Here is a 115,343-nt window from a genome sequence, read left to right as displayed (position 1 = left end):
TGGTCCTTGCCCTTGTAGCTTTCGGCGAGCGCGATTAGCCGTTCGGTCGCGGTCTCATCGCCCGGCACCTCGCGATTGAGGATCACGTCCTCGCACGCTTCGCGCAAAGTCGGGTCGATCTGGTCGTAGATGTCGATCTGGCCTGCGTTGACGATCGCCATGTCGAGCCCGGCGGGGATCGCATGGTACAGGAAGACCGAGTGCATCGCGCGGCGCACGACCTCGTTGCCGCGGAAACTGAAGGAGAGGTTGGAGAGCCCGCCGCTGGTCTTGGCATGCGGGCACGCGGCCTTGATCTCCTTCACCGCCTCCAGAAAATCGAGCCCGTAGCGATCATGCTCCTCGATCCCCGTCGCCACCGCGAAGATGTTGGGATCGAAGATGATGTCTTCTGGGGGGAAGCCGATCCCGGTCAGCAGCTTGTAGGCGCGCGTGCAGATTTCGACCTTGCGCTCTTTCGTATCCGCCTGGCCGGTCTCATCGAAGGCCATCACCACGGCCGCCGCGCCGTAATCCATGCACAGACGTGCGTGGGCGAGGAATTCCTCCTCACCTTCCTTCATCGAAATCGAGTTCACGATCGGCTTGCCCGAGACGCATTGCAGCCCCGCCTCGATCACCTGCCATTTCGAGCTGTCGACCATCACCGGCACCCGCGCGATATCGGGCTCGGCACCGATCAGCTTGAGGAAGGTGGTCATCGCGTGGACCGCGTCGAGCAGGCCCTCGTCCATGTTGACGTCGATCACCTGCGCGCCGTTCTCGACCTGCTGGCGCGCGACCTCCACGGCGGCGGCGTAGTCGCCCTCCATGATCAGCTTCTTGAACCGGGCGGAGCCGGTCACATTGGTCCGCTCGCCGATATTGACGAAGTTGGCGATATTTTGCTCGGTCATAAGTTAAGTCCGGTCCAGATCGCGCGCGAGAACGACATCGTCGTACAGCGTGCCGCCAACATCGAAGCGGCGCGTCCCGATCTGGTGAAATCCCTGTTTGGTGTAGAACGCGATGGCGCGGTTGTTGTCTTCCTTCACGCCCAGCAGCAGGCGCGCATGGCCCGCAGCCCCGGCCAGCGCCGCGTCGAGCAGGCGCGCGGCGATGCCGCTGCCGTGAAAGCGCGAGAGGACGTAGATTTTCTTCAGCTCGATATCGCCCTCACGCGCGGCGTCGAGTTCGGGCGCGGTGAGCAGCGCATAGCCGACCGGAGCTGCGTCCAGTTCCGCCAGCCAGGCCCGCGCCCCGTCTGCAAGCAGCTCGCTCAGATACGCAGGCGCGTGCCGTCGCTGGCAATGGGTGACGAGCGCGTCGCCCGAAATCATTCCGGCAAAGGTTTCAAGGAAGGTCGCGTCGGACACCAGTGCCAGCCGTCCGGCATCCTCGCCGCCGGCCTCTCGCACCACCACATGCTCCACAGCCGCATCGGTCACGCAGCGATCTCGAAAGGTTCGAGTCCGGCGAGGCGCATGGCGGTGGGCGGCTTGGGCAGTTCGCGCGGGGCCAGCCCGACGACAGCCTTTGCCATCGCTGCGATATGCTCGGGCGTCGAACCGCAGCAACCGCCCAGGATGTTGACCTGGCCCTTGTCGGCCCAGGCCTTCACCAGCGCTGCGGTGGTGTCGGGTCGTTCGTCGTACTCCCCCAACTCGTTGGGCAAGCCGGCATTGGGATAGACCATCACCAGCGTATCGGCGAGCTTGGCCAGCAGCTGCACATGCGGGCGCAGCTGTTCGGCGCCGAAGCTGCAATTCAGGCCGATGGTCACCGGCTTTGCATGGCGTACGGCATACCAGAACGCCTCGACCGTGTGGCCCGACAGGTTGCGGCCCGAAAGGTCGGTCAGCGTCATCGACATCATGATCGGCACCTCGCGCCCGATCTCGCGCTCCAGCTTCTTGACTGCGAACACGCCCGCCTTGGCATTGAGCGTGTCGAACACGGTCTCGATCAGGATGAAGTCCGCCCCGCCCTTCACCAGCGCGGCGGCCTGTTCGTGATAGACCTCGACCAGATGATCGAAGGTGATCTCGCGGTAGCCGGGGTCTTCCACATCGGGTGAGAGCGACAGGGTCTTGTTGGTCGGGCCGATCGCGCCCGCGACGAAGCGGGGGCGACCGTCCTTCGCGGCATATTCATCCGCGAGGTCGCGTGCGATGCGCGCGGATTCGACGTTTATCGCCTCGACCTTATCCTGCGCGTTGTAATCGGCCTGGCTGATCCGGTTGGCCGAGAACGTATTGGTCGAAACGATATCCGATCCTGCGTCGAGATAGGCGCGGGTGATATCCGCAATCACATCGGGCCGGGTCAGCGCGAGAATGTCGTTATTGCCTTTCTGGTCGGCGGTCAGACCCAGATTCCCGGCGTAATCCTGTTCGGACAGCTTGCGGTTCTGGATCTGCGTGCCGAACGCACCATCGGTTAGCAGGACGCGCTTGGCCGCCTCGGCGAGCAGGCTCTCTCTGGCATTGGTCATGCTGCATTCTCCGTGGGCCGCATGCCGAGCAGGTGGCAGATCGCGTAGGCGAGGTCGGCGCGGTTGAGCGTATAGAAATGATAGTGGCGAATTCCGCCCGCGTAGAGCCGACGGCACATTTCTGCAGCGATCGTGGCTGAAACCAGCTGGCGCGCGGCGGGCCGCCGGTCGAGACCTTCGAACAGATCGTCCATCCACGCCGGGATCTCCGCGCCGCACTGCCCGGCGAATTCGCGGGCCTTGGCGACGTTGGTGATCGGCAGGATGCCGGGCACGATCGGCACGTCGATGCCTGCCTTGTCGGTCTTCTCCAGAAACGCGAAGAATGTTTCGGGCGAGAAGAAGAACTGCGTGATCGCACGGTCCGCGCCCGCATCGATCTTGCGCTTCAGGTAATCGATCTCTGCCTCGGGGCTCTGCGCGTCGGGATGGCATTCGGGATAGGCGCTGACCGAAATTTCGAAATCGGCGACCTCTTTCAGCCCGCGTACCAGTTCTTCGGCATTGGCGTAGCCTTCGGGATGCGGCTCGAACGGGCCGAGCGTGCCGTCTTCGCGCGGCATGTCGCCGCGCAGCGCGACGATGTGGCGCACGCCCGCTTCCCAATAGTGTTCGGCAATCCGCTGCGTTTCTTTCTTCGAGGCATCGACACAGGTGAGGTGCGCTGCCGCGGGTATGCCCGCCTCGGCGATGATCCGGGCAACCGTCTTGTGCGTGCGCTCGCGCGTCGAACCGCCAGCACCATAGGTCACCGAAACGAATTGTGGGCCGAGCGGCTTGAGCTCGGTGACGGCATCCCATAGCTGCGCCTCCATCTTCTCGCTCTTGGGCGGGAAGAATTCGAAGCTGACATCGATGTCGCCCGGCAGGCCGCCGAACAGGGGTTCGCTGGCAGAGCGCGATGCTGCTTCGCGCTTCCCGTTGGGCGAAAGATTGGTCTTGGCCGTCATCTTGCCGCCTTCCTTGTCATGTTGCGGGCGCCGAGCGGGTCGATGCGCCGTGCGACCCAGATCGTCACCGCCAGCGTATCCCCCTCAAGAGTGACGGGCGCAGTTGGTGCAAAGCCGGTCTGGCGAAGGGCATCGGCCAGATGGTCGTCCTCGAACCCCAGCCGCGTGTGCTGGAAGCGCTCGCGCAGTTCCTCGTGCTCGTGCGCCGCGAAATCGACGATCGCGATCCGCCCTCCGGGGCGCAGAACGCGGCCCGCCTCGCGCAAGGGCACCAGCGGATCGGCCGCGTAATGGAGCACCTGGTGGAACAGCACGGTGTCGAAACTGGAAGCGTCGAATGGCAGCGACAGGAAATCGCCCTGCACCAGCTCGATCTTGTCGGCGGGCAGGTTTTGCAGCTTTGCGCGTGCCACCCGCAGCATCTCGAGGCTCTTGTCCAACGCGACGATGCGCGATGCGTCGGCGGTGAAGATTTCAGCCATCCGCCCGGTGCCGGTGCCGATATCGAGCATTTCGCCCAGTGGCTCGTCGTCGAGCGCGGCACGCAGCGCCGCCTCGACCTGGTCGTCCGGGCTGTGACGCCGCCGCAGGTCGTCCCACTCGTCGGCGTGCGCCTCGAACCACTCGGCCGCCTTGCCTTCGCGCGCCTGCCGGATTGCCGATAGCTGGCGGCGATCCTCCTCGCACTGGGCCGCGAATTCCTGGTCTTCCGTCTCAGCGATGGAAAGCAACCGCGCGACCGATGCGGTCAGTGGCGATCCGCCTGCATTATCCGTGGCTGCGCGCAGATAGATCCAGCTCCCTTCGCGGCGCCGGACGGCAAGCCCGGCATCGCACAGGATCGAGGCATGGCGCGAGACGCGCGGCTGGCTTTGCTGGAGCACCTGCGACAGTTCCCCCACCGCAAGCTCCATCGTGCCGAGCAGCCGCATGATCCGCAGCCGGGTAGTGTCGCCGAGCGCGCGCAGGATGGCTTCGATACGCATGGCGACCGACATATAAAGATATTTTTATATCTACAAGTCTTACACGCGATCAGCGTGCTCGGTCGACCGGTCTAGCGCCCTTCGATCTGGCGCAGCAGCCGCAACTGCGCCGCGCCAAGCTCGCTCAGACGCCAGTCGGCATCCTCCCCAACGCCCTCGCGCAGGATCAGCCCTTCGGCGAGCAGGCGCGCAGTATCCGCATCGCTCGGGCGGTCGCCGTCGGGCATCACCCGTCCGTAGCGCCCGCCGTGATAGATCAGCGGTTCGGCAGGCGTGCGCTCGAAATCGACCACCTCGCCGAGGAAGATGGCGTGATCGCCACCCTCGTATTCGAACTTGGCAGTGCAGCCGAAGCGCGCGGCGCAATTCTCGATCCGGGGGGCACCCTCGGGCCCGTCGCCGCAATCGAGCCCTTCGAACTTGTCCGTTCCCCGGCTGGCGAAACGATTGGAGAGCTCCTGCTGGTCGGCAGCGAGCACGTGGACCGCCCACGCCTTGGCAGTGCGGAAAACGGGCAGATTGCGGCTGCCGAGCGAGAGGCTCCACAACACCATCGGCGGGTCGAGCGAGACCGAATTGAAGCTGTTGGCGGTCAGCCCGGTGGGCCGTCCTTCGCCATCATAGGTGGTGACGATCGTCACCCCGGTCACAAAAGTGCCGAGCGCATCGCGAAAGGCGGATTGATCGATCACGGTTCAAGCGCCTAGGCAGGCGCGAACCCGAGCGCAAGGCACCATCGGCCCGGCGCACGCATTGGTAACACGCAACATCCCCCGGATCAGGAGAGCAATCCCATGAAAACCCGCGCCGCCGTCGCCTTCGAAGCCAAGCAGCCGCTCGAAATCGTCGAACTCGATCTGGAAGGCCCCAAGGCGGGCGAAGTGCTGATCGAGATCAAGGCAACGGGCATCTGCCACACCGATGCCTACACGCTCGACGGGCTCGACAGCGAAGGTCTGTTCCCCAGCGTGCTGGGGCATGAAGGCGCGGGCATTGTCCGCGAGGTCGGCCCGGGCGTGACGAGCGTGAAGGAAGGCGATCACGTCATCCCGCTTTACACCCCCGAATGCCGCCAGTGCAAAATGTGCCTGTCGGGCAAGACCAACCTGTGCAGCGCGATCCGCGAGACGCAGGGGAAAGGCCTGATGCCCGACGGGACGACGCGGTTCTCCTACCAGGGCAAGCCGATCTACCACTACATGGGCTGCTCCACCTTCTCGAACTTCACCGTCCTTCCCGAGATCGCGGTCGCCAAGATTCGCGAGGACGCACCGTTCCACACGAGCTGCTACATCGGCTGCGGCGTGACCACGGGTGTCGGCGCGGTGGTCAACACCGCCGATGTGCGCCCGGGCGACAACGTGGTGGTCTTCGGGCTTGGCGGGATCGGCCTCAACGTCATCCAGGGCGCGCGCATGGCGGGTGCCGACCGGATCGTGGGTGTCGACATCAACCCGGACAAGAAGCCCTACGCCGAACATTTCGGGATGACCGATTTCGTCAACCCGAAGGAAGTCGACGACGTAGTCGCGCATCTGGTCCAGATGCTCGACGGCGGGGCGGACTACAGCTTCGATTGCACGGGCAATACCGACGTGATGCGTCAGGCGCTCGAATGCTGTCACAAGGGCTGGGGCACCTCGATCATCATCGGCGTCGCCGAAGCGGGCAAGACGATCGAGACGCGCCCGTTCCAGCTGGTGACGGGCCGCAACTGGCGCGGCACTGCGTTCGGCGGGGCCAAGGGCCGCACCGACGTGCCCAAGATCGTCGACTGGTACATGGACGGCAAGATCCAGATCGACCCGATGATCACCCACGTGCTGAAGCTGGAAGAGATCAACAAGGGCTTCGACCTGATGCATTCGGGCGAGAGCATCCGCAGCGTGGTGGTGTACGACTGATGGAGGGGACTTCCCACACCAAGGTCAGCCTGGCCGAAAAGTTCGATCTGTTCAGCGAGCGCGGGGCACCCCGTCTCGTTGCTCGCTACAATGGCAACGAAGTCCGGCTTGCCCGGGTGGAGGGGGAGTATCACTGGCATTGCCACCCTGAATCGGATGAACTCTTTCTGGTCGTCGAGGGCGAACTCGACATGGAATTTCGCGACCGGATCGAACATCTTGCCCAAGGCGATCTGATCGTCGTCCCCCGTGGCGTCGAACACCGCCCCTGTGCGCGCTCGGGCGAGGCGAAACTGCTGGTGATGGATGCCGACGGCACCCCCAATACGGGCGATGCTGCAACCGCCTTCATTCCTCTGGAGATCTAGCGTGACGATAGAAACCGTCAGCGAAAACCGCAGCCACAGCGGAACGCAGGGCGTGTACAAACACCCCTCGACCGAGACCGGCACCGATATGACCTTCTCGGTCTTCGTGCCGCCGCAGGCAGACGACCGGCCCTGCCCGGTCCTGTGGTATCTTTCGGGGCTCACCTGCACCCACGCCAATGTCACCGAAAAGGGCGAATACCGGGCGGCCTGCGCCAAGGCCGGCATCATCTTTGTGGCGCCGGACACCAGCCCGCGCGGAGAGGGCGTCGCGGACGACGATGCCTACGACATGGGTCAGGGCGCTGGGTTCTATGTCGACGCGACGCAGGAACCGTGGAGCCCGCACTTCCGGATGCGCAGCTATGTCGAGCGCGAGCTCCCTGCGCTGATCGCCGAGCATTTCCCGGCCGACATGGATCGGCAGGGGATCACCGGCCACTCGATGGGTGGGCACGGCGCGCTCACCATCGGTCTGCGCAATCCTGAAACCTTTCGCTCGATCAGCGCCTTCGCCCCCATCGTCAGCCCGCTCAACTGCCCTTGGGGCGAGAAAGCCCTCTCGGGCTATCTGGGGGAAGATCGCGCAGACTGGCGCGAATATGATGCATGCGCCTTGATAGCGGATGGGGCGCGCGCCGATGCGCTGCTGATCGATCAGGGGACCGCAGATCAGTTTCTCGAAGAGCAGCTGAAGCCCCAATTGCTGGCCGAGGCATGCAAGGATGCAGGCATACCGCTGACGCTCAACATGCGCAGCGGATACGATCACAGCTACTACTTCATATCGAGCTTCATGGCCGATCACGTGGCATGGCACGCGCGGCGGTTGAAGGCCTGAAAGTCTGCCGCGTCAGGTCGCGACGAGCCGCGGGCTGATCGGTTCGGCCACCGACTTCTTCTTCGCTAGCGGGGGTGCGGCAAGGACCTGGTTCTTGCCTGCCGCCTTGGCGTCGTAAAGCGCCTGATCGGAGGCCGAGAGAAGGTCGGATGCCGACTTGGCGGATTCGGGGAGCGAAGCCACGCCAATCGACGCGGCAACGTTGCAGCCATGCTGGTCGGATAGCAGCTCGATCCGCGCACGGACCTGTTCTGCGCGCATCATCGCATCGTCCACGCCGCAATCGGGCAGGATCACCAGCAGTTCCTCGCCGCCATAGCGGCACACGACGTCCGACGGGCGCAGCGCGCCCACGACCTGCGCGGCGACATCCTTGAGCACCGCATCGCCCTTTGCATGGCCATGCTCGTCGTTCAGCACCTTGAAGTTGTCGAGGTCGATCATCAGCACGGACGTCGGCTGGTTCTGCCGATGCGCGAGCGAAATGAACCGGTCGAGCGTGTCTTCCATATAGCGGCGGTTGTACAAGCCCGTCATCGGATCGCGCAGCGACTGCGTGCGCAGCTGCTCGCGAAGCGAGATGTTGGAGAGCGCGAGCGAGGTCGAGTCGGCCAGCGCGCGGGCGATCCGCTGCGCGCGTTCGACATTGTGACACTTGCCACCGCGGTCACCGAGAACCAGCAGGCCGAATACTTGGCCGCGCGCCATCATCGGAACCTCGATGCTCGCGACGTCGCCGATATAGTGCGAACAGCAAAGCGACTGTTCGTGGGGGTTGTTGACGTGATCCTTGCCGCGCTTGAGCGCCCAGCAATTGGCGGGCACCAGGCTTTCGGCGGGCTCGTATGCTTCGGGCATGTCCCAGCTGCCAACCAGATCGAGCCGGTCGCGCGAGTTGTTGAAGACATAGAGCGCCACCCCGCAGCCCGGCAGCAGCTTGCGGCTGGTCGCACGCAGCACCTGCGCCGCGTCGGCATTGCTGTCGGCCGCCTGCAGCGTGTCGGTCATCGCGAACAGTTCTTCGATCTGTTCCTGCGTCTGGTTTATGGCCACGAGGCGCGATGCCTTTTCAGCATTCTGCGCGCGCCTGACCCAGCCGATCGCGATGCTCATCACGAGCGCGAGGGCGATATGTCCGGCGCCGAACACCAGCAGCAGATTGGTCCACATGGGGCTGAGCAGAGCCACCCCGAGGAACGCTGCCAAAGCGAGCACCAACGCATAGCGCAGTACCACCTGCACGGCGACGTAAGCGAACGTGCCGTTTCGGCCATGAAAAAGCGTGTCTGGCAGCCTCATACAGTCCCTCCTGAAAATCTGGCTAATCCAGAAGAGTAAAACAGAGCTTAACCAACCAGCCGTTTCATCTTTAATTTCCGGTTACTTAGCGGAGCGAATCGCGGTGAGGAATTAACGAGAGATGCGACTGATTCGCCGATCGTCTGGAGGCCAGGCACGCTTGCGGCCGCATGCCGGCGACCGACGGAGAGGCTTTTTCAAACTTTTTCACTCGCCATATTGCTGCCTCAATTTGAGACGCGACTCGCCTGATATACGTCGATTCATCGACGGTGGATAACGGTTCATCGCATCTTGACACATTTGCGCCTTAATCCAGCAGACAGAAACCGGCGTGCACCACCGATCGCGGAAGATTGGCAAAAGGTACACGAACGATGACGAACGCAGTTCTCTTGCTCTGGGACAGCTGGAGCATACTCGGCCGCGTGGTGACGCTGATCGCGATCGCGATCCTTGTGCTGGGATTGGAAAATCTCGCCATCAAACTTATTGCGGATATTCAGGGCTGGCGCCGGCGCGGATCGGAACCCACGGTAGAGATGCTGCGCCGCAAGCAGGAAGACTGCACCGCGATCCTGATCCCCATCACCCAGTCCGCGCCTCTGGCCGGCACCATGCTCGCGCGGATCAAGCGCACCCTCGAATACGAGAACTACACGATCTTCGTCGGTGCGCGGTCGATCGACACGCAGGCCGTAGCAGCCATCCGGCGCGAAGCACGGATCGACAGCAGGGTGCAGCTTTGCCTGTTCGAAGAGCATGAGGCGCAGTCCCAGGCGCACGCGCTCAACGCATTGCTCGCTTCGGTACGCCAGTTCGAACATCTGCACGACGTCGATTTCCGCACCTATTTTCTGCAAGGGCCGGAATCGATTGTCCACCCGCTCTCGCTCAAGCTCGCCAACTGGCACTGCGAATTCGCCAGTGTGGTGCAGCTGCCCGTACTCACCAACCCGCGTGATTCGATGTCGATGACGGGCGGCGCCGGGTTCGACGATCTGGGAGAGCACCGTGCGCGCGAAACCGTGCTGCGCGCGCGCGTGGTCCGGAACGTACCCGTGCGGCAGACAGGTGTGGCTTTGCGGCGCGACGCAATCTGGGCGCTCAAGCTGCATGGCGATGTCTTCGATTGCCGCAGCGAGAGCCCCGTCTTCGATGCCGTCCAGCGTCTCGGCGAGCGCGGCTACCTCGCGACATTCGTGTGGCAGCGCGACGATGACAAAGCGGTCATCGCGGTCGAGGAATTGTCCCCCCGCGCCCTTCGCGATGCGGTGCAAGACCGGGCGCAGCGCCTTTCGGCTACCGCATTGTCAGGCTGGCGTCCGATCGGCAGCGCGCATGGCAGCCTATGGACCCACTACTTCAACTATCGCGATCGCCGGATCGTCGCTGTCGCCGCGACGCTTGCCTGCGCTGTTCTCGCCGGACTGGCAGCCGGAGCCCTGCTGCTGGCAGGCCGTCTGACCCCCGGGTTCGAGAGCATCCCTGCCTTGATCGAATCGCCCTGGGTGTTAGCCCTGCTGGCCATAGATGCAGCGTTGCTGGGTGCCGCATTGATAGAGCGGCTGGTGCAGACTGCGCGCACGCGGGGCCTGCGGAACGCAGCACTGCTGCCGCTCAACCTCGCGGCTTCATGCCTGATCACCGCGCGTGCCGTCGTGCTCGCTTCCCGCCCACAACAAAAGGCGGATCGCACCGGTGTGGCGCTCACCGGAAGCCCTGCGGCGACACACTCGGTCTTTGCAGCCACGCCCAGGCTGACCGATATTCTGGTCCGCTCCGGCGCGATGTCGAAGGACGAGGCGAAGATTGCGCACGGCTATTCCCGGCGCACCGGCCGTAACCTCCTGCTTGCATTGCAAGACCTGCGGCTTGTCGACGGGGCGGCCATCGCGCGCGCTCTGGGTGAGAAGCTCGGCATCGAATTCGGACATCTCGACGGCCCGCTCGACAGCTATGCATCGGTCTTCCTGTCGCGACACGCGGCGGAACGCTTCTGCGCCTTTGCGCAGCGCGCCGAGGATGGCGGCATCGATGTCTATGTGGGAGAGGATTACTCCGCGCGCGAATGGCGCGCGCTCAGGGCGGCGCTGCAACGCGCGGGCGTTCACCGCCCTCACTTCCGCACCGCCCCGCTGAGCGAAATCGCCTACGCGATCCGTTTTGCCGGCACCGCGCAGGAAATGGCGATCGAACAGGCGATCGCGGTCAGCCTCATGGATGGACCGATCCTGGAGGGGACGGGCCGCAATATCCGCCGCCAGTTGCGCGCGCCCTACCGGCGACTGGAAGACCTGCTGGTGGAGCGGGGCCTGATCCGTCCACGGCGGCTGCGGCTGATGCGCAGTCGGCTGGGCGCTGAGGGTCAGGCTCTGGCGGATACCATCTGCAAGGATCGGCGCATCCCGCCATTCACCCTTGCCGAGACCGTGCGCGAGTTCAACGAATGGCGACCTGCGATCGCTCCACTGACTGCGGCAGCGCCGATGGCACGGCATAGCAGCCGCACGACTTTGCCGCCCGATCCACGGCTCGCTGCATGATCGGACGCATGATCTTCGCATTTCGAGGGCATTTGTCTTTGACAACGGCGCTCGCGCGAACGACGAGACATCCGCATGATGACCATCGACGAAGCGCTCGACGCGCTGGAATCCCAATACGACGCAGCCGTAGAGCGGTTGCGGTCCGACATTCTCACTTTCGCCAAGGACGGAGCGTTGCCCGTCGCGAGTGCACGCGCCGGGCGCTATTCCTATCCGCGCCTGCTGCTCCACTACGATGGCACCGAGCCGGAAAGCCGGCGTAGTCGCGCGTTTGGGCGGCTGAACCGTGAGGGTGTGTACTCCACCACAGTGACCCGGCCGAGCCTGTTCCGCGCCTACCTGCGCTCGCAACTCGAACTGATCGAGAGCGACTATCCGATCCGGCTCGACGTCCAGCCTTCGGAACAGGAAATCCCTTTCCCCTACGTGCTCGACGGGGAAGCGACGGCCCAGCTCCACGGCATCAGTCCGCAGGAGCTTTCGCGCCACTTCCCGCACACCGACCTTGCCGATATCGGTGACGAGCTGGCCGACGGGATCGAGATCGAGGATCCCGACCAGCAGATCCCGCTATCGCTGTTCGACGGACTGCGGACCGATTTCAGCCTTGCACGGCTGGCGCATTATACGGGCACCGACCCCGAGCACTTCCAGCGCTTCGTGCTGTTCACCAACTACCACCGCTACGTCGATGAATTCGTCGACTGGGCAGGCGCGCGGCTGGGCGAGGATGGCTGCGCCGCTCTTTCCGGCCCCGGCGGGCTCTACCTGACCGAGCCGACCGACGACGCAAAGTCGCTGCTTTCCGACGCGGCATGGCGCCGGCACCAGATGCCCGCCTATCATATGATGGGCGAGAACGGCGATGGCATCACGCTGGTCAACATCGGCGTCGGGCCGAGCAATGCGAAAACCATTTGCGATCACCTTGCAGTGTTGCGTCCCGAAGCATGGCTGATGATCGGCCACTGCGGCGGGCTGCGACCGAGCCAGAAGATCGGCGACTATGTGCTGGCGCATGCCTATCTGCGCGACGATCACGTGCTCGATCCCGTGCTGCCGCCGGAGATTCCGCTGCCCGCCATTGCCGAAGTGCAGCAAGCTCTGGCCGCGGCGTCCGAAGAGGTCTCGGGCAGGCAGGGCAGCGACCTCAAACAGCGGCTGCGCACCGGCACCGTGGTGACGACCGACGATCGCAACTGGGAACTGCGCTACGCCTTGTCGGCCAAGCGCTTTTCGCTCAGCCGCGCGGTCGCCATCGACATGGAAAGCGCCACCATCGCCGCACAGGGCTTCCGCTTCCGGGTGCCTTACGGCACGCTGCTATGCGTGTCTGACAAGCCGCTGCATGGCGAGATCAAGCTGCCCAAGCAGGCGAACACCTTCTACGAAGAAGCGATCGCCGCGCACCTGCAGATCGGCATCGCCGCGTGCCGCCACCTGCGCGAGGAAGGCCCCAGCCTGCACAGCCGGAAGCTGCGCGCGTTCAACGAGCCGCCTTTCAGATAAGGCGGCTCAGGCTGGCACGCGCGCCGGGCAGTAGCGCGCGACATAGTCGGCGTGCGAAGGCATTTGCTGGACGGCGAAGCGGACCGATTTCTCCATCTCGTCCAGTTCCCCCTTCAGTTCGGGGACGACCATCGACGCGGCGATCGGGCCGTGCCCGTCCATATGGATGCCCTGCCCCAGCATCACCGCGGCCCAGCTGGTTTCGTTGAACAGCTCGTCTTCCTCGCGGAAGATCTGGCCATTGGCTTTGAACAGCTCGATCTTCTCGGTCAGCGTCTCGGGCACTTCCATCGTGCGCACATAGTCCCAAAAGGGTGAATCGTCGCGCGCGGTGGCGTTGTAGTGCAGGATCAGGAAATCGCGAATACGCCGATATTCCTTGTCGGTCAGCCGGTTGTACGTGTCCTGCTGGTTCTGGGTGACGCCATCGAGCGAGAGGATCGCGACCAGCCGGTTGATACCGGAATTGATCAGATGGATCGAAGTCGATTCAAGCGGCTCCATGAAACCGGACGACAGCCCGATGGCGATCACGTTGCGGTTCCAGGCCTTCTTGCGCCGTCCGGTGACGAACCGGAGGAAGTTCGGCTCCGCACCCGGCTTGCCCGCAAGGTTACCTACCAGGATATCGTGCGCCTCGTCGTCGGACATGTATTCGCTGCAATAGACGTGGCCGTTGCCGTTGCGGCTTTGCAGGGGGACGCACCATTGCCAGCCTGCGCTGTGCGCGGTCGCCTTGGTGAAAGGGGCCGGGCCGCTTCCGTCCTCACGCTCGCACGGAAGGGCGACGGCGCGGTCGCACGGCAGGTAGTGCCGCCAGTCGTCGTATCCGGTCTCCAGCGCCTGTTCGATCAGCAACCCGCGAAAGCCCGAGCAGTCGATGAACAGATCGCCCTCCACAACGGTGCCGTCGTCCATCGTTACGGATGATACAAAGCCACTTTCGGGATCGAGCGTGGTGTCGACGACCTTGCCCTCTCTCCGGACAACGCCGCGTTTCTCCGAATAGCCGCGCAGGAACGCGGCATAGCGTGTCGCGTCGATATGATAGGCGTAATTCATCGTCGGCAGGTCGTCGCGCTGGAAATCCTGCGTGCGCGAGAAGCGTCCGAAATGCGCGGCGACCGTTTCCAGGTTGAAGATTTGCAGCGGGCGCCGCTCGCCCTCGCTGCGCATGCGGTGCCACACCTGGTGAAAGGCGATCCCTCCCATATGATAGCCGTAAGTGCCGAAGGGGTGGAAATAGCTCTCCCCCACCTGCCCCCAGTTGGCGAACTGGATGCCCAGCTTGAAGGTCGCCTGCGTGGCTGCCATCATCTCGCGCTCGTCGATGCCGAGCAGCTGGTTGAATTCCACAATGGGCGGGATCGTCGCCTCGCCAACGCCCACCGTACCGATCGCCTCGGATTCGATCAGCGTGATCGCGACGGTGCGCTTTTCCGCCAGGCGCGAGAGAGCCGCTGCGGTCATCCACCCCGCAGTTCCCCCGCCGACAATCACGATCCTCTCGATAGCCATCCCGAACACCCTCTTTTCTCACCTTTATCTATTGATGGGCCGGAACGCGACAGCGGGTCAATTGTGAACGTTCATTTTTTCTTGTGAACGATCACAATGGCGCATATAGGGGCAGTCGATGAACCGGATAAAAATCCGGCATTCGACTCTTGGGGAGGTTATTTTGAAGACATCGCAAGCTTTTGCGCCGCGCACCGCCTGGCGCGCCCTCGTTCTCGGCAGCGCGTCGAGCCTCGCGCTTGCCTGCATGGCACAACCCGCCTTCGCGCAGGATGCCAATGGCGAAGACGAGCAGCTGGAAGACGGCACCGCGAGCGACGATGAGAACGTGATCATCGTCAGCGGCTACCGCGCCTCGCTCGAGAGCGCACAGAACATCAAGCGCAACGCCGACACCGTGGTTGACGCGATTACCGCCGAAGACATCGGCGCGCTACCCGACCGCTCGGTGGCCGAATCGCTGCAGCGCGTTCCCGGCGTCAACATCGGCCGCTTCGAAAAGGCTTCCGACCCCGACCGCTTCTCGGTCGAAGGGACCGGCGTCATCATCCGCGGCCTTCCCTATGTGCGCTCCGAACTGAACGGACGCGACATCTTCTCCGCTACGGGCGGCACCGTGCTCTCGTTCAACGATGTCTCGCCCGAGCTGCTCGGCCGGGTCGAAGTGTTCAAGAACGTCACTGCGGACATGACCGAGGGTGCGATCGCCGGCATCGTGAACCTTGTCACGCGCAAGCCGCTCGACAATCCGGGCCTCAACATCGCCGGATCGATCGAAGGCAACTACGGCGATCTGCGCGAAGAGTGGTCGCCGACGGTCAACATCCTCGCCTCCGATACCTTCGATACCGCGGGTGGCACCTTCGGCCTGCAGGTGGCCTATTCCTATTCGAAGCTGAAGAGCCGTACCGACGCCTCGCAGGTGGCGGACCCGTGCTATCGCGACGCCAGCCTTACGGGCGGCTGCCTGCGCGTATTCGATGTGAATTCCGGCGGCTTCGGCGCGACGCCGAACTACGACGAGAGCAACTTCCCGCCCGCAGGTTCGGTGCTGGTCCCGCAGTATGCCGGTGTCCGCACCACCGATCTCGACCGCGACCGCGAAGCGATCTCCGCCGTCGGCCAGTTCGAGACGCTCGACGGCGATCTGCGGATGACGGTGGAATACCTGCGTTCCGAAACCAGCTTCTTCACCGAAGAATTCGCCCTGCTGGGCCGGATGGACGATGGCACCTCGTCACCCGAACAGCGCGCGGACGGACCGTGGGAATTCGACAGCAACGGTCGTTTCGTCCGCGGCATCCTGACCGACAATGTTGGCGATGCCTACGCCAACCCGTTCGGCTGGGGCGGTATCCCGCTCGATTCGCTTCGCTTCCTGCGCGACACCAAGAGCGTGACGCAGGACATTTCGTACGACGTTGAAATGAACTTCAGCGATCGTTTCCGCGGCAATGTCGAAGCGCAGTACATCACCTCCACGCTGCGGCGCGATTCGGTGTTCGGCGCGATGAGCACCTGGGCCGATATCGACCTCGATCTGAGCGGCGATACGCCCAACGTGAACTTCCTCGCCCCGATCGGCGCGCCGGACGATTACTTCTCCTCCGGCTTCTACACCTACTACTGGTTCGGCCTCGATAGCCGCGAGAAGAACGAAGGCGATCTGCTCAGCATCAAGGGCGATCTGGAATACGACCTCAGCGACGAAGGCTTCCTGCGTAAAGCCCGCTTCGGTGCCCGCTGGGCGGCGCGCGACCGGACGACGCGCAACACCAACTTCAGCACCTGGGGCAACCTTTCCGCCCCGTGGGCAGGCCGTGCAGGCTGCGCTCCGTGGGGCGAAGGGCCGGGTTGCCCGTTCGTGCCGGGTCGCTTCTACACCGGCCTGCCTGGTCAGGAATTCGCGATCGGCGGCGGTGCCTATGTGGACGACTTCCCCGGCTACACGCAGCTCCGTTCGCCGTTCGGTGACAACTTCCAGCGTGGCCAGGTGGCAACGCCGATCCCCAACGGGTCGGCCTATTTCTACGGCGGTGACGACTTCCTGCAGGAATACCTGAACGGCGTGACCGATCAGCAGTGGGACGAGATCGGCACCTTCAGCCAGTCGCCCAACCGCTACACCCTGGGGGTCAACGGCCGCACCTACACCAACCCGGTGACCGGCGAAGTGACCGCCTGCGATCCCTTCTGTCCGCAGGAAATCTCGCAAGTCCAGGAGATCACCGCAGCGGCCTATGCACGCGTCGATTTCGGCAAGGACTTCGACAATGGCTGGTCGCTCGCGGGCAACCTCGGGCTGCGCTATGTCGAGACGCGGCTCGACACCTCCTCCCTTGTTGGCCTGCCGCAACCGGGCCAGTTCGACGATCCGTCGGCAGGCGGCAATGGCGACGGGGTCGTGCAGGTTTCCGAAATCGCCGGGGTGTGCGCCACCCCGCTGCCTGTCGGGCAGGAACGTCGCTATTGCGACCTGACTGGCGCACGACTGGATGAATTCGCTTCGCTGTTCACGGGCGAGGCAATTCCCGACGATCGCCAGATCAAATTCGATCACTGGCTGCCCGCGTTCAACGTCCGCCTCGACACCGGCAACGGCGTTGTCATTCGCGGTGCTGTGTCCAAGGGCATCTCGCGCCCCGATCTGCAGCTGTTCAGCGCAGGCGGCGTGCTCGGCTTCAGTGGCCGGGTCAACGACGGTCCGCTGCTGGCGATCTCGACCGGCAACCGTAACCTGTTGCCGACCGAATCGTGGAACTACGATCTCTCGGTCGAATGGTATTTCGACCGGGTCGGCTCGCTGACTGGTGCGATCTTCGCCAAGGATATCAAAGGGATCGTCACGACCGGCACTGGCGTGGTGAATTACACCACCCCAAGCGGGGTTTCGCAGGATGTGATCATCACCGGCCCTGCCAACGACCTCGGCGGCACGCTAAAAGGGTTCGAGCTCGCCTACCAGCAGACCTACGATTTCCTGCCGGGCGTTCTGTCGGGTCTCGGCAGCCAGCTGACCTACACCTACATCGACGGCGGCGACTTCCGTAACCCGAACCTTTCGTCGATCGGTTCCCCTTCGGTCGCGAGTGGCGCGGCCCCGCTTAACGGCGGGCCGTTCACCTTCTCGCAGCCGCTCGCCGGGATCTCCGAACACACGATCAATGCGACCCTGTTCTACGAAAAGGGTCCGCTGGCGATGCGTGCGGCGTATAACTGGCGGTCGGAATTCCTGATCACTCCGCGCGACGACATCTTCCCGTTCTCGCCGATCTGGCAGGAAGCGGGCGGGCAGCTCGACGCTTCGATCTTCTACGACGTTACGAAGTTCATGAAGATCGGGGTGCAGGGCGTGAACCTGCTCGACGAGATTACCGAGACGTCGCAGGTGGTCGATTACGATGGCACGCGGATCACCCGCTCCGCGTTCCGTAACGATCGCCGCTATACCCTGATCGCCCGCTTCAAGTTCTGACGAGAGGCGGCGGGATTGAAAAAACGGGCCCGTGCCAGCAGGCATGGGCCCGTTTTGCATGATTGTCCGCGCGGCGGGGTGGCATTCCCCGCCGAGCGACGGTAGCGACTTCCGACGCAGGAGACTGGTTTCAAAATGGCGAGACGGCGCCAGGCGGTAACGATAAAGCATGTGGCGGCGGATGCGGGTGTAAGCCTGCAGACTGTCAGCCGGGTCATCAACGAAGAGCCCAATGTCCGCCCCGAGATGAAAGAGCGGGTCGAGAAGTCGATCGACAAGCTTGGATACATTCCCTCGATCGCGGCCCGCCGGATGAGCGGATCGCGTTCCTACCTGATCATGGCCCTGAATGATCGCGACCGCACGATTGCCGACTGGAAGGCGCGGCAGGGGGCGGACTGGGTCGACCAGATGCTGCTGGGCGGGATGCTCAAATGCGCTGAATCCGGCTATCGGATGATCATCGAGCTGGTCGATACGCATTCCGACCATGTCGAGCGCGAACTGAATGCCGCGCTGGTGGCGCTCCAGCCCGATGGGGTCATTCTCACCCCGCCCCACTCCGAAAATCCGCTGATAACGGGCCTGCTGGAAAAGCGCGGCGTTGCGTTCGCAAGGATCGGCGCGGGGAGCGAGGGTGCGGGCGTTTCGCTGGTCATGGACGACGAGGGCGCTGCACGGCTGGCGACGCAGCACCTGATCGACCTCGGCCATCGACGGATCGGCTTCATCGCAGGATCGCCCGAATACCAGCTCAGCGCCTGGCGCGAAGCGGGGTGGCGCACGGCCATGCAGCGCGCCGGGCTGCCGACCGCGGGGCTTCGCGAAGGCGGTGACTTCAGCTACGAAACGGGAATGACGGCCGCGGCGAAGCTGCTGGGCAACAAGGAGCGCCCGACAGCGATCATCGCCAGCAACGACCAGATGGCGATGGCCACGCTCGATGTGGCAGCGGAGCGGAGTCTGGCGGTTCCGTTTGACCTTTCGGTCGTCAGCTTCGACAACACGCCGATGACGATCTTCTGCCAGCCTCCGCTGACCGCCATAGATCAGCCGATCGCGGCGACCGCTTCGCGTGCCGTAGAGCTGCTGATCGCCGCCAATCGTGGCGAAGAGCTTCCTACGGAGACCGAGGTAATCGAAGCCAGGCTGATCGAACGCGGATCGACCGCGCTGGCGCCCGATGGCGGCTGACCCGGCAGATCGCCGACAGACCACCCGCTTCCTGCTGCTCTACGCGTTGGCCGTAGCCGGCGGAGCGATAGCCTACGTCCCCTTTCTCACTATTCTGCTGCCGATCCAGGTCACCGGAATGGCTGGCGACAGCGACGTGACCTGGCTCGCATACGCGACCTTCGCGGGGGCGTTGGCGGCGAGCGCGGCCAATATCTTCTTCGGCTGGCTGAGCGATCGCAGCGCCGTGCGGCGACCGTGGATCATCGGCGGACTCCTGTGGTCCTGCGTGCTTCTCGTCGGGTTTGCCTACATCACCGACATCGTGTGGCTGATCGCCTGGCTGGTATTGTGGCAGATGGGGCTGAACATGATGCTTTCCGCTCTCGGCGCATGGGCGGGGGATACCATACCGGACCGGCAGAAGGGGCTGCTCGGCGGCCTGCTAGCCTTCGCTCCCGCGGCAGGCGCGTTGAGCGCTTCGCTGGTCACCCTGCCGGACCTCGCCGATGCTCAGGGCCGCCTGTGGCTGGTCGCCATGCTGGTCGCCGCCTGCGTTCTGCCAGCGGTCCTCGCAGGTGCGCCGCGCCCCTTCCCCGAACTGATGCGCGACGAACCCGCTCCGAAGAAAGAGCCTTCCAGGAGCCCTGCGAACATGGTCGTGCGCATGTGGCTCGCCCGCCTGCTGATCCAGATATCCGAAGCGGCGTTGTTCGCGTTTCTCTACTTCTGGTTTCGGTCGGTCGATCCCGCGATGACCGATGCCAACGTGGCACGGATTTTCAGTGTCATCCTGGTCGCATCTGTTCCTCTGGCACTGCTGACGGGCCACCTCGCCGATCGCTACGGTCGGCCATTCCTGCCGCTGACGATCGGCGCCGCGATCTCCGCAGTCGGGCTGGTCCTCATGGCGATGTCGAATTCGCTGACCAGCGCGATCGCGGGTTATGTGGTGTTCGGGATCGCCGCCTCGACCTTCCTGTCGCTCCACACCGGGCAGACGCTGCGCATTCTGCCCCGGGCGAAAAACCGCGCGCGCGATCTCGGTATTTTCAACCTGACCAATACCAGTCCGTCGCTGGTGATGCCGTGGCTCGCCATCGGCCTGGTTCCCGCCTTCGGGTTTTCCGGACTGTTCGTCGCGCTCGCCGCATGCGCCGGACTGGCGGCCATGCTGGTCGCCTCGCTCTCGCGCCCGACTTAGCGGCTTGCAATTGAGCCAGCCCCATGCAATCCAAATTGATAACGTTCACAAGAAACGCATGGGATTGAGGAAATGACGCCACGGACCGGGCTTAGGCAGCTTTTGGCCCTGCTTGCCTGCACGGCAGGAATCGCTGGTTGCAGCCACGTGCCGCTCGAAACCAGCGGCCCCGCGACAATCGCAGATGACAAGACGCAGAGCGAAGCTGCACGCGTCGCCGACATCCTTTCGCGCATGAGCGTGGAGCGCAAGGTCGCGCAGCTGATCCAGCCGCAGATCAACAGCTTCACCGCCGAGGATATGAAGCGATATCGCTTCGGCAGCTATCTCAACGGCGGCAATGGCGGGCCATACGGCGATGAGTTCGCGCCGGCAGACCGATGGCTTGCTCTCGCCGATGAGATGTGGGCCGCCTCAACCGCACCATTGCCCGATGGCGAACCCGTCATTCCCGCCATCTGGGGGACCGACGCCGTCCACGGGCACACCAACGTCCCCGGCGCGACGATCTTCCCCCACAATATCGGCCTTGGCGCGACCCGCGATGCCGATCTGGTGCGCCGGATCGGTGCCGCGACCGGAGCCGAAATCCAGGCAACCGGGATCGACTGGAACTTTTCCCCCACAGTCGCGGTCGCGCGCGACGATCGCTGGGGGCGCACTTACGAAAGCTATTCCGAGGATCCGACAATCGTCGCTCCGCTGGGCGCCGCATTGGTGGAAGGCCTGCAGGGCATTCCTGGCCGGAAGGATTACCTCGGCACCGGCCATGTGGCCGCCACCGCCAAGCACTTCTTCGCAGATGGGGGCACCTCGCAGGGCGTCGACCAGGGCGACGTCAACGGCGATATCGAAGCCCTCAAAGCCATTCATGCCGTGCCCTACCCTGCTGCGATCGACGCCGGGGTGGAAGTCGTCATGGCCAGCTTCAACTCGATCAACGGGGTGAAGATGCACGGCAACCGCGATCTTCTGACCGGCGTTCTGCGCGACGAGATGGGGTTCAAGGGGGTCGTGGTGGGCGACTGGAACGCGCACGGTCAGATCGATGGCTGCACCGTCTCCGACTGCCCGCAGGCGCTGCTCGCCGGGCTCGACATCTACATGGTGCCCGACGACTGGAAGGCGCTGCTCGAAAATCTCGTCGCTCAGGTGGAGGACGGGACGATCCCGATGGCGCGGCTCGACGAAGCCGTCGGACGGGTGCTGCGCCTGAAGCTGCGTCTCGGCCTGCTCGATAGCGATGCGAAGAAGCCTTCCGCACGCGGCGACGGCGGCGACTTTGCCCAGCTCGGTTCGCCCGCACACCGTGCAATCGCCCGCGAAGCGGTGGCGAAATCGCAGGTACTGCTGAAGAACGACGGCGTGCTGCCGCTGAAGCGCGGCGCGCGGCTGCTCGTCGCCGGCAGCGCGGCGGACGACATCGCCAAGGCTGCCGGCGGCTGGACGCTCACCTGGCAGGGCGGCGGGGAACTGGACAACAGCTACTTCCCCAATGCCACCTCGATCTACCGCGCACTCTCGGATGAAGCGAAGGCGGCGGGCGGCAGTGCCACACTCTCGCCAGATGGCGCGATCGATCCGAGCGGTTACGATGCCGCCATCGTGGTCTTCGGCGAAGAACCCTACGCGGAATTCGTCGGCGACCGGAAGACGATGGTGTTCGACGACACCGAAGGGCTCGACCTTCTGCGCAAATACAAGGCCGCCGGTGTACCGACGGTTGCGGTGTTCCTCTCGGGGCGTCCGATGTGGATGAACCGCGAACTCAACGCCGCCGACGCCTTCGTCGCATCGTGGCTGCCCGGCAGCGAAGGGGCGGGCGTTTCCGACATCCTTTTCGGCAAGCGCGACACGACCGGTCGCCTCTCCTTCAGCTGGCCCGCGGACTGCGGCGGAGCGCCGGTCAACGGCCCGGGCGGGGCACTGTTCAACGTCGGCTACGGCCTCAGCCTGACGGATAAGCGCGCCGTTCCCACGCTGTCCGAAAAGTGCGGATACGTTAGCGAGGGGCGCGCGACCGCATGGTACGACCTCGGGCGGCTTGGCGGCGGCATTACCGCGCTGGGCGGCGAAACGCGCCTGCCCAATCTTGTCGGCCAAGGCGGCGGTATCGTCGCACGCGGTTTCGACAAGGATCGGCAGGAGGATGCGCGCGAGATCACCTTCGGCCCCGGTGCGACGCTTTCGCTAGCGCAATCGGGCAGCGGATCGGGCGACTACCGCATTCTTTACAATCTCGCCGACCAGCCCGCCGGCAAGGTTACCCTGACCGTCGGCGACGACCGGATCGATATCACCCGCAACCTTGCCTTGAGCGCGGGCAAGGGATGGCGCGAGATGATCATTACTGAGGATTGCGCACCCGACCTCGGCGACCGGATTGCCATTACCTCCGCCGCGCCGATGACGATCCAGATCGCACGGATCGCCCGGCAGGATATGCCCGAAGGGGCGCAGTGCTCTTTCTGACGGGGATGGACTCGTCGCGTCACCGCGCGGCGAGCTTCTCCCGGTAGGAGCGCTGCTCGCGAACGATCCATTGTTCCTCGGGCTGGCGTTCGGCCAGAGCGTCGTCGATCTCGACATCGTCGAAGCCCGATTGCCGCGCGTGGCGGTACTGATCGCTGATCAGATTGCCGCCCGCTCGCAGATGGCCCTTGTAACCGAGGTCGCGCAGCTGCCGAGCCAGACTGAACCCGCGCCCATCGCCGAATGCGGGAAAGGCGATGCGAATCGTCGCGATGTCGGCGAAGCGCTCCACAAGGTCGCGCGGGTCGGCATCGTTCGGCATGTCGACTGCCAGATCCGAACCGGGGGGAAGCGCCTCGGCCGGGACATAGGCAATATTGCCGGAGGCACGAAAACCATCGGGTGTGACCACGGGCATTGCTAGATTCCTCCTCCGCCGATGAATTGTCCTTCGACGTAATGAATGCCGCACTCGGTCTTGTCGCTCCCGCGCCAACGACCTGCGCGCGGGTCCTCGCCGTCCGCGACGCGGCTGGTGCACGGTTCGCAGCCGATGCTGGGATATCCCTGCGAAACCAGCGGATGGCGCGGCAGGTCGTGACGGTCGAGATAGGCGGCGATGTCGGCGGCGGTCCACCGCGCCAGCGGATTGACCTTCCTCTTGCCGTCGTCGTCCTGCTCGATCTCTTCGAGCTCCGCGCGCAGCGAATTCTGGAAGCGCTTGCGGCCGGTGATCCAGGCGTCGAACGGCGCGAGCGCGCGCTTCAGTGGCTCGCGCTTGCGCAGGTTGCAGCAGGCATCGGTATCGAAACGATGGAGCATATCGTCGGGATCGACCGCCGCCAGCCTCTGCCGCGTCGGGCGAACCAGCTGGACATTCGACAGGCCGAGCATGCTCGACACCTCGCGCTGATAGTCCAGCGTTTCGGGAAACAGCATCCCCGTTTCGTTGAGCAAGACGGGCGTACTGGGGCTGATCGTCGCGACCATATCGAGCAGCACGATGGATTCGGCGCCGAAGCTCGAAACCAGCGCAATGCGCCCGCGATAGTCGCGCAGGATCGTGCGCGCCAGCAGCGTCAGCGCGTCGCTCTCCAGCGGGGTGCTATCCTGCGTGAACGGATCGAAGGCGCGCTCAGCCCGCATCGGCCGGTTCCTTGGCCGGATAGAGCGCATCCTTGAAAGGCTGCGTGCCCGCGCGCTCGACCACTTGCAGGAAGGTCTCCGCCTCGCTCTCCCGCAGCGAGAAATAGGTCTGCACCAGTTGCTCGATCGCCGGGACGACCTCTTCGGCATCGAACCCGCGACCCAGCCGCTGGCCCATTTTCAGGCTCTCGGTGTGATCGCCGCCGATGGTGATCTGGTAATTTTCGCGCCCCGCCCGGTCGAGCCCAAGGATGCCGATATGGCCGACATGGTGGTGCCCGCACGAATTGATGCAGCCCGAGATCTTGATCTTCATGTCACCGATCAGCCGCGAATAGTCGGGATCGGAGAAATGCTGCGCAATGTCCTGCGCGATGGGGATCGAACGAGCTGTCGCCAGCGCGCAATAGTCGAGACCGGGGCAGGCGATGATATCGCCGATCAACCCGATATTCGCGGTCGCCAGCTCTGCCTCGCGCAGCGCGTCGTACACCGCAGGCAGATCGCGCTTGGCCACATGCGGCAGGATCAGGTTCTGTTCGTGGCTGACGCGCAGCTCGTCGAACGAATAGCGCTCGGCCAAGTCGGCGACCACGCGCATCTGGTCCGCGCTGGCATCGCCCGGCGCAGCGCCGACCGGCTTCAGGCTGATCGAGGCGATGGCATAGCCCTGCTGCCGGTGCGCGGTGAGGTTGGTGGCGCACCAGCGCGCGAAATCCTCGTCCTCCGCCAGCCGTGCTTCGTACCCGGCATCGCTGTCGGGCAGGTCTTCGAATGGCGGGGGGGCAAAAGCGGCTTCGATCCTCGCCACAACTGCAGGATCGGGGATCAGCGAAGGGCCGTTGTGGACTTCGAGCAAGGAGGCGAATTCGGCCTCCACCTGATCGCGGAAGCTCTCCAGCCCTTCTTCCATAACGAGGATCTTGATCCGCGCCTTGTACTTGTTGTCGCGCCGTCCGTGCAGATTGTAGACCCGCAGGATCGCCTCGCAATACGCGAGCAGGTGCTCCTTGGGCAGGAACTCGCGGATAGTCTCGCCGACCACCGGGGTACGGCCGAGCCCACCGCCGACGATGACCTGATAGCCGACCTCGCCCGCATCGTCGCGCAGCACGCGCAGTCCGATGTCATGCGCCTTGATCACCGCGCGATCGTTGGGCGATCCGGTCACCGCGATCTTGAACTTGCGCGGCAGGAAGGCGAACTCGGGATGGTCGGTGGACCACTGGCGGAGCAGCTCGGCCGCCGGGCGCGGGTCCTCCACCTCGTCGGCAGCGGCTCCGGCGAAATGATCCGCCGTCACGTTGCGGATGCAATTGCCCGAAGTCTGGATCGCGTGCATTTCCACATCGGCGAGCGCGTCGAGAATGTCGGGCAGGTCGACCAGCTTGGGCCAGTTGTACTGGATGTTCTGGCGCGTGGTGAAGTGGCCGTAGCCCTTGTCCCACTTCTCCGCGATCATCGCCAGCTGCCGCATCTGCGCCGAATTGAGCGTGCCGTAGGGGATCGCCACGCGCAGCATGTAGGCGTGCAGCTGCAGGTAGATGCCGTTCTGCAAGCGCAGCGGCTTGAACTCGTCCTCGGTCAGCGCGCCCGAGACGCGGCGAGCCACCTGATCGCGGAAGATCGCGACACGGTTCTTGACGTAGTCGCGGTCGAATTCGTCGTAGCTATACATTACGAGCTTGCCCGTGCTGGATTGTGTGGTCGGCCTGACGGCCCAGATCGGTGCGGATGGTGGGGCCACGATCGCGGATTACCTCGCGCAGCGCGACTGGCCTGGGATCGCCATCATCGGCCAAGGCGACCTCGATGAAAGCGACATCGACCACCTGCCGATTGCTAGAGGCCTTGTCGGCAAGTGCTGCAATTTCATCCGCGTCGCTGGAGACGAAAGCGCTGTGCCTGTCGGGGGTCCATTCCCCGTCCCTCGACAGATAGAGCACATGGCCTTCCAGCAGGTCGTTCGCGCTGGCGATCTGCGGCTTAGCGGGTTTGGGCATGGCGCAGGCCCTCCTGGTTTTCAGTCTCGGCTGCCACACCTGTCAGCGGTGCGATGCCGAGATAGAGGATGGCCGGGCCGCCGATGCCGCCAGAGGCCATGGCGTCGGGAAGTTCGGCCAGCGTGGTCGCCACCTCGACGCGCTCCGGGCGCGAGACGTTCTCGACCACCGTCACCGGCGTCGATGGGGAAGCGCCGTGCATCAGCAGGCGGCCCTGAATGAAGCGCGCGGCGCGTACGCCCATGTAGATCGCAGCCGTAGCGCCAGGAGAGGCAAGCGCGGCCCAGTCGTGTTCGGCAAAGCCATCGACATCGTGCCCCGTCAGAAATCGCAGGCTCGAATTGCGCCCCCTCCGGGTGAGCGAGACGCCCAGCTCCGCCGCTCCCGCCATGGCGGCGGTGATACCGGGGACGACTTCGAACGCGATATCCGCCGCGCGCAATGCCGCAACCTCCTCGTCCAGCCGCCCGTAAATGCCCGGATCGCCCGATTTCAGGCGCACGACCTTATGGCCGCCACGCGCCTCGGCAACGATCAGCGCATCGATATCGGGCTGCTTCCAGCTCTCGCCGTAGGCCTTCTTGCCCACATCGACGAGCCGGGCTTCGCGCCGAGCCAGTTCGAGAATTTCGCCCGAGACCAGCCGGTCGTGGATCACCACGTCGGCATCGCCGAGCAGGCGCTGCGCCTTGCGGGTGAGCAGTTCGGGATCGCCCGGCCCCGCGCCAACCAGCGCGACATGGCCCCGCGATGCACCATCGCCAGCCTCGTCGACCAGTTGTTCGATCACGCGCTCCACTGCGGCCTCGCCGCCCTGTTCGAGCGCGCGATGCCCGTCGCCTCCGAAGAAGCGGGCCCACAGCGCCCTGCGGGGCGAACCGGGGGCGACCACCTCGACTTTATGGCGCGATTTCGCCGCGAGCCGCGCGAGCACGCCGGTCGACGGGTGCAGCAGGCCTTCGATGCTCGACTTGATCTGGCGGGCGAGCATGGGCGCCGTCCCTTCGGTGCCGATCGCCACCACCACGGGATCGCGATCCACCATCGCGGGCGTGATGAAATCGCAAAGCGCAGGCGTATCGACCACGTTGACCAGTACGCCATGCTTGCGCGCGAGCGTCACCAGCCGCTCGGCCCCGTCGGAGTGCGCAACATAGAGCATGGCCGCTCCCTCAAGGTCGCTCTCTTCAATCGGCCGCGAGTGATGGCGCAGTCGGCCTTCTTCCGCCCAGCGAAGCACTTCGCGCGTCGGGTGATCTCCGAACACGGAAATCTGACCTTCGGTCTTCAGCAGCAGCCGCAGTTTGGCGGTAGCGGCCTCATCTGCGCCGGACACGAGGATGCGCGCCGCAGCGGTGTCGAGAAAGATGGGGTAGTAGCGCACGAGATTTCCTGTGATCAGCTTCAGGCGCTACTTAGGATATTTTCCTTCAAACAACGAGGTACGCAATCTAACAAGGGACATAGTTTGCCTTGTGCGAACCCCAGGGAAGAATTTTCCGGCACTGGAAGGAGAGACGGAATTGGCGACCGGGATCGATGCGCTCGACCGAAAAATTCTCCGGGTTCTGCAACACGACGCGACGCTGGGTCTGGATGAGATCGCCGCGCAGGTCGGCTCGTCGAAGACGCCTGTCTGGAATCGCATCCGCAAATTGCGCGAAGCGGGTGTGATCGAGCGGCAGGTGGCTATCCTCGATCCGCAGAAGCTCGACCTTGCCAGTTGCTTCTTCGTGCTGATCCGCACCGCGCGCCACGATGCCGAATGGCTCGCCCAGTTCACCGCCGCTCTCAAGGCCCGGCCCGAGATCATGGAGGCACATCGGCTGGCGGGCGAAATCGACTACCTGCTTAAGGTCCGGGTGGAGAATGCCGGAGCCTACGATCGCTTCTATCGCTCGCTGATCGAGGATGTGAGCATCTTCAGCGTCACCGCGCTGCTTTCGATGGAGGAAATTGTCGCCAAGACCGCATTGCCGATCGCGGAGGACGGATGAAGCCTAGAGCGATTGCCCGTCGTCCACGGTGATCGTCGACCCGGTGACGTGCCCGGCAGCGTCGGAGCAAAAGTACAGGACCATATCGTCGAGCGCATCGATCCCCATAATCCGCCGTCGATGCCAGCTATTAATCTGCGCCTTCCCGCCTTCGCTGTCGAACCAGTCGCCCACCAGTTCGGTGCGGATATAGCCCGGTTGCACGACGTTGACGTTGATCCCCTGGCGCACCCATTCGCGCGCCAGTTGCCGCCCGAGATGATCAACCCCGGCCTTGCTCGCAGCGTAGGCCGCATCGCCCTGCCCGGTCAGCTGCGCGGTGATCGATCCGATGATGACGATCCGCCCGCGACCGCTTTTGCGGCTGCCCGCCGCCATCATCATGCGCGCGGCGGCATTGGCTGTCAGATGCACGCCGAGCAGGTTGGTGTCGTACACCTGTCGCAGGTCGGCCTCGGCCAAGTCGGTCGAGCGCCCGTAGCGCGAGACGCCGGCATTCGCGACCACGGTATCGACCGGGCCAAGCGCCTGTTCCGCGCGCTCGAACGCCTCGGCGACCGAGGCTTCGCTGGTGACATCCATCGGCACGGCCAGCGCCTCGCCCCCAGCCTCGCGGATACTGCTGGCGATCTGCTCGGTCAGCTCGGTCCTCCGCGCACCCAACGTGACGCGCGCGCCAGCCTTCGCCATCGCCTGTGCGAGATGCGCGCCGATGCCCGAGGATGCGCCGGTGATCAGACAGGTGCGGCCGTCGAGATTGTGCGTCTTGCTCATTCGTCCTCTGTCCGCTTGTTGGGCGCGACCAGCGTGTTGGCGCGGTCGTAGTGATCGATCCAGTCTGCGGGCGGCAGCGGGAGCGCGCGGCTCTCGTCCTCTCGGGCGGGCACAAACGACGCCCGCGGCTCATCGCTGCGGAGCTGCTCGAGCCAGAACACGCCATCGAAGCGCCCGCTGTTGCCGCGTGTGCCGACCAGATCGACGTCGCCGTCGCCATCCATGTCGCGCGCGATGAACTGGTCGTACATGCCGCGCACCCGGCGTGAGATATCGTGCCGCTGCCACTCGCCGTCATCTGGCCCGGGGTTCTCGAACCACGCAATCCGCCCAACCGATGACGAGGGGCTGACCGAGGGATGATCTTCCTCGCGCGTTGCACCGGTGTAGCCGCCCTTGAGGATGTTGAGCCCCGAGTAGCCACCCGTGACTGCATCCAGATCGCCGTCGCCGTCGATATCGGCCAGCTCCACCGCGATCACCATGTCGGACAGGATGTCGCCGATCCGGTGATATCGCCACGGCTGGTCGAGTATTGCCGGTTGCTCTAGCCAGCCGAGCGCGGGCAATCCGCCCGGCGCACGCGGATCGCCGCATTTCTCGAACAAGCCAGTGACGAGATCCGGCCTGCCATCCCCGTTCATATCGCGGAAGGCCGACTGAAATGCAGAGGTTGCCATGCTGCACCCGGGAAACGCGCTATCGTCGATGGCGATGGCGTGTGGCGCGATGCCGACCTTGCCACCCGCGCCCGTCCCCCGGTTTTCGAGGATATAGGCCACCTGGTTGAGCCGGGCGGCGGCGAGCACATCGAGATCGCCGTCGGCGTCGATATCAATCGGCATGGCCGTGTTGGGCACTTCCCTCGCCAGCAGAACCTGCTCGCGCCACGCATCGGGGTTCAGCGGATCGCCGTCGATGGTGAAGAGAGAAGTCGTCCGGTCGGCACGCGGTGCATCGGGATCGACGATATCGCTCGCGCCCTTGTTCGCGCCCGTCACGTCGTTGCGGCCGTCGCCGTCGATATCCGCGATGAAGACGCGCAACCACGACCCGCGCCCCTGCGTAACCGGGGGGATAAGGCTGGGCCAATTGCCTTGCCGCGCCGCCTGCTGGCTTCCCGGATTCTGGAAATAGGCGAGGTGCGCCTCTTCGTTGGCGCTCACCAGATCGGGCCATCCGTCGCCATCGAGATCGCCGATCGCGACATCTTCGATCGCGCCGACGATGTTGCCCGACGCGACCGTGGTCAGCACCCACTCGTCCGGATTGGCGGTGCCGAACGCGATGCGCAGGTGGTTCGAATCCTCGTGCACCGAGACGATATCGAGAAATCCGTCACGGTCGATATCGGCCATCTGCAAGCCATCGCCGCCACGGATCGGCACGCCTGCCAGCTCCTCGTCGTCGATCCGATGCTCGCGCCACGAAATGTACTCGCCTGAAGGCGTGCGGGCGTCGGTCGGCGTGTCCGCCACGGTGAGCGGTGTGGCGGGCGGAGTTTCAGTCGTCGCGCAGCCAGCAACCGACAGCGCCGCGAGGCTGGCGAGAGCAGCGCCCCGTCTCACAGCGCTTCCACCGCCGGCGCGCTCGACGGGCTGTCGGCAATGTCCTTCCGGATATGGCGCGAGGCGAGGAGGTAATGCGTGCAGCCCCATACGGATGCGATGCAGCCGACGATCAGCATCGCGGTGGCGAGCGCGCTATCGGACCCGGCGGCGGCGAAGCGGTCGCTCAGGTTGCCAACGATTACCGGGCCAAGGCCAAGGCCGATCAGGTTGATGAAGAAGAAGAAGATCGCCGAGGTCAGCGCGCGCATCCTGAGCCCGACAAGCCCGTGCGACACGGCGAGTGCCGGGCCGAGGTAGGATGCCGACAGGAAGTGGAACACCGCCGTCAGCAGCAGCGCAAGGTGCAGGTTGCCGGTGTTGAGGATCACCAGCAGCACGGGCGTAATGGCGAGGATCAGCGCTGCCGAACCCCACACGTACCAGCGCCGGTCGCGCTGGCCCATCTTGTCCGCGAACCAGCCACCAAAGAAGGAGCCGAGACCGCCGCCGAAGCCCGAGGTCAAGGCCATCCACACACCCAATTCAGCCAGGCCGATCTCGTGGTTGCGCAGGAAATAAGACGGCAGCCAGTTGCCGATGCCATAGATCACGGTCGCCTGCAGGCTTCCCGCCAGCGCGAGGTTGCGGAAAGTCTTGCGTGACCACAGGAAGCGCAGAACGGTCAAAAACGAAGGGTTCTCGCCCGCTTCGTTTTCGCGCTTTTCGGACCATCCACGGATCGGCTCTCGCACGGTGAAGCGCAGGAACAGCGCCACGAGCACGCCGGGCATGCCGACCACGAAGAAGGCCATCCGCCAGCCGAACGCCTCGGCAATGAACCCGCCCAGCGCGAAGCCCGTCAGGATGCCGATGTAGATGCCGATCGAATAGATCGACAGTGCGGTCGCGCGCTCCTTTTCCGGGAAGATGTCGGAGATCATCGAGTGCGCCGGCGGACTGCCCCCGGCCTCGCCCACGCCCACACCCACGCGCGCCAGAAGCAGGTGGACGTAGTTCTGTGCGAGCCCGCTGACCGCTGTCATCCCGCTCCACACCGTGAGCGCGAGCGCGATGATATTGCGGCGCACGCCCGTATCCGCCCAGCGCGCGATGGGAATGCCACAGGTCACATAGAAGACCGCAAAGGCAAAGCCCGAAAGCAGGCCCAGCTGCGTGTCGGACAGCTTCAGCTCGAGCTTGATCTGCTCTTGCAGGATCACCAGCAACTGCCGGTCGACGAAGTTGAGCGCATAGACGAGCGTCAGCACGCCCAGCACGAAGTATCGGTACGACGCCTTCGAATAGGGCGTTTCTGTCGGCGGAGCGGACGCAAGCCCGCTGGTGTCGGTGGTGCTCATGCTATCCCCTCTTCGCTGCTATTCCTTGTCTTTCGCGGTCTCGGCCGCGAGACCCACCAGCATCCCCCAGGCCTCCCCGGCCTCGCGCTGCTGGCGGCCGAAGGCTTCGTGCAATTCGACCATGCCCGGCTTGAAATCGCGGCCCGCGACGGGCGCATCCTCGAACATCATGTAGTTCTGCTGCGCGCCGTAGCTCCGCCAGTCGGGAAGCCCGCCTGCGCGCGGGACGCCATCGGCGGCAAAGCTGGTCCAGTAATCGAGCATCGCCTTCGACACGGCCCTGTCGTGAGGTCCATCGGGCACCGGCCACACATCGGGCAGGTCCTCGCCATCCAGATTGCCGAAAGTGAACGGCAGTTCGCTCGCATGGAACGCGCACAGGTCGCGCGCGCGCGCCGAGGGGTAACAATGGTCGAAGACATAGAAGTAGGCCCCGAGGCCCAGCGCCTGCTGGCTCTTCGCGATCCGTTCGCCCGACCAGCCGAAAATCCCGTCGCTCGTCGCGTCGAGCAGCGCATTATTGCCCTCTGCATGCGGGTAGATCCGCAGGAACTCGGGCGCGAGATCGCCGTAGATCGCGCCGATCCGGGCCGCGTAGCCATCCGCATCGGGGGGCATGATGATGCCCGGTGCGCCCACGGGGCGATACTCGTGCGCGTTGTAGCCGACGATCACCGGAACGCGCGCCTGTTCACCGCTGTCGAAAGTGTCGATGAGCTGGCGCGGCAGTGTCGCCCCGTCGATCGTGCCCTGCGGATTGAAGCCCGCCATGGTCGAGCGATTGGTCAGCTCCTGCGGGTCCATCGCCCGCGCGCCCGCAATGTCGCCCGCACCGAGCTTGGCCACCATGTCGATACCGATCCGCTCGGCGGATGGCATGCCGTAAACCGGCTCGTCCAGCTCGGGAAAAGTGCGCAGGTTGGTGCTCTGGATGATCGCCTTGTCGAACAGGTCCCGCGCGGGCGGGCTTACCATCAGATAGGTCGTGCTGAGCGCGCCGGCGGATTCGCCCATCACGGTCACATTGTCCGGGTTGCCCCCGAAAGCGGCGATGTTGTCGCGCACCCACCTCAGCGCGGCAATCTGGTCGAGCAGCCCGTAATTGCCCGAGATACCATCGGCGGATTCCTGCGATAGCTCGGGATGCGCCATCCAGCCGAGCAGGCCGAGGCGATAATTGATCGACACGAAGACGACCCCCCGCCTGGCATATTCGCTGCCATCGTACATTGGCAGGCCGCTCGCCCCGATCCGCAGCGAACCGCCGTGGATCCACACGATGACGGGGGCATCTTCGACATCGTGCGGAGCCCATACGTTGAGCGTGAGGCAGTCTTCGGAAGTCGAGGATGGCGGGTCGTTATAGAGGCTCGTCGCGGGCACGGGCGGCTGGATGCACCCCGGCCCGAAGGTGCTCGCATCGCGCAAACCCTCCCGGCTCGCCGCAGGCTGAGGCGCCGCCCAGCGCAGGTCGCCGACCGGCGGCGCAGCATAGGGGATACCTCGGAAGACCGAGAGATCGCCCTCGCGCACGCCGCGCAGATCGCCGCCGGTCGTGCTCGCGAGTGGTGCCGAAATCGCTTCGGGCGCGGTGTCGGGTGTCGCGCACCCGCCAAGCATTAGGGTGGCCGCCATGACGCACGCACCGATGCTGAGCCGTCTCATGCCTTCATTGCTCCTCTCTCTTCACGCACCGCGGGTTTTCCCGCGCGTGCCGGCGCAGCCTTCTTAGGTTGCTGCAGCCATTTGCTCTTGCTCTCGCTTCGCCGCCGCCACTTCGCGTTCCGCCTGCGTGAAGCCGTATTCTGGTACAATCTCGCCCGAACGATCGACGATAGCCGACCAGTTACGCGCGACCTGCGCCGCTGCATCTTCGCCGCTACCGATCTGCACGCCATCGGTAAGAGACACGTTCGCGGCAGCGAAATGTCCGGCACCGGCGCATAGGATCGTCCGAGTCGGTGCATCTTCACGGACCAGCTGGACAACGCCGGGGCTGACGAGGGCCGGGTCGAGCTCGGCAAGAGCCTCTTCCGCCAGCACACCGCCGGTCATCTGCGTTGCCGCGGTCGGCGCGAGCGCGTTGACGCGAATATTGTACTTTGCGCCTTCGATCGCGAGCGTCTGCATCAGGCCGACCAGCGCCATCTTGGCCGCGCCGTAGTTGGCCTGGCCGAAATTGCCGTAGAGACCCGAAGACGATGTGGTCATCACGATACGCCCGTATTCCTGCGCCCGCATCTGCCCCCACACCGCCTGGGTGCAGATCGCCGCGCCCATCAGGTGCACGTCGAGAACGAGGCGGAAGTCCGCCATGTCCATCTTGGCGAAGCTCTTATCACGCAGGATGCCTGCGTTGTTGACGAGAATGTCGATCCGGCCCCACACATCGGTCGCCCTTTCGACCATTCGCGCGACCGCCGCCTCATCGGTCACCGAGCAGACCGCAGCGATCGCTTCGCCGCCGTTCTCGCGGATCGTCTGGGCAACCGTTCCCGCATGGCCTTCGTCGAGATCGTTGACCACTATCCTGGCGCCGTGTCGTGCCAGTTCCAGAGCATGGCAGCGGCCCAAGCCGCCACCTGCGCCGGTGATGATTGCAACCTTGCCTTCGAGTGCCTTGTTTCCGCCCATCGACCTGTTTCGAACCTCTTCTGTCAGTTATTCACTCTCTAACGAGTTAATATCTTACTTGAAAGACTTCCGCGCTCTGGGTTTCGGAAAAACCCCGAAATCAGCGCTTCGAAGCTTACTCCGCGTCCCTTTTAGCGCAGATGTCCCTGATGCCCGCCGCCATGAAGCGGGCCATGCGCTGTTTGACGGCGTTGAAATCCTCGGACTTCGCGAGCCCGCCCGAAAGCTTGTCGATACGCCCGGTCCGCGCGAGCGTGAGCATCAGCGCGCCGGTGGTGAAATGATAACCCCAGAACAGGTCCTCTTCCGCTGCATCGGGAAGCGCTTTCTTGAGCAGTTCGATCAGCCGCAGGACTACCGGGTCGAACCATTCATCGAACATTTCCGCGCCCCATTCGGGAGTGTTCGAAACCAGTGCCGCAAGCCTTCCGGAATGGCGCCACTGATCGCCCCCCTCCCCGTAAAGATCGAGGTTCGTATCGAGGAACGCGTGCAGCGCACCTTCTACCGTCGGCTTGCCTTCGGTTTCCCGCTCGTATTCGTCGAGCGCCTTCATGCGCACTTCGTTCGCCACCACCGCGCGGCGTCCGAAGACTGCCTCGAACAGCTTTTGCTTGTCTTCGAAATAATAGTTCAGAAGCGTGTGGTGGACACCTACCCGCTTGGCCACGTCCTTTAGGGTGACACCGTGGAGGCCGTGACGCGAGAAGAGGTATTCCGCCTCATCGAGGATCTGTTCGGTCGTTTCGGCGCGCTGTTCCGCTTTGGTGGGGCGCTTGGTCCGCGCCTTGGTATTCGACAAATCGCTTATCCTCTGTGCGCGCGGCGCCAGGCGCAGCGCGGGCTTTTCCGAAAGAGTGGTCATCGGCCGTATTCCGACCTCAAGCGCAGTTTGTCGATTTTTCCCGTCGCTGCCAATGGCATGTTCGCCAGCCGAAGCACGCTATCGGGCCTCCACCAGTTCGCGACCTTGCCTTCCAGCGTGTCGAGCAGCGCCTCGTCGCCGATCTCGGCGCCGTCGCGCAGTTCGACAAGCAGAACCGGGCGTTCGCCCCACTTCGCATGCTCGCGACCGATGACCGCCGCCTGAGACACATCCGGATGCGCACCGATGATCGCCTCGATTTCCGCCGGGTTGATCCACTCCCCGCCCGATTTGATCAGGTCCTTGGCACGCCCGGTGATGGTCAGGATGCCGCTCTCGTCGATGCGCGCCAGATCGCCGGTATCGAACCACCCATCCCGGGTCACGGGTTCTGCCTGCCCCAGATAGCGTTCCACCACGCTGGGCCCCCGCACCCACAGGTGGCCTTCCGCCCCGCGCTGCTGGTCCAGCGCCGTACCCGAGGCGTCGGCAAGCATCAGGTCTATCCCGATCGCGGGACGGCCCGAAGCGGAAGGTGGCCGCGCACCGGCAGCTGGCGGCATCGCGGTACCCAAGGGCGAGATCTCGGTCATCCCCCAGGTCGTCTGCACGCGGATACCGCGCCGCTCGATCCGCTCCATCAAGGAAGGAGACATGGCAGCGCCCCCCACCATGATCCGCCTCAGGGAAGGCAAATCTTCCCCCGTCTGGTCGAGATGATCCATCAGCCCGAGCCAGACCGTCGGCACGCCGACCCCCAGGGTGACCTGCTCCTCGACGATAAGCCGGGCCAGTGTCGCTCCGTCGGCATGCCGCCCGGGCAAGACAAGCTTGCCCCCCACCGCCGGGACTGAAAATGGCAGGCCCCAGGCATTGGCGTGGAACATCGGCACCATGGTGAGAATGGCATCCTCACCGGTGAGCCCTGCGACATCTGCCTGCAACTGGCGCAGGGTGTGCAGATAGTTGCCGCGATGCGTGTAGGTGACGCCCTTCGGCGCCCCTGTCGTGCCCGAGGTGAAGCACAGCCCACAGGGCGCATCCTCGTCGAAGCGACCCCATTCGACCTCCCCCGCCGCCTCCCGCGTCGCATCGACCAGAGTGCCAACCTTCAACGCGTCATCCGCAATCCGGCCGGCAGACAGACCCTCATCGATCAGGAGCACCTCTTCAATCGCCGTACCGCGAGCAAGGACCTCGCTCGCGAGCGACTGGAGATCGGCGCTCAGGATCAAAATGCGCGCACCGCTCCGGCCCAGCATCGCGGCGAGCTGCGTGGGTAGCAGCCTCGGATTGAGCGTGTGGCAGATCGCACCCAGGCCCATGATGCCGTACCAGCTTTCGAGGTGCTCGTGCGTATTCCAGGCCAGCGTCGCGACGATATCGCCCAGGCCTGTGCCCCGCTCTGCCAGCGCTACCGAAACGCGCTTCGCCTGTGCCCGGAGCGCAAGATAGTCGGTCCGGCTCGATTCTCCGGCTCCGGTGGCGGTGACCACTTGCGAACGGGGATGCCATTTCGCGGCGTGATCGAGGAACTTGTCAACCGTCAGGGAATAAGGCTGCATCGCACCCGGTATCATTGGCATCCCTCGACCTTCGGAGGGACCGGCGGGCTCGCAACTCCCGTGTTCCAGTGCCACGGCTGGTCGCCTGCCGCCCGCCTGCGGCACACCACCGCCTCGTTCAGCGCATAACGCGTTCCGAGCAACTGCTTGCCGGTCTGCGGCACCGTGTCGAAGACCATGAAGTTGGCATCCGGCCCGTAGGCAGGCCAGTCGACCTGTCCGCGCGCTCTGGGAGCACCACCGCGGGCGAAGCTGGTCCAGTATTGCATCATTGCGTCCGAAAGCTCGCGCTCCTCTGCCTTGCGGGGGATGCTCGGCCAGTTCGGCGCGGTATCGTGGATAGTCCCGAAAACGTATGGGATTTCGGAGGCATGGAAGGCATGCAGCCCAGCCTTGTCCGCCGCGGGATAGCCATGGTCGAAAAGGTAGAGATACGCGTTTTCGCCAAGGATGGTCTGCTTTCGCGCAAGCCGCTCGGCAGTCCAGCCGTAGAGTGCGTCGCGGGTGGCAGCGAGCATGCTCTCGTCGACATTGTCGGAAGGATAGAGCGCGAGAAACACTTCGGCGACATCGCCGTACTGCTCGCGAATCTTCTCCTCGTAAGCCGCCTTGGTCGCCGGAGCGGGCGGCAGGAGCCGGCGAAGCGAGCGGATTTCGCCGCTGTTGAACCCTGCCAGCACCGGTACGGGCGCCTGCTCCCCGCGATCGAAAGTCTCGGCGATCTGGTGCGGGATCAGCTTACCGTCAACCGTGCTCCATGTCAGAAAGCCAGCGCGGGTCGCGCGGTTGACCAGCGCGCCCGGCTCCATGTCGCGAAGCGCGGCGAGATCGGGCGCATCGAGCTGACCCTGCAGCCAGGTCCCCATCGATTCTGCGGAAGGGTGCCCGTTCTGCGCCTCCTTCAGCGCAGGCGACGATATCATGTAGGCGCTTTCCATGATCGCCTTGTCGAACAGGCCGCGCGCCTCGGGCGAGGTCATAAGCCACATGACGCTGAGCGCGCCTGCCGATTCCCCGGCTATGGTCACATTGTCGGGGTTACCGCCGAAGGCCGCGATATTCTGTTCGATCCAGCGGAGCGCCGCGATCTGGTCCATCAGCCCGTAATTGCCCGAAATCCCCTCGGGCGACTCCGCACTGAGCTCGGGGTGGGCAAGGAAGCCCAGCACACCGAGGCGATAGTTGATCGACACGACGACCACGCCCTGTTTCGCAAGCCGCGCCCCGTCATACATTTCGAAACTGCTCGCGCCTGAGACAAGCGCACCCCCGTGAATCCACACGAACACCGGAGCATTCCCGGCATCTTTGGGCGTCCAGACGTTGAGCGAGAGGCAATCCTCACTCATCGCACCGACGTCTTCGTAATAGATTCCGTTGGCCGCACCCGGGACGGTGGGCTGATAGCACGCCGGGCCGAACGCCGTTGCATCACGCACGTCGTCCCAGCGGACCGCAGGACGCGGAGGCTGCCAGCGCGCCTCGCCAACCGGTGGCGCGGCGTAGGGAATACCCTTGTAAGCGGCGACCTCACCTTCGCTGGTTCCTCTGACCGAACCTGCCGGCGCATCGACGATCGCACTGCCCGGATCCCGGGTGTCGCCGGGCGTCGCTGCCGACGCGACCATGGCGCAACCCGATACGAAGGCGACGGATATCAGGGCGAAGAAATGGAGTAGCCTGTAAGTCTGCACGATAATCACCTGGGTAGTGCAGCGCGGGTCGCCCCCTTCTATCCAAGGTGAGCATTGCACGCCGGTTGGGCCCCCGCGCACCGCTTTTGGCACGCGGGGGAGGACGGCTTCAGAACGTGTAGCTGGTCCGCAGCCCGAAGGTGCGCGGACGCAGGCGACCATAGCGCCCATCCAGGAAGGCTTCCGGGTGGACGTAAGTAATCGCATCGTTGTTTGTCACGTTTTCGACATAGGCCGTGATCGAAAGATCGGGCATCAAATTCACCCCTGCATAGGCATTGACGAAAACGTACTCGTCGGTGACGTCGTATTGGGGCGACTGCACGTTGGGCTGCCCGGGCACGTTCGGGAACAGGCCGGGGAACGAGCCGACATAAGCGACATTGCCGGTGACAAAGGCGGTCTCCGTATCGCCGACCGCGAAGCTGTAGGTCGCAGTGGCCGAACCCTGGAACTTGGGCGTTGCCAGTCGGATGTCCGGCTCCGCACCCGAGATCGCAGCTTCGCTTGGCGAAAGATCGTCGATATGGGCGTCGATATAGGCGCCGCTCGCCGACAGCCTGAGCCCGTCGACCGGCCTTGCGACCAATTCGAATTCGAAGCCCTTGCTCACCGCGCCGCCGATATTGGTGGCGAACTGGATCGCGTCCGAAACGCGGTTCGCCTGCACCTGGATGTTGTTCCAGTCGATGTAGAAGGCGGCCAGATTGGCGGTGAAGCGATTGTTGAAGAACGATCCCTTCAAGCCGACTTCATAGTTGGTCAACTTGTCGGAAGTCGCCCCGGCGGGAATGGTGATGTCGTTTGGCTGCGCCGCAGGCGGAGCGAGCCCGGCGCGCGCATTGACCACCGGCGGACGGAAGCCGGTAGATACGGTCGCGTAGGTTGTAAGGTTGGCATTCGGCTTGAACGAAATGCTTGCCTTCCAGGAAAGCTTGTCATCCTTCGCCAGCAGACCGGTCGAGGGCTGGATCGACGTGATCGTCAGCGCCGGTATGAAACCGAGGCACTGGGCAGTGAACACGGTGCAATAGCCTCTGGTCAGGAAATTGCTGTTGTAACCGCCGCCGCGAGTCGTGGTCTGTACCTCGACCTCGCCGTAGCGCAGCCCGCCGGTAACCCAGAAGCTATCGCTGAAACGATAGGTCAGCTCGCCGAACACCGCCTTTTCGCTGATGTCGGTGTAGTTTTTGAACCGCTGGTAATACAGGTCCGTAAACTGGGTCGTGTTCGTCTGGTTCAGAAACGCCTGGGTCGTGCGATAATCGAAATCGACGTTGCGCCTCTTGTCGAAATAAAAGCCCCCGATGATCCATTCGATCGGACCGGGGTGCGACGAGGTCAGGCGCACTTCCTGAACGAAGATGTCGTCCGCGCCCACCGCGTCGAGCGAGAAGGGCACCAGCTGGTTGTAGGTGCCTGCGAGATCGACGATGAAATCGCCGGTCAGGTCCGAATAGGTGCTCGAGCTGACCAGCTCGGCAAAGCCGAAGTCGGCATTCACAGTGGCATTGATCGCCAGCAAGTCGCTCTGGAACAGGTCGGGCTGATCGGTCCTGCGGACGAACTTGCCGAGGTTGGGATTGGTGAGCGAGGAATCGGCAGGATTGCTGATTTCCTTGTTCACCGACAGCTTGACCGAGAACCGGTCGGTGGGCTCGATCAGCAGGGCGGCACGAACGCCGTACGCTTCGATCGAGTTGGCATCGTCGATCCCGGTGCCGATATTGTCGACCCAGCCATCTTCGTTGCGGTAATAGCCGACCGCGCGAAACGCGACGGTATCTTCTGCGATGGGCACGTTGACCATGCCGTTATAGCGCTGCCGCAGCCCGCCCATTTCGGTATAGCCCAGATCGACCAGCGCAGACGCTTCGAATCGGCTCGGGTTCGGTGCCTTGGTGATGATCCGCATCGCACCGGCGAGCGATCCCGATCCGAACAGCGTGCCCTGCGGGCCGCGCAGAAATTCGACGCGTTCGACATCGTATAGGTTCGGGTCGAGGATCGTCGAGTTGCCGTTCGCGGAAATCGGCAGTTCGTCGATATAGATCGCAACCGGCGCCTGCAGGCCGGCGCTGTACCCGTTGGTCGAGATGCCGCGCGCGGTGAAGTTGTTGAAGTTCTGCGTTGGCCGGTTGAGCACGACGCCGGGCGTTTCGCGCGCCAGCCGCTCGTACCCGACGATGCCATTTGCGGTCAGCTCTTCTTGGGTGAAGGCACTGACGCTGAGCGGCACGTCCTGCAGCCGCGCCTCGCGCCGGGTTGCGGTAACGATGATCGTGTTGCCCTCTCCGGCCTTGGCCGCGGGCGAAATCTCTTCGACGGTTTCGGTCTCTGCGTCGACATCGTCCTGCGACTGGCTGGCAACCTGAGCGCTGGCTGCGGTCGGCAAGAACACAAACGCGGCCGCAGATGCGGTCGCCAGAAGCGATCCCCTCATAGTCCTCTCCATATCTTCCCGGCCATCTTTGCGCCGTGGTGGAGCCCTCATCCGCCAATCGAGACGCTATGTCAACATTCACTCACGTTCGTGTGAATGTCTTTCCCGGTCGCCTTCCGGCGGCGCGACACGGACACGAGACTGCGCGCCGCGGCCGTATCCTGCGCATATTGTGAACAACGGAGCGTGCGGTGCCTAAAGTGCGCTGCCCGCGGCCGCGTCGACGACGACCATGCCAAAACAGTCGGGTGCCGTTGGGCCGAATCGCCTTTCGCCTTGAAATTACACGCGTACATGCCGAGAGTGGTGGGGGCGTTTTCGCGGGCAGCGGGAGTGCTCTCAAACCAATGAATGCACTGTTGCCCTTGCTCGGCCATCGCCTCCTGGATCGGGGCATTTGATCGATGTCTGCATCGTGCAGGTGGCTCGCGATGCGGCTGACCTTCGAAGGTGAATGGCTCCCATGCATTGGGCGCTCTCGCCTAAGTCAGGGGAATGGACCCGCTCGCCAGAATGCGGGTGGATGAAGCGGAAGGCCTGAAGAATGCAGAGCGTCGCCCCACGGCAGCTACGGGGCCGCTGGCTGTTGGACCAATCCTGGCATACGTTCGCTCGGTGAAAGCGTCGATCCCAAACCCCACCCACGCGCTTCCCACGGGCGCACCGAGCAGAATGGCCTTTCACCTTACAGTGGCGCGCGGATTAGCTGAGGAAGGTGGTGCCGCTTACGTGACTCGAACACGTGACCCCATCATTCCGCTGTCCCGAACCTGCATGCCCATCGGCAATCGAAGAAACCAGGCGCCGGAGACAAATCTTTTTCGTCTCGAGTGCATCCGAACCGACTTCCCCTTCGTAGCTGCGGACGCGGCAATCAGATCCGCGAGGGGAGAAGGCAGATATGCCGCATCACACATGTCCACATTGCGGCGAGGAACTGGTCGAAGACATCTCGATTGCGTACGGCAATATTACCGTCGAAGACCACGGAGTTCTGTATTTCCAGGGCAGGAGACTGGAATTGCCGAGGGTCCAGCATCAGATAGTCGAAGCGTTGATTGCGGCCAAAGGGCGCGCCCTGACGCGCTCCTATCTTGCGGAATGGCTCGATGGCGACGTCTTTGATCAATCGATCTCGGTCTACGTCGGCCGCGTCCGCGCGACCTTCAAGGAAATCGATCCGGGGTTCGACCAGATCGTTTCCGTGCGCGGTTTCGCGGCCTACAAATGGGCATTCAAATCCCGTCGTGGACTTCGCAAGGCTCACTAGGTGCTCAGGCCACGGCGTCGAGCGTCCGGGTCACCATCCAAAACCCGGATGACGCAATCAATACCGTTCCCGCTGTGATCCGAAACGGGCTGTAGAAACCCCGCCTGGCGATGAACAGCAGCACGGGAATGACCGCCAGAATAACCACGATCTGCACCAGTTCGAGGCCCACGTTGAAGCCCATCAGGGTCGAAACATTGCGCGTCAGGTCGGCATCCGCCTCCCGGACGAAGCCTGCGAAGCCCAAGCCGTGAACCAGACCGAAAAGGACGGCGATCCACAGCTCCCGCTGGGCAAAAATCGGCCTGATCACGTTGAAGGCGGCAATCAGGATCGTGGCCGCGATGAAGACCTCCACCGCCGATCCCGGCAGGGTCAGCCCGGTCAACGCGACACTAATGAGCGTGATGCTGTGGCCGATCGTGAATCCACTCGCGAGCTTCGCCACGGCGACGATCGCTTCCTTGCCGGACCGCAAAGACTGCCACTGGCCGTTTCTTGCCAGCAAAGGAGCTGCCAGCAGCAATGCGACCAGGAAAGCAAGATGATCCAGCCCGCCAAGAATGTGCTCGGCCCCCACCCGGATCGCGCTGACAAATCGGGCAACCGTGCTCGATTTTCCGGCGACGACTGCAATCTTCGTATTTCCTTCGCGGAGTAACCCGATCAATCGGGGCCCCGACAAATCGTTCTTGTCGAGGACGACCTGTGTCACGTGATCCGGCGTGTTGGCAATTACAGCAGACCACTGGAGATCGAACCGGTCAGAGGCAGCCCCTGCCGGTGGATCATAGGTTATCTGCGCGAGCAGATCCGGCGCCCCCCCGTTTTCGGCGAAGCGAACATCCCCGATCGCGACCTTCCATGCCGGTCCATCGGCGGAACGTATGGCAGTGTGAGCCCGAAGGTAACGTTTCGCATCTGCCAGGGAAGCTACATCGTTCGATGCCTTGTTGCCGCTGGCATAGGCGTATTCGGCGGCCGGGATCGCCACATTGGCAGCGATACCCGTCTCGGTAGCCTCCAGCCGTACCTCGCTCTTCGCGCTCGTGTGGGCACCCGCGGGGAAGATCCACAGGGTTGCCAGCATCGCGAACAGGAGGGATCTGGCCAACCTCATCCGTGGGCGAACCAGATCAAGGTCGCCTCGGGCGAATAGATTCGCGGGTTCAATTCGAGGGCTATGGCCCGCGCTTCGGTCGCCTGGGCGTCATCCCCTAATGCAGCGCTGAGCTGCGCGAGTTCGACGTATAGCCGCGCGCTTTTCCAGCCGGATTTCTTGGCGCGCATTAGCTGCTTCATCGCTGCATTGTCTTGCCCATTTGCCGATAATGCCCGGGCGAGCAGGAGATATGCCTCGCCATTGGGCCGGGTGGTGGCGTTCTGGCGCGCATAGACGAGCGCCCTTGCAGGATCGCCAAAGGTCAATTCGTGTTCCGCTGCATGGGCGACATAGGCGCTTGGGATGTCGGCAACGCGCCTTTCCCACTCAGCGGATGCGCGCGATGCCCACTCCTTGCTCCGCTGCCGGTTTCCCATCCGGCGATACAGCATGGCCAGAGCATCCATGGCCTGTGGGTCATTCGTGTCGGTTGCGACATCTTCGAACATGCCCGCTGCCTTGCCGGTTTCGCCTGCCACCAGCGCTGCTTCACCAAGGTAAAGCTTGGTCTTCCAGTACCCGGCGAAGAGATCGTCGGCCTCGCGATACCACTCTTGCGCGACATCGTACCGCCCCCGCGCGAATTCGATTGCACCGGCTTGCAGTGCGATGTTCGCTAGGCTTTGCGGAGTCCGAAGGCTGTCCAGCCTCGCAGCATTCACGAGATGCGTGATCGCGGCGTCGAACTTGCCGCGCGATTTTTCCAGCACCGCCAGCCGGACCTGCACGCTTGGCCCGTTTTCGATTTTCCGGGCTGCGCCGTACAAGCGCTCTGCGGCCGACAGGTCGCCGCGGTAAAAATTTATGTCGCCGCGAAGTTCCAGTGCCGTTGCCTGCTCGCCGGTGGATAGCTTGACGACGCCCTTGTCGTACGCGGCAAGTCCGGCCTCTGCGCCGACGAGATCGTGGACCTCCATCGACCATTCCGCTGAAATCAGGCCCGGGCCTGATCCATCAGCGGCATCGGCCCGCGCAGCCGCCAGCTGGAGCCCTGCGTCGCGCAATGCGTCAGGGTTGCCATCGACCAGATATCGGGACCTGAGGGCACGCGCGAGGACCTGCTTCGGCAACCACTGGCCCGGTCGCGCGGCCGCCAGTTCGGTTGCATATTCGATACGCTTCCGAGCTCTGGTTTCTGCTTCGCGCTGGCTGGCGGAGCCGTATCCGGCGCGTGGCAGATCGCGTGCCGAATAGTGCGGCTCCTCCGGCGATTCCGGCGCAAATTTTGGCGCCAGGAGCAACCCGACCACCACAATTGCCGGAAAGCACAGCACAACGATCAGAAGCCGATACCGCGGCATAACCCGATGTCTCCCAATAATCGGGCCAGCCCCCGCGGGGATACCGCCGGGGCTGGCTCCACTTCGAGCTGCTAGCTTGGGGTAGCGCAGGGCTTGAGGCCGGCAGCTATGAGGTCGTCGGCCAATGCATTGGTCAGGCCCGTCAACTGCTCGGTCAGCTCGGGCACGAACGTGCCGCTGGCATCGTCGGCCGGGTCGGCATCATTGTAGGCAACCTTGGTGTCGGACCCGATCAGCGCAGTCGATACGGCTGGCATGCCCATTCGGTCTACCCGCGTATACTGGTCGGGCGAACTGGACCTGAAGGTGAAAGTAGTCCCGGTTGCGGTCGTCACGGGCGGCGACCCTTGCGCCGGTGCCAGGAACGGGAACGAGGACTGGAATGCCACATCGTTCGAAGGTGGATTCAGGGGCAGTCCTGCCAGTGTAGTGGCCGACTGCGTGCCGAGATCGAGGAAGATCACGGCCAGAGTCACGTCGATCACCGGGTCCGAAAGTTTGCGGCCATTGGGAAAGCCCGAGGCGCCGCTGAGGTCCAGCGTCAGGGTATCGGGCACGATCAGATCGGCGACAGCTACTCCCGGTGCCACTTCCTGCTGCAAGCACGCGGTCACGTCGTAGCTCGTTTGCGTGGGCGTGGGCGTCGGGGCGGGCGTCATCGTCGGCATCGGATCCGGCTGCTGACCGCCGCCATCATCGAAGCAGCCCGACAATGTTACCGCCATGAGAACCGAAGACCCCGACATCACCAGGGTGCGACGGATGGAGCGTTTGTTCGTGTCCATTATAGTTGTCCTCCGAAGCGTGCGGTTGTGCCCCAGACATCGATCGGGCTGGTTCCGTTCTCAATCCGATCGCGAGGGATGCTGATGACGATGGCGGTCAGGTTCTGCCCGGCGAAGAAATCGCGGGAGGAATCAAAACTCAGGGTGCCAGTCGACGCCGTGTCCCTGAAACCCTGCAGGTCGAAGAAGAACGGATCGTCGAACAGGCCTGCGCGAACCGTGACGCCATCCTGCGTTAGCGTCTTTTCGACCGAGCCTACGATCGGACCACTGACCCCGGGAATGCCGGTTACCTGGACGCCGTATTCGTTGCTGCCCGCCCCAGGGCCGAAGCGGACATAGATCGGATAATCTGCCGTGGTGCGCGGCGAATCGTTGGAGACATTGATGGTGTAAAGGACGTCCGGGTCGTAGGTCGCCGGCTGGTCGGTCGCCTGCGGGCCTGCGAATGTCATCGCGAGATAGACATTGTCCGCATCGTGCCACGCGAAAAGGTCTGCAATATCGGCAGCGCGATCGGGTGTGGAATCGACCGACGGATCGGTTCTGCTGGGCGGATCGAGATGGTCTGCTGCGACCAGACCCAGCCCAGGCAATAGTGCCGCGCCTCCGATCGCAAGTGTCAATCCCGCGACCACCGCAGCGATGGATTTCTTGTGTTGCATAGCTCTCCCCATGTTTGCGCCGAGACGCGTCTTTGGCGATCGACCGATTCGAAGAGCATTCGAGTGAAAGCGACCGCCACTGCGGTGGTCGGCGCCTGACATAACAATGCGATAACAGGGCGCCGCCTTTTTTGGCGCTTCGTGCGCGCAGCGGAGCGTAGGCTGTCCGGCGCAGGCGACTGGATGACGGCCAAAGCCCACCCACACCAGTCCCACAGCGGGGACGAGCCTAAGGCCCTTTCGCCTTACAGTGGCGCGCGGATAAGCTGAGGGTGGTGGTGCCGCTTACGTGACTCGAACACGTGACCCCATCATTACGAATGATGTGCTCTACCAACTGAGCTAAAGCGGCATTTCGCTTGGAGGGACGCCCCTTATCCTCGCTATGCGGTGCCCGCAAGGGGGATGCTGGCGTCCGGCTCTGCAATCCTTGCACAGACGTGTTCGGCCACCTGCTGCGTGCTCGCACTTCCGCCGACATCGCCCGTCCCGATACCTGCCGCGAGGCACTCGCTCACCGCCCGCTCGATCGCAGCAGCGGCCTCGCCCTCGCCCAGCGCGTGGCGCAGCAACATTGCGGCGCTCAGAATCGCGCCGACAGGGTTGGCTTTGCCCTGCCCTGCAATATCGGGGGCGGAGCCGTGGATCGGTTCGTAGAGCCCGCCATGGCTTTCCGACAGAGAGGCCGAGGGGGCGAGGCCGATCGAGCCGGCGATCACCGATGCCTCGTCGCTCAGAATGTCGCCGAACATGTTCTCGGTCAGGATCACGTCGAATGCCGCGGGGCGCTCGATCAGCTTCATCGCCATCGCATCGACCAGCACATGGTCGAGTTCGACATCGGGATACTCGGCATCGCGCAGCGCGACCACCGCGTTGCGCCACAGGCGACTGGTGGCGAGCACATTGGCCTTGTCGACCGAGGTCACGCGGCGTTTGCGACCGCGCGCGGCGTCGAAGGCGATCCGGGCGATCCGTTCGACTTCCTGCCGCGAATAGCTGCACAGGTCGGAGGCGGTCTCGTCCCCCTCCACTTTGTCGCCGAAATAGATCCCGCCGGTCAGTTCGCGCACGATCAGCATGTCGGTTCCGGCGACGCGTTCTTCCTTCAGCGGAGAGAGACGTTCGAGACCGGGAAAAAGCGTGATCGGGCGGAGGTTGGCGAAAGCACCCAGCGTCTTGCGCAAGGCGAGCAATCCAGCTTCGGGCCGCGGACCGCCACCGTCCCACTTGGGCCCGCCGACCGCACCGAGGAAAACCGCGTCGGCCCCGGCGCAGGCCTTGGCCGTGCTTTCGGGGAAAGGATCGCCATGCGCGTCGATGGCGCAGCCGCCGATGTCGTGGCTTTCGAAGGAGAGGGATAATCCGTGCGCCGATCCGACGGCTTCGAGCACCGCGCGAGCGGCGGCGGCGACTTCCGGACCGATCCCGTCGCCGGGCAGTATCACGATTTTGTGGGTCACGCGGCAGCCTCGTATTCTGCGATCTGCGCGTCATGCGCGAGGATGTGGCCGAGCGGGTCGACCCCGTCGAGGAGGCAGCGGCGCGCAAAAGGTTCGACCGTGAAGCTGGCTGCGATGCCGTCTTCGGTGGTCAGCGTGCATTCCTCCAGATCTATGGCGATGGCGACGCCGGGCCGTTCGAGCAGGGCAGCGTGAGTCTCTGCGTCGACCTCGACCGGCAGGAGACCGTTCTTGAGCGCGTTGCTTTTGAAGATGTCGGCAATGTCCGAGCTGACCACGGCGCGGAAACCGTAGTCGAGCAAGGCCCACGGCGCATGTTCGCGCGAGGAGCCGCAGCCGAAATTCGGCCCTGCCACCAGCACCTGACGTTCGCCCGCACCCGCAACCGGGAAAGGCGAGGCGTTCTTGGGCTGATCGTCGCCGGTGTAGCGCCAGTCGTAAAAGGCGCTCTTGCCAAGCCCTTCGCGGGTGGTGGTGGTGAGGAAGCGCGCGGGGATGATCTGGTCGGTGTCGATATTGCTCTGGCGCACCACCAGCGTGCGCGCCTCGAGGCGCTTGAACGGATCAGGCTGCATCGCGCGCCTCCGTGCTCATGTACTCCGAAGGGTCGGCGATATGGCCCGCGATGGCGCAGGCGGCGGCGGTGGCAGGCCCGGCGAGCACGGTGCGCACGCCCTTGCCCTGCCGTCCGACGAAATTGCGGTTGGAGGTCGAGACGACCAGTTCGCCAGGCTGGCCCTGATCGCCGTTCATCGCGATGCACATCGAACAGCCGGGAAGGCGCCATTCGGCCCCTGCTCGGGTAAACACAGCGTCGAGCCCCTCGGCCTCGGCCTGCTGGCGGATCGCTTCGGAGCCGGGCACGATCAGCGCGGTGACGCCTTCTGCCACTGTGCGCCCGCGCATCACCTCGGCGGCTTCGCGAAGGTCGGACAGGCGCGAATTGGTGCAGCTGCCGATAAACACCCGGTCGACCTTCGCCTCGGCAAAGGGACGCTCGGCGACGAAGCGCATGTATTCCGCAGCCTCGCGTTCGGAATCGTTCGCGGGCGCGGGAGCATTGCCGGTAACCGGCGCAGCGGCATCGGGGGAGACGCCGTAGGTGATCATCGGACGGATCGCGCTCGCATCGACGGTGACTTCGGTATCGAAGCTGGCATCGGGATCGGAGGGAAGCTCGCGCCAGCGGGCCACGGCTGCCTCCCAGTCTTCACCTTGCGGAGCGCGCTCGCGCCCTTCGAGGTAGGCGAAGGTGGTTTCGTCGGGGGCGACCATGCCGACCCGCGCACCCGCCTCGATCGCCATGTTGCACAGCGTCATGCGGCCTTCCATCGACAGCGCCTGCACCGCCTCGCCCGCAAATTCGACCGCGTAGCCTTGCCCGCCATCGGCACCGATCTGCGCGATCATGGCAAGCGCCATGTCCTTTGCGCCAACGCCCGGCGACAGCGCGCCTTCGAAGGTGATCCGCATCGATTTCGGCTTGCGCTGCAGCACGCATTGCGTTGCCAGCACGTGGCCGACCTCGGTCGTGCCGATCCCGAAGGCGAGCGCGCCGAAGGCGCCGTGCGTCGAGGTATGGCTGTCGCCGCACACGATCGTCTTGCCCGGCTGGGTCAGGCCCATTTCCGGGCCGATCACATGGACGATTCCGCGCCGCGCATCGTCGAGCCCGAGCAGGTCGATGCCGTACTTGGCGCAATTCGACTCAAGCTGGTGAACCTGTTTCTCCGCCGCCTCGGTCGCGTAGGGCAGCCGCCCGTCCGCGCCCGCAGGCAGCGTCGGCGTCGAGTGGTCGAGCGTCGCCTGCGTCAGGTCGGGGCGGCGGACGGACAGCCCGCGCTCTTCCAGCACGGCGAAGGCCTGCGGCGAGGTGACTTCGTGCACCAGATGCAGGTCGATGAAGAGGATCGCGGGCGAGTCCTCGCTTTCGGGGACGACGACGTGCGCGTCCCACAGCTTGTCGAACAGGGATCGTGCCATTGCTCTACTCTCAGGCTGCGTCGGCCAGACGCGCGGCGTCCGCCATCCGTGCGTGGTTGTTGAACGCCGCGAGCAGCGCCTGTGCCGCAGCGATCACCACATCGGTGTGCTGGCTGCGACCCGCGATCGCCACGCCGTCGACCAGCAACCCGACCTCGATTTCCATCTCACGGCTCAGCTGGTGCGCATCGACCGATTCGAGTGTGCCGTGCTTCACTTCGGCGGCGACGCAGAAGGCATCGGTCAGCGCCTCGAACGGGCCGGTGCCGTGGCCGATCGTGGTCAGCCGCCCGCGCGTGGCATGGTCCAGCGTGACCTTGGCGGTGGGCCGGTCGTTGGCCTTGGTCCCGGTGCGCATCTCGACCCGGACCAGCTCCCATGCGTGCCCACGACCATCATCGGCCAGCAGATCGCACAGGTCGTTATCGGTCACTTCGCGCTTGGTATCGGCCAACCGTTTGAAGTCGGCATAGAGCTTTTCGAACCGGTTGCCGCCCAGATCGCCATGCCCCAGTGCCTCCAGCCGGGCGCGCAGCGCGTGCTTGCCCGAGTGCTTGCCCAGCACCAGCGCGTTGGAGGGCAGGCCGATGTCCTCGGGGCTCATGATCTCGTAGGTGCGGCGGTCGGCCAGCACACCGTGCTGGTGAATGCCCGCCTCGTGCGCAAAGGCATTGCGCCCGACGATCGCCTTGTTGCGCGGCGGCGCGTTGCCGGTCACTTCGCCGAGCATGCGGCTGACCGCGAAGATCTCGCGTGTTTCGACGCCGCTGGTCGCCCGGTAATGATCGGGCCGGGTCTTGAGGGCCATCACCACCTCTTCCAGCGCGCAATTGCCCGCACGCTCGCCGATCCCGTTGATGGTGCATTCGACCTGCCGTGCGCCGCCGCGCACTGCGGCGAGGCTGTTGGCCACCGCCATGCCCAGATCATTGTGGTTATGGGTCGAGAAGACGACATGCTCGGGCCGTTCGACATTCGCGGTCAGGTCCGCGAACAGCGCGTAGATTTCCTCGGGAGACGTATAGCCCACGGTATCGGGCACGTTGAGCACATCGGCCCCCGCCGCCGCCGCGCATTCCAGCACTTCTTTCAAGAAGGCCGGATCGGTGCGCAGCGCGTCTTCGGCGGAAAACTCGATTTCGGTAAAGCGCCCCTTGGCAATGCGCAGCGCACGCTCGATCGTGGTGAGCGCTTCGGGCTTTTCCATCTTGTGCTTGGCGGCCAGATGCAGGTCGCTGGTGCCGAAGAACAGATGCAGGCGGCTGCGGCGCGCAGGCCCCAGCGCGCGCTCGGCAGCGTCGATGTCACCGTCGGTCGCGCGCGAGAGAGAGCACAGCATGGGCGCATCGGGCAGGTAGCCGATTTCGCTCGCAATGGCGTGGATCGCCTCGGCATCGCCGGGCGAAGCGGCAGCAAAGCCGACCTCCATCACATCCACCTTCAGCTTGCGCAGCGCGTGCGCCAGCTTCAGCTTCTGCGCGGTGTTCATCGAGAAGCCGGGGGCCTGCTCGCCATCGCGCAGGCTCGTGTCGAAAATTGCGATGCGGTGCGGTGTGTCTCCGCCTACCTCGGGAACTTCAGGCTCTTGCGGCATGGATGACCTCCGCGACCGGCGTGGCATTGCTCAGGTGGATTGTGGCCTGCACGTCCTGCAACCGCTCCAGCTGGCGCAGCAGTCTCTCGACCTTGCGAGTGGAGTCCAGCGGGGCGAGCGCCAGCGTCATCACCCCGGCATCGCCGTCGCTGCCCATCTGCATCGAGCGAACGGAAAAACCGCGCGCCTCGACCACGCCGAGGGTCCGGCGAAGCGCGCCTTCCGCGCAGCGAAATTCGATGCGGATATGTTCAAGTGTCATTGCGCTTCTCCATCATTTCGGCATTCGATGCGCCCGGCGGCACCAGCGGCCAGACGTTTTCTTCGGGGTCGATGCGGACATGCGCGAGGATCGGCCCGCGCGCATTGATCAGGCGATCGATCGCCCCGTCCACTTCCTCGCGGCGCTCGATCCCGAAGGCTTCGATGCCGAAGGCGTTGGCGACTTCGACGAAGTCCGGATTGTCCGACAGGTCGACCTCGGAATAATTGCCCGCAAAGAACAGCTCCTGCCACTGGCGCACCAGCCCCAGCATCGCATTGTCGAGCAGCAGGATCTTCACCGGAATCTGGTAGCGGCGCAGCGTCGCCAGTTCCTGGATGTTCATCTGGAACCCGCCATCGCCGCAGATCGCGAAGACCTCTTTGTCGGGCTCGGCCAGCTTGGCCCCGATCGCGGCGGGCAGGCCGAAGCCCATCGCGCCCAGGCCGCCGCTGGTCAGGTGCGCCTGCGGACGTGCGAAGCGGCAGTGCTGCGCGACCCACATCTGATGCTGTCCGACATCGCAGGCGACCACGAAATCCTCGCCCACCCGCTCGGACAGGGTCTTGAGCATCGCGGGGGCATAGATGCCATTGCCCGGTGCATCGTAACGCTGCGGATGGCTCGCGCGGATCTCGGCGGTTTCGGTGGTCCACGCATCGATCTCGCCGGCGGCGAAGTCGATCGCGGCGAGGCTCGATTTGATATTCCCGCACACCGCCGCGTGGGCGAAGCGCAGCTTGCCCAGCTCGGCGGCGTCGACATCGATGTGAACCACCGAGGCATGCGGCGCGAATTCGGCCAGCTTGCCGGTCGCCCGGTCGTCGAACCGCGCACCCAGCACGATCAGCAGATCGCATTCCTGCACCGCCATGTTCGCCGGGCGATGGCCGTGCATCCCGATCATCCCCAGCATCGCCGGATGCTCGGGCGGCAACACACCCAGACCTTGCAAGGTCGCCACCGCAGGGATGCCGCTTTCGTCGACGATCCGGCGGACCATCTCACTGGCATTGGCGCGCGCGATTCCGCCGCCGAGGTAGAACAGCGGGCGCTTCGCCGCTGCGATCAGACGCTCGGCCTCGGCGATGGCATCGGAAGAGGGCGCAGGCAGCAGATCGGCGGTTTTGCGCCGCATCGGCGCAGGCTCGCACGAGGCCTGCTGAACGTCCTTGGGCAGATCGACCAGCACCGGGCCCGGACGACCGCCTTCTGCAATCGCGAAGGCTTCCGCCAGTGCGGAGGGGATGTCCTCGGGCCGGCGGACGATCATCGAATGCTTCACGATCGGCATGGTCATGCCGAAGATATCGGTTTCCTGAAACGCATCGGTGCCCATCAGCGGCTGCGCCACCTGCCCGGTGATCGCCACCATCGGGACCGAGTCCAGATAGGCATTGGCGATTCCCGTAATCAGGTTGGTCGCGCCCGGGCCTGAGGTCGCCAGACACACGCCCGCGCGCCCCGTGATCCGGCCATAGGCATCGGCTGCGAAGGCGGCGGCCTGTTCGTGGCGCACCAGGATGTGCCGGGTGGTGCCCTGCGGCAGCGCGTCATACACCGGCATGATCGCGCCGCCGGGATAGCCGAACACGCATTCGACGCCGAGCGCGTCCAGCGTATCGACTACCAGCTGCGCACCCGTGCGGGTGGCAGGCTGGCTCTCTGGGCTGGATAAGGGCGGGGTCATGGCATTCATGGCTTTCACTCAGGCAAAGGGCGCGGCGGATTACGCGGCCTTTTGCTCCTTCTTCTTTTCGCCGGTCTGCAACCACGCCATCAGGCCGCGCAGTTCCTTGCCGGTGGCTTCGATCGGGTGCGACAGATCGGCGGCCTGCATCTCGTCGTACTTGGCCTTCCCGGCCTCGTTCTCGGCGATCCAGTTGCGCGCGAAGGTGCCGTCCTGAATGTCGGTCAGCACGTCCTTCATCCGCGCACGCGTCTCGTCGTTGATGACGCGCGGGCCGGAGACGAGATCGCCGTAGATCGCGGTTTCGGAAACGAATTCGTGCATCTTCTCGAACCCGCCTTCGTACAGCAGGTCGACGATCAGCTTCAGTTCGTGCAGGCACTCGTAATAGGCGATCTCGGGCTGGTAGCCCGCGTTCACCAGCGTATCGAAGCCGGCTGCGACCAGTTCGGTCGCGCCGCCGCACAGCACCGCCTGTTCGCCGAACAGATCGGTTTCGGTTTCCTCGCGGAAGCTCGTTTCGAGCGCGCCTGCCGTGGTCCCGCCGATCAGGCTGGCATAGGCCAGCGCGCGATCACGCGCTTCGCCAGTCGCGTCCTGGCGGACCGCAAACAGGCAGGGCACACCCGCGCCGCGCTCGTATTCGCGGCGGACCAGATCGCCCGGGCCCTTGGGTGCCACCAGAATAACATCGATCCCTGCGGCGGGCTGGATGCGTTCGTAGAGCACGGTGAAACCATGCGCGACGAGGATCGCATCGCCCTGCTCCAGATTGGGCGCGATTTCGGAGGCGAAGATCGCTTCGTGGCTCATGTCCGGGGTCAGCAGCGCGACCAGCGAGGCGGCCTTGGCAGCCTCGGCAACGGGCATCACGGTCAGGCCATCGGCGCGGGCTTTCGCGGCGGTGGGCGAGCCATCGCGCAGGCCGACAATAACTTCGCAGCCGCTGTCCTTCAGGTTCATCGCGTGCGCGCGGCCCTGGCTGCCGTAGCCGATGATGGCGACGGGCTTGCCGCGGACCAGTTCGGGCTTTGCATCTTCGTCGGTGTAGACCTTGATCGTCTTGGGCATGGTATCAGTCCTTCACTCGGTAACAGGTGGAATGGTGGTTGCGCCGTAGGCGGCGGACGAAACGAGGCGAGCGTACTTGTCGAACACGCCGCCCAGGGAGTTAGGCGGTCTGGGCGTGTGCGCCGCGCGGCGTGCATCCCAGTCGATATCGGCGTCGATCCGGCGCGCATCGGTATCGATCCGGATGATGTCGCCGGTCTCGACCAGCGCGATCGGGCCGTCCTTGGCCGCTTCGGGAGAACAGTGCCCGATCACGAAGCCGTGGCTCGCGCCGGAGAAGCGACCGTCCGTAATCAGCGCGACCTCGCCGGCCAGGCCCTGTCCCGCGAGCGCGGCGGTCACCGCCAGCATCTCGCGCATGCCCGGCCCGCCCGAGGGGCCTTCGTAACGGATGATGACGACATCGCCCGCGTGGATCTGGTTGGCGTTGACCGCCGCGAAGCAGGCCTCCTCTCCCTCGAACACCTTGGCCGGGCCTTCGAACGAGGCCGCGCCGTATCCGGCGGTCTTCAGCACCGCGCCCTCGGGGGCCATGTCGCCATACAGAATGCTCAGCCCACCGGTCGCCTTGACCGGGTCGGCAGGCGACTTGACCACCTGCTGCCCCGGCGTTTCCTCGGCGCGGGCCAGTTCGTCGAACAGGCTGTCGCCGGTAACCGTGGGGGTGTCTTCCAGCATCCCCGCATCCGCCAGCCGCTTGCCGAACAGCGGCACGCCGCCCGCCGCGTAGAGATCGCGCGCCAGGAAGCGTCCGCCCGGCTTGAGGTCGGTGATCACCGGCACGCTGCGCGACAATTCGTCGAAGGTTTCGATCGGGAAGGCGAAGCCCGCTTCCGCCGCAATCGCCGGCAGGTGGAGCACGGCATTGGTCGAGCCGCCGCTGGCCACAACCGCAGTCGCCGCGTTGCGGATCGACGCAGGCGTCAGGAACGTGCGCGCCGAGGTGCCTTCCTTGGCCAGCTTGGCCGCCAGCCGCCCGCAGCGCGCCGCCTCGACCCGCTTGGCCGCGTCGGTAGCGGGCGGATCGCCCGAACCCATCGGCGAAATACCCATCATCGCCAGCGCCATCGCCATCGTATTGGCGGTGAACTGCCCGCCGCAAGCGCCCGCACCGGGGCACGCCGCACGCTCGACCTTGTCCAGCTCGGCATCGCTCATGTCACCCTTTGCGTGCGCGCCGACCGCCTCGAACACGTCCTGGATCGACAGGTCGCGACCGTCCAGCTGGCCGGGCATGATCGTGCCGCCGTAGAAAACCAGCCCGGGGATATCGAGCCGGGCCAGCGCCATCGCGGCGGCGGGGATGGTCTTGTCGCAACCGACCAGAATGATCGCCGCGTCGAGCGAATGACCCTTCACCGCCAGCTCGATCGAGTCGGCGATGATCTCGCGGCTGATCAGCGAGGCGCGCATCCCTTCGCCGCCCATCGTGATCCCGTCGGAGACCACGATGGTGTTGAAGTCCACCGGAGTGGCGCCGTTTTCGCGCAGGCCCTGCCGGATCGGCTCTGCCAGATCGGCGAGATGCATGTTGCACGGCGTCACCGTCGACCAGGTGTTGACCACCGCGACCATGGGCTGCGCCATCTGTTCGTCGGTGAAGCCCGCACCGCGCAGCATGGCGCGCGCAGGCGCCTTGGCCGGGCCCTTGGTAATTGCGTCGGAGCGTTTGGAAGTCGTTTCAGTCATCACGTTGATCGATCCCTTGACGGACCCAATAAAAAACCCCGCTTTCCGGTTCGGAGAGCGGGGTTCGAGAGGTCCGTCTGGCTAAGCCTAGCCGATGGGCACTCCCCCCCGCTGAATAAGAAGTACGAATACAAGAAGGACGAGGAGCAGCACGAGACCCTGCGCAAACAGCGCATTCTCGTCGGCAGTACGGATGGCGGCCTTGGCCTTCATTCGTCGTTCCTCGCAGGTGCAGCACGATTGCTGCGGTGGCGAGGGGTTTATATCATCAAAACTTAAGGGCAAGCAAAAATATTGCCGAATTCCGGATTTTTTGGGTCTTTTCGATCAGTGGCCGATCGAAGACGGGGGATTCAGCCCGCAATGTCAGGAGCTTACCGGTACAAACAGAGTATTGCGCGCGCCCTCTTTCAGCCGACGAACGGGATAGTCGGCGCGTCCGTCCGCGATGATCGTCGCACACCCTCTGGCCGTGGCGTGGCGCGCGGCAGCAAGCTTTGTCGCCATTCCGCCGGTTCCCACCCCCTCGCTCGCCGCGCCCCCAGCCATTGCAATCACGGCATCGTCGATCTTCGCTACGCTTCCGATATGTGCCGCCTCGGGATCGGAAGGATGGCGATCGTACAGCCCATCGACATCCGACAGCAGCAGCAGCAGGTCCGCCTCGGCCAGTTCCGCAACATGCGCAGACAGGCGGTCGTTGTCGCCCAGCTTCAGCTCTTCGGTCGCGACACTGTCGTTCTCGTTCACCACCGGCACCGCCCCTGCACCGAGCAGTACGGATAGCGTGGCGCGCGCATTGGCGGATCGCTCGGCAGATTCGCTGTCGGCCAGGGTGAGAAGCAATTGCCCGACCGGAATGTCGAGCGGGGCGAAGGCCTGTGCCCAGGCGTTCATCAGCAGGCTCTGGCCGACGGCCGCGGCGGCCTGCCTCTGGTCGAGCCGGGGGGAGCGTTCGATCCCCAGTCGCCGCCAGCCGAGCGCCACCGCGCCCGAGCTGACCACCAGCACGGCGGCCCCCGACTGCCGCAGCAACGCGATGTCCTGCGCCAGGCCTTCCAGCCACGGCAACCGGGCGGTGCGGGTATCGTGGTCGATCAGCAGCGACGAGCCGACCTTCACGACGATCCGGCGGGCGTTCGCGAGAACCGTCGTTGTCGACGTCTCCTGCCCGCTCACGAATCTTCCCTGGAGGCATGCACCAGCATCAGCCGGACCAGCTTGGCAATCGGGCGCGGCACGCCGACGCGCCCTTCCAGCCACAGGCTGACGGTCGAGCGGTCGACCCCGATCGACTGGGCGAGCGCATTCTGGGTGCGAAAGTTCAGATCGTCCATCGCCTGACGTAGCTCTTCGGGTTGCATCGATGCGAGCATGGATTCCGGGGTAAACCGCGGAGCATTTTTCGCAGGTGCGGCAACAATTCTGCCAACCGTACGCTTGTGTGAATATTTCACGCTCCCGCTCGCCATCCCTGCCATCCTCAAACCCCTGCAAATTCTGTCGTTTAACCGGTTACCCACCGGCTGAATCGACGCGATTGACGATCCTGCGGAAATTGTGCGATGCATCATAAATGACAAAAGCGTGACCGTTCAAGCAAGAATTGAACGGGCGCGTTCGTGTCGCCGTAACATCGCTACCAGGGGGAAGCATGAAACTTATCGTCGCCATCATAAAACCATTCAAGCTCGACGAGGTCGTCGAAGCGCTCACGGGGGTGGGCGTCACCGGGCTGACCGTGTCCGAAGCCAAGGGTTTCGGGCGCCAGAAGGGCCACACCGAGGTCTACCGCGGTGCCGAATACGACACGAGCTTCGTGCCCAAGGTGCGTATCGAAACGGTCGTGGCGGACGATGTCGCAGCCAAGGCGATCGAGGCGATTTCCGCCGCGGCCAAGACCGATGCGATCGGCGACGGCAAGATTTTCACCATCGACGTTTCTTCGGCGCTGCGGATCCGCACCGGCGAAACCGACGACACCGCACTCTGAGGGGGCAGGACATGACGTTTAGCTTGAGAAACATTGCTACCGCCGGGCTTGCCGCAATCGTGGCAACGCCCGCGTTCGCCATGGAGGCACCGGCAAATACCGCACCGGCGGTGGCCGCAGCCGAAGCTGCCGCAACCATCGCCAAGGGCGATACCGCATGGATGATCGTTGCCACGGTTCTGGTGATGGCGATGATCGTCCCCGGCGTCGCGCTGTTCTACGGCGGGCTTGCCCGCACGAAGAACATGGCCTCGGTGCTTACCCAGGTCCTGTGCGTTTCCTCGCTCGCGATGCTCATCTGGGTGATGTACGGTTATTCGATGGCGTTCGGCGATACCGGCAACGCCTTCATCGCCGATTTCGGCAAGGTCTTCCTGAAGGGCGTCACCGCCGATTCCGGCGCGGCGACCTTCAGCGACGGCGTCGAGATCCCCGAATATATCTTCATCGCCTTCCAGATGACCTTCGCGGCGATTACCGCTGCGCTGATTGTCGGCGGGACGATGGAAAGGGCCAAACTGTCGACCATGATGGTGTTTACCGCCATCTGGCTGACGATCGTCTATTTCCCTATCGCGCACATGGTGTGGGCGACCGGCGGGCTGATCTTCGAATGGGGCGCGCTCGACTTCGCCGGCGGCACCGTGGTGCACATCAACGCCGGTGTTTCCGCGCTGGTCGGCTGCCTGATCCTGGGCAAGCGTATCGGTTACCCGAAAGAGCCGATGCCGCCGCACTCGCTGACCATGACGCTGCTCGGCACGGGCCTGCTGTGGGTGGGCTGGTTCGGCTTCAACGGCGGTTCCGAACTGGAAGCCGACGGCGTTGCCTCGCTCGCAGTCCTCAACACCTTCGTCGCCACGGCTGCGGGCGTGCTGTTCTGGATGCTGGGTGAGACCATCAGCGGCCACAAGGGTTCGCTGCTGGGCGGCTGCTCGGGTGCGATCGCCGGCCTCGTCGCGGTGACTCCGGCGGCGGGCAATAGCGGGCCTTTCGGCGCGATCCTGATCGGTGCGGCCGCCGCGCTCGTCTGCTTCTGGTTCGTCACGATGATGAAGCCCAAGCTGGGGCTGGACGACAGTGCGGATGTGTTCGGCATCCACGGGATCGGCGGCATCGTCGGCTCGCTCGGCACCGCGTTCACCATGATGCCCGGGCTCGGTGGCCCGGGTGACGCGGACTACAACGCAATTGCGCAGCTGATCATCCAGGCGAAGGCCGTGGGTGTGGCGATTGTGTGGGCCGCTGTCGGCGCTGCGGTCGCCTGGCTCATCGCCAAGCTGATCACCGGCGGGCGCGTTTCCGAAGAGAAGGAACGCGACGGCCTCGACCTCAGCGAACACGGCGAACGCGCCTACAACTACTGATGGCTTGAAATACCACCCTGCGCCGCGATCCCGGCGAACAGATCGGGACGCGGTGCAGGGTCAGATTTTCGCGGAGAGGGCAACCGCATAATGTGGAGGAAAATAATGCGTTTATTCCGAGTTGCACCGCTGGCGTTGATCGCCGCAAGTATGCTTTCCGCCCCCGCCTTCGCGCAGGAAGCGGAAGAAGAGGAAGCCGGCCCAATCGAGATCAGCGCGAATGTCGCCCTGACCAGCGATTACCGTTTCCGCGGGGTTTCCTTCTCCGACGAAGACATCGCCATCCAGGGCGGGTTCGACGTCAGCCACTCGAGCGGTTTCTATATCGGCACCTGGGCCTCCTCGCTCGAAGACAGCCCGCTTTACGGCAATGCCGAGCTTGACGTCTATGCCGGCTGGTCTGGCGATGTGGCGCCGAACATCACGCTCGACGGCGGGGTTCTGTATTACATCTACCCCAATGGCGACGACACCGTGGGCGATAGCGACTACTTCGAACCCTACGCCTCCGTCACCGCAGCGCTCGGCCCGGTCGAGGCTACTGTCGGTGCCGCATACGCTCCCGAACAGGGCAGCGCGCTGACCAGCGACAATATCTACGTCTACGGCGATCTCGGCACCGGCATCCCGGACACACCGATCAGCCTCGCCGCGCATCTCGGCTATTCGGAAGGCAGCCTCGATTACGGATCGGGCGGCTATCTCGACTGGTCGCTGGGTGCGAGCGTCAGCTACAAGATCCTCGAACTGGGCGTTGCCTACGTCGACACCGACCTGCCGGAAATCGCCGGGCAGGACGCTGCCGTGGTCTTCACGGTCGGAGCAAGCTTCTAAAATCTTGCGGGGTCGCATCCTCCGGAACGGTCCGTCGCCTTCAATGGCGGCGGGCCGTTTCGTTTATGGAGATCACACCGCGGCACGAACCCGCAGCATGGCAATCGCGGCCACGATCCACGCGGCGGCTGCGAACAGCATCGTCCACACCGGCTCGCCGGGGAAAAATGCCTTCATCAACGATCCCATCGCGGTCGCCACCAGCAGCTGCGGCACGACGATGAAGATGTTGAACAGCCCCATGTATATCCCGAGCTTGGCCTGCGGCAGATTCGAGGCAAGGATCGCGTAGGGCATCGCGAGAATGCTCGCCCAGGCGATGCCGATCCCGACTTCCGCCACCAGCAGCGCCTGCGCATCGCGCACGAAAAAGAACATCAGGAAGCCGAGCGCGCCCAGCGTCAGGCAGATCGAATGGGTCATCACCTGCCCCACCGCGCGGCTCAGCCACGGCAGGATCGCCAGCGCCGCGACGGCCGCGACGCCGTTGTACACGGTGAACAGCAGGTTCACCCAGTTGGCGCCTTCGTTATACGCCGCGCTCGCCGTATCGGTGCTGCCGAAGACGTACTGCGTCACCACCGGCGTGGTGTTGATCCACATGATGAACAGCGCCGACCAGCTGAAGAACTGGACCAGCGCGAGCCGCTTCATCACGGGCGGCATGCCCGAAAAATCGCCGACGATGCTGGAAAGCATGTTGGCCGTACGGCCCTGCTTCGCCAGATATATCCCGATCGCGCTCAGCAGTCCGTAAACCGCGAGCAGCGCGCCAAGCAGCAGCACCTCCTTCTCCAGCGCGAATTCGCCCACAGCGATGACCACGACCAGCCCCGCCGCGATCCATGCCGCGCTCGAAAGATAGGATTTGCTCGCCAGCGCGCGGACCGGCTGCTCGTCCCCGGCACTCGAATTTTCCGCGAAGGAAGCGATCTCCTCGGGGCTGTATTCGCGGGTGGTGAACACGGTCCACAGCACCGCGAGCAGCAGCGCGGCGGAGCCGAACCAGAAGCTCCAGCGCACGGTATCGGGCAAGCCGCCATCGGGCGCGACGTTGCCGACGCCCAGATGTTCCAAGAGGAACGGGAAGATCGACCCGACCACCGCGCCCGCGCCGATGAAGGCGGTCTGCACCGCGTAGCCCGCCGCGTGCTGATCGGTGCGGAGCATGTCGCCCACAAACGCCCTGAAAGGCTCCATCGAGACGTTCAACGACGCATCGAGCACCCACAGCATCGCCGCCGCGAATAACAGCGGAGCGCCCATCGTGGGGCTCAGCGGCATGACGAACAGTGCCAGCGCGGCGAGGATCGCGCCGGTCAGGAAATAGGGTCGGCGTCGGCCAAGCCGGTTCCACGTCCGGTCGCTCAGGTGGCCGATGATCGGCTGCACGATCAGCCCGGTCAGCGGCGCGGCGACCCACAGCGCGGGCAGATCGTCCATGCTCGCGCCCAGCGTCTGGAAGACGCGGCTCATATTGGCGTTCTGCAGCGCGAAGCCGATCTGGATGCCGAAAAAGCCGAAGCTGATATTCCACAGGCCGAGCCAGCTCTGGCGCCGCTTTTCCATGTGCGATCCTTTCCCCGTGCGCTGGCGGACTGCCGCCGCCATGCGTCATCCGCATCGGCTTGCACGAAAGCCTTGGCCCGACAAGGCGTATACGAATGCGTAACCACGCGTGCGGTCGTGGTCAGTGGGCGGTGCTGGAGCCGCGCACGATCAGCCGGGTCGGCAGGCGTGCGGGTGGCAGTTCCTCGCCCTCGATCTGCGCGAGCAGCGTCTCGACCAGCCGCTCGCCCGCGCCCCTCGTGTCCTGCTGGATCGTGGTTAGCGGCGGGCTGGTGAGGCTGGCGGAGGGAATATCGTCGAAGCCGACCACCGCGACATCGCCCGGCACGCTCAACCCCGCCTCGGCGAGCGCGCGCATCGCGCCGATCGCGATCAGGTCGCTCCCGGCGAAGACCGCATCGAACTGCGCGCCGCTCGCGATCAGGTCGCGCGTGGCGGAAAGGCCCGCCTCCTCGGTGGTGATCGCGTCGCGCTGCAGCGCAGGGTCGGGTTCGATCCCCACGCCGCGCAACACCTCGCACAAGCCGTCGTAGCGGTGAGCGAATTCGGGATAATGCCCGTCGGCATGGCCGATGAACGCGATCCGGCGGCGGCCTTCACCCAGCAGATGCTCGCCAACCAGCCGCCCCGCGCCCAGGTTGTCCGATCCGATGGTGGCCCCGCTGGTATCGCTGCTGACCGATCCCCAGCGCGCGAAATGCGTGCCCTGCCTCACCAGCTCGCGCAGCCGCGCCTCGTAGGTCGTGTAGTCGCCATAGCCGAGCAGGATCAGCCCGTCGGCCCGCATCGAATCCTGGTACCTGGTGTGCCAGTCGTCCTCCATCCGCTGGAACGAGATCAGCAGGTCGAGCCCGTGATTGGCGCAGGCCCGCGTGATCGAACCGAGCATCGCGAGGAAGAACGGGTTGATCATGCTCTCGTCTGGCGTCGGGTCCTCGAAAAACAGCAGCGCGATCGTGTTGGAACGCTGCGAGCGCAGCGAGGAGGCGTTGCGATCGACCGTATAGTTCAGCTCGCGCGCGATCTGTTCGATCCGTTCGCGCGTCGCCTTGCTGACCGACCTGTCGCCTCGCAGCGCGCGGCTTACCGTGGGCTGCGAAACCCCCGCCTTGTAGGCGATGTCGAAGCTCGTCGGCTTGCCGGTCGGCCTGCGGCCCATGCGCTCTCCTGCGCGCGGGCGTTCTCCCCGCGCTTGCTGCCAGACTAGTGGAATTGTCGCGGCGCGCCAATCGATCCTTGATGCCATGAAGAGCTGTCGAAGACACCTACTGGGCCAACCCACGCCATTTGCAGAACCTTGCGTGCAAATATGCAACACGCACTTCGCGCCGAATAATTGCGTATACGTATGCTGTCTTCCTGACTGCGAGCGCCCGATCCTATTGCGCATGGTGTGCGGTAACCGGCTGCGAAAAGCCGGTCCCGCGACGAGGCAGAGGATGAAGTCGATCGATCCGCAGGGGCGGATGGCGACGAATTGGAAGGGCACCAATGGCTATTCGTAACAAGTTTCACCGCGGCGTCAGCGCCGGCGCTTTCGCCATCGCCATGATCGGCGGTCTCACCCCCGCAGGCGTGCTGGCGCAGACCACGCAGGCCGAGCCGCAGGACGATCAGGACGAAGGCCAGCTGGTCGGCGACGAACAGCAGGACAAGGACGAGAACGTCATCATCGTCTCCGGCTTCCGCGAATCGCTTGAAAACGCGGTCCGCGAGAAGAAGGAAAACGACCAGATCGTCGAATCGGTCAGCGCCGAAGACATCGGCAAGCTGCCCGACAACTCGATCGGTGAATCGATCGCGCGCCTGCCCGGCGTCACTTCGCAGCGCGCCAATGGCCGCGCGAACATCATCGCGATCCGCGGTTTCGGTCCCGACTTTTCGACAACGCTGCTGAACGGGCGCGAGCAGACTTCCACCAACGACAACCGCGGGATCGAGTTCGATCAGTTCCCGTCCGAAGTCGTCAGCCAGGTCGTGATCTACAAGTCGCCGTCCGCATCGGTGGTCGGTCAGGGCCTTGTCGGCACGGTCGATGTCCGAACCATCCGGCCGCTCGAATACGGGCGACAGGTGCTCGCCGTCGGTGCGCGCGGGTCCTGGGCCGATCTCGGCGCGCTCAACGCGGGATCGAAGGAATTCGGCTATCGCGCGAACGCGACCTATGTCGATCAGTTTGCCGACGACACGATCGGCATCTCGCTTGCCGCCGCTTATGTCGACGAGCCCTACCAGGTGCAGGAGTTCAACGCCTGGGGCTATTTCGACCCCAATGGCAGCGGCAACCAGGCGCCTTCCGGCTCCAAGAGCTTCGTTACATCGACCCAGCTCAAGCGCCTCGGCCTCAATGGCACGCTTCAATGGGAGGCGACGCCGAACCTGATGGTTACCGTCGATGCGCTCTACTCGAACTTCAAGGACGAGCAGATCAAGCGCGGCATCGAACTTCCGTTCAGCTACTTCGGCGCCACCTTCGATCCGACCGGCGCTACCGCGGAAGATGGCGTCTACACCTCGGGCGCGTTCGATAACGTGCAGGGCGTGGTGCGTAACGACCGCTTCGACAAGGAAGCCGATCTTTATTCGGGTGGCCTCAACATCGACTACCAGGGCGATGACGGCTGGAGCGCGTTCTTCGACTTCGGCTATTCCCGCACCGACCGTGTCGAAACGTCGCTGCAAAGCTATGCGGGCACGGGCTACAACTGGCGCACGCCGGAAACCGATCCGACAGACCGGATCACCTTTACGAACGATGGCACCGGCCTCGTGTTCGGCAATCAGCTCGATTATTCCGACCCCAACCTGATCGTCCTGACCGACCCGCTCGGCTGGGGCGGCGGCAACGTGCAGACCGGCTATGAAAACCTGCGCTATGTCGATGACGAACTGAAGCAGTTCCGCGTGGGCATCGGCAAGGAAGTCGACGCCGGCCTGCTGCACAAGATCAACCTCGGGCTCGCTTACACCGATCGCGACAAGGCGCTCGACGCGGACGAGAGCCTGCTCGTCCTGCCGGGCGGTGCGACCGAAGCGCCGATCCCGTCGAGCGTGCTGCTCGACCCGACGCAGCTTTCCTACCTCGGCCTGTCGCCCATCGTCAGCTACGATCCGCGCGATCTGCTTGCCGGTAATTTCATCGTGCGTCAGGACAACAACGGCGATTTCGTGCTCAGCAAGGAGTACTCGGTCGCCGAAGATCTGATGACCGCCTACGCCCAGCTCGACCTGGAGCAGGATTTCGGCGGTGCCCGCCTGACGGGCAATATCGGCGTCCAGGCGATCAATACCGAGCAGAAGTCGACCGGCTACATCTTCACTCCGACCGGCCCGCAGCTGATCACCTTGGGCACCAATTACTGGGACGTTCTGCCCAGCATGAACCTGTCGCTCCGCTTCGACAGCGATCTGGTCCTGCGGCTTGCCGTGTCGCGCCAGATCATGCGCCCCAAGCTTGACGATCTGCGCGTGGCGATCAGCTACGGGATCGACAATTCGGCCCCCAGCATGCCGATCATCCGCGGCGGCGGCGGCAACCCCTATCTGCGGCCGTATCGCGCCAACGCGGTCGACTTCAATATCGAGAAGTACTTCGGCACATCGGGCTTCGTCGGCCTGCAGCTGTACTACAAGGATATCAAGGAGTTCATCTACGGCGGGCGCGTGCCGTTCGATTTCTCGGCCTTCCCGGCCCCGACCGGCGCCACACCCGGGCTCCCGACGCTGGGTACGCTCGATACGCAGATCAACACCGGCGGCGGCAGCTTCTACGGGGCGGAATTCGCCTTCACCCTGCCGTTCGATGTGTTCAGCCAGGCTCTCGACGGGTTCGGCATCACCGGCGGTGCCGGCTACACCGAAACCAAGGTCAAGGATCAGAACGGGGTAATCGGCACCATCCCGGGCTATTCGAAGTGGGTCGCCAACGGCACCGCCTACTACGAGAAGAACGGCTTCAACGTGCGCGGCAGCGCTCGCTACAGGTCCGGCTTCCAGGGCGACTTCGGGAATTTCGACGGCCAGACTGCGCGCAAGCAGGCGTTGGAAGAGCTGATCATCGATGCCCAGATCGGGTACGAGTTCCAGGGCGGTGCGCTGGAAGGCCTGTCGGTCTACCTGCAGGGCCAGAACCTGACCGACGAGCCGTTCGTGTCGGTAGCCGACCCCAGCCGTCCGCTGACCGTCACCGATTATCAGAGTTACGGACGCCGCTTCCTCGCCGGGTTCACCTACAAGTTCTGATGCTCCCTAGGGGGAGGGCGGTGCGCATTGCATCGCCCTCCCCCACCCTTGCTCCGCTTCCTCTGAGCGGGGACAAGGTCGACGTGGCACGAGGATGGGTGAAGCGTGGGTCGCGATAGAGATCAGCACATTGTCATCGTCGGCGGGGGCACCGCCGGATGGATGGCGGCGGCGGCACTGGCACGACTGACCTCGGCCAGGGTCACGCTGGTCGAATCCGACGCGATCGGCACTGTCGGTGTCGGTGAGGCGACGATCCCGCAGATCCGCCTGTTCAATCGCGGGCTCGGGATCGACGAGGCCGAGTTTCTTCGCGAAACGAAGGCCACCTTCAAGCTCGGCATCGAATTTGCCGGCTGGGGCGCTCCGGACACACGCTACATGCATGCTTTCGGCACCATCGGTCATGGTGCGGGGCTGCTGCCCTTCCACCAATACTGGCTGCGCGCACAGGCCGAGGGCAAGGCGGAGCCGCTGGGCCGGTATTCGCTCAACGAACGCGCCGCGCGCGCGCTCAAGATGCAGATGTGGCCAGCGAAGCCGGGGCAGCCAGCGCCCGACATGCCGTGGGCCTACCACTTCGACGCCGCGCTCTACGCCGCCTACCTGCGCCGCCATGCCGAATATCACGGTGCCACCCGGATCGAGGGCAAGGTTGCCGCGGTGGGGCGCGATAGCGAGAGCGGCGACATTGCCTCGGTCACACTTGAGAGCGGCCAGGCCATCGCGGGCGACTTCTTCATCGATTGCAGCGGATTTCGTGCGCTGCTGATCGAGCAGGAATTGCATGCGGGCTTCGAGGACTGGAGCCACTGGCTCCCCTGCGACCGCGCCATCGCCGTGCCCTGCGCGACCATGGGCGATTTCACCCCCTACACCCGCGCGACCGCCCGCTCTGCCGGATGGCAATGGCGCATCCCGCTGCAACACCGGATCGGCAACGGCCTCGTCTATTGCAGCGATGACCTGTCCGATGACGAGGCCGAGGCGACGCTGCTCGCCAATCTGGACGGCGAGCCGCTGGCCGAGCCCAACCGGGTGCGGTTCACCACCGGGATGCGGCAGCGCCAGTGGGTCGGCAACTGCCTCGCGCTGGGGCTGTCGGCGGGCTTCATGGAGCCGCTCGAATCGACCAGCATCCACCTGATCCAGTCGTCGATCGCGCGCTTCCTCCAGATGCTGCCAAACGGACGCCCCGCGCCCGCGCTGGTCGACGAGTTCAACCGGCAGGCGGCGTTCGAGTGGCACTCGATCCGCGATTTCCTGATCCTCCATTACCGGGCGAACGGGCGCGAGGGCGAACCCTTCTGGGATCGCTGCCGCAGCATGGACCTGCCCGCTACGCTCTCCGCGAAGATCGAGCAGTTCCGCGCCAGCGGCTATATCCACCGCGAACACGAAGAGCTGTTCACCGAGCCGGGCTGGCTGCAGGTCTTCGTCGGGCAGGGCGTGCTGCCCGATGCGTATCACCCGCTGGCCGACGCCATGCCGTCGGTCGACCTGGAGCGGATGCTTGCCGATATCGATCGCGGCATCGGCGGCATCGTCGATAGCATGCCCGGCCATGCGCAGTTCCTGCGCGCCTACTGCATGCCGGGCGGCAAACCCGCAGCAGAAATGAGAAAGACCGCCTGATGAAAGCCTTCGCCCCCATGGTCGCGGCCTGCGCGCTCCTGCTTGCAAGCCCAGTGCTGGCGCACGATCCCGATGCAGGCGACGACTATCGTGCCCGCCCGCTGACCGACGAGGTGATCTATTTCGTCCTCCCCGACCGCTTCGCCAACGGCGACACCGCGAACGATCTGGGCGGCTACCCCGCCGACCGGCTGAAGAGCGGTTACGATCCCACCGACAAGGGCTTCTACCACGGCGGCGACCTGAAGGGCCTGACCGAGAAACTCGACTACATCCAGGGGATGGGCGTCACCGCGATCTGGTTCGCGCCGATCTTCAAGAACAAGCCGGTGCAGGGCCCTCCCGGAAACGAGAGCGCTGGCTATCACGGCTACTGGGTGACCGATTTCACGCAGGTCGACCCGCATTTCGGCACCAACGCCGAATTCCGCGCCTTCGTCGATGCGGCGCACGCGCGCGGGATGAAGGTCTACATGGACATCATCGCCAACCATACCGCCGACGTGATCCGCTACGCCGAGGACGAGTATACGTATCGCAGCAAGGGCGATTACCCCTTCAGCACGCGCGGCGGGCCGGACGGCAGGCCGATCAACGAAGGCTTCGCAGGCGACGCCGACGCCAGCGCGGAGAACTGGGCGAAGCTCACCGACCCCACCTTCGCCTACACGCCGGTGGTCCCCAAGGCGGAGCGCAACGTGAAGGTGCCCGCCTGGCTCAACGACCCGATCTATTACCACAATCGCGGCGACACCTTCTGGATCGGCGAGAGCAGCACTTACGGCGACTTCGTCGGGCTCGACGATCTGGCGACCGAGAACCCGCGCGTGGTCGCCGGGATGATCGACATCTTCGGCAGTTGGATCGACGATTTCGGGATCGACGGCTTCCGCATCGACACCGCCAAGCATGTGAACCCCGAATTCTGGCAGGCCTTCGTCCCCGCCATGCTCGATCGCGCCGAGGCCAAGGGCATCCCCAATTTCCATATCTTCGGCGAGATCGCCTACCAGAGCCCCGACGCGGTCACCGCCGCCAGGGTGATGGCCGAAAGCGGCCTCCCCTATGCGCTCGACATGGGCTTCGCGGCCGCCGCACAGCTGGTCGCAAGCGGGAAAGCCCCGCCTATCGTGATGGCCGATTTCCTCGAACAGGACGCGATCTATCCGGGCGGTGCGAGCACCGCGCTCGGCCTGCCGACCTTCCTCGGCAACCACGATTTCGGCCGCTTCTCGATGTTCGTGCGCCAGAACGCGGGCACCGACGATCCCGACGAGCTGCTGGCGCGCACCCGGCTCGGTCACGCGATGATGTTCACCCTGCGCGGCGTGCCGACGGTCTATTACGGGGACGAGCAGGGCTTCATCTCGGATGGCAACGACCAGCTCGCGCGCGAGGACATGTTCCCCAGCCGGGTCGATTTCTACAACGACAACGACCTGCTCGGTACCGAGGCAACCACTGCCGAGGACAATTTCGACACCGCCCACCCGCTCTACCGGCTGATCGGCGAGCTATCGCAGCTGCGCCTGCGCAACCCCGCTTTGAAACACGGGCTGACGACGATCCGTGGCTTCGATCACGATGGTCCCGGGCTGCTCGCGGTCGAGCGGGTCGATCCTGAAACACACCAGCGCGTGCTGATCGCGTTCAACACCAGCGGGGAGAGCATCATCCGCAATATCGAAGTGGATTACCGCGCGCGCGGCCTCGTTTCGCTGTCGGGCACCTGCCCCGCCAGCGTCGCCGCGCCTGGTAGTGTGCAACTGGACCTGCCGCCCTTCGGCTGGGCGGTTTGCGAACTGGTGGACCGCTGATGGCGACGGCAAGGACCCCCGCAACCGCACCCGAGCGTGCCCATCCGTGGTGGCGCGGAGCAGCGATCTACCAGATCTATCCGCGCAGCTTCATGGATGCCAACGGCGACGGGATCGGCGATCTGCCGGGCATCACCCAAAGGCTCGACCATGTCGCCAGCCTCGGCGTCGATGCGATCTGGATCTCGCCCTTCTTCACCTCGCCGATGAAGGACTTCGGCTACGACGTCGCCGACTATTGCGACGTCGATCCGATCTTCGGCACGCTGGCGGATTTCGAGGCGCTGGTGGCGCGCGCCCACGCGCTCGGCCTGAAAGTGCTGATCGACCAGGTCTATTCGCACACTTCGGACGAACACGCGTGGTTTGCCGAAAGCCGGTCGAGCCGCGATAACCCGAAGGCAGACTGGTACGTCTGGGCCGATCCCAAGCCCGACGGCAGCCCGCCATCCAACTGGCAGTCGGTCTTCGGCGGCCCGGCATGGACCTGGGATGCGCGGCGCGGGCAGTATTACCTGCACAATTTCCTCAGCAGCCAGCCGCAGCTCAACGGGCACAATCCGGCAGTTCAGGATGCGCTGCTGAACGTGGCGCGCTTCTGGCTGGATCGCGGTGTCGACGGCTTCCGGATCGACGCGCTCAACTTCGCGATGCACGACCCGCAATTGCGCGACAATCCGCCCGCCCCTGCGACCAACCGGGCACGCACGCGGCCGTTCGATTTCCAGCTGCGCATCCACAACATGTCGCATCCCGATATCCCGCGCTTCATCGAACGCATTCGCGAAGTGACCGACGGCTACGGCAGCGATTCCGGGGCGATCTTCACCGTTGCCGAAGTCGGCGGGGACGAGGCCGAAGCCGAGATGAAGGCTTTCACCCAAGGCCAGACGCGGCTCAATTCGGCTTACGGGTTCAACTTCCTCTACGCCGATGCGCTGACCCCGCAGCTGGTCTGCGCCGCGCTGGCCGAATGGCCTGCCGAGGACGGCATCGGCTGGCCGAGCTGGGCGTTCGAGAACCACGACGCGCCGCGCGCGCTGTCGCGCTGGTGCGAGCCAGAGCATCGCGAGGTCTTCGCGCGGATGAAGATCGCGCTGCTCGCGACGCTGCGCGGCAATATCATCCTTTATCAGGGCGAGGAGCTGGGCCTGACGCAGGTCGATATCCCGTTCGACCAGCTGCACGATCCCGAAGCCATCGCCAACTGGCCGCTGACGCTGAGCCGCGACGGCGCACGCACCCCGATGCCGTGGAGCGCTGCAGAGGCTGCGGGCGGGTTCGGGTCGGATACGCCGTGGCTGCCGCTGGGTGAGGAGAACCATGCCCGCGCGGTCGACCATCAGGTGGCGGACCCCGCCTCCCTGCTCGCGCACACCCGCGCGATGATCGCTTTGCGCAACGCGCATCCCGCGCTGCGCAGCGGCGCGGTTGCCGCATGCCGCGCGGATGGCGCGCTGCTCGAACTGACGCGCGAAGCCGATGGAGAGCGGATCGTGTGCCGCTTCAACCTTTCCGCAGAGGCACTTCCCCTGCACGACACCCCCGAGGGAGAGATTCTATGTACCGTGAACCAGGCCAGCCCGACCTCGCTCGGCCCCTACGCCGCAATCATTCTGCGGGCCTGATCCGCCTCGCCATCGCGGGGCTGCTCGCGGGCACCGCGATGCCCGCGCTGGCGGAGGACGTGTCCTCGCCCGACGGGCGGATCGTGGCCACGCTCGATGTCGATGGCGACGGGGTGCCTTTTTACACCATCACCCGCGACGGGAACGCGTTGATCGGCAAGAGCCAGCTCGGCTTCACCCTCACCAACGCCGAAACGCTGCGCCGCAACTTCGTGATCGAAGATGCGGTGACGAGCAGCTTCGACGACACGTGGGAGCAGCCGTGGGGAGAACGCCAGTTCGTCCATGACCGGCATAACGAACTCGCGGTCACGTTCCGCGAGACGCGCGACACCTCGAAACGCGCCCTGACCGTGCGGATGCGCGTGTTCGACGATGGCGTGGGCTTCCGCTACGAATTTCCCGAGAACCCCGACCAGCCCGTGACGGGAATTGCCGAGGAGCTGACCGAATTCGTCATCGCGCCCGATCAGGACGCAACCGCGTGGTGGATCCAGGGCGGCGACTGGAACCGCTACGAATATCTCTACAAGAAGACCCCGATCGAGGAAGTCTCGACCGCGCACACGCCGATGACCGTGCGGCTGGCCGACGGCACGCATCTGGCGTTTCACGAAGCGGCGCTGGTCGACTATTCGGGCATGTGGCTGCGGCGGATGGAGGATCACCGCTTCCGCGCGCAGCTCGCCCCGTCGAGCCGGGGGGCCAAGGTCGTCCGCGAAGGCGCCTTCACCACGCCGTGGCGCACGATCCGCATAGCCGACGATGCCGCAGGGCTGGTCGAGAACGATCTGGAACTGAACCTCAACGAACCCAACAAACTGGGCGATGTCAGCTGGTTCGAGCCTGCCAAATATGTCGGCATCTGGTGGGGCATGATCCGCGGCGACTGGACCTGGGCGCAGGGGCCCAACCACGGCGCGACGACGACCCGTGCCAAGCAATATATCGATTTCGCTGCGAAGAACGGCTTTCGCGGCGTGCTGATCGAAGGCTGGAACGTCGGCTGGGACGGCAACTGGTTCGGCAACGGCCGCGATTACAGCTTTACCGAAAGCTACCCCGATTTCGATTTCGACGAGGTCACCGCCTACGCGAAGAAGAAGGGCGTGCACCTGATCGGCCACCACGAAACCGGCGGCAATATCGAGGTGTACGAACGCCAGCTGGGCGACGCGCTCGACATGTACGCGGCGCACGGGGTCGATGTGGTCAAGACCGGATACGTCGCCGATGCGGGCGGGATCATCTCGTGCAACGCCGACATCGCCGATCCGTGCGGTGACGAGGTGTACGAGTGGCACGACGGCCAGCGGCAGGTGCAGCACCACATGAAGGTGGTCGAGGAAGCCGCCAAGCGGAAGATCGCGATCAACCCGCACGAACCGGTGAAGGACACCGGCCTGCGCCGCACCTACCCCAACTGGGTCGCACGCGAGGGCGCGCGCGGTCAGGAATACAACGCCTGGGGCACATTCGCCAACGGCCCGGATCACGAACCGACGCTGGTCTATACCCGGATGCTGTCGGGCCCGATGGACTACACGCCGGGCGTTCTGGGCCTTGTCGGGTCGGACAACCAGCCGATCGCCAGCACGCTCGCCAAGCAGCTCGGCCTCTATCTCGCGATCTATTCGCCGATCCAGATGGCGGCCGACTTCGTCGAAAGCCTCGAAGCGCATCCAAGGGAGCTGGAGTTCATCAAGGCAGTGCCCGCCGACTGGGCGGAAAGCCACCTGATCGCGGGCGAGGTGGGCGATTACGCAATCTTCGCGCGCAAGGATCGCAACAGCGACGACTGGTACGTCGGCGGGATCAACGATGCGACGGCGCGTACGCTGACGCTCGACTTCGATTTCCTCGACGACGGGCAGACCTACACCGCGACGATCTGGAAGGATGGCGAAGGCGCGACTTACGAGACCGAGGCGCGGCATAACATCGCCTACGACACGCGCACGATCCGCAAGGGCGATACGCTGGAGCTGTGGCTCGCGCCCGGCGGCGGCGCGGCGATCCGGTTGCAGCCGAAGAAGTGACCGGCGCCGCACCTCCGCGCGTGGTCGTGCTCGGCGGGGGCAGCGCGGGCTGGATCACCGCCTGCCTGCTGCACAAAGAATGGGCCGCGCGCGGCGGCAGCGTGACGGTGGTCGAAAGCTCAGGGATCGGCATCATCGGGGTCGGCGAAGGGTCGACCCCGCAGTTGAAAGGCTTCTTCGACCATCTCGGGATCGCCGAGGCCGAGTGGATGGCCGCGTGCGAGGCGACCTGGAAGCTGGGCATTCGCTTCACCGGCTGGAGCGAGCGGGCGGGATACGAAAGCTATTTCCACCCCTTCCCCGGTCCGGTCGACCTGCATTCCGAGCCCGGCTTCGTCCATAACTGCATGCTCGCACGGCGCGGCTTCGATGTACCCGCCCACCCCGACGACTGGTTCCTCGCGACCGATCTCGCCGAACATGCGCGCAGCCCGCACCCGGCGGAAAACTTCCCTTTCGCGCCGAGCTACGGCTACCATTTCGATGCGCACAAGCTTGGCGCATTCCTGCGCGAGTGGGCGACTGCGCGCGGCGTCGCGCATCTCGATCGCACAGTCTCCGACATCGAGGTGAGCGAGGCTGGCGATGTCACGGCGCTGCTCTGCGAGGGTGGCGAGCGGGTCGAAGGCGACTTTTTCGTCGACTGCTCGGGCTTCCGCGGCCTGATTGTACAGGAGAAACTCGGCGTCAAATTCGTGCCCTTCGCAAGCAACCTGTTCAACGACCGCGCGGTGGTGATGCCGACGCCGCATGATGGCACGCCCAAGCCGCAGACCGACAGCATCGCGATGCGCGCGGGCTGGCGCTGGCGCATCCCGCTGACCACGCGGGTCGGCAATGGCTACGTCTATTCCTCCGCGCACATCTCCGATGCCGAAGCCGAGGCAGAGTTGCGCGAGGCGCTGGGCCAGCCCGAGGCGGAGGCGCGCTTCCTGACAACGAAGGTCGGCCGGGTCGAAGAGACCTGGCGCGGCAACTGCCTTGCCGCCGGGCTCGCGCAGGGGTTCATCGAACCGCTCGAAGCGACCGCGTTGCATATCGTGATCGCAACCGCGCTGGAGTTCGCGCAAGCCTACGAAGCGGGCGGGTTCACGCCGCGGCACCGCGATGCCTTCAACGCCTCAATCGCCACCCGCTACGAAGGCATTCGCGACTACATCGTCGCGCATTACCGCCTCAACCAGCGCTCCGACACCGACTACTGGCGCGCCAACGCGGCGAACGACCATCTGTCCGACGGGCTCAAGGCGATGATGTCCGCGTGGTTCCGGCACGAGGATATGTCGCGCGCGAACGACGCCGCCTATGGCGCAAAGCGCTACTACGCCAATGCCAGCTGGCACTGCCTATTCGCAGGCTACGGCACCTTCCCTCCAGCGGAAAAGATGCAGCCGGTCCCCCCCGGTATCGGTGTCGCCGACATCGAGGGGACGCGGGGTATGATCGAAGCCTGCCGGACGAACTTCACCGCCTACGACCCGCTCACCCTCTGATGGTCTCACCTGCACGCGGCAGATTGGACGATCAGCGCCACGATGGATACGAATGCGGCTTGCCAGCGCTATTGCCGATCATGGCATAGCCTGCCGCCAGAGGGAGAGATCGACGGATGGCGAGCCGCGACGCAGCACCGCTGCTGGGAGGGATCGAGGCGGGGGGCACGAAATTCGTGCTCGCGGTCGGCCTCTCGCCGCGCGAAATAGTCTCGCGCACGGTCATCCCCACCACCACCCCTGAGCACACGCTGGCCGAGGTAACGCGCTGGTTCGCGGACCATGGCCCGCTGTTGTCGCTCGGCATCGCCAGCTTCGGCCCGGTCGAGCTCGACAGGGCCTCGCCGCGCTGGGGCCACATCACCGATACGCCGAAGCCCGGCTGGGCGCTGACCGACATTGCCGGCCAGTTGGGCCGCGCGCTCGCCTGCCCGGTCGGTTTCGATACCGACGTCAACGGTGCCGCACTGGCCGAGGCGACCTATGGCGCAGGTGGCAGTTCGCTCGCCTACATCACGGTCGGCACCGGGATCGGGGTCGGCATCGTGACCGGGAGGCAAACGGTCCACGGTGCGGGCCACCCGGAGATGGGGCACATCTTCCCCCGGCGCGACCGCGACGATTTCGACTTTCCCGGTCACTGCCCGTTCCACGGCGACTGCATGGAAGGGCTCGCCAGCGGACCGGCGATCTTGGCGCGCTGGGGCGCCACGCTGTCCGACCTGCCGCCGGGGCACCCTGCGCATACATATGTCGCTGGCTATCTTGCCCAGCTTTGCCATACCGCCTTCGCGACCGTCGCGGTCGAAACGATCGTGCTCGGCGGAGGGGTGATGCAGACGCCCGGCCTGCTCGATGCGGTACGGGAAAGGACCTTCGCTCTCGGAGCCGAATACCTGCCCGGCCGTTCAAGGCAGCAGATCGTCGCGCCGAAGCTGGGCCAGGATTCGGGGATCAGCGGCGCACTGCAGCTCGCGGCCCGAGCGTTCGAAGGAGCAAACGACTAGATGGCGTCATCCTCTTCCACCCTGCTGCTGTTCGGCGCGACCGGCGATCTTGCCAAGCGCATGCTTCTGCCCTCCCTCTACGCCCTGCACGAAGACGGATTGATCGCGGAAGACCTGCGCATCTTCGGCACTGCGCGCAGCGAGCTTAGCGATGGCGAATATCGCGAGATCGCGCGCGAGGCGCTGGAGGAATATCTTCCCGAAGACCGCAAGGATGAGGCCAAGATCGGATCCTTCCTCGGCCACCTGCAATACCAGCCGCTCGACGCATCGACGATCGAGGGTTTCGACCATCTTGCCGAAAAGCTCGGCGATATCTCGGGCGGCCTCTCGATCTTCCTGTCGACCGCTCCGTTCCTGTTCGAGCCGACCATTCGCGGCCTCCAATCGGCGGGGCTCGCGGGCGACAATGTGCGGATCGGCCTCGAAAAGCCGCTCGGCAACGATCTCGCCAGCTCGCGCGTCATCAACGATGCGGTCGCGAGCGCATTCGACGAAGACCGGATTTTCCGGATCGATCACTATCTGGGCAAGGAAACCGTCCAGAACCTGATGGCGCTGCGCTTCGCCAATGCGATGTTCGAGCCGCTGTGGAACGCGCAGGGTATCGACCATGTGCAGATCACGGTGAGCGAGACCGTGGGGCTGGAAGGGCGCCACGGCTTCTACGACGAAACCGGCGCGCTGCGCGACATGGTGCAGAACCACATGCTCCAGCTGCTCGCGCTGATCGCGATGGAGCCGCCCGCCGACTTCGATTCGACCAGCGTGCGCGACGAAAAGGTGAAGGTGCTGCGCTGCCTGCGTGCCGTCGGGGCGGACGAGATGGTGCGCGGCCAGTATGCCAGCGGCGCGGTGAAGGGCGAGGCGGTGAAAGCCTATGCCGAGGATCTGGGCGAACCGTCCGAGACCGAAACTTTCGTGGCGCTGAAGGCGCATGTCGACAACTGGCGCTGGCAGGGCGTGCCCTTCTACCTGCGCACCGGCAAGCGGATGACCGAGCGCCGCAGCGAGATCGTGATCCAGTTCAAGCCGGTGCCGCACAACATCTTCGCCCAGCGCGGCGGCAAGCTGCTCGCCAACCGCCTCGTGATCCGCCTCCAGCCGGAGGAATACGTGCGGCTGATGGTGATGGCGAAGGAGCCGGGGATGGACCGCGACGGAGTGTCCCTGCGCGAAGTCCCGCTCGACCTGTCGCTCACGCAGGCCTTCTCCAAGGCGCGCCGCCGGATCGCCTACGAACGCCTGCTGCTCGACCTGATCGACGGCGACCCTACGCTGTTCGTCCGCCGCGACGAGGTGGAGGCGCAGTGGAAATGGGTCGATGCGATCCGCAATGTGTGGAGCGAGAACGACATGCTGCCCAAGCCCTACGGTTCGGGCAGCTGGGGTCCGAGCTCCGCAGTCGCGCTGACCGAACGCGACGGGGTGACCTGGCATGAATGATCGGGCCGATCAGTGGCATCCGGAAGGCTGGCACGAATTCGATGGTGCTGACGCAATGGCGCAAGCCTGCGCCGAGCGCGTGGCTGGCATTATCGGGAATGCGATTGCCGAACGCGGGACCGCCCTGCTCGCCGTCCCCGGCGGATCGACGCCCGCACCGGCGTTCGAACTGCTCGGCAGGCAAGCGCTGGATTGGACGAAGGTGACGATCCTGCCGGGTGACGACAGGATGGTCGATCACGGCGATCCCCTGTCCAATTTCGCGATGATCGACCGTTATTTCGGGGGCACAGGCGCAACGCTTTTGCCGCTGGTCGAGGATGCCGGAACTTCGGCGGACGACGCAAACCGGCGCCTTAGCACTCTGCCCTGGCCGCTCGACCTCGTATGGCTCGGCGCGGGGGGAGACGGGCATACCGCGTCGATTTTCCGCGGTCCGGATTATCTCGAGGCCCTGACGACCGATGCCCGCGCGCTGAAGGTCACACCCGATCCGTTACCCCCCGAAGCGCCCGTCTCACGGATTACCCTGAGTGCCGGTGCGATCCGCTCCGCCCGCCATCGGATGGTGTCACTGCGTGGCACCGACAAACGTGACGTCCTGCTCGCCGCAATGTCCGACGGGAACAGGAGCCCGTACCCGATCGGCGCGGTTCTCGACCGCGCGGACACCGAATTCTACTGGAGCCCTGCATGAGCCTGCACCCCACGCTCGCCAAAGTTACCGACCGGATCATCGAACGTTCGAAGGATAGCCGCCAAAGCTACCTCGACCTGATCGACCGCCAGCGAGAGGCAGGGGTACACCGACCGACGCTGTCCTGCGGCAACCTCGCCCATGGCTTTGCCGCGAGTGGGGAGGACAAGGCGACGATCCGCAGCGGCAAGGCGATGAATATCGGGATCGTCACCGCCTACAACGACATGCTCAGCGCGCATCAGCCCTATGGCCGCTATCCCGAGCAGATAAAGATCTTCGCCCGCGAACGCGGCGCGACCGCGCAGGTCGCTGGCGGCGTGCCCGCGATGTGCGACGGCGTGACGCAGGGGCAGGATTCGATGGAGCTGTCGCTGTTCAGCCGCGACGTGATCGCGATGGGCACCGCTGTAGGCCTGTCGCACGGGATGTTCGAAGGCGCGCTGCTGCTGGGCATCTGCGACAAGATCGTGCCCGGCCTGCTGATCGGCACGCTGCGCTTCGGCCACCTGCCGACGATCCTGGTGCCCGCAGGGCCGATGCCCTCCGGCCTCGCCAACAAGGAGAAGATCCGCGTCCGCCAGCTCTATGCAGAGGGCAAGGTGGGCGAGAAGGAACTGATGGATGCCGAAAGCGCCAGCTATCACGGCGCGGGCACCTGCACGTTCTACGGCACGGCCAATTCCAACCAGATGATGATGGAGATGATGGGGCTGCACATGCCCGGCTCCAGCTTCGTCAATCCGGGCAACAAGCTGCGGCAGGAGCTGACCCGCGCGGCGGTGCACCGGATCACGGAGATCGGCTGGGACGGTTCGGACTACCGCCCGCTCGGCCATTGCATCGATGAAAAGGCAATCGTCAACGCGGTCGTCGGGCTGCTCGCCACCGGAGGTTCGACCAACCATGTAATCCACCTGCCCGCGATTGCGCGCGCGGCGGGGATCATCCTCGACTGGGACGATATGGACGAGCTGAGCGACGTCGTCCCGCTGATCGCCAGCGTCTATCCCAACGGCGCGGGCGACATAAATTACTTCCACGCGGCGGGCGGGATGCCCTTCGTGATCCGCGAACTGCTGGATGCAGGCCTCGCGCATGGCGACATTCGCACGGTCTACGGCGCGTCGCTTGCCGAAGGCGCGCAGGAGCCCGTGATGGAGGGCGAGGATCTGGTGTGGAAACCCGCCGCAAAGGAAAGCCGCGACGACACGCTGCTCAAACCCGCCTCCGATCCCTTCCGCATGGACGGCGGCCTCGCGCTGCTGCAGGGCAATCTGGGGCGCGCGACGATGAAGGTGAGCGCAGTCGATCCGGAACGTCACACGATCGAGGCCCCCGCACGCGTGTTCACGACCCAGCATCAGGTCGCCGAGGCGTTCAAGGCAGGCGGGCTCGACCGCGATGTGGTCGTCGTGCTGCGCTTCCAGGGGCCTGCCGCCAACGGCATGCCCGAACTGCACAAGCTGACCTCTCCCTTGGGCGTGATTCAGGACCGCGGCTACAAGGTCGCGCTGGTCACCGACGGGCGCATGTCGGGTGCGAGCGGCAAGGTGCCTTCTGCCATCCACGTCTCGCCCGAAGCCTTCCACGGCGGCCCGCTGGGCAAGGTGCAGGACGGCGATATCGTCCGCGTCAGCGCCACCGACGGCACGCTCGAAGCGCTGGTAGACGCCGCCGAATGGGATGCGCGCGAGCAGGCATCGCCGCCGCCGCAGGAAATGGGCGTCGGGCGCGAACTCTTCGCGATGCTGCGCCATCACAGCGACCCCGCCGAAAAGGGCGGTAGCGCAATGCTGGCCGAGGCCGGGCTGTGAGCGCTGGCACCGACAGGCTGGTCGCGGTCGATATCGGCGGCACGCACGCGCGCTTCGTCATCGCGACGATCGGGAACGACGGCACGATCACGCTCGACGAGCCGGTCACGCTGAAGACCGAAGATCACGCCAGCTTCCAGACAGCGTGGGAGGATTTCGGCCGCATCCAGGCCGGCGACCTGCCCAAGGCAGTCTCCATCGCGGTCGCCGGGCCGGTCGGCGGCGACGTGATCCGCTTCACCAACAACCCGTGGATCATTCGCCCCGCGCTGGTGAAGGAGAAGCTGAAGGTCGACGCCTACACCATCGTCAACGATTTCGGCGCGGTCGGCCATGCAGTCGCACGCGCACCCGAAACCGATTTCCTCCACCTGACCGGACCGGACGAGCCGCTTGCTGCCGAAGGCACGATCAGCATCATGGGCCCCGGCACCGGGCTCGGCGTGGCGCATGTCTGGCGCGATGGCGCAGGCAGCTACCGCGTGCAGGCGACCGAGGGCGGGCATATCGACTTCGCCCCGCACGACATGATCGAAGATGCGATCCTCGCCCGGCTGCGCAGGCGGCATAACCGCGTCTCGGTGGAGCGGATCGTGTCCGGCCCCGCCATCGTCGATATCTACGCCACGCTCGCCCGGATGGAGAACCGCGCGACGATGGAGGAAGACGACCGCACCATCTGGCAAAGCGGGATGGACGGCAGCGACAGCCTGGCGGCGGCGGCGGTCGACCGTTTCTGCCTCGCGCTCGGCAGCGTGGCGGGCGACATCGCGCTGGCGCAGGGCGGGTTCGGCGGCGTCGTGATCGCGGGCGGCCTCGGCTACCGCATTCGCGACACGCTTGCCCAGTCGGGCTTTGCCGAGCGGTTTCGCGCCAAGGGCCGCTTTGAAAAGCTCATGTCGAGCATTCCGGTCAAGATCATCACCCATCCCCAGCCCGGCCTGTTCGGCGCGGCAGCGGCCTTTGCCAAGGAGCATCTTTCTTGAAACCCATCGAACAGCTGATGCGCACGGCCCCCGTCATCCCGGTGCTGGTGATCGACGACGTGAACGACGCCGTGCCCATGGCCGAAGCGCTGGTCGCAGGCGGGCTTCGCGTGCTCGAAGTGACGTTGCGGACTCCGGCTGCGCTCGATGCGATTCGCGCGATGCGTGGTGTCGAGGGTGCCATCGTGGGCGCGGGCACGGTCACCAATCAGGACCAGTTGCAGGCCGCGATCGACGCCGGGTCGCAATTCATCGTTTCGCCCGGCCTCACCGATACGCTGGGCCGTGCGGCGGTGCGCGCCGAGATTCCCTTCCTCCCCGGCATCGCCAATGCGGGCGACATCATGCGCGGGCTCGATCTGGGGCTGACCCACTTCAAGTTCTTCCCCGCAGAGGCCAATGGCGGCATCCCTGCATTGAAGGCGCTGGCGGGGCCCTTCGGCGATGTGAAGTTCTGCCCCACCGGCGGCGTCAAGCAGGACACGGCAGCGCACTGGCTCGCCATCGAACAGGTGCTGTGCGTGGGTGGCAGCTGGCTGGTCGGCAAGGGAGAGCGCGACTGGGCCGAGGTCGAAGCGCGCGCTGCCGAAGCGGCGGCGCTGGCCGGATAGTCCATCCGTTCGCGAAAAGGTGGAGGCCCGAGCCGGAATCGAACCGGCGTGCAAGGATTTGCAGTCCTCTGCGTAACCACTCCGCCATCGGGCCCCACTGTCGCGGGCTTGGCGCGAAGCGGGGCGTCTAGCGGCTTGGGCCACGCAGTTCAATCGCCTTTCGCGCCGAAGTTTCGGTTGCCCGTTGCAACGGGCTTTTCTTCGCCCGGTCATCGTCTAAGAAACCGCGCATGTCGATTTCCGCCATGCTCGAACCCATCGCCGGTCGCGGCGAGACCGTAACGCTTCCCGCAGACGAGTGGATGCAGGGTCGCACGCTGTATGGCGGGGCGAGCGCACTGGTCGCCTATACCGCCGCGATCCGCGCCTTTCCCGACCTGCCGCCCCTGCGCTCGGCTCAGGTGGCGTTCGTGGCGCCCGTGGGTGCCGAAGTGACCCCGCAGGCGAAGCTGATCCGGCAGGGCCGCAACGTCACGCAGGTGCAAGTCGATCTGCTGGTCGATGGCAGCCCCGCGCTCACATCCTTCTGGCTGTTCGGTGCCGGGCGGGAAGCCAACGCGGTCCATCCCGCCGCGCCGGTCGAGCCCGCACCGATCCCTGTCGACGAAGCCGAGCCGCTGATGGAGGGCAAGGGGCCGGCCTTCATCCAGAACAATTACGAATTGCGCCGCGCCGCGCCTTCGGGCGGCGACGGTGGGCCGGTGGTGCGCCGCTGGCTGCGCCTGAAAGGCGGAGACGACCTCGACCCGACCAGCCGCCTGATCCTGATCGGCGACACCATGCCGCCAGGCGCGATGCGCGCGATGCAGCGGCCCGGCCCGGTCAGTTCGATGAACTGGGCGATCAACCTGCTCGATCCCATGGCGCAGACGCGCGACGGCTGGTGGCTCGCTGAGACCGCCAGCGATCACGCCGACCATGGCTATTCGAGCGAACGGCTGCGCCTGTGGGATGCCGACGGGCGTCTGGTGATGATCGGCCAGCAAGCGGCAGCGGTGTTCGGCTGAGATCCGCAATCTCCCCTCCCCATGGGGAGGGGCCGGGGGTGGGGGTTCCACGCCATCGGGCCTTGGCAAACCCCCACCCGACCTCCCCCTTGAGTGGGAGGAGCTTGTTGCGCCAGACGTCAGCGGGCGTTTTCCTACTCCAAGCGCACAGGCTAGCAAGGCGACGGCTCTTTCCTATCGTCGTCCTTCCCCGCTCGCCCACGCCGCTCCGCAGGCTCGCGCGGCGCAAAAACCGGAATCTGTCACCCAACTCGTATCAAGTGATTGAGATACAGACGATTTCTCAGGGTGACACATGGGTGACACGTGTCACCCGCGTAATCCGCCGGATGCGCCGCCCCGCATTCCTCCCCTCCCCGTGGGGAGGGGCCAGGGGTGGGGGTTCCACGCCATTTGGTGGGGCACACCCGCACCCAGCCTCCCCCCTGAGGGGGAGGAGTTTTAGCGTAGTCGAGTGGCTCAAACAGCATCCGTGAAATTGGGCGCGCGCTTGGCCATGCCGGCCATCACCGCTTCGATCTGGTTGGGCTGGCGGATGATGGCCGCCTGCTCCTCGCTTTCGGCCATCAGCATGTCCTCGCCGCTCTCATCATGCATCCGGTTGTGGAGACGCTTGGCCGCGCGCACCGCGTCCGGATTGCGCTGGGCGATGGTCGCGGCGATCTCCTTCGCCGTGGCCAGCGGGTCGTCGGTGACGTGCGTGGCGAGGCCCAGCGCCTGCGCCTCCTCACCCGAAAACTCGCGGTTGGTATAGACCAGCTCGCGCAGCACATCGTCGCGCACCAGACCGCGCCACAGCTGATAGCCGCCCATGTCGGGCACCAGCCCCCACTTCATCTCCATGATCGCCATCCGCGCATCGGGCGCGACCACGCGGATATCGGCCCCGCTCGCAATCTGCATCCCGCCGCCGAAGCAGACGCCATGCACAGCCGCGATCACCGGCATCGGCAGCTTGCGCCACACGGTCGCGACCTGCTGGAATGTGTTCGAATCGCCATGCGTCCGGTCGGTCAGCTTGGGCTCGTCCGGGTCGGGGGTGCGGGCGAAGCTTGACGTGTCGAGCCCGGCGCAGAAACTGCGCCCCTCGCCCGACAGCACCACTACGCGCACGTCCTTGCGCTCCATCAGCGATTCGCCAGCGGCGATGATCGCTGCGAACATCTCGGGATCGAGCGCGTTCATCTTGTCGGGCCGGTTGAGGCGGACATGCGCCACGCCATCCTCGGAAATATCGACCGCGACCCGCTGTTCCTCGACCTGCGATGCCATCCTTGCGCTCTCCCACCTGGTATTCGTTGCAATCAGTGTGGGTCGTTCGTTGCGCAAGGGCGCGGCGCTGTCCAGCCTGTATCCCGCCCCGTCGGTGGCGATCATCGCTGCGAGGCCGAGCGGCTCCAGCTTCCGGCGCAACCGCGCGATATGCACCGCGACGCGGTTGGTGCCCGGTTCAAAAGGGCACCGCCACACATCGCGCAGCAGCGCGCTCTGGCTGACCGTCGCGCCCGGGGTTTCGGCCAGCCGCCAGAGCAGCGCGAATTCGCGCGGGTGGAGAGCCAGCCAGCGCCCCTCGAAGTGCGCGTCGCGATGGAACAGGTCGAGCCGCAGCGGCCCCGCCTCCATCCACCTTGCAATAAGTTGCTGCGCTGCGTGCACGCGCCCCCGCCGCCCGCTCCCTAGGTCAGGAGGCAGATAGTGGCACGAAGTCTACGTGATTGGAAAAGAAGACCAATCCGGAATGGATGCTTGGGGTGGGACAGCCCGGGCGATACTTCCTTACGTGTTCGACCGCTGGAGGAAGCGCTTGATATTGCGTGCGGCCTGCCGGATGCGCTGCTCGTTCTCGACCATCGCGATCCGGACGTAACCCTCGCCCTCTTCGCCGTAGCCGATCCCTGCCGCGACCGCGACGCCCGCCTGCTCCAGCAGCTGCTTGGAAAAGTCGAGGCTGCCCATATGCTCGAAGCCCGGCGGCAACGGAGCCCACGCAAACATGCTCGCAGGCGGAGAGGGGATCTCCCATCCGGCGCGGGTAAAGCTCTCCACCATGACGTCGCGCCGCCGCTGGTAGCGCAGGCGGTTTTCCTCGACGATGTCCTGCGGGCCGTTCAATGCCGCGCAGGCCGCCGCCTGGATCGGCGTAAACGCGCCGTAGTCGAGATAGGACTTCACCCGCGTCAGCGCGGCGATCAGCGTCGGGTTGCCGACCGCAAAGCCCATCCGCCAGCCGGCCATGGAATAGGTCTTAGACATCGAGGTGAACTCGACCGCGATGTCCTTGGCGCCCGGCACCTCAAGGATCGAACGGGTCGGCTTGCCGTCGTAGTAAAGCTCGGAATAGGCAAGGTCGGACAGGACCCACACCTTGTTCTCGCGTGCCCAGGCAACCAGCCGCTCGTAAAATGCCAGATCGACCGTCTCGGCAGTCGGGTTGCTCGGGTAGTTGACCACCAGCACGCTCGGCCGGGGCGAGGTGTAAGCCATCGCCTGATCGAGCGCGTCCCAGTATTCCTCGTTCGGCGTGGTCGGGACCGACCGGATCGTCGCGCCCGCGATGATGAAGCCGTAGGTGTGGATCGGGTAGGACGGGCTCGGCGCGAGCACCACGTCGCCGGGCGCGACGATCGCGGTCGCCATCGACGAGAGGCCTTCCTTCGATCCCATCGTCACCACAACCTCACGCTCTGGATCGAGATCGACCCCGAAGCGGCGACCGTAGTAATTCGCCTGCGCCTTGCGCAAACCCGGGATACCGCGCGACTGGCTGTAACCGTGCGCCGACGGCTTGCCCGCCACCTCGCACAGCTTGTCGATCACGTGCTGCGGGGGCGGGCGATCCGGATTGCCCATGCCCAGATCGATGATGTCGCGGCCCGCCGCGCGCGCCGCATGGCGCATCGCGTTCACCTCGGCGATCACGTAGGGCGGCAGGCGCCGCATCCGGTAAAACTGCTCGTCGCTCAATCCAAACTCCCGCAGGCATCGTCATCGCCGCATATCCGGCACCTCCATTCTGGAACGCCATGCGCATCTGTGCAATTGAAGTATGCGAGGGGACGCCCAGAAATTTCCCGGTGAGCGACCGGCTGGGGCGAATTGACCGAGAGGATGCAAGGCCATGGCGAAAACATCGTCCGACGAGGCGGCGGGCAATCCGTTTGCCGCGATGCTCGAAGCGCAGGCGCGCTGGGCGGAGATGATGTTCGCTCCCCTGCCCCAACTCGCGAAGGATGGCGACGCCGATGCCCCGGCCGCGCTGTCGGACATGCAGAAGTGGGCGGAGAACGCCACGCGCCTGCAGACGATGTGGCTTGAATTCTGCCAGAGCCACGCGATCGAAGCGACGGGCGAAATGATGGCGGGCGATCCGGCCAAGTGGTTCGCGATGTTCGAAACCTGGACCCAGCAGTTGCCGTTTGCCGACCCTGCCGAACAGCAGCGCTGGTGGGCCGAAAGCGCGCAATTGTGGCAGGCGCTGATGCTGCCGCAAGGTGAGGATGACGGCAGCGAAGGCGGCGCGCTGGACCTGCCGCGGGAAGACCGCCGCTTCGCCGACCCGCGCTGGCGCGAACAGCCGGTCTACGCGCTGCTCCACCAGACCTACCTGATGCTGACCGAGCGCGTGCTGGCGATGGTCGAGAAGATGGATCAGGTCGACCCCGCCAAGCGGGAGCAGCTGAAGTTCGCCACGCAGGCCATGGCCGAGGCGCTGAGCCCCGCCAATTTCGCGGCGACCAATCCGATCGTGCTCGACCGGATCATGGAATCGCGAGGCGAAAGCCTGGTCAAGGGCATGGAGAACCTGCTGCGCGACATCCAGAAGGGCCAACTGACCCACACCGATCCCGACGCATTCGTGCTGGGCGAGAATCTCGCGACCACGCCGGGCAAGGTCGTTCACGAGACCCCGCTGTTCCAGCTGATCCAGTACAATCCGAGCACGGAAAAGGTGCTGGGCGTGCCGCTGATCATCTTCCCGCCGTGGATCAACCGGTTCTACATCCTCGACCTCAACGAGAAGAAGAGCTTCGTGAAGTGGGCGGTCGATCAGGGCCTGTCCGTGTTCATGGTCAGCTGGAAATCCGCCGACGCATCGATGAAAGACGTCGTGTGGGACGATTACATCGCCGCCCAGATCGAGGCGATCGATCACGTGCGCAAACGTCTGCGGCAAAGCGCGGTCCACACGATCGGCTACTGCGTCGCGGGCACCACCCTGGCCGCCACGCTGGCGGTGCTCGCCGAGAAGGGCGAGCTCGACAAGGTGAAGAGCGCGACGTTCTTCACTGCGCAGGTGGATTTCAGCGAAGCGGGCGAACTCTTACACTTCATCGACGACCAGCAGATCGCAGCGATCAAGAGCCTCGAGCGCGACGGCTTCATCGATGGCCGCTACATGGCGGCGACCTTCAACCTGCTGCGCGGCAACGACCTGATCTGGAACTACGTCGTGCGCAACTACCTGCTGGGAGAAGATTATACCGCGTTCGACCTGCTCCACTGGAACGGCGACGTCACCAATCTGCCCGCCAGGTGGCACCAGCAATACCTGCAGCAGCTCTATCGCGACAATCTGCTGGTCAAGCCGGGCAGGCTGGAGGCGCTGGGCGTCCCCATCGACCTGGGCAAGGTCGATCTGCCGACCTACATCCAGGCGGGCAAGGACGATCACATCGCGCCCGCGACCAGCGTTTGGAAGATTACCGAGAATTTCGGCGGGCCGATGCGTTTCGTTCTTGCCGGATCGGGCCATATCGCAGGCGTGGTCAATCCGCCCGCGGCGAACAAGTACCAGTACTGGATCAACGAGGACGAGGATATCGGCTCGCTGGCGGAATTTCGCGAAGGAGCGACCGAGCATCCGGGCAGCTGGTGGCCCGACTGGATCGAGTGGATCCGCTCGCAGGACGCCAAAGAAGTTGCCGCCAGCGGCAAGCGCAAGCCCGGCAGCGGGAAGACCGACAAAATGATCGAACCGGCCCCGGGACGCTATGTGAAATCCCGCTAAGCCACTATTTTCGCGCTGCAAAGCCGGGAATTGTGCGCTGCACAAAAAAGACTTGAACTTCGGTGTCGCAAGGCATATTTGTGCATTGCAACAAAACCCTGAGGTTCGAATGGCAGACTCGATTACCGACAAGGACGACGCCGCAGCGCAGAAGGCTTACGCCGACGCCGCGGCCGCGAAGTCCGATAGCAAGCCCAAGGCGGCGGTCGAGAACCCTGCCGTAGAGGCACCGAAGAGCGAAGCCGCTGCGCCTGAAAAGGCTGCGGCCGAAGCTCCTGCCCCCAAGAAGTCCGTCGCATCGAAGGTCGCGAAAACGCCGACCGCCGCTGCGGCCAAGAAACCGGCAGCTAGCGCCACCGCCGCCAAGGCGAGCGCAAAGCCCAAGCCGGTCAAGAAGGCGGTGACGAGGAAGGCTCCGGCCAGGAAGGTTGCCACCGCAAAGAAGACTACCCCCGAAAAGACCCTCTCCAAGAAGACAACGGGCGCCGCGCCTGCCGCGACCCCGAAGACAAAGGACACCACCATGGCTACCAAGACCCAGACCAAGACGACCAACATTGCCAGCGACATGGCGAACGAAATGCAGACCCGCCTTGCAGGCATGTACGAAAAGGGCACCGAGATGACCGGCGAAATGGTCACCTTCCAGCGCGCCAACGCCGAAGCGATGGCCGAAGCGGGCAAGATCCTCTTCTCCGGCATGCAGGACCTGACCCGCGACGCCGTGGAAGAAACCCGCAAGGCTGCCGACCAGATGAGCGAAGACGCGCGCCTGATGGCTGCCGCTAAGTCGCCGACCGAATTCGTCAAGCTGCAGGGCGACATCATGCGCCGTTCGTTCGACCATGTCGTCGCGACCGGTTCGAAGAACACCGAGGCGTGGATCAAGCTGGCCAACGAAGCTTTCGCGCCGCTGACCAGCCGCATGAGCGAAACGGTCGACAAGATGAACAAGCTCGCCGCCTAAGCGCGGACCGGCTTGGCTGGATATTCCGGCCGCAACCGATGCGAGGGGTCGGGCGTGAGGATACGCCCGGCCCCTTTCGCGTTCGGAGCCGATTTCGGCCCGGACCATGCGAAGTTTTGATATGCCCCGCCCCTCGCGATCCCTTGCGGATCGGCCAGACGATACGATATTGATCCGCTATGCGCGAACCAGCACCAACCCTCCCCCACGGCCGGCAGGTCGACATGCGCTTCGCCATGCCCGGACAGGCCTTGGCCGCGGTGCCTGGCATGGGCGACGATGACGCGGACAAGGGCACGCCCGAAAATCCCGAGATCGGCATCGCGACCAAGACGCGCGCCAAGCCCAAGAAGCCGAGCCAGTACCGCGTGCTGATGCTCAACGACGATTACACCCCGATGGAATTCGTCGTCATGGTCCTCAAGCGGTTCTTCCGCATGGACCTCGACGAGGCGACGCAGGTGATGCTCCAGGTGCACCAGCGCGGCGTCGGGGTTTGCGGGGTCTATCCTTACGAGGTCGCCGAGACGAAGGTGAACCAGGTGATGGATTTCGCGAAGCAGAACCAGCACCCGCTCCAGTGCACGCTCGAAAAGGCATAGCCCCCGGGCACACGCAAAACGCGCAGATGACGGGGCCACGCTTTGTCGCTAGGGCGTGGCGCAAGCGACCTCTCAACCAATCGCGGGACTTCCCTTGCCCCTGAACTCGCGTCTCGATCGATATATCTTCCGGCTCACGATCGTGCCGCTGCTGGGCGTGTTCGTGCTCGCCGCGTCGCTGCTGATCCTCGATCAGATGCTGCGGCTGTTCCGCTTCGTCACGACAGAGGGAGGACCGGTAGGCGTGGTGTTCCAGATGCTCGGCACGCTGCTGCCCGATTATGCCAGCCTCGCCATCCCGCTCGGCCTGCTGCTGGGTACGCTGTTCGCTTTCCGCCAGCTTGCCCTGTCGAGCGAGCTCGACGTGATGCGCGCGGTCGGGCTCAGTTACACCCGGCTGTTGCGCGTACCCTACGCCATCACCCTGGTGCTGATGGCCATCAACGCCGCGCTGGTGTTCTACATCCAGCCCGTTTCGAAGTATTATTACGAGGAATTGCAGTTCGATCTGCGCTCGGGCGCGCTCGGCGCGTCGATCAAGGTAGGCGAGTTCACCACGCTGGCCGACCGGATGGCACTGCGGATCGAATCGAGCGAGGATTCGGGCCGCAAGCTCCAGGGCATCTTCGCGCGGATCAACACCAAGGACGGACAGGTGCTCTCGATCAGCGCGCGCGAAGGGCGTTTCCTTTCGACCAGCGACAATCCCGACACGATCATCCTGCGCCTTTCCGACGGCACCATCGTGCAGGACCCCGAAGGCGAAAGCCCGCGCGTGCTCAGTTTCAGCCTGTACGATCTGCCGATCGACCTGCCCGCGATCGAGAATTTCCGCCAGCGGGGCGAAGGGGAGGCCGAATATATCCTCCCCGAACTGCTGCGGATCGGGTGGAGCGACTCGTCGAGCGAGACACAGCGCAACGCCAGCAAGGCCAGCCTCAACTACCGTATGGTCGAACTGGCGATGATGCTGTTCATGCCGCTGCTCGCCGTTGCGCTGGCGATCCCGCCAAAACGCTCGACAAGCGCGCTGGGCGTGTTCGTGGCGGTGGTGCTGGTGGTCGCCTATCACAAGGTCAACCAGTACATGCAGGATTTTGCCGCGCTCGGCCGGATCGATCCCATGCTGGGCCTGTGGGGGCCGTTCGCGGTGTTCGTTGGCCTCATCCTGTGGTGGTTCTGGCAGATCGCCTATGTCCCCGGCGGGCAGCCGATCGGCGCGCTCGAAAACGCCTTTTCCAAGGCCGTGAAGAAGATCGGACGCCTGCTTCGTCCGCGGCGGCGCTCCCATGCATTCCGCGCCGAGCAGACTGGTTGAAGGCCCGGTAGATGACACTCGACTTTTTCCCATCGCGTACGCTGACGCTGTACCTCGCCAAGATGTTCTCGCTGCGCATCATCGCCGTGCTGGTGATGCTGGTGCTGGTGCTGATGATGCTCGACCTGCTGTCGACCAGCGGCGAGATTCTGGCCGTACCGGGCAATACGGAGGCCGATCTGTGGCTCTATGCGTCGCTGCGCATACCGCTGCTGATCCAGCGATTCCTGCCCTATTCGGTACTGCTGGCGACGATCATCACGCTGGTGACGCTCAACCAGAACAGCGAGGTTATCGCGATGAAGGCCGCGGGGCTTTCTGCACACCAGGTGCTCGCCCCGCTGATCCTGACCGCGCTGGTCGTGGCTGCGGGGACCTTCGCGTTCAACGAGCGTGTGGTGACGCGCGCCGCGGCGGAGCTCAATGCGTGGGAAAAGTCGAAGTTCGGCGCCCTGCCGCAGACGAAGGAGGACTCAGGGGTGATCTACCTGATCGACGGCCCCGACATCCTCACCGCGCGCAGCTATAACGCAGGCGGGCCCGCCCCAACGCTGCGCGACGTCACCTTCTACCGCCGCAGCCCCAACGGCGAGATCACGCAGCAGATCGACGCGCCGCTTGCGGTGCGGGGCCGCGATGGGTGGTCGATGCAGACCCCGCGCGTGTTTACCGTGGGCACGGCCAGCCTCTCCGAACCTGCCGAGGTGATCGTCGCGAAGGGCATCACCCCGCAGGACATCGAACTCGCGTCGGTCGATCCCACGGCGCAGCCGCTGTGGCGACTCGACGATTCGATCGCGGCCTACCGCGCCGCCGGGCGCGACACAGACGAGTTGCAGGCGAACTACTGGCACAAGATTTCCGGCCCGCTGTCGGCGGTGCTGATGCCCCTGCTGGGAGCCGTGGCGGGCTTCGGGCTCGCCCGTTCAGGCCAGCTGTTCGTGAGGGCGATGATCGGGATGGCGCTGGGCTTCGCCTATTTCGTGCTCGACAACGCGGCCCTCGCGATGGGCAATTTCGGGGGATATCCACCTTTCCTCGCCGCGTGGGCTCCATTCTTCCTGTTCCTGCTGATCGGCGAGACGGTGCTGGTCCGCACAGAGGAGTGACCGGTCCGGACGAAGCCGGCTGGAATATCCGCCTTGCGCGGCCGGACGATGCCCCGGCCATGCCCGCGATCGAGCGCGCGGCGGGCGCAATGTTCGACCGGATCGAAGGGCTCGCAGGGATTGCCGGGCAGCAGACCGTTCCGGTCGATCGCCTGCGTCGCTATATCGCGCGGGGCCATTGCTTGGTCGCGACATCGGGCGAGACGCTGGTGGGATTTCTCGTGACCCAGCCGTTCGGGCGCGAACTTCACGTATACGAATTCAGTGTCCACCCCGATTGGCAGGGTCAGGGCATCGGCACCGCACTGATCCGCGCCTGCCTGATCGATGCGCGCAATTGCGGCTTTATCGCAGTCACCCTCACGACATTCGACCAAGTGCCTTGGAACGCGCCATTTTACCGGCGGATGGGCTTTCGCGACGTCGATCCGACCGAACACAAAAGGCTCGCACTCGAGCTTGAAAACGAGCACGCCAACGGTTTTCCGGCGGACTCGCGCGTTGCGATGGCGAGCAATATTAGTTGACTTACGCGCAATAAATGACCAATGCAGGGTCTATTCAGGAAGGTCGCCGTACAGTTCGAAAAGCGTCTCAGGATGAGTCGGGGCCGTCGGCCTTCCATTGCATCATCCGCCAGTGAGCGTACGTACTCCTCAGAACACGAAACGCAGGACATTTGCTTGTGTCGGAAACGAACACCGCAAAACCGGATTCCGATCTGCCGTTCTGGAAACGGCGCCACTATTGCATCGTCGCGCTCTTGCCAAAGAAAACAGTCGGGCCATCGCCTGATTGCTAGGATATTCATGACCGATATAACCGTCCTGTCGCTCGACGCGGCGAATTCGCAAGATCGATCGGCCTTCGTCGATCTTGGCCGCCGCTTTTCCGCGCAGGTCCCGCACTTTGTGCCGCAGATGCGCTCTGAGCAGATCGAGCTTGTCCATCCAGACAAGAACCCGTTTTTCCAGCACGCCGACGTCCAGCTGTTCATCGCCCAGCGCGGCGGCAAACCGGTGGGCCGGATCAGCGCGCATATTGACCACCTGGCGCTGACCATCCCCCCGGAACAGGGCATGGGTCCGGGCACGGGCATGTTCGGGTATTTCGATGCCGACGATGCCGAGGTCGCCAAGGCGCTGCTCGCCAAGGCAGAGGAATGGCTGAAAGCGAAGGGCATGACCCGCGTTCTCGGCCCGATATCGATGTCGATCTGGGAAGAACCGGGCCTGCTGGTGCGCGGCCAGGATCACGCGCCGATGATCATGATGGGGCAACACCCCGCCGAATACGCCGATTACATCACCGCCTGCGGGTACGAACCCGTCAAGCGGCTCGATACATACGAGCTGGATATTTCGTGCGAGTTTCCGCCGCTGGTGCAGCGGATCGTCAAATCGGGCGAACGCAACCCGCGCATCCGCGTGCGCGAAGTCGAGCTCGACCATTACCAGCGCGAAATCGAGATCATCCTCGAAATCCTCAACGATGCCTGGTCCGACAACTGGGGGTTCGTCCCGCTGACCGAGGCAGAGGTTGCGCACACGGGCAAGAAACTGCGCCCGCTCGTCCACCCCGAACTCAACCGGATTGCCGAACTGGATGGCGAGCCTGTCGCCTTCATGCTGACCCTGCCCGACGTGAACGATCTGTTCGCGAAAACCGGCGGCAAGCTGTTCCCGTTCGGCTGGCTGCGGACCCTGCGCTGGCTCAAGAAGCCGCGCGGGGCAGGCATGCGCGTGCCGCTGATGGGAGTGCGCAAGCGGCTGCACAATTCGCGCCTGGCAAGCCAGCTCGCCTTCATGATGATCAGCGAGATTCGCGCTTCTGCAGCGGGCAAGTTCGAGTCGCAGCGCGGCGAAATCGGCTGGATCCTCGAAGATAACCAGGGGATGATCGCGATTGCCGATACGATCGACAGCCGGATCAATCGCGAATATCTGATCTACGGCAAGCAATTGTAACGGAACGCCAAGGCACCTTGCGTCGTTCGATTGCCTGAACCTGCCCTGCGGCAGTCTTTGGCCAAGGACGATCTTCCATGCCGCCTGACGGCGCAACCGAACACAACACGCGCAAATTCGGCCCGGTCCTGGTGGTGGAGGACGATGCCGTGCTCGCCCTCGCGGTAGAGGACGCATTGCTTGCCGCTGGCGCGCGCGACGTCTCGCTTGCTGCGAGCACCGAAAAAGCGATGGACATCCTGCGCAGCAGCGAGGTCGAAACCGTCATCCTCGACGTGCATCTCGCGGATCGGGGAGATGGCTGGGCGATCGCCGAACTGCTCCGCGCGCTTGGGGCGGAGGCACCCAGGGTGATCTTCGCGACCGGATCGCCGAACGAAATCCCCCAGGACATTGCCGATCTGGGCCCGGTGCTGGCGAAGCCTTACGATTTCGAAGAGCTGGTTACACTCGCGCGCGGCAGCGCCAAGCCATCGCTGTTCGCACGTTTGCGGCGCTGATCGCACCGGCCATCGGGAAACCACCCACCCCGATCTCTACGACACTCCAAAAAAAAGGCCTTCGATCCGCGTGCTGCGGAACGAAGGCCTTCGGGATCGTATCACCGGCCGCTTGGACGGGAGGGGGGTCTCGGCGGTGACATAGGGGAAATGCTCCGCTCGAAAGGCGGTTCCTGTGGGCTCAAATTTTTTTTCGGCACCGCTGAAAGGGGTGACCTTCTTTCATGTGAGAGCCCATCTTTCCCAACTCTTGGAACCGGCCATCGTGCGAGGCGTTGGCGGGAGAGGTTCAGACGGGAAACAAGTCTTATGTCCATTGGTGAAAATGTCGCTGCGAATCTTCCGTACCTGCGCCGCTACGCGCGCGCGCTGACGGGATCGCAGCAAACCGGCGACGCTTTCGTGCGCGCCACGCTGGAGGCCGCGCTGGCCGACGACGATCTCAAGGCGTCGCTCGAAGGCGGGCGGGTGCCGCTGTATCGCGCGTTCAACAAGGTCTGGTCGAGCGCCTATCTGGAAGTGTCCAACCACGGAGACGGTGCCGATCTGCCGGGCGATGTCGAAGCGGACCGGCTCCAGAACGTGACCCCGCTCAATCGGCAGGCGCTGCTGCTGACCACGCTCGAAGATTTCACGATCGAGCAATCGGCCGAGATCATGGAAATCTCCGCCGAGGAAGTCGAAAAGATGGTGCAGGACGCGATCGCCGAAATCGATCGCGAATCCGCCACCAGCGTGCTCATCATCGAAGACGAGCCGCTGATTTCGATGCAACTCGAAGATCTCGTCCGCGGGCTCGGCCACGATATTTGCGGCACCGCCGCCACGCGGACGCAGGCGCAGGAAGTGGTGGCCGAAAAGACCCCCGGCCTCGTTCTCGCCGATATCCAGCTTGCCGACGGATCCTCGGGCCTCGACGCGGTCGACGACATCCTCAGCATCGGGAGCGTGCCGGTGATCTTCATCACCGCCTATCCCGAACGCCTGCTGACCGGCGATCGGCCCGAACCGACCTATCTGGTCACCAAGCCGTTCCAGGAATCGACCGTCCGCGCTGCGATCAGCCAGGCGCTGTTCTTCAACACGCACCGCGAGAACGCGAGCGCCTGACGGCACGATCCGTTTTTCGCAATTCGAAGGGGCGTCGCTGATTGCGGCGCCCTTTTTCGTTGCGCTTCCCATCCGATGAATCGGTCGCAAGTGGGTCTGCGCTATTGACCCAGCCTCATGCCTGACGCCTCAGCTGCGGGGCGGGCTTTCGCGCAGCTGGCTGCGGCGGGCGCGCATGCGGAACTCGGTCGGGCGGCGGATCGGGACCCGCAAAACGCATCGCACGCCCTTGGATTCGAACCGCAGATCGACCGGATGCTTTAGCTCGTGCGCCACGATCTTCTCGATCAGTTCGGTGCCGAAGCCGCGCTTGCGATCCGTCGGCACGGGCGGCCCACCGCCTTCCTGCCAGACGACCTCTGCCAGATCTTCGGATAGGCGCGTCCAGCTTACCTTCAGCGTGCCTCCCTCGACAGACAAGGCGCCGTACTTGGCCGCGTTGGTCGCCAGTTCGTGCATCGCCAAACCGAAGGAAAGCGCATCGTTGGGGGCCAGCTCGACATCGGGCCCGGTCAGGTCGAGCGTGGCTTCGGCAGCGCTGGCATAGGGCGCAAGCTCCGCCTCCAGCACGGCCAGGAGCGGGGTCGTGCCCCATTCGGACTGGGTCAGCAGATCGTGCGTGGCCGACAGCGCCCGGATGCGTCCGTCGAGCCCGCTCGCGAAATCCTCCAGCGAACTGGCCCGCCGACGCGTCAGCGCGACGATCGAGAGCACGTTGGCGAGCGTGTTCTTGACGCGGTGGTTCAGCTCGCGGGTGAGCGAGTTGCGGATCGAGTTCTGCTCGGCATAGAAATCGAGCGCGGCCTGGTCTTCGTGCGCCTGCTGGGTCAGCAGGCGGGCGACCAGCATCGAAAGGCTGGCGACCGCGATCCCGAACAGCAGCGTGATCATCGACAGCAGCGAAAGCGCATCCCCGCGCGAGGATTCGACCTCGACGGTCATCGGCCGATCGGCCAGTGAGACTTCGAGCCGCGTCACATTGCCCGTCATCTTCTCCGGCGCGTGCGACGCGATCAGATTGGCGGGCCTGGGTTCTCCATCGTACAGCCGCACCCCGCGCGAGCCGACGACCTCGCGGGTCAGCACCGAATCGAGGAAGTCCTGCGAATTGAACGGGCTATAAACGAAGCCGCGGATCATCTCACCACGCGTTTCCGGCTCGAACACCGGCACGTAGACGATGAAGCCCCGGCGTGCCTCGCGGTCCTGGACCAGGTCGAGCGGACCGGTCGCGGTGGGCCGTCCCGTGCGGATCGCTTCCTGCATCGCCTCGCGACGGCGCGTTTCGGCATACATGTTGTAGCCGATGGCCTTGCGGTTCATGTCCAGCATCGGCTGGAAGAACGTGACCGGGACCGCAAAGTTGCTCGACTTAGACGGGAGTGGGGATATCTTGAAGGCGGTTCCCGTTTCGCGAGAGGCCAGCCTTTCGAACGATCCGATTTCGCCGCGCGGGACGATCGGGCTCCACCCGATCCCCACCGATCCGCGATAGTCCGCATCCAGCCGAAGCTCGGTCGCGAAGCGGCGGAACAGCGTGGCCGGGACGCGGTCGAGCGTGCTGATCAGCGATGCGCCGGCGACCAGGTAAGAGCCGCTGGTATTGACCCGCTGGTCCAGCGAAGAGGCGATGACCTGCGCGGTTTCGCTGAGGACGGCCTGCTCGCGTCGGCGCTCCCCACGCTCGATCGCGAACACGCTCAACGCCGTGATTGCGGTGATCAGCAGGAAGATCAGAACCGGCACGGCTCTGGGGTAATGGATCAGCCACCGCCTGAATCGCCGTATCTGGTGTGCGTTGTCGGACGCCAAATCTGCCCCGCTAGGATTAATTTTCTCCGCGCGGTCGGCGAAGAAGGGTCGGTCTGATACAGCTAGGGAACCACGCGCGGCCCGCAACGTTCCTGTTGTCTTGGATCGATTTTGGGAAGGGCATACTTGGGTTTCGACCAACGAACACCCATGTTAGCCGACAGGCATGAACAACAAGAACACTCCGGATGCGAAAAGCTCTGCACGACTTGGCCGCGATGAGCACGGCGACCCGATGAGCCAGCCTCAATGGGCCGACAGCCTGCGCAGTCTCTATGACTCGGTCGTCGACGAACCGATACCCGACACCTTCAAGGATCTGCTTGCGCAGTTCGACGAGCCGAAGAAAGCGTCGAGCGAGAACGGGGGCAGCGAATGAGTTCCGTACCCGCCCCCGCGGCGGACCCGGTCGAGTTCAAGCGCGAACTGACCGGTGTCGTCCCGCATTTGCGCGCCTTCGCGCGCGGCCTGTGCGGCCGCCCCGACATGGCCGACGACCTGGTGCAGGAAACGCTGATGAAGGCGTGGGCCGCGCAAGAGCGGTTCGAGCCGGGCACCAGCATGCGCGCATGGACCTTCGTGATCCTGCGCAATGCCTACCTCACCGACATGCGCCGCAATCGCTTTCGCGGCGAATACGACGAGAACGTTGCCGAACGCATCCTGACCGCGCCTGCGGGTCAGGAAGAACCGATCCACCTGTCCGACATGCACCGTGCGCTGCTCACCCTCCCGCCCGAACGCCGCGAGGCGCTGCTGCTGGTGGGGGCCGGTGGCTTCTCCTATGAAGAAGCCGCCAATATCTGCGGTTGCGCGGTGGGCACGATCAAGAGCCGGGTTGGCCGCGCCCGTGCCGCGCTGAACGAGATGCTTGCAGATGGCGACATACCCAAGCGCTCCATCGACGACGACACCGCGCACCGCGCGATCCTGGAAGAACTGGACGATGTCGCTGCGGGCAACGGCCTGGCAGAGCCGACCAATGGGCGCACCTGACGCGGGGCTATCGGCATGGCCCCCGCGGTAGGCGATAGCGAAGAAGAAAAAGTACCCGGTTCGGCATCGATGCGTGCCCCCGGGCGCAATGGGCCATCCAAGAAACGGACCCTGCTGGCAGAGCAGGAATTGCGCCTGCTGAGCACGCTGGTGCTGTTGCTCGGGGTCGGGCTGTTCCTCGCCCTGCCCTTCGTCCTCTCGATCGGGTCGGTGGTGTTCCTGCCGCTGACCTGCGCGATCATACTCAGCGTATTGCTCGCCCCGCTGGCGGACCGGTTTGCTTCATGGGGCGTGCCCAACACGCTCGCCTCCGTGCTCGCGCTGATCATTTTCCTCACCATCGTGGTGCTCGCTTTCGGGGCGATCCTGCAACCCGCCTTTACCTTGTACGACCGCCTGCCCGAATTGATCGAAGGGATCGGCAAGCGCTACCACGAGATGCAGGAGGACTTTGCCTGGCTTGCGCGGGCGAACGACCGGCTGGCCGAATTGCTCGGCTCGGGTGGCAACGAGGTTACGCTGGCGGGCCCCTCGGTCTTCCAGCAGGTCGCGATCAGCGCGCCGCTGCTGCTGCTCGAAGTCATGCTGACCTTCCTGATGGCGTTCTTCATGGTCGAGGCGCGCAGCCGCTTGCGCCGCAACATCCTGTTCGGACGGACCACCTTCGGCACCAGTGTGAAGGCCGCGCGCGTGCTGCGCGAAGTGCAGGACCGGGTCGCCGCCTACATCCTTACCGTCGCGTGGATCAATCTGGGTGTCGGCATCGTCGTGGCGCTCGGCGCGTGGGCGATGGACCTGCCCGCCCCGATCATGTGGGGCGGCCTCGCCACGCTGCTCAACTTCGTACCCTATATCGGCCCGCTGGCGATGACCGCGCTGCTGACCCTGTTCGGCCTCGGCACCGCGGACACCGTATTCCTGGGGCTAATCCCGCCGATCTCCTATGTCGCGCTGCACATGATCGAAGCGAATGCGGTGACGCCTGCGATCCTTGGCCGGCGGTTCACGATGAACCCGGTGATGATCCTGCTCGCGTTCTCGTATTTCTCGTGGATATGGGGAGCGGTCGGCGCGCTGCTCTCGGTGCCGATCCTGCTGATGGTGACGGCCTTCTTCGACCATGTGGGCCGCCCCAACCTGGTCGGCTTCATTTTCGGCGAGCCCTTGTTCCAGACCCCGCTGATCGAGGATGCCGGGGGCTCCGCCGAAGAAACGCGCCCGGCCTAGGGGCAGCGGGCAAGAAAAAGGGGCCGGACCATCGCGGCCCGCCCCCTCTCTTTATCGAAAAGCCGGTTGGCTTAGCTCGGATAGGTCCAGGTTTCACCGCGGGCGAGGTTCTCGCTCGCGAAGCCCCAGTTGAGCTTCTCGGTGGTCAGCGCCTTGAGGTAGGCGGGGCGCGCGTTCTGGTGATCCAGGTAATAGGCGTGCTCCCACAGGTCGATCACGAGCAGCGGATTGACGCCATCCTTGTCGGCCAGCGTATCGCCATCGTGCGTTTCCTCGATGGAGAGCGCGCCGCCCTTCTCGGCCAGCCACACCCAGCCGCTGGCGAAGTGGCCCGCGCCGCGTTCCTGCAGCTTTTCCTTGAGATCGTCGACCGAGCCGAAGGCGCTGTCGATCATGCTCTTGAGTTCATCCGACGGTGCGGTTTCTTCGCCCGCCATCGAATTCCAGTAGAACCCGTGGTTCCAGCTCTGCGCCGAATTGTTGAACAGGCCCTGGTCGCTGCCACGCGCCGCGGCGATGATTTCCTCAAGCGACTTGTCCGCGTGGTCGGTGCCTTCGATCGCGGCGTTGGTCTTGTCGATATAGGCCTTGTGGTGCTTGCCGTGGTGGTAGCTGAGCGTCTCGGCGGAGACCGCCGGGGCCAGCACGGTGTCGGGGTAAGGCAGGGGGGTTACTTCGAATGCCATTTTTGGTGTCTCCCGTTATTTGGGTTTGAAATCAGCTTTCAGGTCCAGAACGCCCGAGGGCGCTATCCGTTGCATGATTGCCGCCAGAATTCCGGTCGACCGCGCTCGTCAAAGCGACGTCGGCGGTGACATTGGCGAGCGTGCGCATGATATCGGGCAGCATCTCGACCGCGACCAGCAGCGCGAGCGGCTCGACCGGAACGCCCATCGCCAGCGCGATCGGGCCGATCGAGACGACGAAGCTGATCGTGCCCGGCAAGCTGACCGATCCGATCGAGATCACGAATGCCACCGCCAGCCCGGCGAGCATCGCGGTCAGGCTCAGTTCTATGCCGAAAAGGTGCGCGACGTAGATCGCGACCGCCAGGTTCATCGCCGGGCTCGTCGCGCGGTAGATCGCGACCGACAGCGGCAGGACGAATTCGGACACGTTCTCGCTCAGGTCGAGCCTGCGCGCGCTGGCGAGCATCGCGGGCAGGCTGGCGAGCGAGCTCTGGGTGGAGATCGCCACCGCCTGCGCGGGCAGCAGCGCGCGCGCAAAGGCCAGTGGCCCGTGCCGCACCGCGCCGACCACATAGGCGGCGACCAGTACGATCCCGCCCATCGCCGCGACGGTCAGGATGTAGTGCATCAGGGTGAGGAACGCCGCGTCTCCGCCCGCGCGGACCGCCACGCCCATCGCCAGCGCGAAGACGCCCACGGGCGCGAGCCACAGCACCCAGCCGATCACCAGCAGCATCGCGTTCGCCACAGCTTCGAAGAAGCCGCGCAGCGTCGCGGACTGCTCGGGCGGTAGCCGCGTGATCGCGACCGCGAACAGCGCGAAGAAGATCGTCAGCGGCAGCATCGCGGTCTCGGCGGCGGCGGCGATGATGTTGGGCGCGATCAGCGACAGGAAGAATTCGGCAAGGCCGGGCACTTCCTGTGGCTCGACATTGGCAGCCAGCAGGCTTTGCGCCCCGGCGGGCGGAGGAACCAAAGACAGCAGCAGCGGCATGGCGATCAGCGTCGCGACCCCGCTGAAGACGAGCGCGGCGGCCACGAACACCAGCATCCGCCGCGCGGTGGCCCCTGCACGCGCCGCGCTCGCCAGCTGGGTGATGCCCAGCACCAGCAGCGCGGCGACCAGCGGGATGATGGTCATCTGCAAGGCGCACAGCCAAAGCGCGCCGATCGGCTCGCTCACCGGCAGGATCGCGTCCGCCAGCGGCCTGTTCGCGATCAGCGACCCGGCGATCAACCCGCCGACGAGCCCGCCGAAGGTCCACCAGATCGGCAGGCGCAATGTGACCAGCCGTGCTGGACGCGTGGTGTCAGATGCCGACAAGCCGGATTTGCCCCTTCCCTCTTCCATGGCAGGCGTCCAAAACGCCCGCACGTCGATCCTGAGGATCGGTAGAGACGACAGGCAGAGGTGTGAAGACCCCACGATGGCACGCAAGTATTTCGGCACAGACGGTATCCGGGGCGAAACCAACAAGGGCGCGATGACCGCCACCATGGCGATGCGCGTGGCGCAGGCCGCTGGCGCGCATTTCCGCCGCGGCGACCACCGGCACCGGGTGGTGATCGGCAAGGATACCCGCCTTTCGGGTTACATGATGGAAAGCGCGCTGGTCGCGGGCTTCACCAGCATGGGCGTCGATGTGATCCAGACCGGGCCGCTGCCCACCCCCGCCATCGCGATGCTGACGCGCGAAATGCGCGCCGATATGGGGGTGATGATCTCCGCCAGCCACAACCCCTACCGCGACAACGGGATCAAGCTGTTCGGGCCGGACGGCTTCAAGCTCTCCGACGAAGACGAAGCTGCGATCGAGGCTTTGATCGATTGCGAGCCCGACCTCGTGCCATCGAGCGAAATCGGGCGCGCAAGGCGCATCGAGGACGCGCGCGGTCGCTATATCCACGCGGTCAAACAGTCGGTCAGCGACCGGATACGCTTCGACGATCTGAAGGTAGTGGTCGATTGCGCCAATGGCGCGGCCTATCAGGTCGCCCCCAGCGCGATCTGGGAACTGGGCGCGGAGGTTATCACCCTGGGCGTCGACCCCAACGGCACCAATATCAACGACGGTGTCGGATCGACCTCTCTCGACGCGGTCAAGGCGAAGGTGATCGAAACCGGGGCCGACATCGGCATCGCGCTCGATGGCGATGCCGACAGGCTGATCGTGGTCGACGAGAAGGGCGAGACGGTCGACGGCGACCAGATTATGGCGTCGATCGCCACGCGCATGGCGCAAAAGCAGGTGCTGCGCGGCGGGGGGGTGGTGGCCACGGTGATGAGCAATCTGGGGCTGGAGCGCTATCTGCAAGGGATCGGCCTGACGCTGGAGCGGACCAAGGTCGGCGACCGGCACGTGCTCAGCCGGATGCGCGAGGGCGGCTTCAACGTCGGGGGCGAGCAGTCGGGGCACATGATCCTGCTCGACCATGCGACCACCGGCGACGGCACGGTCGCCGCGCTGCGCGTTCTCGCCAGCCTCGTGCGCTCGAACCGTCCGGCCAGCGAGGAACTGCGGATGTTCGAGCCGGTGCCGCAGCTGCTCAAGAACGTGCGCTACGAAGGCGCGAGCCCGCTCGATGCGCCGGAGGTAAAGCAGGCGATTGCCGATGCGGAAGGGGCGCTGGCAGGCAGGGGCCGGCTGGTAATCCGCGCCTCGGGCACCGAACCGCTGATAAGGGTGATGGCCGAAGGCGACGACGCGGGCGAGGTGGAGCGCATCGTGGACACGATCTGCGCCGCCGTGAGCGACGCCTCCTGATGCTGGACATGCGGCCCGATTGCGAACGCTGCGGCGCGGACCTGCCTGCCGCGCGGCCCGGCGCGTTCATCTGCAGCTTCGAATGCACCTTCTGCGCGCCATGCGCCGAAGCGCTGGACGATCGGTGCCCCAATTGCGGGGGCGAGCTGATGGACCGGCCCACGCGCTCGGCGAAGCTGCTGGAGGATTATCCCGCCAGCGCGCAGCGGCGGCACAAGGCATGAACCAGAAACCCCCTCCCCGCATCCTGACCATCGCCGGGTCCGATTCGAGTGGCGGTGCCGGCATCCAGGCCGACATCAAGACGATCATCATGCTCGGCGGATATGCAATGAGCGCGATCACCGCGATCACCGCGCAGAACACGCGCGGGGTGCAGGGCGTTACACCGCTGACCGGCGATTTCGTGGCCGAGCAGATCGAATCCTGCCTATCCGATATCGGCGCGGATGCGATCAAGATCGGGATGCTGCACGATGCGGGCATCATCGGCGAAGTCGCCCATCTGCTCGCCACCTTGCCCGAGGCGAAGGATGTTCCGATCATCCTCGATCCCGTGATGGTCGCGACCAGCGGCGGACGGCTGCTGCAGGAAGATGCGGTGGAGATCATGCGCGAAAAGCTGTTCCCGCTCGCCACGCTGATCACCCCCAACCTGCCCGAGCTGGCGATCCTCGCCGGGCGCGACCTGAACGACAGCGATGCCATCATCCAAGCTGCGGTAGCGCTGGCCGAAGGCAGCAATGCGTGGGTGCTGGCCAAGGGAGGCCACACCGAAGACGCGCGGGTGATCGACTTCCTCGTGAGCGCCGACGGATTTCACATGCAGTTCGACGATCCCCGGATCCCGACGCGGCACACGCATGGTACCGGCTGCACGCTCTCGGCGGCGATCGCCACCTTGGTTGGCCACGGCCAGCCGCTGCACCACGCGATTCGCCTCGCGCGGCAGTTCACCCGTGCCGCGATCGAGAACGCGCCGGGCTTCGGCGACGGTTCCGGCCCGCTCGGCCATCAGGCCGTACGCAAAATCTGATTCCTCCCCATTTTCCACAAGGTGGCAAAGGGGGAGGGGGACCGCCGCCGCAGGCGGTGCTGGAGGGGGCTACGGCTTACCCATACCCCTCCGTCACGCGCTGATAGCACGTGCCACCTCCCCATTGGGCTTCGCAAAACGGCGAGGATTTTATAGGTCGTAGAACTTGGAGATCGCGGCCCATGCCTCGTCGGCGGTTTCGCACCAAGTGATGAGATCGATGTCCTTGGCGGAGATCGTCCCTTCCTCGGCCAGCGCTTCGAAATCGATCACCCGGTTCCAGAAATCCTTGCCGAACAGCAGGATCGGCATCGGCTTCATCTTGCCCGTCTGGATCAGCGTCAGGAGCTCGAAGAACTCGTCGAACGTGCCGAAGCCGCCGGGGAACACGGCGACCGCCTTGGCGCGCAGCAGGAAGTGCATCTTGCGCAGCGCGAAGTAGTGAAACTGGAAGCTGAGGTACGGCGTGACGTAGGTGTTGGGTGCCTGTTCGTGCGGCAGCACGATGTTGAGCCCGATGCTCTCGCCACCCGCATCGCTCGCGCCGCGATTGCCCGCTTCCATGATCGACGGCCCGCCGCCGGTGGTGACCACGAACTGGCGCTCGCCATCCTCGATGATCGCCTTTTCGGTCGCCAACCGCGCGAGGTTGTAAGCTTCCTGGTAGTACTTCGCCTTTTCGATCAGGCGCTTGGTTACCTTGGCCTCGTCCTCCGACTGGCCCTTGGCGACCTCTTCGAGCGCTTCGACCTGATCGGGCGAGGGAATCCGCGCCGATCCGTACATCACCAGCGTGCTGCCCACGCCTGCCTGGTCGAGCAGCATCTCGGTCTTGAGCAGTTCGAGCTGGAAGCGCACCGGGCGCAGTTCGGGCTGGAGCAGGAAATCGTCGTCGCGGAAGGCCAGCTTGTAGGCCGGGTGCCGCGTCTGCGGGGTGTCGGTGCTCGCCCCCTCCTCTACGAAACCTGCTTCTTCGTCCGCACCATAAAACCGCCGATCGTAGAGATCGCGCACACCGCTATTATTCGTCATAGCCGGGCAGATAGGCCGCTTGGCGATCCCCGGCAAGGCCGTGCAGTTTGGTAGTGACGCGAGCCGACCGGGGGACTAGGCAGCGGGCCGGATGTCCGCGCTGCACCATATCAGGCGATTCCCGCCGTGGAGGATGATCAGCGTCCTGCTGCTGGCATTCGCCCTCAATGCGCTGGCGCCGGCCGGCTACATGATCGCGGCAGGCGAGCACGGCCTGCCGACCGTCTCGGTCTGTCCCGAAACCCATCCGCTTGCCCGCGCGGTGGCAGCGTCTCGCGAAGGGCAACAGTCGGACGACGGCATGGCTATGGACCATGCGTCGATGGACCATGCCGCGATGGGCCATGGGGACGAGGGCGATACCACGCCGACCGCGTCGAACGGCGGGCATTGTACGCTGGCGGGCGCTGCCAAGCTGGCAGTTCACTCTCCCGACGAGACCGTTCTTGCAGGCGAGATCGCCTACGTGGTCATGCTCGGCCTCAGGCCGATCCGCGCTCTATCGCTTCCCGCGCGTCCGCACCTGCGACCGCCCCTGCGCGGCCCGCCTCCGGCGATCTGACACCACCCATCCATTCAGATCACGCGCGCCGCGTGCCGGGCAGCATTGTCCGCGCGCGCCGCGCATCGGAGAATATACGTGAAGATTTCCCATCTTGCGCTGGGCGCAGCCATGCTGGCTGGCGCCTCGCCTGCCTTTGCCACCACCGCAGACACAAACGCGGACGAAGCCGCAGACACCGCCGCCCCGGACAGTCCGCAGCGCACCATCATCGTGACGGGCGAACGTACCGCCAAGGAAGCCGAAGAGCGCGCATCGCAAACCCCCGGCGGAACCGATGTCGTCACCTATGACGAATATGCCGACAAATCGCTGGTCAGCCTGCGCGACACTCTGGCCTACTCGCCGGGCGTCTACCTCCAGCCGCGTTACGGCCAGGAAGTGCGCATCTCGATCCGCGGATCGGGCCTGTCGCGCGGATACCACATGCGCGGCCTCACGCTGTTGCAGGACGGCGTGCCGATCAACCTTGCCGACGACAATGGCGATTTTCAGGAGCTGGAGCCGATCTTCTTCGAATATCTCGAAGTCTATCGCGGCGCCAACGCGCTTCGCTTCGGGTCGGGCACGCTGGGCGGCGCGATCAATGGCGTTACCCCGACGGGTGAAACCGCCAGCGGCCTCTACCTGCGCGGCGATGCCGGCAGCTTCGACACCTATCGCGGGCTTGTCTCCTACGGCGTCCAGAGCGGACCGGGCAATGCATGGGCCGCGATCAGCTACGACAGTTCGGATGGCGATCGCGACCATGCGAAGCGCGAATCGCTGCGCTTCCACGGCAATGTCGGTTTGCAAATCACCGACAATATCGAGAACCGCTCCTACGCCAGCGTCAATTCGATCGACCAGCAGCTACCGGGCGCGCTCACGCTCGCCACGGCGCTGACCGCGCCCGAGACGGGCAATTTTGCGGGCGACCAGGCGCGCGACATCGATTCGATCCGCCTGCAAAACCGCACCCGGTTCTCCTTCGACGGGGGCCAGCTCGACGTGGGTGGGTTCGTCAACGCGAAATCGCTCCACCATCCGATCTTCCAGGTGCTCGACTACAAGTCGACCGATCGCGGCGTCTATGCGCGATTCGACTATGCCACAGGTCGGTTCGAGGTGACGGTGGGCGGCGAAACGCGGCTTGGCGATACCAATGCGAAGCGCTTCGTGAACATCAACGGGCAGCGCGGCGCACCGACCTTCAACGCGGACCAGCGCGCCTCGACCTCAAATATCTATGGCGAGGTCCGCTTCCGTCCGGTCGAACCGCTGCAATTGATCGCAGGTGCGGTCTATGCCGAGGGCTTCCGCGAGCAGCACCTGCTGTTCGACGGATTTTCGGGCGGAGCGGTCGATATCACCGGGCGCGCCGAGTTCGACGGATTCTCCCCCAAGTTCGGCGTGCTGTTCGAGGCGAACGAGAACATCCAGCTGTTTGCCAATTACAGCCGTTCGGTCGAATTTCCGGGCTTTGCCGAGGTGGCGCAGATCGCCAGTTTCGTGAACCTCGACCCCCAGCGTGCGTGGACCGCAGAGATCGGCACGCGCGGGCGTGCGGGCATCCTCGAGTGGGATCTGGCCGCCTATCGCGCGAAAATCGAAGGCGAGCTGCTGCAATTCAATGTGGGGCCGGACATTCCCGCATCGACCTTCAATGCAGGTGACACCACCCATCAGGGTATCGAAGCGGCGCTGTCGATCGACCTCACCCCATGGGCACGCCTGCGGCAGATCTACACCTACAGCGACTTCCACTTCGAGGATGATCCGCAATACGGCGACAACCGCCTGCCGGTGGTGCCCGAGCACCTCTATCGCGCCGAGCTGCGCCTTGGCACCGATGGCCTCCACATCGCGCCCAATGTCGAGTGGATGCCCGACGGGCCCTTCGCGGACTATGACAACAGCCTACAGGTCGATGGCTACGCCTTGGTGGGGATCACCGCCGGGGCCACGCTGACCGACGGGATCGACCTGTTCGTCGATGCGCGCAACCTCTTCGACAGGAAGGCGGTGGGCGACATCAGCGCCGCGATCACCGCGACGCCCACCTCGGCGATCTTCTACCCGGTTGAGCGCCGCGCCGTCTTCGGCGGCGTGCGCGCGCGCTTCTAGGGGAGGGATGATAATGGCCGATACCGCGACCTATCGCACGATCTGGCGCTGGCATTTCTACGCCGGATTGTTCGTGCTCCCCTTCGTCCTGCTGCTGTCGGTCAGCGGGTCGATCTATCTGTTCAAGCCGCAGATCGACCGGTGGGAGGAACGCGATTATCGCGGCCTTTCGCTGGAGGGCGCGGTATCGGCCGACCGGCAGCTGGAGGCGGCGAAAGCCGCGTTTCCCGATGGCTCGTTCAACCATTACCGCCTGCCGGAGGAACCGGGCGATGCGGCGATGGTGCAGATGGGGCTGCCGGATGATTCGCTGAGCGAGGTGTTCGTCTCGCCGCAGGGGCAGGTGCTCGGCACGCTCGACCCGGCGGAGCGGATCTCCAACACGGTCTCGCGCTTCCACGGCTCGCTGATGATGGGCAACTGGGGCGACCGGCTGGTCGAACTCGCCGCGAGCTGGACCATCGTGATGATCCTGACCGGCCTCTACCTGTGGTGGCCACGGCCGTTTCGCGCTGCGGGGACTTTCTGGCCTCGGCGCTCGCTCAAGGGACGCCCGCTGATGAAAGACCTGCACCGGGCGATCGGCTTCTGGCTGGCAGGATTCGTGCTGTTGATGCTGGCCAGCGGCCTCCCCTGGGCGGGCACCTGGGGCAGCGCGTTCAAATGGGCGCGGGGCGAGCTCGGCCTGATCGAAGGGCCGCAGGAGTGGAAAATCGGCGCGGAGAAAGCGGCTGTCGCCGTGCCTTCGGGCCACGACCACGGCGCCGAGGGTCACGCCATGACGCCGACGCCCCCGGTGCCTTCGCAATCGCTGACGGTCGCCGCCTTCGTCCAGCGGGCAGAGGCCGAAGACATGGCGTTCCCGGCACTGGTCCTGCCGCCCCACGCCCCGCAACGCTTCGGGCCGCCGACAGGAGACGTGTGGACGGTGAAGTCGGAAGCGCAGAACCGACCGCTCGTGCGCGCCGTCACCTACAATCCGCAAACCGGCGCCGAGCTTTCGCGCAGCGGCTTTGCGGACAAGCACCCGATCGACCGGGCGATCAATATCGGCATCGCGTGGCACGAAGGCGCGTTGTTCGGCCTCGCTAACCAGATCATGGGGCTGGTCATCGCGCTGGCCCTGATCGCGCTGTCCGTGCTCGGGGTGCTCATGTGGCTTAAGCGCAGGCCGAAAGGGAAACTGGCAGCCCCGCCGCCCGGCGGCCCCCTGCCGCGCGGGCTGATCGCGGTGGCGGTCGTGCTCGCGCTGCTCCTGCCGCTGTTCGGCCTATCGCTGGTCGCGATTCTCCTGCTCGACAAGGGACGGGAGCTGCTTGCTGGTCGGTAGCGCCGGGGAGCGGTCAAGTATCTGTTATGAGGATCGAAAGCTGGATGCCCCGTGAGGGCATCAACAATCTAGGCAATTCTAACCACTTGAAAAGTCTAACCGGTATTTTGCGCCCACGGTTTTCGGCGGGCTACACATTCCGGCTGTCTAACTATTCATGGCCCCCACCCCGGCGGAAAGTGAAAGCGCCCGAACTGGCTGCAACCGGTTCGAGCGCTGGCGCTTCCATTGCGGCGGAAACTGCGGTCCACACTAGCTGCGAAGCGGGGGTGGCGCAATGAGCGATCTGTCGTTTCACATCCGCTCCCACCTGCCCGAATGCGAGGGCGAGGAACTGGAACACCGCATCGCGCTCTTGAAGGCGCGGGATTATGCCGCATGGCTGCGCACCCGCGTGTCGAGCCAGGTAGCACTTGCCCACGCGGCTGACGCGCATGAAATGGCGAGCGCCTACCTCTATGCGGATGTCCTGCCCGACATTCTCAAGGTGGCAGTCGGTTACTGCCGCAACCTCGTTCACGCGGCCTTCCTTGCCGATCATCTGCTGGAAGGGGGTGACGCATGACGGCACCCTTCGTGGCACACGATCCGAGGGGCAACATCCGCCCCTTCCCCGATCAGGCGGCGCTCGACCGAGAATATCAGGAATATGAGCACGCGAACGGCTTAGCGCCTGCGAGCCACGACCGGGGCAGCGCAATCAAGCGGCGCATGGTCAGCCTGAGCACCATCGAGGCTGTGCTGGTGTCCAACTACCTCGTGAAAGGTTGGCTTTCCGCGAACGGCTTTTCGATGCTCTACGGCCCGTCGAACGCGGGCAAGACCTTCGTGGCGCTCGACCTCGCCATGCATGTGGCCGCTGGAGAGCCGTGGCGCGATTGCAAGGTCGCTGGTGGCCCTGTGCTTTATATCGCTGCCGAGGGCGGCTGTGGCGTCCTGAATAGGCTGGCAGCGTTCAAGCGTGAACATCCGAACATGGCGACGGCCCCGTTCCATTTGCTGCCCATCGGGGTGGACCTCCACGGCAGCGATGACACGACGGCTATCGCGGACCTCTTGCGCGAAATGAGGCCCGTTCTGGTGGTGGTCGATACTCTCGCCCGGTCGATTGGCGATGGCGACGAGAACACCGCGAAAGATGCGGCCATCTTCGTGAAGAACTGCGATGTCATCCGCGAAGCTACCGGCGCGCATGTCATGGTGGTGCATCACACTGGCAAGGATGAGGAACGCGGTGCGCGTGGATCATCGGCCCTTCGTGCTGCGGTCGACACCGAGATTCTGGTTTCTGCCAGTCACACCATTTCCAGCAAAAAGCAGCGCGATATGGTCGCACCCTTCGACCTGCACTTCACCCTGCGCTCGGTGACGCTTGGCGAGGATGAAGACGGCGACCCGGTAACAAGCGCGGTGGTCGATCCTACCGAGACCCCTGCCCCTGTCCGCAAGCCCCTCACCGGCAAGGATGAGGTGGCGATGTCGGCGCTGATCGCGGCCCTTGCCGAGCATGGGCGCACGAACATGGGCGAGGACTATCCGGCTGGCGTGGCGGTGGTCTCGCTAGAGGACTGGCGTGACGCCTGTGACAAGCGCGAACTGACTACCGGGGCAAGCCCGAGCGCAGCCCGCACCGCCTTTAAGCGCGCCAAAGACCGGCTGCTCGAACTCAACCACGTGCGCGGGTTTAACAACTATTTCTGGAGGGTGCAGACCGATGATTAACCTGCACCGTCACAACCGTCACACACCGTCACATGTGACGCTCGATTGCACGCCAGTTTTGCCGTCACAGGCGTCACACACCCCTAAGGGGTGTGACGTTGTGACGCTGGCCGACATTGGTCCCAATGCCCCCGTTTTGAAATCGGCGTGGGACCGGCGGGGGGCTTTTCCGCTCTCTCTCCCGAAGCGGGAGGGCAGCGAATGACTAGGGCATCGAAAGAGGCAGCGGCGGCGCTGCGATTCCTGCCTACGCTGGTGGTGCCGGAAGGGCGCTTGGCAGGCCGCAAGGTGAAGCTGGCGAAATACCAGAAAGACTTTGTGCGCGGTGCATTCGCTCCCGGCATCGAGGCTGCGGTCCTGTCCATTGGGCGTGGCAACTCGAAGACCGCGACATCGGCAGGCATCGCGCTCGGTCACTTGATGGGCGAGATTGCACCGCAGCCGAAGCGCGAAATCATCTTCGCCGCTCGAAACCGCGATCAAGCGAAAACGGCATTCGGCTTCCTCGTCGGTTTCATCGAAGGCCTGCCCGAAGACCAGCGCGAGCAATTCGTGATCCGGCGCGGTTCGCGGCTGGAAGTCGAGACCGAAGAAAACGGCGGCGGACTGGCGCGCGTAATCGCAGCCGATGGCAAGTCGATCCTTGGCGGCGCTCCTACGCTGGCCATTCTCGATGAGCGGGCAGCATGGGAGCGGGAAAAGGGTGACGCGCTCGAAAACGCTATCCTGTCCGGTCTCGGTAAGCGCGACGGGCGGGCGCTGATTATCTCGACCAGCGCGCCCGATGACGCGAACACGTTTTCCCGGTGGCTCGATGAGCCGCCACCCGGAACCTATGTGCAGGAACATCGGCCCGATCCCGGCTTGCCGCCGGATGACTTGGAAAGTCTGCTGATCGCCAACCCCGGCGCAAAAGAGGGCATCGGCCCCTCGCCCGAATGGCTGATCGCACAGGCGCGGCGCGCAATCGCACGCGGCGGCTCTGCCCTGTCTAGCTTTCGCAATCTCAATCGGAATGAGCGGGTGGCATCGGATAACCGCTCGGTCTTGCTTACCGTCGACGAGTGGCTCGGCTGCGAGGTCTCGCCCGATGAACTGCCCTTGCGCGAAGGCCCGGTGGTCATGGGCGTCGACCTAGGCGGCTCGCGCTCGATGTCGGCGGCGGCGCTCTATTGGCCAGAGACCGGACGGCTCGAATGCCTGGGCGCGTTTCCCTGCAATCCCGGTCTTGCTGATCGCGGGCAGGCTGACGGCGTATCGCACCGCTATGTCGAGATGGCCGAGCGGGGCGAGCTGGTCACAATGGGCGACACGACTGTGCCGGTCGGGCGCTTCCTTGCCGATGTCCTTGAGCGGCTGAACGGGCAGGCTCCAGCGGCAATCTGTGGCGACCGCTTCCGTCATGCCGAGTTTGTCGAAGCCTTGCGCGAAGCGGGCCTAGATCGCGTGCCTGCCATCTGGCGCGGCTTTGGTTGGAAGGATGGCAGCGAAGACATCGAGCGCACCCGGCGTGCGGTGTTTGAAGGCGAGGTGCAGTCTGTGCCTTCCCTGTTGCTGCGCTCGGCATTCGCGGACGCAATCACGCTGGTCGACCCGGCGGGCAACCACAAACTCGCTGCTGGCCGCTCGACGGGTCGCGTGGACCCGGTGGCGGCAACCGTCATCGCGGTCGCACAGGGTCAACGCATGAAACGCGCACCGGACCTAAAGGGGGGACGCATCGCATGGGGATGACACAAACCGCATCGCGGCTGATCGCGAAGCATGGGCAGGCGGCAACGCTCCTAAGGGCGGGACCGGGCGGCGAAGACCCGTTCGGCGCACCGATCCCCGGCGAGGATGTCGAATACGACTGCACCATCCTGACCGCGACCTATGCCATCGAACTGAAGCTCTTGGCCGGTGGCTTTCTCGACGTGGATGACCAGCGGGTTTTCGTCTCGGTCGACGGGCTGGCGATCACGCCTGAGACCTCTGACCGCATCGAAATCGACGGGACCGAATACGCCATCGGTCGCGTGTCACCGCTCGCCCCGGCTGGCGATGTCCTGTTTTACGAATTGCAGGTGCGCGATGTTCTCTGATCGCAAGGAACACACCCGGCACTCGCGCCATGTCACACGCGGCCCGCGTTGGAAGGCCCTGCGGATGCAGGCGCTCGACCGCGACGGCTGGCAATGTGTCGAGTGCGGTTCGCACCATCGGCTCGAATGCGACCACGTGGAGCCTGTGCGGACGCATCCGCACCTCGCCTACGTGCTGTCCAATCTGCAAATCCTGTGCGCGTCCTGTCACACGCACAAAACCAGAATTGAGGTTGGCTTAGCGCCGCTCAATCCGAAGCGTCACGAGTGGCGCAACTTCCTCAAAAACCCCCTGAAATATTGAACATAAGGTGAATCTCAAATGTTGAAGTCTATGGAAATCACGCATCGCCAGTCGGAGATCCGTCAGGAACTCGCCACGCTGGCAGGTAATGACAACCCGACCGAAGACGAGACCCGCTCGATGGCGGAGCTCGACAAGGAATATCGGGCGAACGAAACCCGGTATCGCGCCGCGATCATCGCAGAAGACGAGGAACGCCGGGAAGCTGGCAAGGAACTCGAAACCCGGTCGGAGACCGAGTGGGCCGACATGATGTCGAGCTTTGAGGTTCGGCAGGTTGCGGCGGCGCTCGACCACGGCGCGCAGCTTTCGGGGCAGACGGCGGAAATTGTGCAGGAAATGCGCAGCCACGGTGCCTATCAGGGCATCCCGCTCCCGCTGGAAGCGCTTGAGGTCCGCAATACCGTCTCGACCGGCACGGTGGAGCCGAAGCAGACGCAGGGCATTTTCGACCGGCTGTTCCCCACGTCCGTGGCATCGCGCCTTGGCGTCAACTCGGTCTCGATCCCGTTCGGAACGGTAGAATATCCGGTGGCAACGCAAGGTGCGGTGGCCGGCTGGGCAGCGACCGAGGGCGGCAACGTCCCGAATGCAACGGCCTTCCAGACGACCGAGACCACGCTTTCGCCCGACCAGACGCTCGGTGCGCACATGCGTATCAGCCGCAAGGCGGTGAAGCAGACCGGGCCGGGTCTCGAACAGGCCATTCGCCGCGACATGGCAGCGGCCATCGGGTCGGAACTCGACCGGGCAATCCTTGTCGGTGACGGTGCCGATGGCGAGCCTACCGGGCTGGTCGAACTTGCCAGCGGCACCGGCACCTGGGCGGCAACGTGGCCCACGGTTCGCACCGAGATTATCGCGTTCATGACTGCGAACGCTATCTCCGATCCGTCTGCGGTTCGCATGGCCATCACGCCTGACATGTGGGCGGACTTGGATGACGCCATTTTCGATGATGGCAGCGGACAGACCGAGTGGACCCGCCTGACCAGCGGCATGGGCAATCCGATCCTTTCGACGCAGCTTTCGGCTGATACGGCGCTGCTTGCCGTTTCGGCTGGTGGTCTCGCACCGGCCTATCTCGGCATGTGGGGTGGCGTGGACATGATCCGCGATCCCTACAGCGATGCACAGTCGGGCGGGCTTCGCCTGACCGGCCTGCTTACCGTGGACCTCAAGGTTCCGCGCGCTTCGCAGCTTCGCGTCCTGTCGGCAGGTTCCTAAGATGCTTTGGGGCGGCTCGCTCGGCGGATTGGAAATTCGCCAAGAAGGCGATGCGGTTCGCGTGGCGGGCCGCTTCCCTTACGACACCCGGACGCAGCTCGCGCCCGGATACTTTGAAACCATCGCGCGCGGGGCATTCGCCTCCCGCGTGAACGGCACCGATGACCTGCACTTCCTGAGCGGTCACGACTTCGAGAAACCCTTGGCCAGTCGCATGGCCGGGACACTTGAGGTCCGCGAGGAAACCGACGCGCTGACCTTCGAGGCAACGGTGGCAGCCCACACGTCATGGGCGCGGGACTTCCTCGCGGCGCATGGCGCGGGCCTGATCCGTGGACTGTCACCGGGCTTTCGTGTGGCCAAGGGCGGCGAGACCGTCACCCGCGAAAACGGCGTGGTTCATCGCAGCATTACCGAGGCGGAACTGGTCGAGGTCTCGGCAGTGACGCGCGGGGCCTATCCGACCGCACAGATTGAGGCCCGCAACTGGTCGCCTTGTGTGCGCCATGAGCGGCCCGATGCGGGCCTGCACCGCACCTTAAACCGATGGAGGCTCTAATGATGGCCGAGACGATTGCAGAGACCGAGGCGGTCCCTAGCGCCTATCCTGACGCGCCTGACGGCCTGTCGACCGCAGCGGCGGCGATTGATGCGAACATGCTCTGGCAGCGCATCGAGACCTATATCGCGCACCGCTTCACCGAGCGAACGGTGACATGGGTTGTGGAAGGGAAAGGGCATTGGTGCTTCACCCTGACGCCTGCGACCCTGACCAGCGCGGAAAAGTGGACGGGCGAGGCATGGGAGGCGGTGACGCTCTCGGCAGGGCCCTACGGCTACTGTCTGGACGATCTAGGGCCCTATCGCATCGTTGCCGATGTCGGCGGCGGAACGGTGCCTGAAGCCATCGCAGGGGCCTTCAGGCGCTTGGCTGAATACCTTGCAGACGAGACCGATCGCGCGGGCGCTTCGGAATACTCGGTCAATATGGGCGGGGCCATCGAAGAGACCTACCGGCGCAACGCGGCATGGACCGCGCTCGCCATGCAAAACAGCGGCGCGGCTGACTTGTTGCGCCCGTATCGGAGGGCCTGACCATGTGGCCATTTACGAAAAAGACCGAGGCTATCGAGAAACGCTCGACCGGCACCGGATACACTTCGCAGCTTATGCAGGCCCGCGCGGCCTACATCATGGGCACCGATGGCTTGGCGGAACTGACTGGCACGGTGCAGGGATGCGTCAGCCTATGGGAGGGTGGATTGAGCCTTGCCGATGTCGACGGCACCGACATGCTGACCCCGTTCGATCTTGCCCTGATCGCTCGCGCTTTAGCGCTACGTGGCGAGGCGGTGTTTGCCATCCGGCCTGACGGGCTGGTGCCTTGTTCGGATTGGGACTTGTCGACCCGCTTTTCGGTCCCGACCGCCTACCGGGTCACGATCCCCGATGCAGGCGGCGGGAAGACCGAGACGCTACTGGCAAGCGAGGTGTTGCACTTCCGGGTCGGTTGCGAGGTCTCGGCACCCTACACGGGCGTTGCACCGCTAAGGCGGGCACGGCTGACCGGCGGGCTGCTAGAAACGCTCGAAACGGCGCTTTCGGAAATCTACGCCGATGCACCGCTCGGCTCGGCAGTCATCCCTATGCCGGAACAGCCTGACACGGACATGACGGCACTGGCGCGGGGCTTCCGTGGAATGCGCGGGCGGGTTCTGGTGCGGGAATCGGTGAACGTGACGGCGGCGGGCGGACCTGCACCGCAGACGGACCTGAAGCCGCACGATGTCACGCCCGATCTTTCCAAGGCGATGACCAAAGAAACGCTCGACGGAGCCAAAGCTGGCATCGAGACAGTGTTCGGCGTCCTGCCCGGTCTCAGCAATCCCGCCACAACCGGGCCGATGGTGCGCGAGGCGCAGCGGCATCTGGCGCAATGGGTGTTGCAGCCCATCGCGGTCATGATCGCACGAGAGGCAAGCCTGAAGCTGGGCGGC

The 115,343-nt window shown here is 64.7% G+C and carries 99 protein-coding genes and 2 tRNA genes (2 of these 101 only partly in view); 54 read left to right on the top strand and 47 right to left on the bottom strand.

The features are described 5' to 3' along the window. The 6 genes from metH to AAG591_RS08595 all read right to left on the bottom strand — a co-directional run. Positions 1-896, bottom strand: partial view of a methionine synthase gene (gene metH, locus AAG591_RS08620; RefSeq protein ID WP_342530747.1) — the start only. Its footprint begins 1,744 nt before the window's first position; only the first 896 of its 2,640 coding nucleotides appear in the window; its start codon is at positions 894-896; its stop codon lies off the left edge, out of view. A 3-nt stretch (positions 897-899) separates the two neighbouring features. Further along, positions 900-1,427 (bottom strand): GNAT family N-acetyltransferase, encoded by a 528-nt coding sequence (locus AAG591_RS08615; protein WP_342530745.1) that lies wholly within the window; start codon positions 1,425-1,427, stop codon positions 900-902. Then, on the bottom strand, positions 1,424-2,473 hold the full coding sequence (locus tag AAG591_RS08610) for a homocysteine S-methyltransferase family protein (protein WP_342530744.1): 1,050 nt from the start codon (positions 2,471-2,473) through the stop codon (positions 1,424-1,426). Before AAG591_RS08610 ends, AAG591_RS08615 begins: the two co-directional genes overlap by 4 nt. Beyond that, positions 2,470-3,423 (bottom strand): methylenetetrahydrofolate reductase [NAD(P)H], encoded by a 954-nt coding sequence (gene metF, locus AAG591_RS08605; RefSeq protein ID WP_342530743.1) that lies wholly within the window; start codon positions 3,421-3,423, stop codon positions 2,470-2,472. The genes AAG591_RS08610 and metF overlap by 4 nt, the downstream gene beginning before the upstream one ends. Further along, positions 3,420-4,409, bottom strand: a complete 990-nt coding sequence (locus tag AAG591_RS08600) for an ArsR/SmtB family transcription factor (protein WP_342530742.1) — start codon at positions 4,407-4,409, stop codon at positions 3,420-3,422. The genes metF and AAG591_RS08600 overlap by 4 nt, the downstream gene beginning before the upstream one ends. Before the next feature lie 71 nt (positions 4,410-4,480). Further along, on the bottom strand, positions 4,481-5,101 hold the full coding sequence (locus AAG591_RS08595) for a flavin reductase family protein (RefSeq protein WP_342530741.1): 621 nt from the start codon (positions 5,099-5,101) through the stop codon (positions 4,481-4,483). Positions 5,102-5,203: 102 nt separating this feature from the next. Here AAG591_RS08595 and AAG591_RS08590 point away from each other — a divergent pair, with 102 nt between their 5' ends. From AAG591_RS08590 to fghA, 3 genes are read left to right on the top strand one after another with little or no spacing between them, the layout of a single operon-like run. After that, positions 5,204-6,313, top strand: coding sequence for an S-(hydroxymethyl)glutathione dehydrogenase/class III alcohol dehydrogenase (locus AAG591_RS08590; RefSeq protein ID WP_342530739.1), 1,110 nt, complete (start codon positions 5,204-5,206; stop codon positions 6,311-6,313). Further along, a complete protein-coding gene (locus tag AAG591_RS08585; protein WP_342530737.1) occupies positions 6,313-6,681 on the top strand; it encodes a cupin domain-containing protein in 369 nt (122 codons plus the stop codon). Before AAG591_RS08590 ends, AAG591_RS08585 begins: the two co-directional genes overlap by 1 nt. A 1-nt stretch (position 6,682) precedes the next feature. Continuing rightward, complete coding sequence (gene fghA / locus AAG591_RS08580) at positions 6,683-7,522, top strand: S-formylglutathione hydrolase (RefSeq protein ID WP_342530736.1); 840 nt, start codon at positions 6,683-6,685, stop codon at positions 7,520-7,522. Positions 7,523-7,534: 12 nt separating this feature from the next. On the opposite strand, the gene AAG591_RS08575 is transcribed toward fghA, so the two are convergent. Then, complete coding sequence (locus AAG591_RS08575) at positions 7,535-8,821, bottom strand: sensor domain-containing diguanylate cyclase (RefSeq protein ID WP_342530735.1); 1,287 nt, start codon at positions 8,819-8,821, stop codon at positions 7,535-7,537. Positions 8,822-9,198: 377 nt separating this feature from the next. On the opposite strand from AAG591_RS08575, the gene AAG591_RS08570 reads away from it, so the two are divergent. Together AAG591_RS08570 and AAG591_RS08565 are read left to right on the top strand one after the other, a co-directional pair. Beyond that, complete coding sequence (locus tag AAG591_RS08570) at positions 9,199-11,367, top strand: hypothetical protein (protein WP_342530734.1); 2,169 nt, start codon at positions 9,199-9,201, stop codon at positions 11,365-11,367. 75 nt (positions 11,368-11,442) lie between these two features. Beyond that, the gene (locus AAG591_RS08565) at positions 11,443-12,879 is read left to right on the top strand and encodes an AMP nucleosidase (RefSeq protein ID WP_342530733.1); all 1,437 of its coding nucleotides are present in this window, start codon (positions 11,443-11,445) and stop codon (positions 12,877-12,879) included. Positions 12,880-12,885: 6 nt separating this feature from the next. Here the strand turns inward: AAG591_RS08565 and AAG591_RS08560 are convergent, their stop codons facing one another. Continuing rightward, the gene (locus AAG591_RS08560) at positions 12,886-14,397 is read right to left on the bottom strand and encodes a tryptophan halogenase family protein (protein ID WP_342530732.1); all 1,512 of its coding nucleotides are present in this window, start codon (positions 14,395-14,397) and stop codon (positions 12,886-12,888) included. Positions 14,398-14,560: 163 nt separating this feature from the next. On the opposite strand from AAG591_RS08560, the gene AAG591_RS08555 reads away from it, so the two are divergent. The 4 genes from AAG591_RS08555 (at position 14,561) to AAG591_RS08540 (ending at position 22,721) form a co-directional block, all read left to right on the top strand. After that, positions 14,561-17,872, top strand: coding sequence for a TonB-dependent receptor (locus AAG591_RS08555; RefSeq protein WP_342530730.1), 3,312 nt, complete (start codon positions 14,561-14,563; stop codon positions 17,870-17,872). Positions 17,873-18,007: 135 nt separating this feature from the next. Next, complete coding sequence (locus AAG591_RS08550; RefSeq protein WP_342530729.1) at positions 18,008-19,066, top strand: LacI family DNA-binding transcriptional regulator; 1,059 nt, start codon at positions 18,008-18,010, stop codon at positions 19,064-19,066. After that, complete coding sequence (locus tag AAG591_RS08545; protein WP_342530728.1) at positions 19,056-20,249, top strand: MFS transporter; 1,194 nt, start codon at positions 19,056-19,058, stop codon at positions 20,247-20,249. Before AAG591_RS08550 ends, AAG591_RS08545 begins: the two co-directional genes overlap by 11 nt. Positions 20,250-20,396: 147 nt before the next feature. Then, positions 20,397-22,721 (top strand): glycoside hydrolase family 3 protein, encoded by a 2,325-nt coding sequence (locus tag AAG591_RS08540; protein WP_342530727.1) that lies wholly within the window; start codon positions 20,397-20,399, stop codon positions 22,719-22,721. Positions 22,722-22,740: 19 nt separating this feature from the next. Here AAG591_RS08540 and AAG591_RS08535 read toward each other — a convergent pair whose 3' ends face one another. From AAG591_RS08535 to cysG, 5 genes are read right to left on the bottom strand one after another with little or no spacing between them, the layout of a single operon-like run. Beyond that, complete coding sequence (locus tag AAG591_RS08535; RefSeq protein WP_342530726.1) at positions 22,741-23,139, bottom strand: DUF934 domain-containing protein; 399 nt, start codon at positions 23,137-23,139, stop codon at positions 22,741-22,743. Between the two features lie 2 nt (positions 23,140-23,141). Next, a complete protein-coding gene (locus tag AAG591_RS08530; RefSeq protein ID WP_342530725.1) occupies positions 23,142-23,867 on the bottom strand; it encodes a phosphoadenylyl-sulfate reductase in 726 nt (241 codons plus the stop codon). After that, positions 23,857-25,545: a nitrite/sulfite reductase gene (locus tag AAG591_RS08525; RefSeq protein ID WP_342530724.1), complete on the bottom strand. Its 1,689-nt coding sequence runs from the start codon at positions 25,543-25,545 to the stop codon at positions 23,857-23,859. The genes AAG591_RS08530 and AAG591_RS08525 overlap by 11 nt, the downstream gene beginning before the upstream one ends. After that, positions 25,538-25,870, bottom strand: coding sequence for a DUF2849 domain-containing protein (locus AAG591_RS08520; protein WP_342530723.1), 333 nt, complete (start codon positions 25,868-25,870; stop codon positions 25,538-25,540). The genes AAG591_RS08525 and AAG591_RS08520 overlap by 8 nt, the downstream gene beginning before the upstream one ends. Continuing rightward, entirely contained in the window at positions 25,854-27,254 is a 1,401-nt protein-coding gene (gene cysG, locus AAG591_RS08515; protein ID WP_342530722.1) for a siroheme synthase CysG, read from the bottom strand. The genes AAG591_RS08520 and cysG overlap by 17 nt, the downstream gene beginning before the upstream one ends. Positions 27,255-27,393: 139 nt before the next feature. On the opposite strand from cysG, the gene AAG591_RS08510 reads away from it, so the two are divergent. Continuing rightward, positions 27,394-27,867, top strand: a complete 474-nt coding sequence (locus AAG591_RS08510) for an Lrp/AsnC family transcriptional regulator (protein WP_342530720.1) — start codon at positions 27,394-27,396, stop codon at positions 27,865-27,867. A 3-nt stretch (positions 27,868-27,870) separates the two neighbouring features. On the opposite strand, the gene AAG591_RS08505 is transcribed toward AAG591_RS08510, so the two are convergent. From AAG591_RS08505 to AAG591_RS08465, 9 genes are all read right to left on the bottom strand, one after another. Continuing rightward, a complete protein-coding gene (locus AAG591_RS08505; RefSeq protein ID WP_342530719.1) occupies positions 27,871-28,641 on the bottom strand; it encodes an SDR family NAD(P)-dependent oxidoreductase in 771 nt (256 codons plus the stop codon). Continuing rightward, the gene (locus tag AAG591_RS08500) at positions 28,638-30,209 is read right to left on the bottom strand and encodes an FG-GAP repeat domain-containing protein (RefSeq protein WP_342530716.1); all 1,572 of its coding nucleotides are present in this window, start codon (positions 30,207-30,209) and stop codon (positions 28,638-28,640) included. The genes AAG591_RS08505 and AAG591_RS08500 overlap by 4 nt, the downstream gene beginning before the upstream one ends. Continuing rightward, on the bottom strand, positions 30,206-31,549 hold the full coding sequence (locus AAG591_RS08495; protein WP_342530714.1) for a spinster family MFS transporter: 1,344 nt from the start codon (positions 31,547-31,549) through the stop codon (positions 30,206-30,208). Before AAG591_RS08495 ends, AAG591_RS08500 begins: the two co-directional genes overlap by 4 nt. Positions 31,550-31,567: 18 nt before the next feature. After that, complete coding sequence (locus AAG591_RS08490) at positions 31,568-33,214, bottom strand: carboxylesterase/lipase family protein (RefSeq protein WP_342530713.1); 1,647 nt, start codon at positions 33,212-33,214, stop codon at positions 31,568-31,570. Between the two features lie 63 nt (positions 33,215-33,277). Further along, on the bottom strand, positions 33,278-34,183 hold the full coding sequence (locus tag AAG591_RS08485; protein ID WP_342530712.1) for an SDR family NAD(P)-dependent oxidoreductase: 906 nt from the start codon (positions 34,181-34,183) through the stop codon (positions 33,278-33,280). A 115-nt stretch (positions 34,184-34,298) separates the two neighbouring features. Further along, positions 34,299-35,048: a TetR/AcrR family transcriptional regulator gene (locus AAG591_RS08480; RefSeq protein WP_342530711.1), complete on the bottom strand. Its 750-nt coding sequence runs from the start codon at positions 35,046-35,048 to the stop codon at positions 34,299-34,301. Then, entirely contained in the window at positions 35,045-36,613 is a 1,569-nt protein-coding gene (locus tag AAG591_RS08475; RefSeq protein WP_342530710.1) for an AMP-binding protein, read from the bottom strand. Before AAG591_RS08475 ends, AAG591_RS08480 begins: the two co-directional genes overlap by 4 nt. Before the next feature lie 11 nt (positions 36,614-36,624). Further along, positions 36,625-38,307, bottom strand: a complete 1,683-nt coding sequence (locus AAG591_RS08470; protein ID WP_342530709.1) for a carboxylesterase/lipase family protein — start codon at positions 38,305-38,307, stop codon at positions 36,625-36,627. 109 nt (positions 38,308-38,416) lie between these two features. Next, the gene (locus AAG591_RS08465) at positions 38,417-40,750 is read right to left on the bottom strand and encodes a TonB-dependent receptor (protein ID WP_342530708.1); all 2,334 of its coding nucleotides are present in this window, start codon (positions 40,748-40,750) and stop codon (positions 38,417-38,419) included. Between the two features lie 901 nt (positions 40,751-41,651). Between AAG591_RS08465 and AAG591_RS08460 the strand changes: the two genes are divergently transcribed. Further along, a complete protein-coding gene (locus AAG591_RS08460; protein WP_342530707.1) occupies positions 41,652-42,020 on the top strand; it encodes a winged helix-turn-helix domain-containing protein in 369 nt (122 codons plus the stop codon). Positions 42,021-42,024: 4 nt separating this feature from the next. Here the strand turns inward: AAG591_RS08460 and AAG591_RS08455 are convergent, their stop codons facing one another. The 16 genes from AAG591_RS08455 to AAG591_RS08380 form a co-directional block, all read right to left on the bottom strand. Continuing rightward, on the bottom strand, positions 42,025-43,110 hold the full coding sequence (locus AAG591_RS08455; protein WP_342530706.1) for a HupE/UreJ family protein: 1,086 nt from the start codon (positions 43,108-43,110) through the stop codon (positions 42,025-42,027). A gap of 26 nt (positions 43,111-43,136) precedes the next feature. Continuing rightward, the gene (locus AAG591_RS08450) at positions 43,137-44,432 is read right to left on the bottom strand and encodes a tetratricopeptide repeat protein (protein ID WP_342530705.1); all 1,296 of its coding nucleotides are present in this window, start codon (positions 44,430-44,432) and stop codon (positions 43,137-43,139) included. 122 nt (positions 44,433-44,554) lie between these two features. After that, positions 44,555-45,268, bottom strand: a complete 714-nt coding sequence (locus AAG591_RS08445; protein WP_342530704.1) for a DUF4331 family protein — start codon at positions 45,266-45,268, stop codon at positions 44,555-44,557. Then, positions 45,268-45,933 carry a DUF4331 family protein gene (locus tag AAG591_RS08440; RefSeq protein WP_342530703.1) on the bottom strand — a complete coding sequence of 222 codons (666 nt, stop codon included), beginning with the start codon at positions 45,931-45,933 and terminating at the stop codon, positions 45,268-45,270. Before AAG591_RS08440 ends, AAG591_RS08445 begins: the two co-directional genes overlap by 1 nt. A gap of 276 nt (positions 45,934-46,209) precedes the next feature. Beyond that, a tRNA-Thr gene (locus AAG591_RS08435) sits at positions 46,210-46,285 on the bottom strand. Positions 46,286-46,316: 31 nt separating this feature from the next. After that, a complete protein-coding gene (leuB, locus tag AAG591_RS08430; protein ID WP_342530701.1) occupies positions 46,317-47,396 on the bottom strand; it encodes a 3-isopropylmalate dehydrogenase in 1,080 nt (359 codons plus the stop codon). After that, complete coding sequence (gene leuD / locus AAG591_RS08425) at positions 47,393-47,971, bottom strand: 3-isopropylmalate dehydratase small subunit (RefSeq protein WP_342530700.1); 579 nt, start codon at positions 47,969-47,971, stop codon at positions 47,393-47,395. Before leuD ends, leuB begins: the two co-directional genes overlap by 4 nt. Further along, complete coding sequence (leuC, locus tag AAG591_RS08420; RefSeq protein WP_342530699.1) at positions 47,961-49,379, bottom strand: 3-isopropylmalate dehydratase large subunit; 1,419 nt, start codon at positions 49,377-49,379, stop codon at positions 47,961-47,963. The genes leuD and leuC overlap by 11 nt, the downstream gene beginning before the upstream one ends. Positions 49,380-49,389: 10 nt before the next feature. Then, on the bottom strand, positions 49,390-50,973 hold the full coding sequence (locus AAG591_RS08415; protein WP_342530698.1) for a 2-isopropylmalate synthase: 1,584 nt from the start codon (positions 50,971-50,973) through the stop codon (positions 49,390-49,392). Further along, on the bottom strand, positions 50,957-51,235 hold the full coding sequence (locus AAG591_RS08410) for an ACT domain-containing protein (protein WP_342530697.1): 279 nt from the start codon (positions 51,233-51,235) through the stop codon (positions 50,957-50,959). The genes AAG591_RS08415 and AAG591_RS08410 overlap by 17 nt, the downstream gene beginning before the upstream one ends. Continuing rightward, entirely contained in the window at positions 51,225-52,925 is a 1,701-nt protein-coding gene (ilvG, locus tag AAG591_RS08405; protein ID WP_342530696.1) for an acetolactate synthase 2 catalytic subunit, read from the bottom strand. Before ilvG ends, AAG591_RS08410 begins: the two co-directional genes overlap by 11 nt. A gap of 39 nt (positions 52,926-52,964) precedes the next feature. Next, positions 52,965-53,996, bottom strand: a complete 1,032-nt coding sequence (ilvC, locus tag AAG591_RS08400) for a ketol-acid reductoisomerase (RefSeq protein WP_342530694.1) — start codon at positions 53,994-53,996, stop codon at positions 52,965-52,967. Positions 53,997-54,008: 12 nt separating this feature from the next. Next, positions 54,009-55,685, bottom strand: a complete 1,677-nt coding sequence (ilvD, locus tag AAG591_RS08395) for a dihydroxy-acid dehydratase (RefSeq protein ID WP_342530692.1) — start codon at positions 55,683-55,685, stop codon at positions 54,009-54,011. An 87-nt stretch (positions 55,686-55,772) separates the two neighbouring features. Beyond that, entirely contained in the window at positions 55,773-55,898 is a 126-nt protein-coding gene (locus tag AAG591_RS08390; protein ID WP_342530691.1) for a hypothetical protein, read from the bottom strand. A gap of 153 nt (positions 55,899-56,051) precedes the next feature. After that, positions 56,052-56,864: a glutamate 5-kinase gene (gene proB, locus AAG591_RS08385; protein WP_342530690.1), complete on the bottom strand. Its 813-nt coding sequence runs from the start codon at positions 56,862-56,864 to the stop codon at positions 56,052-56,054. Beyond that, positions 56,861-57,022: a transcriptional regulator gene (locus AAG591_RS08380; RefSeq protein WP_342530689.1), complete on the bottom strand. Its 162-nt coding sequence runs from the start codon at positions 57,020-57,022 to the stop codon at positions 56,861-56,863. The genes proB and AAG591_RS08380 overlap by 4 nt, the downstream gene beginning before the upstream one ends. A gap of 317 nt (positions 57,023-57,339) precedes the next feature. Here AAG591_RS08380 and AAG591_RS08375 point away from each other — a divergent pair, with 317 nt between their 5' ends. The 3 genes from AAG591_RS08375 to AAG591_RS08365 all read left to right on the top strand — a co-directional run bounded on the left by AAG591_RS08375 (position 57,340) and on the right by AAG591_RS08365 (position 59,879). After that, positions 57,340-57,678: a P-II family nitrogen regulator gene (locus AAG591_RS08375; RefSeq protein WP_342530687.1), complete on the top strand. Its 339-nt coding sequence runs from the start codon at positions 57,340-57,342 to the stop codon at positions 57,676-57,678. Between the two features lie 11 nt (positions 57,679-57,689). After that, positions 57,690-59,045, top strand: coding sequence for an ammonium transporter (locus AAG591_RS08370; RefSeq protein ID WP_342530686.1), 1,356 nt, complete (start codon positions 57,690-57,692; stop codon positions 59,043-59,045). A gap of 105 nt (positions 59,046-59,150) precedes the next feature. Further along, complete coding sequence (locus AAG591_RS08365) at positions 59,151-59,879, top strand: TorF family putative porin (RefSeq protein ID WP_342530684.1); 729 nt, start codon at positions 59,151-59,153, stop codon at positions 59,877-59,879. A 72-nt stretch (positions 59,880-59,951) separates the two neighbouring features. Here the strand turns inward: AAG591_RS08365 and AAG591_RS08360 are convergent, their stop codons facing one another. Then, a complete protein-coding gene (locus AAG591_RS08360; RefSeq protein ID WP_342530683.1) occupies positions 59,952-61,448 on the bottom strand; it encodes an MFS transporter in 1,497 nt (498 codons plus the stop codon). Positions 61,449-61,569: 121 nt separating this feature from the next. Next, positions 61,570-62,607: a LacI family DNA-binding transcriptional regulator gene (locus AAG591_RS08355; RefSeq protein ID WP_342530682.1), complete on the bottom strand. Its 1,038-nt coding sequence runs from the start codon at positions 62,605-62,607 to the stop codon at positions 61,570-61,572. A gap of 332 nt (positions 62,608-62,939) precedes the next feature. Between AAG591_RS08355 and AAG591_RS08350 the strand changes: the two genes are divergently transcribed. The 12 genes from AAG591_RS08350 to eda all read left to right on the top strand — a co-directional run bounded on the left by AAG591_RS08350 (position 62,940) and on the right by eda (position 80,866). Next, the gene (locus AAG591_RS08350; RefSeq protein ID WP_342530681.1) at positions 62,940-65,690 is read left to right on the top strand and encodes a TonB-dependent receptor; all 2,751 of its coding nucleotides are present in this window, start codon (positions 62,940-62,942) and stop codon (positions 65,688-65,690) included. 105 nt (positions 65,691-65,795) lie between these two features. After that, positions 65,796-67,325: a tryptophan halogenase family protein gene (locus tag AAG591_RS08345; RefSeq protein ID WP_342530680.1), complete on the top strand. Its 1,530-nt coding sequence runs from the start codon at positions 65,796-65,798 to the stop codon at positions 67,323-67,325. Continuing rightward, positions 67,325-69,142: an alpha-amylase family glycosyl hydrolase gene (locus AAG591_RS08340; RefSeq protein WP_342530679.1), complete on the top strand. Its 1,818-nt coding sequence runs from the start codon at positions 67,325-67,327 to the stop codon at positions 69,140-69,142. Before AAG591_RS08345 ends, AAG591_RS08340 begins: the two co-directional genes overlap by 1 nt. Further along, a complete protein-coding gene (locus AAG591_RS08335; RefSeq protein WP_342530678.1) occupies positions 69,142-70,770 on the top strand; it encodes an alpha-amylase family glycosyl hydrolase in 1,629 nt (542 codons plus the stop codon). The genes AAG591_RS08340 and AAG591_RS08335 overlap by 1 nt, the downstream gene beginning before the upstream one ends. 38 nt (positions 70,771-70,808) lie before the next feature. Continuing rightward, on the top strand, positions 70,809-72,809 hold the full coding sequence (locus tag AAG591_RS08330) for a glycoside hydrolase family 97 protein (protein WP_342531246.1): 2,001 nt from the start codon (positions 70,809-70,811) through the stop codon (positions 72,807-72,809). Further along, positions 72,806-74,302, top strand: a complete 1,497-nt coding sequence (locus AAG591_RS08325) for a tryptophan halogenase family protein (protein ID WP_342530677.1) — start codon at positions 72,806-72,808, stop codon at positions 74,300-74,302. The genes AAG591_RS08330 and AAG591_RS08325 overlap by 4 nt, the downstream gene beginning before the upstream one ends. A 116-nt stretch (positions 74,303-74,418) precedes the next feature. Beyond that, positions 74,419-75,309: an ROK family protein gene (locus tag AAG591_RS08320; protein WP_342530675.1), complete on the top strand. Its 891-nt coding sequence runs from the start codon at positions 74,419-74,421 to the stop codon at positions 75,307-75,309. Next, complete coding sequence (gene zwf, locus AAG591_RS08315; protein ID WP_342530673.1) at positions 75,310-76,755, top strand: glucose-6-phosphate dehydrogenase; 1,446 nt, start codon at positions 75,310-75,312, stop codon at positions 76,753-76,755. It abuts the gene before it with no gap. After that, positions 76,748-77,452: a 6-phosphogluconolactonase gene (locus AAG591_RS08310; RefSeq protein WP_342530672.1), complete on the top strand. Its 705-nt coding sequence runs from the start codon at positions 76,748-76,750 to the stop codon at positions 77,450-77,452. The genes zwf and AAG591_RS08310 overlap by 8 nt, the downstream gene beginning before the upstream one ends. Next, on the top strand, positions 77,449-79,269 hold the full coding sequence (gene edd, locus AAG591_RS08305) for a phosphogluconate dehydratase (protein WP_342530671.1): 1,821 nt from the start codon (positions 77,449-77,451) through the stop codon (positions 79,267-79,269). Before AAG591_RS08310 ends, edd begins: the two co-directional genes overlap by 4 nt. Beyond that, positions 79,266-80,255 carry a glucokinase gene (gene glk / locus AAG591_RS08300; RefSeq protein ID WP_342530670.1) on the top strand — a complete coding sequence of 330 codons (990 nt, stop codon included), beginning with the start codon at positions 79,266-79,268 and terminating at the stop codon, positions 80,253-80,255. Before edd ends, glk begins: the two co-directional genes overlap by 4 nt. Further along, positions 80,252-80,866, top strand: a complete 615-nt coding sequence (gene eda / locus AAG591_RS08295) for a bifunctional 4-hydroxy-2-oxoglutarate aldolase/2-dehydro-3-deoxy-phosphogluconate aldolase (RefSeq protein WP_342530669.1) — start codon at positions 80,252-80,254, stop codon at positions 80,864-80,866. The genes glk and eda overlap by 4 nt, the downstream gene beginning before the upstream one ends. Positions 80,867-80,886: 20 nt before the next feature. On the opposite strand, the gene AAG591_RS08290 is transcribed toward eda, so the two are convergent. Next, positions 80,887-80,960: transfer RNA gene (locus AAG591_RS08290), tRNA-Cys, on the bottom strand. 136 nt (positions 80,961-81,096) lie between these two features. On the opposite strand from AAG591_RS08290, the gene AAG591_RS08285 reads away from it, so the two are divergent. Beyond that, on the top strand, positions 81,097-81,873 hold the full coding sequence (locus AAG591_RS08285) for an acyl-CoA thioesterase (protein WP_342530667.1): 777 nt from the start codon (positions 81,097-81,099) through the stop codon (positions 81,871-81,873). Positions 81,874-82,332: 459 nt separating this feature from the next. Here the strand turns inward: AAG591_RS08285 and AAG591_RS08280 are convergent, their stop codons facing one another. Both AAG591_RS08280 and AAG591_RS08275 read right to left on the bottom strand, forming a co-directional pair. Further along, positions 82,333-83,496: a crotonase/enoyl-CoA hydratase family protein gene (locus AAG591_RS08280; RefSeq protein ID WP_342530665.1), complete on the bottom strand. Its 1,164-nt coding sequence runs from the start codon at positions 83,494-83,496 to the stop codon at positions 82,333-82,335. A 153-nt stretch (positions 83,497-83,649) separates the two neighbouring features. After that, positions 83,650-84,837 carry an LL-diaminopimelate aminotransferase gene (locus AAG591_RS08275; RefSeq protein WP_342530663.1) on the bottom strand — a complete coding sequence of 396 codons (1,188 nt, stop codon included), beginning with the start codon at positions 84,835-84,837 and terminating at the stop codon, positions 83,650-83,652. Positions 84,838-84,991: 154 nt separating this feature from the next. Between AAG591_RS08275 and AAG591_RS08270 the strand changes: the two genes are divergently transcribed. From AAG591_RS08270 to AAG591_RS08230, 9 genes are all read left to right on the top strand, one after another. Continuing rightward, positions 84,992-86,881 carry a PHA/PHB synthase family protein gene (locus AAG591_RS08270; RefSeq protein WP_342530661.1) on the top strand — a complete coding sequence of 630 codons (1,890 nt, stop codon included), beginning with the start codon at positions 84,992-84,994 and terminating at the stop codon, positions 86,879-86,881. A gap of 109 nt (positions 86,882-86,990) precedes the next feature. After that, complete coding sequence (locus AAG591_RS08265; protein WP_342530659.1) at positions 86,991-87,848, top strand: phasin family protein; 858 nt, start codon at positions 86,991-86,993, stop codon at positions 87,846-87,848. A gap of 269 nt (positions 87,849-88,117) precedes the next feature. Next, on the top strand, positions 88,118-88,450 hold the full coding sequence (clpS, locus tag AAG591_RS08260; protein ID WP_342531245.1) for an ATP-dependent Clp protease adapter ClpS: 333 nt from the start codon (positions 88,118-88,120) through the stop codon (positions 88,448-88,450). 94 nt (positions 88,451-88,544) lie between these two features. Then, on the top strand, positions 88,545-89,768 hold the full coding sequence (locus AAG591_RS08255) for an LptF/LptG family permease (protein WP_342530657.1): 1,224 nt from the start codon (positions 88,545-88,547) through the stop codon (positions 89,766-89,768). Positions 89,769-89,779: 11 nt separating this feature from the next. Next, positions 89,780-90,877: an LPS export ABC transporter permease LptG gene (gene lptG / locus AAG591_RS08250; RefSeq protein ID WP_342530655.1), complete on the top strand. Its 1,098-nt coding sequence runs from the start codon at positions 89,780-89,782 to the stop codon at positions 90,875-90,877. Beyond that, complete coding sequence (locus tag AAG591_RS08245) at positions 90,874-91,404, top strand: GNAT family N-acetyltransferase (protein WP_342530653.1); 531 nt, start codon at positions 90,874-90,876, stop codon at positions 91,402-91,404. The genes lptG and AAG591_RS08245 overlap by 4 nt, the downstream gene beginning before the upstream one ends. Positions 91,405-91,686: 282 nt before the next feature. After that, positions 91,687-92,844 carry a GNAT family protein gene (locus AAG591_RS08240; RefSeq protein ID WP_342530651.1) on the top strand — a complete coding sequence of 386 codons (1,158 nt, stop codon included), beginning with the start codon at positions 91,687-91,689 and terminating at the stop codon, positions 92,842-92,844. A gap of 77 nt (positions 92,845-92,921) precedes the next feature. Next, positions 92,922-93,344, top strand: a complete 423-nt coding sequence (locus tag AAG591_RS08235; protein ID WP_342530650.1) for a response regulator — start codon at positions 92,922-92,924, stop codon at positions 93,342-93,344. 309 nt (positions 93,345-93,653) lie between these two features. Then, a complete protein-coding gene (locus tag AAG591_RS08230; protein WP_342530648.1) occupies positions 93,654-94,454 on the top strand; it encodes a response regulator in 801 nt (266 codons plus the stop codon). Between the two features lie 129 nt (positions 94,455-94,583). Here the strand turns inward: AAG591_RS08230 and AAG591_RS08225 are convergent, their stop codons facing one another. Beyond that, entirely contained in the window at positions 94,584-96,200 is a 1,617-nt protein-coding gene (locus AAG591_RS08225; protein WP_342530646.1) for a CHASE domain-containing protein, read from the bottom strand. 232 nt (positions 96,201-96,432) lie between these two features. On the opposite strand from AAG591_RS08225, the gene AAG591_RS08220 reads away from it, so the two are divergent. Genes AAG591_RS08220 through AAG591_RS08210 form a run of 3 tightly spaced genes read left to right on the top strand, consistent with a single transcriptional unit; the run spans position 96,433 to position 98,489 of the window. After that, complete coding sequence (locus AAG591_RS08220) at positions 96,433-96,645, top strand: NepR family anti-sigma factor (protein ID WP_342530643.1); 213 nt, start codon at positions 96,433-96,435, stop codon at positions 96,643-96,645. Then, a complete protein-coding gene (locus AAG591_RS08215) occupies positions 96,642-97,262 on the top strand; it encodes a sigma-70 family RNA polymerase sigma factor (RefSeq protein ID WP_342530642.1) in 621 nt (206 codons plus the stop codon). Before AAG591_RS08220 ends, AAG591_RS08215 begins: the two co-directional genes overlap by 4 nt. A gap of 15 nt (positions 97,263-97,277) precedes the next feature. Beyond that, positions 97,278-98,489 carry an AI-2E family transporter gene (locus AAG591_RS08210; protein WP_342530640.1) on the top strand — a complete coding sequence of 404 codons (1,212 nt, stop codon included), beginning with the start codon at positions 97,278-97,280 and terminating at the stop codon, positions 98,487-98,489. 71 nt (positions 98,490-98,560) lie between these two features. Here the strand turns inward: AAG591_RS08210 and AAG591_RS08205 are convergent, their stop codons facing one another. Beyond that, positions 98,561-99,175 carry a superoxide dismutase gene (locus AAG591_RS08205; protein WP_342530638.1) on the bottom strand — a complete coding sequence of 205 codons (615 nt, stop codon included), beginning with the start codon at positions 99,173-99,175 and terminating at the stop codon, positions 98,561-98,563. Positions 99,176-99,206: 31 nt separating this feature from the next. Further along, positions 99,207-100,502 (bottom strand): dicarboxylate/amino acid:cation symporter, encoded by a 1,296-nt coding sequence (locus AAG591_RS08200; protein WP_342530635.1) that lies wholly within the window; start codon positions 100,500-100,502, stop codon positions 99,207-99,209. A gap of 103 nt (positions 100,503-100,605) precedes the next feature. Between AAG591_RS08200 and glmM the strand changes: the two genes are divergently transcribed. Genes glmM through thiD form a run of 3 tightly spaced genes read left to right on the top strand, consistent with a single transcriptional unit; the run spans position 100,606 to position 102,979 of the window. Further along, positions 100,606-101,943 carry a phosphoglucosamine mutase gene (gene glmM, locus AAG591_RS08195; RefSeq protein WP_342530633.1) on the top strand — a complete coding sequence of 446 codons (1,338 nt, stop codon included), beginning with the start codon at positions 100,606-100,608 and terminating at the stop codon, positions 101,941-101,943. Further along, positions 101,943-102,167, top strand: coding sequence for a DUF1272 domain-containing protein (locus tag AAG591_RS08190; protein WP_342530631.1), 225 nt, complete (start codon positions 101,943-101,945; stop codon positions 102,165-102,167). Before glmM ends, AAG591_RS08190 begins: the two co-directional genes overlap by 1 nt. Beyond that, positions 102,164-102,979 (top strand): bifunctional hydroxymethylpyrimidine kinase/phosphomethylpyrimidine kinase, encoded by an 816-nt coding sequence (gene thiD / locus AAG591_RS08185; RefSeq protein ID WP_342530629.1) that lies wholly within the window; start codon positions 102,164-102,166, stop codon positions 102,977-102,979. The genes AAG591_RS08190 and thiD overlap by 4 nt, the downstream gene beginning before the upstream one ends. Positions 102,980-103,129: 150 nt before the next feature. On the opposite strand, the gene AAG591_RS08180 is transcribed toward thiD, so the two are convergent. Further along, positions 103,130-104,011, bottom strand: a complete 882-nt coding sequence (locus AAG591_RS08180) for an LOG family protein (RefSeq protein WP_342530627.1) — start codon at positions 104,009-104,011, stop codon at positions 103,130-103,132. A gap of 133 nt (positions 104,012-104,144) precedes the next feature. On the opposite strand from AAG591_RS08180, the gene AAG591_RS08175 reads away from it, so the two are divergent. The 12 genes from AAG591_RS08175 to AAG591_RS08120 form a co-directional block, all read left to right on the top strand. Next, positions 104,145-104,573: a hypothetical protein gene (locus AAG591_RS08175; RefSeq protein ID WP_342530624.1), complete on the top strand. Its 429-nt coding sequence runs from the start codon at positions 104,145-104,147 to the stop codon at positions 104,571-104,573. 111 nt (positions 104,574-104,684) lie between these two features. Continuing rightward, positions 104,685-106,679, top strand: coding sequence for a TonB-dependent receptor family protein (locus tag AAG591_RS08170; RefSeq protein ID WP_425341653.1), 1,995 nt, complete (start codon positions 104,685-104,687; stop codon positions 106,677-106,679). Positions 106,680-106,692: 13 nt separating this feature from the next. Next, a complete protein-coding gene (locus tag AAG591_RS08165) occupies positions 106,693-108,009 on the top strand; it encodes a PepSY-associated TM helix domain-containing protein (RefSeq protein WP_342530622.1) in 1,317 nt (438 codons plus the stop codon). A 277-nt stretch (positions 108,010-108,286) separates the two neighbouring features. Then, positions 108,287-108,574: a hypothetical protein gene (locus AAG591_RS08160; protein WP_342530621.1), complete on the top strand. Its 288-nt coding sequence runs from the start codon at positions 108,287-108,289 to the stop codon at positions 108,572-108,574. Further along, positions 108,571-109,731, top strand: coding sequence for a helicase RepA family protein (locus AAG591_RS08155; RefSeq protein ID WP_342530620.1), 1,161 nt, complete (start codon positions 108,571-108,573; stop codon positions 109,729-109,731). The genes AAG591_RS08160 and AAG591_RS08155 overlap by 4 nt, the downstream gene beginning before the upstream one ends. Before the next feature lie 201 nt (positions 109,732-109,932). Continuing rightward, a complete protein-coding gene (locus tag AAG591_RS08150) occupies positions 109,933-111,465 on the top strand; it encodes a terminase large subunit domain-containing protein (protein ID WP_342530619.1) in 1,533 nt (510 codons plus the stop codon). Further along, positions 111,456-111,815: a hypothetical protein gene (locus AAG591_RS08145; protein ID WP_342530618.1), complete on the top strand. Its 360-nt coding sequence runs from the start codon at positions 111,456-111,458 to the stop codon at positions 111,813-111,815. The genes AAG591_RS08150 and AAG591_RS08145 overlap by 10 nt, the downstream gene beginning before the upstream one ends. After that, positions 111,805-112,119, top strand: a complete 315-nt coding sequence (locus AAG591_RS08140; protein ID WP_342530617.1) for an HNH endonuclease — start codon at positions 111,805-111,807, stop codon at positions 112,117-112,119. The genes AAG591_RS08145 and AAG591_RS08140 overlap by 11 nt, the downstream gene beginning before the upstream one ends. 30 nt (positions 112,120-112,149) lie before the next feature. Continuing rightward, entirely contained in the window at positions 112,150-113,346 is a 1,197-nt protein-coding gene (locus AAG591_RS08135; protein ID WP_342530616.1) for a phage major capsid protein, read from the top strand. A 1-nt stretch (position 113,347) separates the two neighbouring features. Further along, positions 113,348-113,905, top strand: coding sequence for an HK97 family phage prohead protease (locus tag AAG591_RS08130; RefSeq protein WP_342530615.1), 558 nt, complete (start codon positions 113,348-113,350; stop codon positions 113,903-113,905). Further along, positions 113,905-114,441, top strand: coding sequence for a hypothetical protein (locus AAG591_RS08125; protein WP_342530614.1), 537 nt, complete (start codon positions 113,905-113,907; stop codon positions 114,439-114,441). Before AAG591_RS08130 ends, AAG591_RS08125 begins: the two co-directional genes overlap by 1 nt. Before the next feature lie 2 nt (positions 114,442-114,443). Beyond that, positions 114,444-115,343 carry the 5' portion of a hypothetical protein gene (locus AAG591_RS08120; RefSeq protein ID WP_342530613.1) on the top strand. The gene runs 162 nt beyond the window's last position, so the window shows 900 of its 1,062 coding nt (coding positions 1-900); its start codon is at positions 114,444-114,446; its stop codon lies off the right edge, out of view.

It is taken from the genome of Citromicrobium bathyomarinum, from assembly GCF_038594485.1.
Taxonomy (GTDB): domain Bacteria; phylum Pseudomonadota; class Alphaproteobacteria; order Sphingomonadales; family Sphingomonadaceae; genus Alteriqipengyuania; species Alteriqipengyuania bathyomarina_A.
This window is presented reverse-complemented; position numbering and strand designations above follow the sequence as displayed.

Bases quoted from the DNA above. Each gene is read 5' to 3' on its own strand.
- AAG591_RS08610 (WP_342530744.1), bottom strand. From the start codon at position 2,473: ATGACCAATGCCAGAGAGAGCCTGCTCGCCGAGGCGGCCAAGCGCGTC.
- metF (WP_342530743.1), bottom strand. From the start codon at position 3,423: ATGACGGCCAAGACCAATCTTTCGCCCAACGGGAAGCGCGAAGCAGCA.
- AAG591_RS08600 (WP_342530742.1), bottom strand. From the start codon at position 4,409: ATGCGTATCGAAGCCATCCTGCGCGCGCTCGGCGACACTACCCGGCTG.
- AAG591_RS08590 (WP_342530739.1), top strand. From the start codon at position 5,204: ATGAAAACCCGCGCCGCCGTCGCCTTCGAAGCCAAGCAGCCGCTCGAA.
- AAG591_RS08585 (WP_342530737.1), top strand. From the start codon at position 6,313: ATGGAGGGGACTTCCCACACCAAGGTCAGCCTGGCCGAAAAGTTCGAT.
- AAG591_RS08575 (WP_342530735.1), bottom strand. From the start codon at position 8,821: ATGAGGCTGCCAGACACGCTTTTTCATGGCCGAAACGGCACGTTCGCT.
- AAG591_RS08570 (WP_342530734.1), top strand. From the start codon at position 9,199: ATGACGAACGCAGTTCTCTTGCTCTGGGACAGCTGGAGCATACTCGGC.
- AAG591_RS08565 (WP_342530733.1), top strand. From the start codon at position 11,443: ATGATGACCATCGACGAAGCGCTCGACGCGCTGGAATCCCAATACGAC.
- AAG591_RS08560 (WP_342530732.1), bottom strand. From the start codon at position 14,397: ATGGCTATCGAGAGGATCGTGATTGTCGGCGGGGGAACTGCGGGGTGG.
- AAG591_RS08550 (WP_342530729.1), top strand. From the start codon at position 18,008: ATGGCGAGACGGCGCCAGGCGGTAACGATAAAGCATGTGGCGGCGGAT.
- AAG591_RS08545 (WP_342530728.1), top strand. From the start codon at position 19,056: ATGGCGGCTGACCCGGCAGATCGCCGACAGACCACCCGCTTCCTGCTG.
- AAG591_RS08535 (WP_342530726.1), bottom strand. From the start codon at position 23,139: ATGCCCGTGGTCACACCCGATGGTTTTCGTGCCTCCGGCAATATTGCC.
- AAG591_RS08530 (WP_342530725.1), bottom strand. From the start codon at position 23,867: ATGCGGGCTGAGCGCGCCTTCGATCCGTTCACGCAGGATAGCACCCCG.
- AAG591_RS08525 (WP_342530724.1), bottom strand. From the start codon at position 25,545: ATGTATAGCTACGACGAATTCGACCGCGACTACGTCAAGAACCGTGTC.
- AAG591_RS08520 (WP_342530723.1), bottom strand. From the start codon at position 25,870: ATGCCCAAACCCGCTAAGCCGCAGATCGCCAGCGCGAACGACCTGCTG.
- AAG591_RS08505 (WP_342530719.1), bottom strand. From the start codon at position 28,641: ATGAGCAAGACGCACAATCTCGACGGCCGCACCTGTCTGATCACCGGC.
- AAG591_RS08495 (WP_342530714.1), bottom strand. From the start codon at position 31,549: ATGAGCACCACCGACACCAGCGGGCTTGCGTCCGCTCCGCCGACAGAA.
- AAG591_RS08490 (WP_342530713.1), bottom strand. From the start codon at position 33,214: ATGAGACGGCTCAGCATCGGTGCGTGCGTCATGGCGGCCACCCTAATG.
- AAG591_RS08485 (WP_342530712.1), bottom strand. From the start codon at position 34,183: ATGGGCGGAAACAAGGCACTCGAAGGCAAGGTTGCAATCATCACCGGC.
- AAG591_RS08480 (WP_342530711.1), bottom strand. From the start codon at position 35,048: ATGACCACTCTTTCGGAAAAGCCCGCGCTGCGCCTGGCGCCGCGCGCA.
- AAG591_RS08475 (WP_342530710.1), bottom strand. From the start codon at position 36,613: ATGCAGCCTTATTCCCTGACGGTTGACAAGTTCCTCGATCACGCCGCG.
- AAG591_RS08465 (WP_342530708.1), bottom strand. From the start codon at position 40,750: ATGAGGGGATCGCTTCTGGCGACCGCATCTGCGGCCGCGTTTGTGTTC.
- AAG591_RS08460 (WP_342530707.1), top strand. From the start codon at position 41,652: ATGCCGCATCACACATGTCCACATTGCGGCGAGGAACTGGTCGAAGAC.
- AAG591_RS08455 (WP_342530706.1), bottom strand. From the start codon at position 43,110: ATGCTGGCAACCCTGTGGATCTTCCCCGCGGGTGCCCACACGAGCGCG.
- AAG591_RS08445 (WP_342530704.1), bottom strand. From the start codon at position 45,268: ATGGACACGAACAAACGCTCCATCCGTCGCACCCTGGTGATGTCGGGG.
- AAG591_RS08440 (WP_342530703.1), bottom strand. From the start codon at position 45,933: ATGCAACACAAGAAATCCATCGCTGCGGTGGTCGCGGGATTGACACTT.
- leuD (WP_342530700.1), bottom strand. From the start codon at position 47,971: ATGCAGCCTGATCCGTTCAAGCGCCTCGAGGCGCGCACGCTGGTGGTG.
- leuC (WP_342530699.1), bottom strand. From the start codon at position 49,379: ATGGCACGATCCCTGTTCGACAAGCTGTGGGACGCGCACGTCGTCGTC.
- AAG591_RS08415 (WP_342530698.1), bottom strand. From the start codon at position 50,973: ATGCCGCAAGAGCCTGAAGTTCCCGAGGTAGGCGGAGACACACCGCAC.
- AAG591_RS08410 (WP_342530697.1), bottom strand. From the start codon at position 51,235: ATGACACTTGAACATATCCGCATCGAATTTCGCTGCGCGGAAGGCGCG.
- ilvG (WP_342530696.1), bottom strand. From the start codon at position 52,925: ATGACCCCGCCCTTATCCAGCCCAGAGAGCCAGCCTGCCACCCGCACG.
- ilvC (WP_342530694.1), bottom strand. From the start codon at position 53,996: ATGCCCAAGACGATCAAGGTCTACACCGACGAAGATGCAAAGCCCGAA.
- ilvD (WP_342530692.1), bottom strand. From the start codon at position 55,685: ATGACTGAAACGACTTCCAAACGCTCCGACGCAATTACCAAGGGCCCG.
- AAG591_RS08390 (WP_342530691.1), bottom strand. From the start codon at position 55,898: ATGAAGGCCAAGGCCGCCATCCGTACTGCCGACGAGAATGCGCTGTTT.
- AAG591_RS08380 (WP_342530689.1), bottom strand. From the start codon at position 57,022: ATGGACGATCTGAACTTTCGCACCCAGAATGCGCTCGCCCAGTCGATC.
- AAG591_RS08375 (WP_342530687.1), top strand. From the start codon at position 57,340: ATGAAACTTATCGTCGCCATCATAAAACCATTCAAGCTCGACGAGGTC.
- AAG591_RS08370 (WP_342530686.1), top strand. From the start codon at position 57,690: ATGACGTTTAGCTTGAGAAACATTGCTACCGCCGGGCTTGCCGCAATC.
- AAG591_RS08365 (WP_342530684.1), top strand. From the start codon at position 59,151: ATGCGTTTATTCCGAGTTGCACCGCTGGCGTTGATCGCCGCAAGTATG.
- AAG591_RS08360 (WP_342530683.1), bottom strand. From the start codon at position 61,448: ATGGAAAAGCGGCGCCAGAGCTGGCTCGGCCTGTGGAATATCAGCTTC.
- AAG591_RS08355 (WP_342530682.1), bottom strand. From the start codon at position 62,607: ATGGGCCGCAGGCCGACCGGCAAGCCGACGAGCTTCGACATCGCCTAC.
- AAG591_RS08350 (WP_342530681.1), top strand. From the start codon at position 62,940: ATGGCTATTCGTAACAAGTTTCACCGCGGCGTCAGCGCCGGCGCTTTC.
- AAG591_RS08340 (WP_342530679.1), top strand. From the start codon at position 67,325: ATGAAAGCCTTCGCCCCCATGGTCGCGGCCTGCGCGCTCCTGCTTGCA.
- AAG591_RS08335 (WP_342530678.1), top strand. From the start codon at position 69,142: ATGGCGACGGCAAGGACCCCCGCAACCGCACCCGAGCGTGCCCATCCG.
- AAG591_RS08330 (WP_342531246.1), top strand. From the start codon at position 70,809: ATGCCCGCGCTGGCGGAGGACGTGTCCTCGCCCGACGGGCGGATCGTG.
- AAG591_RS08320 (WP_342530675.1), top strand. From the start codon at position 74,419: ATGGCGAGCCGCGACGCAGCACCGCTGCTGGGAGGGATCGAGGCGGGG.
- zwf (WP_342530673.1), top strand. From the start codon at position 75,310: ATGGCGTCATCCTCTTCCACCCTGCTGCTGTTCGGCGCGACCGGCGAT.
- AAG591_RS08310 (WP_342530672.1), top strand. From the start codon at position 76,748: ATGAATGATCGGGCCGATCAGTGGCATCCGGAAGGCTGGCACGAATTC.
- edd (WP_342530671.1), top strand. From the start codon at position 77,449: ATGAGCCTGCACCCCACGCTCGCCAAAGTTACCGACCGGATCATCGAA.
- AAG591_RS08285 (WP_342530667.1), top strand. From the start codon at position 81,097: ATGTCGATTTCCGCCATGCTCGAACCCATCGCCGGTCGCGGCGAGACC.
- AAG591_RS08280 (WP_342530665.1), bottom strand. From the start codon at position 83,496: ATGGAGGCGGGGCCGCTGCGGCTCGACCTGTTCCATCGCGACGCGCAC.
- AAG591_RS08270 (WP_342530661.1), top strand. From the start codon at position 84,992: ATGGCGAAAACATCGTCCGACGAGGCGGCGGGCAATCCGTTTGCCGCG.
- AAG591_RS08265 (WP_342530659.1), top strand. From the start codon at position 86,991: ATGGCAGACTCGATTACCGACAAGGACGACGCCGCAGCGCAGAAGGCT.
- clpS (WP_342531245.1), top strand. From the start codon at position 88,118: ATGGGCGACGATGACGCGGACAAGGGCACGCCCGAAAATCCCGAGATC.
- lptG (WP_342530655.1), top strand. From the start codon at position 89,780: ATGACACTCGACTTTTTCCCATCGCGTACGCTGACGCTGTACCTCGCC.
- AAG591_RS08240 (WP_342530651.1), top strand. From the start codon at position 91,687: ATGACCGATATAACCGTCCTGTCGCTCGACGCGGCGAATTCGCAAGAT.
- AAG591_RS08235 (WP_342530650.1), top strand. From the start codon at position 92,922: ATGCCGCCTGACGGCGCAACCGAACACAACACGCGCAAATTCGGCCCG.
- AAG591_RS08230 (WP_342530648.1), top strand. From the start codon at position 93,654: ATGTCCATTGGTGAAAATGTCGCTGCGAATCTTCCGTACCTGCGCCGC.
- AAG591_RS08220 (WP_342530643.1), top strand. From the start codon at position 96,433: ATGAACAACAAGAACACTCCGGATGCGAAAAGCTCTGCACGACTTGGC.
- AAG591_RS08215 (WP_342530642.1), top strand. From the start codon at position 96,642: ATGAGTTCCGTACCCGCCCCCGCGGCGGACCCGGTCGAGTTCAAGCGC.
- AAG591_RS08210 (WP_342530640.1), top strand. From the start codon at position 97,278: ATGGCCCCCGCGGTAGGCGATAGCGAAGAAGAAAAAGTACCCGGTTCG.
- AAG591_RS08205 (WP_342530638.1), bottom strand. From the start codon at position 99,175: ATGGCATTCGAAGTAACCCCCCTGCCTTACCCCGACACCGTGCTGGCC.
- glmM (WP_342530633.1), top strand. From the start codon at position 100,606: ATGGCACGCAAGTATTTCGGCACAGACGGTATCCGGGGCGAAACCAAC.
- AAG591_RS08190 (WP_342530631.1), top strand. From the start codon at position 101,943: ATGCTGGACATGCGGCCCGATTGCGAACGCTGCGGCGCGGACCTGCCT.
- thiD (WP_342530629.1), top strand. From the start codon at position 102,164: ATGAACCAGAAACCCCCTCCCCGCATCCTGACCATCGCCGGGTCCGAT.
- AAG591_RS08180 (WP_342530627.1), bottom strand. From the start codon at position 104,011: ATGACGAATAATAGCGGTGTGCGCGATCTCTACGATCGGCGGTTTTAT.
- AAG591_RS08175 (WP_342530624.1), top strand. From the start codon at position 104,145: ATGATCAGCGTCCTGCTGCTGGCATTCGCCCTCAATGCGCTGGCGCCG.
- AAG591_RS08170 (WP_425341653.1), top strand. From the start codon at position 104,685: ATGCTGGCTGGCGCCTCGCCTGCCTTTGCCACCACCGCAGACACAAAC.
- AAG591_RS08165 (WP_342530622.1), top strand. From the start codon at position 106,693: ATGGCCGATACCGCGACCTATCGCACGATCTGGCGCTGGCATTTCTAC.
- AAG591_RS08160 (WP_342530621.1), top strand. From the start codon at position 108,287: ATGAGCGATCTGTCGTTTCACATCCGCTCCCACCTGCCCGAATGCGAG.
- AAG591_RS08155 (WP_342530620.1), top strand. From the start codon at position 108,571: ATGACGGCACCCTTCGTGGCACACGATCCGAGGGGCAACATCCGCCCC.
- AAG591_RS08150 (WP_342530619.1), top strand. From the start codon at position 109,933: ATGACTAGGGCATCGAAAGAGGCAGCGGCGGCGCTGCGATTCCTGCCT.
- AAG591_RS08145 (WP_342530618.1), top strand. From the start codon at position 111,456: ATGGGGATGACACAAACCGCATCGCGGCTGATCGCGAAGCATGGGCAG.
- AAG591_RS08140 (WP_342530617.1), top strand. From the start codon at position 111,805: ATGTTCTCTGATCGCAAGGAACACACCCGGCACTCGCGCCATGTCACA.
- AAG591_RS08135 (WP_342530616.1), top strand. From the start codon at position 112,150: ATGGAAATCACGCATCGCCAGTCGGAGATCCGTCAGGAACTCGCCACG.
- AAG591_RS08130 (WP_342530615.1), top strand. From the start codon at position 113,348: ATGCTTTGGGGCGGCTCGCTCGGCGGATTGGAAATTCGCCAAGAAGGC.
- AAG591_RS08125 (WP_342530614.1), top strand. From the start codon at position 113,905: ATGATGGCCGAGACGATTGCAGAGACCGAGGCGGTCCCTAGCGCCTAT.